Origin of the sequence: Micromonospora sp. D93 (genome assembly GCF_018070365.1) — a bacterium.
In the GTDB taxonomy this organism is placed as follows: domain Bacteria; phylum Actinomycetota; class Actinomycetes; order Mycobacteriales; family Micromonosporaceae; genus Micromonospora; species Micromonospora ureilytica.
Genome location: NZ_JAGPXW010000030.1, coordinates 1 through 94,941 on the forward strand (window position 1 = coordinate 1; position 94,941 = coordinate 94,941).

Consider the following 94,941-nt stretch of genomic DNA (forward strand, 5'->3'; position numbering starts at 1 on the left):
GGGGGTCGGGGCGGGCGAAGGGGGCGGCGGGGGTGACCGTCAGGTCGGCTGGGGCCGGTAGGCCGTCCTCGATCGGGTCGTGGTCTCGGCGGCGGCGCCAGGGTCGTGGTGCTGGCGCGTCGGCGGGGCGGTCGTCGTCCGGTGGCCCGGCGAGCGCGCCGGGGGGTACGGCGGGCGTCAGCCGCAGGGCGGCCGCGAACAGCAGACAGGCGGCGAACGCCATCACCAGCCCACGGCCGTACTCGGCCTGGAAGCCGTCCTGGGACGAGTAGGGGAGGTTTCGCTGCCCGGCGTCGTTGAGGGTGGCCGCGGCGGCGACCAGGAGTGCCAGCAGGGCGCCGGCCATGGCGAGACCGGCCAGCCGAGCGTTCGGCCGCACGGCCGCCGTGCCGCGCAACGCCAGCGCCACGGTGCAGACCAGGGCGAGGAGCCCGACCAGGTAGCCGACCCCGAAGCCACCGATCTCGGACACCCCGGCGGGCACCTTGATCGTCGTGTTCCCCTCGGGCCCGCCGTTCGGCAGGCTCATCACCAGCCACTCACCGATGAGTGAGGCGATCGCCGCCACCGCGCCCAGACCGGCGAGCAGCAGGGGCAGCCGAGGATCCTGCGCGAAGTCGGCCAGGGACCAACCGAACCGGCGTCGCGGAGCCGGGTCGACGGCACCCCACTCGATCACCGCCGGGGCCTCGGAGCGGTCGCCCTGCCGCGGGATTGGAAGCTCCTCGGACATCGGCCACCCTTCCGCCGGTCACGGACCTGGGTCGCATCATGGCACAGCAAGCTGGTGGTGACAGGGATCGCAGGGCCGGCGAGCGCGCCGGTCTGTCGCTCGACGGTCGCCTTTCCGCTAGCGTTTGCCTCATGCCAATCCGTACCGCTTCAGCACAGTGGCAGGGCAATCTCACCGAGGGCGGGGGCACCGTCCGCACCGGTAAGGGCGGCCTGTCCGGCAACTACTCCTTCAAGTCGCGCTTCGAGGAGGGTGAGGGCACCAACCCCGAGGAGCTCATCGCCGCCGCGCACGCCGGCTGCTTCTCGATGGCGTTCTCCAAGGCGCTTGCCGACGCGGGCTCGACGGCCACCTCGGTCGAGACCACCGCCAAGGTGCACCTGGACAAGACCGACGCCGGCATGAGCGTGACCCGGATCGACCTGGAGACCGTCGGCCAGGTCCCGGGTATCGACGACGCCGAGTTCCAGAAGCTCGCCGAGGCCGCCAAGGCCAACTGCCCGATCTCCCGCCTGCTCTCGCCGGGTGCCGAGATCACCCTCAGCGCCCGCCTGGCTGCCTGAGCGAGCCGACCCACACCGGTACGTCCACGGAAGGAGCCTCCGCCCGGTCCAGGGTGGTCGCTTCTTCCGTGCATGTGCGGGCTGACGGCCACGGTCGTGCAGCAGGACCGGGCCGCGTGCCCCCGCGTCGGGCACAATGGGCGAGGTGCCGGTGGAGATGAGCCGTGAGCGCTTCGAGGAGTTGGTCGGCGAAGCCCTCGACGACGTGCCCGAAGAACTGCTCGGCCTGATGAACAACGTGGTGATCCTGGTCGAGGACGACCCACCACCGGGAGAGGCCGACCTGCTCGGCCTCTACGAGGGGCATGCGCTGACCCAGCGCGGCTGGGACTACTCCGGCGTGCTGCCCGACCGGATCTTCATCTACCGCCGTCCGATCCTGCGGATCTGCGACAACGACGAGGACGTCATCGACGAGGTGGCGGTGACAGTGGTGCACGAGATCGCCCACCACTTCGGCATCGACGACGCGCGGTTGCACGCCCTCGGCTGGGGCTGAGCCCGCCGCCCGTCCGATGGGCGCTGCTTGCCGTGGTCGCCTACCGTCGGTGCAGCGAACGCGACCCTATTCAGGAGGCCCTTTCATGCGCAGCGAGCTGTTCTCCGCGGAGAATCTGGAGAAGGAGTCCGCGCAGCCCGGCATGCGGTTGCAGAACTCCAAGATGTTGAAGATCGAGCTCAACGGCGAGGCGATGGCCCGGGTCGGGTCGATGGTCGCCTACCAGGGGAACGTGCAGTTCCAGGCGCTGGGCTCAGGCGGGCTCGGCAAGTTCCTCAAGCAGAAGCTCACCGGCGAGGGTGTCCCGCTGATGAAGGTCTCCGGCCAGGGTGACGTTTTCCTCGCCGAGTTGGCCAAGGACGTGCACATCATCGACCTGGAGCCGGGCGACGCCCTCTCCATCAACGGCAGCAGCGTGCTCGCCTTCGACTCCACCCTCCAGTACGACATCAGGATGGTCGGCGGCGCCGGGATGGCGTCCTCGTCGGGCCTCTTCAACTGTGTGTTCAGCGGCTACGGGCGCATCGCCATCACCACCAAGGGCACCCCGGTCGTGCTCAACGTGGACGCCCCGACGTACGTCGACCCGCAGGCGGCGGTCTGCTGGTCGGCGAACCTCCAGACCGGTTACCACCGGGCCGAGCAGCTCGGCCTCGGCACGCTGCTCGGCCGTCGCACCGGTGAGTCGTTCACCATGAGCTTCGCCGGTCAGGGCTTCGTGGTGGTGCAGCCGTCCGAGGAGCCGCCGGTCCTGGGCAGCGGCCAGCAGCAGCAGGAGGGCGGTCTGCTCGGCGGTCTGCTGAGCTGACCGCGGCGGTGCGGGCGCTCCTGATCTTCGGGGGCGCCCCGCCCCCGGGTCAGGTCAACTCACCGGTCCGCAGTCGGGTCAGCCAGGCCGCCGCGTCGGCGTAGTCGACGTCGGAGAGGCCCGCCGGCGCGGGTACCGGGCGTTCGCCCGCCGCCTCGGCCCACCGGTGCCGGGGATAGGAGCCCAGGAAGCGGACGTCGGCGCAGACCCGGCGGAGCCCCTGCAGCGCCTCGCCCAGGCGTACGTCGACCACGTGGCCGGTGCAGTCCAGGAAGAAGACGTAGCGGCCCAGCGCCTCGCCGGTCGGACGGGACTCGATCCGGGTCAGGTTGACCCCCCGGACGGCCAACTCCATCAGCACGGACAGCAGCGCGCCGACCCGGTCGTGGGCGATGTAGACCGCGAGCGAGGTGAGGTCGTCACCGGTCGGCGGCGGTGGCGGCCCGGGGCGGGACACCAGCGCGAACCGGGTCACCGCGTCGGGGTGGTCGGCGATCTTGTCGGCGAGTGTGGTGAGTCGGTGCCGGGCGGCGCCGATCGGCGCGCAGATCGCCGCGTCGTACTCGCCCGTGCCGGCACCGGCGGCGGCCGCGCCGTTGGAGAGCACGTCGACCACCACGGCGTCGGGCAGGTGGTCGCGCAGCCAGCCCCGGCACTGGGTGGACGCCTGTGGGTGGGCCGCCACGGTGCGGATCGAGGTCAGTGAGGTGCCGGGCCGCGCGGCGAGCACGAACTCCACCGACAGGATCACCTCTCGGGTGATCACCAACGGCTCGCCCTCGGCCATCTCGTCCAGCGTGACGCCCACCGCGCCGCCGATCGAGTTTTCCAGTGGCACCAGCGCGGCGTCGGCGTCGCCGGCGCGGACGCTGTCCAGCGCCTCCCCGACGCTACGTGCGGGCGTACGGGTGCCGCGCTCGGCGGCGGGTATGGAGCGCAGAGCCTGCTCGGCGAAGGTGCCCTCCGGCCCGAGGAAGACGAAACGTGTCGGCGGTGTTCCCGGCATGCCGATCAGCCTACGCACCCGGTCCGTTGGCCGGGCCGGCGTCACAGGCGAGGGCGCGGATCCCGGCCGGGCTGGTGGCGCGTACCTCGATGGTGCAGACGTCCGTGCCGGCGGTGACCAGCACCGGGGCGCTGGGCTCGCCCCGGGTGACCACCTGGAGTTCCTCGTGCCCGGTCACCGTCAGCACTGTGAACTGCCAGTCGCCGGCGCAGAGCGGCCCGGTGCGGACCTGGACCCGGACGTTCGCCGGCAGCACTCCGGCCCGGCCGCGCAACAGTCGCAGCACCCGTTGGCCGGTCGGCCCGTTGCGGCAGGCCGTCGCGACCAACCCGGCGTCGGGGGTGGGCGTGACAGTAGGGAGAGGCGGCGCGGTGGCCGGCGGGGTCGCCGGTGCGGTGCTCGGGGCGGGCGTCGTCGGGGTCGCGGTGTGGGTGGGCACGCCGGTCGGCTCTCCGAGCCCGGGTGGGGCGCCACAGCCGGCCAGCACGACGACAGCGAACGCCGCGACGGCCATCGGCAGGACCCGGGCGAGGGTACGCACGGGAACGCGGTCGGGTGTCCGGCCAGGAGTTGCCGGTGGGGTGTTGACCGTCGCCCGCGCCGAGGGGGACGCGGGGTGGGGTGGGGTGAACGGCACGGGCCGATCCTCGGGACATCGGAGAATTCGTCGCGGCCGGGGTGGCCGTGCCCATCGTAGGGCGAGCCGCTGATCGGGTGAAGGTCAGCCGGTGACGCGGTGCCCGGCGCGCTGGAGTGCGGCCGTGCCCTCGGTCAGTCGGACGGTCGGCACCAGCAGATAGTCGGTGTCGAAGGTGGAGAACGTGACGGCGCTGACCCGTGCCTCGGCGAGCGGGTCGACGAGCGCGGCCAGGCTGCCGGTGCCGGCCAGCGTCACCGGGGCGGTGACCCGTAGACAGCGCCAGGTCGTCTCGACCACGGCCTGGGCCGGCGCCCGGTCGGCTGGGCAGATCACGGAGATCCCGTCGGAGGTCCAGCTCACCGTCACCACGTCCGCGCCGCTCAGCCCGCTCGACAGCGCGTACGGCAGGGTGGTGCCGGCGGCCAGCCGGCACACCGCGTATTCCCCCGGCAGTAGAGCGATGTCGAGCATGAGGGCACCCTACGGCCTTCGTGCGGGCCTACCCCGGCAACGCCGCGTGCGGCGAAGGACACACTCCGCCGCAGGTCAGACCTCGGAGAAGAAGGTGAGTGAGCCAGCGACGGTGCCGTCGGTGAGCACCGGGGTGGAGATCGCGTCGACTGTCGCGTCGGAGCTGCCGGCCGAGGCGGCCTGCACCCGGAGTAGCCCACGGGCGAGTCGGCCGGAGGAGAGCGCCAGCAGGGGCGGGATCTTGTCGATCTCGGCTTCGGTCAGCTCGCCCCGGTTGGCCGTGAAGTCGAGCAGACGCAGCCCGCCGTCGAGCAGCGGTCGACCGATCAGCCCGGCCGGCTCACCGAGACAGAGCAACTCGCAACCGGTCGTGGAGATCGCCACCACCCGGGTGTCGGCGTCGATCAGCAGGCACGGCTCATCGGCTCGGGAGACTGTCGACGACCATTGGCCGACGTTGTCGGACTCCGGCTCTGTCGAGGCCCGCGCCGCCGGCACGAACGCTTCCGAGAGCGAAAGTTCGACGTGGGCCACCGCGCCTCCTATGTGCACCGATCGACTGTCCACGCTAGCGGGTCGCCGACGAATCACCGAGCGCACCTGGTCACCGGGGCGCGGCGTTGACCGCAGCGACCGATGACGGCGCGGAGACCGGTGAGGTGAACGGGGGGACCGGAGCCGCGTGGCGTCGCCGGTGACGTTACCGGCGGTGGGCCGGCTTGTCAGCGGCCGTTCGGCCCTCGTCGTACCACCGGTAGTCGGCAGTTGGACGGTACGTGCCGTTCAGCCAGGTGCCGGGGTGCTGTGCGACCCGGGAAAGCTTCTCGGCGGTGGCGGGGCTGATCCGGCTGCCACCGGCCACGAGCAGCCGGTCCAGTTCCCGGTGGGTGGCCATCAGGCAGTCCTTCGGAAGCCCGTAGACGCTAATCACGCCGGAGCCGACGAAGGTCAGCACCGGCGTCACCGGAACGGGCAGCCCCACCGCTTCGGAGAGCGCCTTGCTGGCCCGCTTGGCGTCCCGGCGGGACTCGGCCACGTACGGGGGCCGCTTGCCGTTGATCTGCACCACGTCTCCGGCGACGAGCACCCTGGCCCGGCCGTGGTCGGCGATGGTCACGGCGAAGAGGCCGCTCGGCCCGATGGCGAGGAACCCGGCCCGATCGTCCTGACCGCGGTCGAGGACGTCCGTCACGTCGGTGCGGGGCCACTCGATCACGTGCCAGGCGGGCCCGAGATGGTCGAGTTGGCCCAACGCCCGTGCCCCGGCCGCCTCCAGGCGGCGTGCACCCCGCTCGGCCCGACGGCGGCGGGCCCATTCGAGCGGTGTCGGACGGACCGGTTCGAGAACCCCCGGCGTCTCGACGCGGGGGTGTGGCACCGCGACGGGCGGCAGTGCCCGAGCGGACGGTACGGCTCGTCGTGCGGGAAAGACAGTCATCGCGACCTCCGGCAAAAGGTCCCTCGAAGTTATGTCCTCACTACCCTACGTTGCCACTACCGGTGTTCGGCAAGCCGGAGCGCCGGAGTGAGTGTGGATGAATGCCATATTCATCCACAGTTCTTTTCTCGGATGCCGCTAAACCCTGCCCTACGCTGCGGGAGTGACCCACTACGTCGACAGTGAAGTCGGGCGGCTCGGCACCGTACTGCTGCACCGGCCCGGCCCCGAACTGGCCCGGCTCACCCCACGCAACAACGACTCGCTGCTGTTCGACGCGATCCCGTGGGTGGGGCGCGCCCAGGAGGAGCACGACGCGTTCGCCGCCGCCCTGCGCGAGCGCGACGTCGAGGTGCTCTACCTCGCCACCCTGCTGGCCGAGACGCTTGCCGTAGCCGACGCCCGGGCCGAACTCACCGAGCAGGTGCTGCGCTCCCGACGGCTCGGCGACACCCTGCGCTCCCGCGTCGCCGACCACCTCGCCTACCTGGACCCGGCCGCCCTGGCCGACGTGCTCACCGCCGGGCTGGCCCACGAGGAGTTGCGGATCAGCTCGGAGCGACCGGGTGGACTGGTCTACACGCTGATGGACCGACACGACTTCGTCATCGATCCACTGCCCAACCTGCTGTTCACCCGCGACTCGTCGCTGTGGATCGGCGACCGGGTAGGTGTCACCAGCCTGGCCATGCCGGCCCGCCGCCGCGAGACCACCCTGACCGACGCCATCTACCGCCACCACCCCCGGTTCGCCGGCACCGAGTTCGTCTACCGCCCCGGCCTGGAGCACCTGGAGGGCGGGGACGTGCTGCTGCTCGCACCCGGGGTGCTGGCGGTCGGTGTGGGCGAGCGGACGACCCCGGCCGGCGCCGAGCGTCTCGGCCGGCAGGTCTTCGCCGCCGGCCTGGCCCACACCATCCTGGTGGTGCCGATCGCCCAGAAGCGCGCCACCATGCACCTCGACACCGTGTGCACGATGGTCGACGTGGACGCCGTGCTGATGTACCCCAACATCGCGAGCGCGCTGTCCGCGTACACGGTGATCGCCGGCGCGGACGGCGAGGACCCCCGGGTGGACGGGCCGGCGCCGTTCCTGCGGGCCGCCGCGGACGCGATGGACCTCGACCTGCTCCGGGTCATCGACACCGGGCTGGATCCGGTCACCGCGGAACGCGAGCAGTGGGATGACGGCAACAACACCCTCGCGCTGGCCCCCCGGCTGTGCGTCGGCTACGAGCGCAACACCGAGACCAACGCCCAACTGGAGCGGGCCGGCATCGAGGTGATCCCGATCGCCGGCTCCGAGTTGGGCTCCGGCCGCGGCGGACCGCGCTGCATGTCCTGCCCGATCACCCGCGACCCGCTACCCGCCGCCGGCTGAACGGGACGACGGCCCCGGCTCAGCGCAGGGTGAGCTGGCGGCCGAGCAGCCCCTGACGGGCCCGACGGCCGGCGGCGTCGAGAGGGTCGGTGACGGTGAGCGCCTCCGCGTACCGCTTGGCGAACTGCGCCACCGGCTCCTCCCACTCGGCCGCCGGGGTCTCCTCCGGCAGGTCCCAGACCGGCACGAGTCGACCGTGCGCGCGGAACATGCCGGCGAACTTGGTCTGCTCGCCGAGGGTCAGCGTGCCGGCCGCGCCGAGGCGGGCCAGCGCGTCGAGTGCGGCGTCCTCGTCGTCGGGCAGCACCCACCGCACGTGGGCCTTCTCCGGCACCTGACACCAGTAGGCGGCCTTCGCCGCGGTCAGCCGGACCGTCGGGTAGATGGCCGCGTTCGCCCGCTCCAGGGACGCCTGGACGGTCGGATCGTCGGCGGCCCCGGGGTCGAGCCAGAAGTCGAAACCGTCGTGCATGGTGATATCCAGCGGACCGTCCACGAGGATGTCCTGCAGACGCGGCCCGGGCCCGGGCAGCGGCGGCACTGCCACCTGGCCGCCCGGCTCGGTGCGCAGCGCGCTGAGCAACGCGTCGGCCAGATCCCGGGAGACGTCGCCGGACTGCTGGTGACGCTGGAGACCGATGAGTACGCGGCCGTCCGGCTTGGTGATCGCCGGGGCGGCCATCGGCAGCACAGTGGCGAGCGTCGCCTCCCGGTCACCGAACTCCTCGACCAGGGCGGGCGCCAGCCGCAGCGGGGCGGAGGCGGCGGGCACCAACTCGCGCAGCGCGATCCACTCGGACTCGTCGACCAGCCCGTCGAACGGACGCGGCACGAAGACGTCCCGCACCTTGTCGCGGCGGGGAGCGGTGTCGGTGGCGGTGCGCTGGCTCTTTCGACGCTTACTCACGGCGTCACAGCCTAGAGCCCCGGGCGGCTGGCCGTGGCCGGGACCCGCCCGAGCCGTACTCAGCCCGCCGGCACCAGGTTGGGTCGGGGTGCCGGCACCCTGTCGAACTCCGCCCAGACGCGCTGGCCCATGCCGTCCTGCTCGACGCCCCAGCGGCTGGCCAGGCCGGCCACGATGTGCAGCCCGCGCCCGTCCGCCGCGTCCGGACTGGCCGTCCGGAGCCGTGGCCCGGTGCTCGGGCCGCCGCCGTCGGTGACCCGCAGCTGGATCAGTGCGCCCTCGGCCGACGGCCGCAGCCGCCAGGCAACCCGGATCACGCCGCCGGGCAGAGGTCTGGCGTGCCGCACCGCGTTGCCCACCAACTCCGCGAGTACGGCGATCAGGTCCGCGAGGAGCGTCGGGGGTACGACGTCCGCCAGCTCGGCGGCGAGCCGGTGCCGGGCCAGCCGTGCCCCGCCCGGATGGTGGGGAACCACCACGCACCAGGCTTGATCCCTCGCTGCTGCCGCCGCTGCTGCCGCTGCCACCGTCGCCTCCACGTCGCGCCACCCCTGGTCAACCGCGTGGTAGCCGCACCTCTGCGACCGTACCGCCGCCGGTCCTCGGACGTAGGGATACCCATCCATTCTGCTGTTCAACGATTCGGCGGACGAGATAGAGGCCGAGCCCGGCCCCCGGGTAACCGCGACGGTCGCCCGACTCGCCCTGCCAGAACCTGTCGAACGCCCGCTCCACGTGCTCGGGGCGGATGCCGATGCCCTGGTCACTGACCCGGAACGCCACCAGTTGACCCTGGCCGCAAGCAGTGATCTCGATGGGGGAATCCGGTGCCGAGTACTTACCGGCGTTGGTCGTCAACTCGGTCAGCACGGTGGCCAGGCTGGGCCGGTGACCGAGCGCCTTGGGCAGATCGCCCGGGAGGCGGAGCACCAGCCGGCGGCGCAACTCCGCAGGCAGGTCCCCGACGGCGGCGCGCAGCGCCTCGCCGAGGTCGAACGGGGTGGGAGGGTCGTCGCCCGGTCCCGCCTCGGCCGCCGAGCTGAGGAGACGGTCGACCAACCGGGCCAGCTCGTTGGCGCGTTGCCCGATCACCCGGGCCGCCTGCCGTCGGTCGACCTCGGTCAGCGACTCCCAGTGGTCGGTGAGGGTGTCCGCGTACCCCTTGATGACGGTGACCGGGGTGCGCAGCTCGTGGCTGGTCACCGCGATGAACAGCTCCCGGTCGTGGTCGCGGCGCTGCTGGTCGGTGATGTCGCGGAAGGTGACCACCCGCAACGTGCCCGGGCCGGGCAGGTCGCCGGAGGTGATCCGCAGCCAGCGGCCGTCCGGCATCCGGTGGTCCCGAACCTGCCCGGAAGGCGGCAGCGGGAACGGCAGTGGGCGGCTCAGCGCCTGCTCGACCGTCCGGCCGGTGACCTGGGCGGCGGCCGGGTTCCAGAGCCGGACGTGCCCGTCCCGGTCGACGACGGCCAGCCCGTCGGCGAGGGCCGCCACCACCGGGCCGTCGCCGTGCACAGGCAGGCCACTCTGGTCGCCGTACATGTGTCCGACGCAGGACGCGAGGTAGGCGACCACGCCCTGCTGCTCGGCGCCCGGCTCGTCGTCGCCCGGGTAGAGCGCGTGCAGGCTGCCGACTGTGTGACCGCCGATCTCGGCCCGGGAGACCGCCATCCGGCGCAGGCCGCTGCCGGCCAGTTCGCCGGCCAGCTTGCCGTTGAGGTCACTGACCCGCACCTGGCGCACCCGTGGCCCGGAGAGCAGGCAGACGGTGTCCGGGTCGTCGACCGCCAGCGGTCGACCGAGGGCCCACTCCGCCGCGCCGGTCGCGGCGATCACGCGACCGCCGGTCGGGCCGAACTCGACGAACGCCATCCCGGTCGCGCCGAGCGCCGGCTGGGCCACCCGGAGCAGTTGGGTGAGGACCGGCAGGCCCGCGTCCCCAGAGTTGATCATCTCGATCACGACGGTGTGGCCGGCGAGGAGAGCGGGGAAATCGATACGCTCCGGCATGTGCCGAGTCTGCCCCGCCGACCCGCATTTGGGCACCCCCGCCCGGCCGATGGGGTCAGCGGCTCAGCCGGGCGAGGGCGTACGCCGGCCGGTCGGTGATGATCCCGTCCACCCCGGCGGCCAGCACCAACTCCAGGTCGGTCGGTTCGTTGACCGTCCAGACGTACACCTGGTTGCCGGCCGCGCGCAGTGCGGGCAGCAGTTGCGGGCGGGCCCGGACCAGGCCGATTCCCGGCCCGGCGATCCGGGCGCCGAACGGCAGCCGGCCCAACCGCAACCAGCGCGGCAACACCTCCAGCAACAGCACGGTGGGCAGCGTCGGGGCCAACTCGTGCACCCGACGGACCGCCAGCGGGGAGAACGACATGACGGTGACCTGTACCGGGTCGTCCGGCGCGGGGTCGGCCAGCCCGTACCGGCGCAGCAGGCTGACCAGCCGCCGTTCCACGTTCGAGCCGTAGCGGGACGGGTGCTTCGTCTCGACCAGCAGCCGGACCGGCCGGCCGGCGGCGAGCACCGCGTCCAGGAGCCGGGCCAGGGTCAGTAGCCGGGTGTGCGACTCGTCCGGCGGCAGGTCGCCGTTCGGCGCGCTGCCCGGGTGCCACGAGCCGAAGTCCAGGGCGTCCAGCTCGGCGAGCGTACGCGCGCTGACCAGACCGCGACCGTTGCTGGTGCGGTCGAGTCGTCGGTCGTGCACACAGACCAGATGCCCGTCCCGGGTCAGCCGGACGTCGCACTCCAGGCCGTCGGCGCCCTCGTCGAGAGCGCGCAGGTACGCGGCGAGGGTGTGCTCGGGTAGGTCGAACGAGGCGCCGCGGTGCGCGAAGACCAGTGGCCCGCCCATTCCGCCGGCCTCAGATGACCTGGCCGGGCTGCCCGTTCGCGTCGACCACCGGTCGGCCGACCGCAGCCCACTGGCGCATCCCGCCGTCGGCGTTGCGCACCTGCTCCCAGCCGTTGTTGATCAGGTAGGCGACGACCTGGGCGGAGCGCCCGCCGGAACGGCAGACGACCGCCACCTCCCGGTCGGTGGGCACCTCGGCCAGCCGGGCCGGCAGCTCCATCATCGGCAGGTGGTGGGCGGTGGGCGCGTGGCCAGCCGCCCACTCGTCGTCCTCCCGCACGTCCAGCAGGTAGGTCTCGGCGGCGATCTCGGTCACGGGCACGGTGGGAACCTGGGGTCCGAACACAGGAAGCAACACTAGATCCTCCCGGCCCGGTTCGGCACCGACCGGGCCGTCGGCACCGTCACAACCGGGTCACCCAGCGGGGGTTGGCCTGCGCCCAGGCCGGCACCCGCGTGCCGCTGAGCGCCTCGAAGAGCCCGTCGCCCCCGTTGTCCAGCACCACGTACGAGACCTCGTCGATGGTCTGCGGCGAGGAGGGCACCTGGACGCCGCGCATCCCGTCGGGCGGCAGCGCGCGGAGCGCGAGGAGCAGGTCCTCCAGGGGTACGCCGTTGGTGTCGACGGTCAACGAGCCGCCTACCGCCCGGAGCACCTGGTCCAGTTTGACGGGGTTGCTCCGCAGGTCCGCCCGGCCGGCGCTGTCCAGCATCGCCCGGAGCAACTGCTGCTGGTGGTGTTGTCGGTCGTAGTCACCGCCGGGCAGGTCGTAGCGCTGTCGGACGTAGTCCAGCGCCTGCGCCCCGTCCATCTGGTGGCAGCCGGTGGGAAAGACACGGTTGGTGTGGATCGAGCGGACCTCGGTGTCCACGCACATCTGCACCCCGCCCAGCAGGTCGATGACCTTCCGGAAACCGGAGAAGTCGATCAGAGCGGCGCCGTCGAACCGGAGTCCGGTGAGCCGGTGCAGGGTGGCGGAGAGTAGTTGGGCGCCGGCCTGCCCGCCGCCGCCGTGCTCGTACGCCGCATTGATCTTGTCTTGACCGCCGCCGAAGCCGTTCGCGGGCGGGATGGCGACCAGCAGGTCACGCGGGATGGAGACCAGGTACGCCTCCCGCTGCCCGGCGGGGACGTGCACGATGAGGATGGTGTCCGAGCGTTGGTCCGGGCCGCTGTCGCCCGGGCGCCGGTCGGAGCCGACCAGGAGATAGTTGAGTGGCCCGTCCAGGTCGGTGCGGTCGGTGCGGGCGGCGGGGTCGAGCAGTTGCTCCTTGGTCACCGTGCGGTCGTACCGGTGGCTGAGCGTCTTGAGCCCGGCCACGGCGAGCCCCGCCAGCAGGACGAGGGCCAGGCCGATGCCGAGCAGGATCCGCGGCCCACGGGCGCGAGGCACGTGGCCGGACGGGGCCGCTCCGGCCCGGCCCGCTGCGTTCCGTCCCCACCTGGACGTGACCGCCTCCCCGCAGCCGATACGTGAAACCTGCTCACGTCAGGCTACGGGCGGTGACGGGGTCGTCGCTGGCTTTCCGCGACTCCCGGCCTCACTTGCGAGTGGAGATCACCTCGGGGTGGGTGAAGACGAACTCGGCGAGTTTGTCCTGCTTGACGGCCCGGAACATCGCCATCGTCTCTTCGCTCAAGCCCTCGGTGTTGTTGTTGTTGGCGTTGAAGGTGCCGTTGTTGGTCTTGAGCATGCTCAGCTCGTTGCCGGTGACCCCGCGCATGGTGAAGATGAAGTCCTCGATCGGCACGCCGCCGGTGTCCAACACGAACGCCTTGCCCGCCGCCTTGATCAGGTTGTTCATCTTGGCCGGGTTGGACAACATCCCGCCCTCGGTGGCCTTCTTCGCCATCGCCTTGATCAGCTGCTGCTGGTTGGCCTGCCGGTCGTAGTCGCCGTTCTTGAGGGTCTTGCGCTGGCGGGAGTAGTCGAGCGCCGCCCAACCCTCCATCTCCTGGCAGCCCTTCTTGTGCACCACCGGGGTCCGCTGCTTGCCGGTCTTCTTGGCATCCGCGTTCCACATCGGCTTGCCGTCGACGTACGACATGTGCAGCGACTTGACCTCCTGGCTGACACAGATCCGCACCGTGCCCAGGGTGTCGATGACGTTCTTGAAGCCACCGAAGTTGATGATCGCCGCGCCGTCGAAGCTGATCCCGGTGAGCCGCTTGATCGTCTGGGCCATCAGCTGGGCGCCACCCTCCCAGCCGCCGCCGTTGGCGGCACCGGCCTGGAAGGCGGCATTGATCTTGCCGGAGCCGCCGCCGTAGCCGCTCTTCTCGAACGCCGGGATCTGCGCCTCGGTGTCCCGGGGGATCGAGATCAGGTACGCCTGGTCGTGCGTGGCCGGAATGTGCAGGACGATGATGCTGTCCGAGCGGACGTCGTCGGCGGCCCAGCGCTCCCGCGCGTCCACGCCGAGCAGCAGCATGTCGATCGGGCCGTCCAGGCTCGCGCCGCCCTCGGCGTCGGACTTGCCGGCCTCACCGAGCAGGTTGCCCTTGGCGATGCCGCCGGTCGCCTGCCCGATCAGGGCCTTGCTGCCGACGATGGCCACCCCGCTGCTCAGCATCAGCACGGCACCGAAGACCACTGTCAGCCTGGCCCAGAGCGGGTCCTTGCGCTTGGTCCGCTTCTTCGAACCACCGCCACCCGGGCGGTCGCCACCGCCACCACCGCCGCTACCGGGCGGGCGGGCGCCCGGCCCGCCGCCCGAGGGGCGTGCCTGAGCGGGGATGGCCGCAGCGACTCGACCGCTGGGGGCGGCTGACCCGGGGGAAGAAGGGTGACGACTGGCCTGAACCGGCATGCGTGCTCCAGCTCGTGATCAGGAGGGGGCGGCACCACTGTACGTACATCAAATCGACTTGGCGAGTTCATCCCGGGTCAATCCGGACGTCGAATTTTGCAGACTCAGTCGATCGTCGCTGTTCGATGACCCGAACGGCTGGTGCCCCTCGGGCCGTGGTCAGCCGCCGTCGTTGCTCTTCGGCGGGTTGGCCTTGACCCAGTCGGCCATCGTGTCCGCCGACATGGCCTGGTACATCGCGAGCGCCTTCTCCCGGTCCGACACCACCACCGACTCGCCGTTGATCGTGTCGCTGCCCGAGTTCGGGCTGGTCACAAAGGTGAGGTTCTGGCCGCGCAGGTTACGGAACTGCAGCGCCATGTCTGTAACCGAGAAAGTCTGGTCGACGGTTACGGCCGCGGTCACCGACTTGAGGAAATCGTTGAGCTTCTTCGGGTTCGCCAGCGTGCCCGTGCTGGCCGCCTTGTCCATCAGCGCCCGCAGGAACTCCTGCTGGTGCCGCATCCGGGCGAAGTCCCCGTCCGGGAACTGCTTGCGCTGCCGGATCCAGTCCAACGCCTCCGCGCCGTCCATGTGGTTGGTGCCCTTGGTGAACGTCCGGTACGGCTTGTGGATCGAGGTGACGGTTCGCTCGACCTTCAGGTCCACCCCGCCGAGGGCGTCGGTGACCTCCTTGAAACCGCCGAAGTCGATAGCCATCACGTGGTCGATCCGAACGTCGGTGAAGCACTCCACGGTGCGTACCGCCAGCGGCAGCCCACCGAACGCGAACGCCGCGTTGATCTTCGCGCGCGATCCGGAGCCGCAGTCCGCGCCGGCGCTCTCCGGGATCGGCACGTACAGGTCCCGGGGGATGGAGACCAGGTAGGCCTCCTGGTGGTCGGCCGGGATGTGCATGACGATGATCGTGTCGGCGCGCCACTGGCTTTTGCTGTCGACAGGCGCGTCCGGGTCCCGCGAGTCGCTGCCGACCAGCAGGATGTTCAGCGCCCCATCGACGGTCTTGGCCGGCCGACCGCCGGTGATCTCCGCGAACGGGTCGGTGCGGGCCAGGTCACTGTTGAGGTTGCGGGCGTACAACCAGGCGCCGACGCTGCCGAGCAGCGCCAGCACCAGCACCGCGATCCCGGCCACGAGCGCGATCCGGCCCCAACGCGGTCGTGGGCCACGCCGACCGGGCCCACCGGCGTCACCCGGGCCGCCGGGCCCGGTGGGGCCCGCCGGGCCACCGGACCGAGGCTGCTCCTCGTCGTACGACGGGTAGAAGCGCGCCTCGGTCGGACGGGCACGCCCGGAGGCGCCCCGGTCGGGGCCGGGCACCGACGCGCGCCCGGCGCTGCGGTGCAGGTGCGGATGTGGGACGCCGGCAGACGAGGTCGCGGACATGTAACTCAGGGTACGTAGCGAGAGCCACTGCCGCCTTCAGGCGACACTCAGCGACAGGCGGTACGCGAAGATCCGGCTACCCTAGCCGCGCGCGGAAGTACTCGATCGTGCGTCGCAGGCCATCTTCGGGCGCGACCGACGGCTCGTATCCGAGCAGTTCACGGGCGAGCGTGAGATCCGGCCGGCGCATCTCCGGGTCGTCCGAGCTGCGGGTGACATAGGTCACCTTCGAGGTGCTGTCGGAGAGCGACACGATCAGCTCGGCGAGTTGCCGCATGGTCAGCTCGTGCTCGGTGCCGCAGTTGACCGGGCCCGTCTCGGTCGAGTCGAGCAGCAGCAGGATGCCGCGCACCAGATCCTCGACGAAGCAGATGGACCGGGTCTGGTTGCCCGTGCCGTGCACGGTGATCGGCTCGCCGCGCAGCGCCTGGGAGATGAAGGTGGGGATGGCGCGGCCGTCGTCCGGGCGCATCCGCGGGCCGTACGTGTTGAAGATTCGGACGATCGCCGCGTCGAGCCCGCGGTAGCGGTGGTACGCCATCGTCGCGGCCTCGGAGAAGCGCTTGGCCTCGTCGTAGACGCTGCGAACCCCGATCGGGTTGACGTTGCCCCAGTAGGTCTCCCGCTGCGGGTGCTCCTTCGGGTCCCCGTACGCCTCGGACGTGGAGGCCATCAGGAACCGGGCGCCGTCGGCGGCCGCGCGCTCCAGGAGGTGCAGGGTGCCGACCGAGCCGACCCGGAGGATCTCCACCGGCAACTGGGCGAAGTCGGTCGGGCTGGCCGGCGAGGCCATGTGCAGGATCGCGTCGAACCGCTCGGCCAGCGCCGGGTGGTGGGTCGGCAGGCCGTCGGAGATGTCCGCCTCGACGAGGGTGAAGGTCGGCCGATCCAGCAGGTGGGCGACGTTCTCCTTGGAGCCGGTCACGAAGTTGTCAAGCGCCACCACCGTGCAACCTCGGGCGATCAGCGCGTCCACCAGGTGCGACGGGACGAAGCCAGCTCCGCCGGTGACGAGGACGCGGTGACCGGAACCAAAGCGCTCAGCAACCTTCATACCGCTCAGCCTACCGAGCCCCGAAATCGCGGTAGGGCCCCCTGCTGACGTCGCGCGTCAGCAGGAGGCCCCTCGACAGGTACCGCGATCAGTGGGCGCCAGAGCCGGTGAGGGCGCGCACCTCGAGTTCCGCGTACTTGTCCTCGTCGTGCTCCTTGGAGATGACAGTGCCGATCCACCCGCAGAGGAAACCGAACGGGATGGAGAGGATGCCCGGGTTGGACAGCGGGAACCACTGCCAGTCGTGGTCCGGGAACATCGAGGTCGCCGCACCGGAGACCACCGGCGAGAAGAACACCAGCAGCACGGCCGAGAGCAGCCCGCCGTAGATCGCCCACACCGCGCCGGACGTGTTGAACCGCCGCCAGAAGAGGCTGTAGAGGATCGCCGGCAGGTTGCCCGAGGCGGCGACCGCGAAGGCCAGCGCCACGAGGAACGCCACGTTGAGGTTCTGCGCGAAGATCGACAGGGCGATCGACACCGCGCCGATCCCCAGGGCGGAGATCCGGGCGACCCGCACCTCCTGCCGCTCCGACGTCTCGCCCTTCTTCAGGACGTTCGCGTAGAAGTCGTGCGCCAGGCTGGACGACGAGGCCAGCGTCAACCCGGCGACCACCGCGAGGATGGTGGCGAAGGCGACCGCCGCGATGATCGCCAGCAGGGCTGCCCCACCCAGTTCGCCGCCGAAGAAGTCGATGCCGAGCGCTTCGGCCAACTGCGGCGCGGCGGTGTTGCCCGCCTTGTCCTGCGCCGTGATCGCCTGGCTGCCCACCAGCGCCGCCGCACCGAAGCCGAGGGCCAGGGTGAGCAGGTAGAAGGTGCCGATGATGCCGATCGCCCAGAGCACGCTCTTGCGGGCCGCCTTAGCGGTCGGCACCGTGTAGAAGCGGATCAGGATGTGCGGCAGACCGGCGGTGCCGAGCACCAGGGCGATACCCAGGGACAGCAGGTCCACCTTGTTGTAGAAGGTCTGCGTCGAGTTGCCGGCGACCTCGACGCCGTACCGCAACCCGGGTTCGAGGAACGCGCTGCCCTTGCCGGATGCCTCGGCCGCCTGGCCCAGCAGCTCCGAGAGGTTGAAGTTGAACTTCGCCAACACCAGGATGGTCATCAACAGCGCGCCGCCCATGAGCAGGAACGCCTTGACGATCTGCACGTAGGTGGTGCCCTTCATGCCGCCCACGGTGACGTAGATGATCATCAGCGCGCCGACCATGATGATGGTGGCGATCTTCGCAGTGGACGCGTCCATGCCGAGGAAGGTCGTCCCCGGCTTGATGCCGAGCAGCAACGCGACAAGCGCGCCGGCGCCCACCATCTGCGCGAGCAGGTAGAAGATCGACACCGTGATGGTGGAGACCGCCGCCGCCGTACGCACCGGACGCTGACGCATCCGGAAGGCCAGCACGTCCGCCATCGTGTACCGGCCCGAGTTCCGCAGCAGCTCCGCGACCAGCAGCAGGGCCACCAGCCAGGCAACCAGGAAGCCGATCGAGTAGAGGAAGCCGTCGTAGCCGTACAGCGCGATGATGCCGGCGATGCCGAGGAACGACGCGGCCGACATGTAGTCGCCGCCGATCGCCATGCCGTTCTGGAAGCCGGAGAAGGACCGGCCGCCCGCGTAGAAGTCGGTCGCCGTCTTGGTCTGCCGGCTGGCCCAGATCGTGATGCCCAGGGTCACCGCCACGAAGACCAGGAAGAGCGTGATGGTCAGGTTGCGGGCGGTGTGGTTGCCCGCCTCAGCCGCGAGGAACGTCTCAACCGCGTGAACCGTCTTCACGGGTCACCTCCCCGATCTCGGCGCGGATCCGGTCCGCGATGGGGTCGATCTTCCGGTCCGCGTACCGGGAGTAGAGCCAGGCGATCAGGAACGTGGAGACGAACTGGAGCAGGCCGAAGACCAGCGCGACGTTGATGTTGCTGCCGAACAGCTTCGTGCCCATGAAGTCCCGGGCGTACGCGGAGAGAATGACGTAGAGCGCATACCACAGGAAGAAAGCGACGGTCATCGGGAAGACGAAGCCGCGCAGCGCACGCCGCAGCCCGGCGAACTCGTCCGACCGTTGTACGGCCAGGTACTTGTCCGACTGGGAAGCGGCCGGAGCGGGTGTGTCCGTGGACATCTGTGGATCACCACCTTCACAGGCGTCAGAGGAGTTTCGCGCACCGTAAAGAGCGCACTCCCCGGCAGGGAAGGCTGAGATCGACGCCGGTCGGCGAGTGCGCCGAGCGGTTGGCTGGCTGCGCCAAGTGACTCAGGTCACTGCGGTGATCGGTCGCCTCGGGCGAGGCGTCCGTTCAGGCCGGCAGCTCGTGATAGCGACCGCGGTAGTGCAGCAGCGGGGTGGCCTCCTCGGCCAGGTCGACCGCCTCGATCGTGGCCTCGACCAGCAGGCCCCAGCCGTACTCCCGGGCGGTGTCCAGCCGGCACCCGGCCCAGCCGGCGGCGTCCGCCGGGACCGGCCCGTACGGCGTCTCGATCCACGCGCCGGTGGCGAAGAGCCCGCCCGGGGCGGGGAAGAGGCCGGCGAACCGGTCGGCGAGTTGCCGGTGTGGCGGCCCGAGCGGCGTGACGGCGAACCGCCCCGCCTCCTCGACGGCGGCCCAGAGGTCGGACTCCGGGTCGATCAGCCCGAGCAGCCGGTCCGGTTCCCCCTCGGCCACCAGGGTCGACGAGACGGTCAGCCCGGCCGGACCGGGCGCCGTCCAGAGGGTCACCGGTGCGGCGAGGCGACCACGCAGCCGGCGTACCGGCGATCGCTGCCCGGTCGGCACCGCGAACGGGTCGGTGTGGTGGATCTCGGCACCCGGCTCATGATTCACGTGAAACATTGTGCCGCCCCGGACCCTCGCCCAACCAAGGAAGCGCTCGTGCAGGTCGGCGGGGCGCCCGTTGAGGCGGGCGAGTTGGTCGCCCGCCTCCGCCATCATCGTGCCCAGGTAGACCAGCAGCCCCACCCGGTCGTCGCGATACTCGGCGAGCAGTGCCAGCCGCGCCGGCTGGCACGGCCAGAGCGCGCCGCAGCCCCGACACCGCCACAGCGGCCGCATCGGCAGGTGTGGCCGGCTCACCTTGGCTCTCCGGCCGGTCGCGGCGGTGGAGTCGCCCGGCTGCGGCGCGGTCCGCTCGGCGGAGGGCGATACCCGAATGACAGTGATGCCTCTGAGTCATATTGATGCGTCAGAGGCATCACGCTCGCGGTGACACAGCGATCCCTGGTGTGATGCGCCGTCCGGTCGCTTGCGTGGTGCGGGATCCGAGCCGCTGGCCGGTCGCCGGGCGTCACCAGCGACCGCCGTTCACCCGCCAGGTATGCGCGGGGGTCAGCCAACCGGCCCGGCCCGGTCGTGGCGGGGCCACCGTCGGCCCGTTCGCCCACGCGGGTGGTCGATTCGGGGGGCCCGCCGAGCGCTCCGATCCGGTCGCGCCCGGCACGGCCGCCGGCGCCGCCATGTTCCTCTGCCGGTACGACCACCGCGCCCTCTTCCTGCTGCGGACGAAACCGAACATGGCTGATCTCCTCCCAGTCGACGAGGGCCGCCCCGATCGGGGGGATGACCGGGGCGGCCCGAACGCAGGACCCAGTCGCCGGGACGTCGCCTCCACCGGCCGGGCCGCGTGTCATCCACCCTGGACTGAGGGGCGCGGAGAGGGGAGAATTCCAGGGCTTACTACGCAGCGGGGTCACGTACTTACCGGAGAGGTAAGGATGAACGTCGAGATGTGGGTGCGGGCGTTGAAGGCCGCCCGAGCCGGTGCCGAGGTGTCCCAGGAGGCTCTGGCCACGCTGACCAAGTGGAGTCCGTCCACGGTCGCCGCCATCGAAACGGGTCGGCGTCGCCCGACCATGGAGTTCGCGGTCGCCGCCGACGAGGCCCTAGCCACCGGCGGCCTCCTCGCCGAACTGTTGCGGGCCGCTGATCGGCAGCGGCTGCCGACGTGGTTCGTTCCATGGCGCAACCATGAGGAGCAGGCGATCCGGCTCTGCGAATTCGAGCCGTGCCTGATTCCGGGACTCCTGCAGACCGAGGACTATGCCCGCGCGGTCATTTCCGCTGGTGGCCTGAATCCGACCAAGGTGGTGGACGAGTTAGTCACGGTTCGGATGGATCGGCAGCAGTTGTGGCAGCGGGCAGAGTCGCCGCAATGCGTCTTCGTCCTGGACGAGACGGCTCTACGCCGCCCGATCGGCGGACCGGCGGTACTGGACGCTCAGCTTGGTCGGCTGATGGAACTCGCCGTCATGCCGAGCGTCAGACTGCACGTCGTGCCGCTCGACGCCGGAGCCCACGTCGGATTGACGGGCGGCTTTCTGCTCGCTGAACTGCCCGACGGTGAACGGGTCACCTATGTCGAGGACGTGGCTCGTGGACACGTCATCGACGACCCGGACGTCGTGCGTCTGATTGGTCGGAAATGGGATAGCCTGCTCGGCGAAGCACTCTCCACAAGCGCCTCACTGGATCTGATCCGGAAGCTGAAGGTGACGCCATGACCGTTCCTCAACCCCGCTGGCGGACGTCGACCAGGTCCGGCGACACGGGTGGTGCCTGCGTCGAGGTGGCGGACAACGTGCCAGGCGTCGTCCTGGTTCGGGACAGCAAGGACCGCTCCGGCCCGACCCTCACCTTCGCTCCGGCCGCCTGGCGCGGCTTCCTTGCCGATGCCGTCCAGGCGGCCAGCCGCCGCTCCGGTTAACGACGCGGCGTGACAGTGGCCAGCAGCTCCGGCTGGCGTCGGTCCAGAACATCGCCGGCCAGGTACGCGCCCAGCAGCGCCGCGCCCAGCCCGTACGCCGCGCCGACCGGCAGGGCCAGCCAGAGCCACGCGTCACCGAGCAGCGCGGCGGCCACCACCATCGGTACCGCGGCGACCGCCGAGGCGAGCATGGCCAGCAGGGTGAGGAGCCCCTTCGCCAGGCCCGCGCCGCTGTTCATCGCGAACGGGTTGCTCGTCTCCGGCAGCGAATACGCCCCGAGCACCGAGACCAGGCTGTTCACCGCCAGCCCGGCGCCGTAGGTGGCGACCAGACTGCCGATCGTGAGACCGATCCAACCCGGTCGACCGAGCAGCACCGACAACACCACCGCGACGACGCCCAACATCGGCAGCACGTACAGCGAGAAGGCAGTCATCCGGGCCCGCAGCTCGACCCGGCCGGGCACCCCGGCCACCACGTTCGCGGCGTACGCGCTGCCGTCGAAGCCGAACTGGTTGGCCAGCGTGACGGCGGCGAGCACGCCCACGAACAGCATCGAGATGGTGACCACGACCGGCGAGCTGTCGCTGGCAGCCGACGTCAACCCCTCGTCGCCCATGGCCGCGAAGTCCCCGCCCGTAACATTGATCATCACTGGCACGAAGATGCCGACCACCGCGATCGTGATCAGGTTGGCCCGGCGACGAGCGTCCCGCCACCAGTAACGGGCCTCCCGGGCGACCAGGGCGCCGAACCGGTCCCGGTGGGCCCAGCCGGCGACCCGGGGGAACAGTTGGGCGACCGCGCCACCGGCAACTCCGCGTCGCACCGGGGCCTTACCGGCGCTCGCCGCACCCACCATCGCCGACTCGATCGACCGGGACCACCAGGCCAGCAGGGCGCCGAGCGCCACCACCGTGATCAGCAACTTGACCGGCGCCGCCCACACCCGCCCCTGGGCCACGTCGATGCCGACGGTCCACGGAGCGCCCAACGGCGTCCAACCGATCACGGTCGCCACCCCGCGAAGCCGGGTCCAGTCCGCCTCCCGCAGCGCGGCCAGGCCGAAGACCTGCAACGGGCCGATTAGCGCGGCCGTCACCGCCAACAGCACGGCCGCCAGGTCGCGGACCCGTCGGGACCGCAACATGGTGGCGAAGGCGCTGGTCACCGCCCGGCTGGCGGCCACACAGAGCAGCAGCCCGGCGAGCACACCCACGACGGCGACCAACCCCGCCGACCAGCCGCCCAACGACCAGGCGGTCAGCACCAGCCCGAACGACGCGATCAGCACCGCCAGCGCCGGCACGCTGATCAGGGCCGCCGCGAACAGGCCGGTCACCAACGTGCGCCGGGGCAGCGGCAGCAGCGCGAACCGGGCCGGGTCCAGTGTCTCGTCCACACCGAAGAAGACAAGGGGCAGGAGCAGCCAACCGAGCACCAGCAGCCCGCCACCCGCCGCCGCGATCAGCACCGCGTACGTGCCGTTGCCGGTCAGGCCCGGCGCGGCGAAGAGGAAGAAACCGCTGGCGGCGAACCAGAGCCCGAGCAACGCGCCGCCGACGAACATGGCGATCCGCCAGCCCTGGCCGCGGAAGTTGTTGCCCATCACCCGCAGCTTGAGCCGCACGAAGTGTCGAGCGGAAACCGACCGTACGGGTGCGGCGGGGGTGGCGTCCGCGCTCACTGGGAGAGCCACGACAGCTCCTCGCCGGTCGCGGTGCGTCCGCCGACCACCTCGACGAAGACCTGCTCCAACGAGCGACCGCCACGGACCTCGTCGATGGTCCCGACCCGCTTGATGGTGCCGCCGGCCAGGATCGCCACGTGCGAGCAGAGCCGCTCCACCACCTCCATCACATGACTGGAGAAGACCACAGTGCCGCCGCCGGCCGCGTAGCGGGTGAGGATGTCCCGGATCAGCGCTGCGGAGACCGGGTCGACCGCCTCGAACGGCTCGTCCAACACCAGCACCCGAGGACCGTGCAGCAGTGCGCAGGCCAGGCCGATCTTCTTCTTCATGCCCGCCGAGTAGTCCACCACAAGCGTCCGACCGGCGTCACCGAGCGCCAGCACGTCCAGCAACTCGGCGGCCCGCTGGTCGACCACCGCCGGGTCCATCCCGCGCAACAACCCGTTGTACGCCAGCAGCTCCGCCCCGGTCAGCCGATCGAACAGCCGGACCCCGTCGGGCATCACGCCGAGCAGCCGCTTGGCGGTCACCGGGTCCTGCCAGACGTCGTGCCCGAGCACCCAGGCCGAGCCGGCGTCTGGTCGCAGCAGCCCGACCGCCATCGACAGGGTGGTGGTCTTGCCGGCGCCGTTCGGGCCGAGCAGGCCATAGAAGGAACCGGCGGGGACGTCCAGGTCGACGCCGGCCACCGCGACCGTGCCGTCGAACCGCTTGGCCAGGCCACGCAGTGCGAGCGCGGGGTGCTCAACAGTCATGTGCCGACGTTATCCGGAGACCGCCAGTTCCGCCCTCCGGCGGCGGGCGGACCCGCGATCATCCCCGAGGCGGACGATGATTGCGCCGATCTTGCAGCTTCTGTTGTCGACCTGGGTGGAAATGCCCCCTGTGTCGGGACAGAAAGTGCAAGATCGCGCGGGAAGGCTCCGGATGCTGTTGATCACTGCATCCGGAGGGACTCGGGGGTGTGCAGGCGGAGCATGGTGGCGGCTACGTCCGCCGGGGCTCGCCGGCGGGTCGCCATCGACACGGCGACCATCACGGTGAAGGCCAGCGGCACAGTCCAGGCGGCCGGCTGCGCGATGAGCGTGGCCGGCCAGCCGGACAGCGGTGGGCCGAGCACGGTGACCAGCACCGCGCCGATCGCCCCGCCGCCGCCGACCACCACGCCGGCGGTGGCACCCACGTCGGTCAGCCCGCGCCACCAGATGCCGAGCACCAGCAGCGGGCAGAAGCTGGACGCGGCGACAGCGAAGGCCAGCCCGACGACCTGCGACACGTCCAGTCCGGAGACGTGCAGCGCCAGCACCGCCGGCACACCACCGGCGATGACGGTGGCCAGCCGGAAACCGCGTACCGAGCCCCGACCGAGCACGTCCGTCGAGATCACCCCGGCGACGCTGGTCAGCAGGCCGGACGAGGTGGAGAGGAACGCCGCGAACGCGCCCGCGGCGACCAGCGCGGCGAGTAGCCGCCCGGCCAGGCCGTCACCCAGAGCCGCCTCGGGTAGCAGCACCACCACGGCGTCGGTCTGGCCGCTGAGCAGCAGTTGCGGGGTGTAGATCCGGCCAAGGACCCCGTAAAGGGTGGGCAGCAGGTAGAACGCGCCGACCAATGCCAGTACGACAAGTGTGGTCCGGCGGGCCGCCGCGCCGTCCGGATTGGTGTAGAAGCGCACCAGCACGTGCGGCAGGCCCATGGTGCCCAGAAAGGTGGCCAGGATCAGCGAGTACGTGGCGAACAGGCCCCGGTCGTCGTCACCGGCGGCGCTGGGCAGCAACCAGTCGTTGGCGTCGGTGGCCACCCCGGACACGTCCGGGACCTGATCACCGGCAGCGAAGGTCAGCTCGTCGCCGGGGCGTACCTCCCGGATGTCACCGTCCGGCAGGGTGAGGGTCGCGCGGTGCTCGACCACGACCGTGGTCGCGGCCCGGAACGTCGGCCCGTCGGGTGGGGTCACCGCCGGGCGGCCGTCGGCCTGCCACTGCAGGGCCAGGAAGATCACCGGTACGGCGAGAGCGGTCAGCTTGAGCCAGTACTGGAACGCCTGCACGAAGGTGATCGCGCGCATGCCGCCCAGCGCCACGTTCGCGGTGACCACGGCCGCCACCAGCAGGGCTCCGAGGGGGTACGGGGAGCCGGCCACCGTGGCCAGGGTCAGCCCGGCGCCCTGGAGCTGCGGCACCAGGTACAGCCAACCGATGAAGATCACGAAGGCGGTGGCCAGGATGCGGAGTCGACGCGATCCCAGCCGCAGCTCGCAGAAGTCGGGCAGGGTGAACGCCCCGGAGCGGCGCAGCGGCGCGGCCACGAAGAGCAGCAGAGCCAGGTAGCCGGCGGCGAACCCGACCGGGTACCAGAGCACGTCCACGCCGTACTTGAGGACCAGCCCCGCGATGCCGAGGAAGCTCGCCGCCGACAGGTACTCCCCGCCGATGGCGGCGGCGTTCCACGTGGGACTGATCGCCCGGGACGCCACCAGGAAGTCGGACGTGGTCCGGGCCAACCGCAGCCCGTAGAAGCCGATCCCGACGGTGACCAGGGTGACCGCGACGATGGCCGGGACCACGAAGTCGTTGCCCACCTCAGCGCTCCGGCCGTTGCACCAGGTCGGTGAAGTCCTGCTCGTTGCGTTCGGCGAGCCGCACGTACGCCCAGCCCACGGCGATCAGGAACGGGAAGGAGGCCACGCCGAGCAGCAGCCACGGCAGGTTGACGCCGGCGACTGTGGTCCGGCCGAGCGCGGGCGCGATCGCGAACAGCCAGGGCAACCCGCCCAACCCGATGGCCACCACCAGGGACAGCCGCAGCGCCAGCGCGAGTTGGGCCCGGACCAGGCCGCGGACCAGCGCCTCACCGACCTGGGTCTGCTGGGCCAACTCGGCGCGGGTCCGCTCGGCGCGGGTGTCCTGCCGGGTGATATCGGCCAGCACGATCCGGGACCGCCGGGGCGGCGGTACCGCACCGCTCGACCCCACGTCGGGGAGTTGCTTGGCCACCCCGGCAGTCTCGCCCGCCGCACGCGATTGTCAAGCGCTCACGCTCACCAGCCTCGCAGACCGGGGCAGTCGGTGACGCTGGCGCTCACCGGGATCGTGGCGAGAACCCGCCGGGCGCGTTCCCTACCGAGGTTCGTCGCCCAGAAGCCGTCCCGGGGCAGCTCGTTGGCGATCTCCCCCAGCGCGCAGGAGCGCATCGGCTCGGGCAGCCGACCCAGGGCCGGCACGGCGTCGGCCGACAGCCCGGACAGGTAGCTGACATCCAACCGGCCGGTCTCCAGGTACCTGTCGACGTTCCGATCGGCGATCAGGCGATCCGGGTTGAGAAGTGCCAACCCGAGCAGCGCCAGCACCGCCGTGCCCACCACCAGCCGGGGGAGCCAGTCGGCCCGCAACCGCACCACGGCCACCCCGACCAGGATGAAGAGCAGCCCGAGCCAGATTTCGACAGTCGACACGACGAGCCGTAGCCGGGTCGCACCGTACGCGTCGGCGTAGACCTGCATCCGGTAGAGCGCCGAGGCGACGATCACCAGACTGAGCGCGGCGAGCGTGCCGAGCAGTACGCGGACCAGCAGCCGGTCCGCCCGGGTTGCCTTCGGCGCCCGGCGGGCTGCGATCGCGATCACCAGCAGGGTGAGCGCGGTGACGGCGAGCAGTTGCCAGAACCCGCCGCGGGCGTACTGGGCGTAGGTGAGCCCCGCCGTACGCAGCACGTGCCCCGCCCCGCCGAACAGCACAGTCAGCTGGACCAGCACGAACACGGCGAAAAGGGCGTCGAGCAACACCAGCGGGAGGGTCCACTCCAGCCGGTGGGCCGGTCGGGACGGCGCCGGTCGCAGCCCCTCCAGGTCGGGTGGGCGGCTGACCAGGTATGCGCCACCAAGCAGACCGCCGCCGATCAGGAGTAGACGCAGCAACCAGCCGATCACACCCGCCGGCGAGATGTCGGGCAGCAGACCGCCGACCAGGTTGGCGAAGACCGCGTCGGCGGACGAGAAGAGCAGCCCGAACAGCGTCAGCAGGACAGCGGACATCGCGAGGCTGGTCACGATGCGTCCGAACCCGATCCCCGAGCCGGCCGGGCGGTTGTCGCGCACTCCGCGTACCGCCCACGGGAGCGCCCGTACCGTCGCGGCCGGCGGCAGCGTCGCGGCGACGAGCATTCCGAGCGGGCTTCGCCCGCCGGTCACCGCGAGTGTCCCGGTGACCGCCGCCGCGAGCAGGCAGAGGACGAAGAGCCAGCCGGCGGCCCGGACCGTGCCGACGGCGACCAACGTGACAGTCGTGCCAGCCCAGGCGACCTGAGCCACCCGCCCCGGTGCCCCCGTGGCACCGGGACGGGCGGCTGCGGCGCCGGTTGCGGCGGCGGGTGCGGTGCCAGTTTCGGCGCCGGTTGCGGTCGGCTCGGTGCGGCCCGCGGCCGGGGAGGACGTCCCTGACCTGACGGCTCCGGTGGCGCCCAGGGCCGCCGCGCCGGCCAATGCCGCGACCAGCCAGCCGAGGCCCGGACGAACCATGGTGAGCACCGAGGCGCCGACGACTGCCGCCGCCGCCAACGCCGCCAGCACCATCGGACGGGCGGCACCGGATGGTCCCGGCCAGCGCCGCGCGATCACCGATGGTGGCCGGGGCAGGACCGGTGCGGCCATGAATGCCGGGGGACTACCGGCCGCCGGCGGTGCGGCCGGGCCGGTCCGCACGGTCGCGGCGACCTGCGCAGGACCGGTCGGCCCGGTGGCCGGAAGTGGGGTGCTGCCCGGGCTGGTCATGCGGCCTCTTCTCGGTATGGTCCGTCACACGGGATGGTGACCTGGATGCGGCAGCCGGGTCGCTCGCCCCGGTGTGGCCCGGCGGGATCGAGGACACCGATCCGACCGCCGTGCAACTCGACGACCCACCGGGCGATGGCCAGGCCGAGCCCGGTCCCGCCTCCCGCCGACCGGTCGCCGCGGGTGAACCGCTCGAACACCCGGGAACGCTCGGCCGGCGGAATGCCCTGGCCCTCGTCGCTCACCTCGAAGCGGAGCTGGTCGCCGTGTTCCTCGGCGCTCACCCGCACCGTGCCGCCGGGTGGGCTGTGTCGCGCCGCGTTGTCGAGCAGGTTCGCGAAGACCTGGTGCAGTCGCCACGGGTCCGCTTGGACCGTCAGCGGCGCCGGCAGGTCGCGGAGCTGGAAGCGCACGTCCAGGCCGGCACCGGACGCGCTGGCCGTGGCGTGCTCCACCGCCTCGTCGAGGAAGTCCCCCACGTCGATGCGTACCCGCCGCAGCGGCACCACCCCGGCGTCGAGTCGGGACAGGTCGAGCAGGTCGGCGACGAGGTGCCCGAGCCGTTGGGTCTGGGCCAGGGCCGAACGCAGCGCCGCGGGTTCGGGGTCGGCCACCCCGTCCACCATGTTCTCCAGCACGCCCTGCAACGCGGTGATCGGCGTACGCAGCTCGTGCGAGACGTTCGCGATCAGCTCGCGTCGGCGCTGGTCGGCGGCGTGCAGATCCTCGGCCATCTTGTTGAACGCCTGGGCCAGCTCGCCGACCTCGTCACGGGAGGTGGCGCGCACCCGGCGTGTGTAGTCGCCGCGGGCCATCGCGCCGGCGGCCGCCGTCATGTCCCGCAACGGCGAGGTCATGCCGTGGGCGAGCACCTGCGAGGTGAGCAGGGCGACGGCGATGGCGGTGGCCGAGGTGATCGGCGGCGGCCAGCCGATGCCGTACGAGAAGTAGGCCAGCCCGGCCGCACCGGAGGCGACCAGCAGCACCCCCAGCTTCAGCTTGATCGAGCGCACCGGGTCCAACGGTCGGGGCAGCAGCTCCAGCACCCGGTCCAGACGGGTGAGCAGGGTCGCCGTCATAACGGCAGCTCCAGGGCGTAGCCGACCCCGTGCACAGTGCGGATGAGATCGGCACCCAGCTTGCGGCGTAGAGCCTTGATGTGGCTGTCCACCGTGCGGGTGCCGTTTCCGTCGCCCCATCCCCAGACATCGGCCAGGAGCCGTTCCCGGGGGAGCACCGTGCGAGGTCGCCCCGCGAGGTGGACCAGCAGGTCGAACTCGGTCGGGGTGAGGTGCACGTCCGACCCGGCCCGGCGGACCCGTCGCTCGGCCTCGTTGATCTCGATGTCGCCGAGGCGGATGGCGGGCGGCGTGGCGGCGGCCCGCTCCACCCGACGCAGCAGGACATGCACCCGGGCCGCGAGTTCCCGCATCGAGAACGGCTTGGTGAGGTAGTCGTCCGCGCCGACCGCCAGGCCCACGAGCAGGTCGGTCTCGTCGTCCCGGGCGGTGAGCATCAGCACCGGCACCGGCCGGTCGGCCTGGATCCGGCGGCACACCTCCAGGCCGTCGAAGCCGGGCAGCATCACGTCGAGGACGACAAGATCCGGCTGTGCGGCACGGAACTGCGCGACCGCGCTGGGCCCGTCCGCCGCGATCTCCACCGTGAAACCCTCGGCCCGTAATCGGGCGGCGATGGACTCGGCGATGGTCCGTTCGTCCTCGACCACCAGTACCCGGCGTTCGTTCATGGGTCCTGACTGTAGGGAGCCGCCGTGGAGATCAGTGGTTTGCGTTGTGAATAACCTGTGGAGAACCGCTCATGCCTGTGGATAACTCCGGGACCGTGCCGGCTGGCGTGGTGGAACTCCCAAGGCTCGTTGTGGACAACCGACTGAGCTGTCAGGGTGGTCCGGTAGAGAGGAGGTGTGACGGTGACCAACCCTGCCCGGCCCGGCTGGGGCGACGCCTGGACGGTGGACGACCTCCAGGGTCTCCCCGAGGACGACCAGGTCTACGAGATCTTCGACGGGAGCCTGCTCGTGTCCCCCCATGCGGACGTCTTCCACGGCGCGGTCGCCAATCGCCTCCGCCGCATCCTCGACCGGCAGGCCCCCGCCGGTGTGCTCGTCGGTCAGGACATCGGGGTCAGCGCGAAACGCTCGTCGTACTTCGTGCCCGATCTCTTCGTCGCCCGTGAGAGCGCACTGGACAACGGCGGCGCCGCGCTCGACCCGGTCGACGTGCTCCTCGTCGTCGAGGTGATCTCGCCGAGCAACGCCGGCCGTGACCTGGTGCTCAAACGTCACGAATACGCGGCCGTCGGCATTCCCTTCTACTGGCTGGTGGAGCCCCGCAAGCAGACCCTGACCGTGCTGGTGAACGGCGCGGGCGGTTACCGCGAGCAGGCCGTTCTGCCGGTCGGTGAGGTCTACCGCACCGAGCAGCCGTTCCCCCTCGCCCTGCCGCTGGCCGACGTCTTCTGACCCGACGGTCACTCCGGGCCGATGCGCTCCGGCCGGGCCGAGGCAGAGCCGAGCCAGGTGTGCGGGTTGCCGTACCAGCACCAGCCCAGCTTGGGTGCGCCCTGGCTGATCCAGAGGGCCGGCACCCGCTTGTCGCCGCAGCGGGAGCCGACCAGCGAGAAGCACCTGTTGCTGGCGAGTGCGGCCGGGTGCAGCGTAATGAAGGCGAGCCCCTCGTCGATGGTGAGCGGCAGCCGGCCCCGAGCGGTGATCCCCTCCATGGCGGTGGCCGGGGCCAGGTTGCGGAACTCCTCGCCCCGGTCGACGTCGAAGAGCAGGTACGCCGGCCCGGCCGGCGCTTCCAACTCCTTGATCGGGTCGAAGCGGGGCAGGTCGTCCTCGGCGTAGTTCCGGTCGACGACGCCGGGCTTGCGCTTGCCGGCCACTGTGGTCAGCGCCACCCGTTCCGGCACCCCGATCAGGTCCCGGGTGATGACCAGCAGGAACGGCACCCGGGCGTCGGTGGGGGCGGGTAGCCCGGCGGCGCCCTCGACCGCCCTGGCCCGCAGCGGCGCGACGAGGTCGCGGAAGGCGCTCTCGGTCAGCCCGGCGAGGGCGGGGTAGCCGAGCTGCACCAGGCGGTCGAGTTGGCTGTCGAACTCGGATTCGGTGTCGAACGGGGTCTCGGTCATGGCAAGCCTCCCGGAAGTCGTACGGACTAGCGTACAACGTACGGTAGGGCTGTTCCCATTCCCGGCTCAGCGACTCCAATCCTGCTTCGCGGCCCTGACCAGCTTGTCCTTCAGCTCCCGGGTGTGCCGCCGGCTCACCGGCAGCTCGGTCGAGTCGATCACCACCACGTAGCCGGAGTTGACCAGCCGCAACTCCGCGATCAACTTCAACTGCACCAGGTACGACCGGTGCACCCGGACGAACCCGGCATCGGCCCAGCGTTCCGCGAGCGTGGCCAGCGAGACCCGCACCAGGTGTGACCCCTCCGCGGTGTGCAACCGGGCGTAGTCCCCCTGCGCCTCCACCCACCGCACCGCCGAGCGGGGCAGCATCCGGGTGGTGCCGGCCAACTCGATGGGGATGGTCGGGTCCTCCTCGGCGCGGGCCAACGCCGCCGGGTGCGATGGCACCACCCGCGAGCCGATCACCCGGCGCAGCGACTCGGCCAGCCGATCGGCACGAACCGGTTTCCGCACGTAGTCGGTGGCGCCCAGGTCGAAGGCGTCCACCGCGCCGTCGTCGTACGCGGTGACGAACACGATCGCCGGTGGCCGGGCGAAGCGGCGCAGCACCCGGGCCAGCTCCATGCCGTCCAGGCCGGGCATCCGGATGTCCAGGAAGACCACGTCCACATCGCCGTCGCGCAGCAGTCGCAGCGCCTCGGTGGCATCCCCGGCCGTGTGCAACCGGGCCACCCGGGGGTCGGCCCGCAGGTGGTACGCCAGCTCGTCGAGCGCGGGTGGCTCGTCGTCCACCGCGAGGACGCGCAGGAAACCGGACGCGTTCACCGCACCCGTCCCGGTCCGCTCGCTCACGACCCTGCCCGTACGCCGGGGTGGAACTTCGGCACCCGCATGCTCACCTTCGTGCCCGAACCCAGCCCGGTCTCCACGACCAGGCCGAACCGGTCCCCGAAGACCGACCGCAGCCGCTCGTCGACGTTGGAGAGGCCGACGTGCTGGCCCGTGTCGTCACCCGGGTCGCCGGTGCCGCGGGCCAGCTCGGCGATGCCGGCGGTAAGCGTGGTCGGATCCATTCCCACTCCGTCGTCCTCCACCGTGATGTGACATTCGGCGCCCGCGTCCCGGGCCTCGATGCTCACCATGCCCGTGCCCGGCTTGCGGGACAACCCGTGGCGAACCGCGTTCTCCACCAACGGCTGGAGGCAGAGGAACGGCAGCGTCACCGGCAGCACCTCCGGGGCGATCTGCAACCGCACCTGCAACCGGTCGCCGAACCGGGCCCGCTCGATGGTCAGGTAACGGTCGATCGACCGCAGCTCCTCGGCCAGGGTGGTGAACTCCCCGTGCGCCCGGAACGAGTAACGGGTGAACTCGGCGAACTCCAGGATCAACTCCCGGGCCCGCTCCGGATCGGTGCGCACGAACGAGCCGATAGCGGTCAGCGCGTTGTAGATGAAGTGCGGGCTGATCTGCGCTCGCAACGCGCGGATCTCGGCGCGGGCCAGCCGCTCCCGCGACGAGTCCAGCTCGGCCAGGGCGAGCTGGTTGCCGGCCCAGTGCGCCGTCTCCAGGGTGGCCTGCACCAACCCTGGAGGCGGTGGGCTGTCGGCCACCGCCACCAGCGCGCCCACCACCCGGCCGTCCGCCGCCAGCAACGGTGCGACCACCGCCCCGCGGATCGGGCAGTCGACCCGGTCGCAGTGCAGATCCTGCTCACCGAGCACCGTCGAGCGGCCGGTCTCCACAGTCCGCTGGGCCGCCGCGAGCAACTGCTGGCCGTGGTGCGTGCCGCGCCCGTCGAGGGCCAGCAGCCGCTCGGCGTCGGTGAGCGCCAGCCCGGCCGCGCCCACCAGAGCCCGCAGATGGCGTACGGCCTTCGCCGCGCCCGCCTCGCTCAACCCCGCCCGCAGCGGCTCGGCGGCCAGGCCGGCGGTGTGCAGCACCTCGTAGGTCGCCCGCTGGGTGGCGGTGGCGATGCCACGGCGGGCCCGCAGCCGCAGCACCGCCAACAGGGCCGCGGTCAGCGCGGTGACGAGTGAGACGACGCCGACCACGGCGGAGAGGTTGGCAGCCACGCAGCGATCCTCGCCCCTGCGGGCCGGCGCGCCAACCCTCTAGTACGCGCCCTTGCGGGCGAGCACCACCCCGACGGTGCGCCACAGGATGCTCAGGTCGTACGCGAGCGACCAGTTGTCGACGTAGTAGAGGTCCAGTCGGACCGACTCGTCCCACGACAGGTCGGAGCGGCCGGAGACCTGCCACAGCCCGGTCATACCGGGGCGGACGAGCAGTCGGCGGCGCACATCACCCAGGAAGTCACCGTCGTCAGCCGGTAGCGGGCGGGGCCCGACCAGCGACATCTCACCCCAGAGCACGTTGATCAGCTGCGGCAGCTCGTCCAGCGACGTGGCGCGCAGGAAACGGCCGACCGGGAAGACCCGGGGGTCCTCCTTCATCTTGAACAGCATGCCGTCGGTCTCGTTGCTGTCGACCAGACTGGCCAGCCGATCCTCGGCGTCGACGTACATGGTCCGGAACTTCCACACCCGGAACGTGCGCCCCTCGTGCCCCACCCGGGGCTGCCGGAAGAAGACCGGCCCGGGGTCGGAGATCCGGATCGCCACGGCGATGGCCAGGAAGAGCGGGGTCAGCAGCAGCAGGCCGAGGCCGGCGGCGACCCGGTCCAGCAGGTTCTTGGCCAGCAGTGCCGGCCCGGAGAGGGTCGGCTCCTCGACGTGCAGCAGCGGCAGACCCTCGATCGGCCGGATGTGCACCCGAGGGCCGGCGATGTCGGTGAGCTGCGGGGCGACCACCAGGTCGACGCCGGAGCCTTCCAACTGCCAGGCCAGCCGTCGCAGCTCGCCCGGCTCGGCGCTGGCCGACCCGCAGACGGCGATGGTGTCCCCGCCGACCTCACGGACCAGGGCCAGAACGTCTCGTCCGGCGTACACCGGCACCGGGGTCGGCATCCCCCGGGCCGCCGCGTACCCGTTGGTGATGTGGATGGCGACGGGCATCAGCCCGGCGGACGGGCTGCGGGTGACCGCCGCGTAGACCTCGAGGCACTCCGGCAGGGTGCCGACCAGCACCATCCGGTGCGCGGCCTGGCCGGCCTGCCGGCGGATGTAGTGCAGGGCCCACCGGGCCACGAACCGACCCCAGAGGATCAGCAGTGCCGCACCGACCAGCGCGGTGCCCACGGTGAACCGGGAGAGCTGGGTCACTGTGGCGAAGGCGAGGAAGGAGACGCTCGCGGCCACCGTCACCGACGCCCGGATCACCCGCTTGTACTCGTCGGGCCCGAGCCCCAGATAGCGCCTGTCGTACGCCCGGTTGCCCCAGAGGATGACGACCCAGCCGAGCGGGAGCAGCAGGTAGGAGATGGTGTGGAACCAGGTCGGGTCCTGCTTGGTGCCGGAGAACCCGGAGGCAGCCTGGTCGAAGAGCTGAATCGCGATCCAGCTGGCGAATGCTGCCGCGCTGAAGTCGAGTAGCAGCAGGATCGCCGTGTAGGGGCGGTGCCAACGGGAGACACGGCGTCGCGCTCTGGCCCACGCCGACCGGGGTACACCATTGTGTGTAGGCGGCGTCGGCGGCTGGATCTCGAAGCTGTCGACGTGCCGCACGAGTTTGCTCCGGCCTTCGTTGGTTACCGGGCGCTGGAGGCTTGCCGTCACCTCACCCATGTCCTCCCGCATGACACGGACCGCTCACTCGGCGTGAAGGCCCGGGTCGCCCACCGTCCCAGTCTCCCACGCGGGCCGGACCGGTCGCCGCCCCGAAGGAGATTGGCGACCGATGGTGCCGGCGGGATCTGGCCGGCTCCGCACCATTTCAGAAGCCGGGGACCGGGCCACTATACCGATGGATACGCGGGGGGCGGGACAGGCGGACCGGAGCTTCCACTCAGTGTGGGCGATTCCGCTGCGTAACCACCGAGTGGAATTACTCACCGTACGAGACGGGACAACCGACGGTCAGCGAGCGGCTTGCCGCCGGTCTGGCAGGTCGGACAGTACTGGAGGCTGGAGTCGGCGAACGACACCTCACGCACCGTGTCCCCGCAGACCGGGCAGGGCAGCCCGGTGCGGGCGTGCACCTTCAGCCCGGAGCGCTTCTCGCCCTTGAGTTCCGCGGCCCGCTGACCGAGGGACCGCTCGACCGCGTCGCCGAGGACCTGTCGGGTGGCGGCGTGCAGGGTGGCGATCTGGGCGTCGGTGAGCCGATCGGTGATCGCGAACGGGGACAGCTTCGCCGCGTGCAGGATCTCGTCGGAGTACGCGTTGCCCACCCCGGACAGCACCGACTGGTCGGTCAGCACCCCCTTGACCTGCCCCCGCCGGCTCCGCAGCCGCTCGGCGAAGGTGGGCAGATCCGCGGCGAACGCGTCCGGGCCCAGCTTGGCCACCCCGGGGACCGCCGCGAGGTCGGTCACCAGGTACGCGGCCAGCTTCTTCTGGGTGCCCGCCTCGGTGAGGTCGAAGCCGGAACCGTCATCCAGGCGGACCCGCACCGCGATCGGGCCCTTGCCCGGACGCAGGGGGGTGGTGGCGGGGAACGCCTCCCGGTAGTGCAGCCAGCCTGCTCGCGCCAAATGCACCACCAGGTGCAGACCACCCTCGAAGAGGACATCGAGGAACTTGCCGTGCCGACTGGCGTCGACCACCGCCCGACCGGCGACCTCGGTCGGGGCCGGCTCGTACGTTTTCAGGGCGCTGATCGCGGCGATCTCCAGCCGATCGACGCGCCGCCCCACCGCGCGCTGACGCAGGTAACCCGCGAGCGCCTCAACCTCCGGTAGTTCGGGCACGACACAACCTCCGGTAGTTCGGGCACGACACAACGGTAGCCTTCTTTCCCGTGAGAATCGTGGTGGCACACAACCGGTACCGGGAAGCCCAGCCTTCTGGTGAGAACACGATCGTCGACTCGGAGATCGCCCAGCTCACCGCCGCTGGCGTCGAGGTGCTGCCCTTCATCCGCAGCTCGGACGAGATCCCGTCGATGTCGAAGGTGGCGAAGGCGCTGCTGCCGATCTCGCCGATCTGGGCGCCACGCGCCCAGCACGACCTGAGCCGGCTGCTCACCGAGCACCGACCTGACGTTCTGCACCTGCACAATCCGTACCCCCTGCTCTCGCCCTGGGTGGTGCGGACCGCGCACCGGCATGGTGTGCCGGTGGTGCAGACGGTGCACAACTATCGGCAGGTCTGTTCGTCGGGGATCTACTTCCGCGACGGCGTGATCTGTCAGGACTGCAAGGGCCGGGCGTTCGGTGTTCCGGCGATCAAGCACCGCTGCTACCGCGACTCGGCGGCGCAGAGCGCGCTGATGGCGACCACCCTGGCCGTGCACAGGGGCACCTGGCGCTCGGTGGATCGGTACATCGCGCTCACCTCGGCGATCGCCGACCACCTCCGCGACTACGGCATTCCGGACGATCGCATCGTGGTGAAGCCGAACTCCGTACCCGACCCGGGCCGGCCGGCGCCGCTCGGTGACGGGTTCCTCTACATGGCCCGGCTCTCCCCGGAGAAGGGCGTCGACCTGCTGCTGGACGCCTGGCGACGGCACCCGGTGGGTGCGCTGGGCACGTTGCGGGTGGCCGGCGACGGTGAGCTGCGCCCGCTGGTGGAGGCAGCCGCCGCCGAGCGACCCGACGTGGTCTACCTCGGTCAGCTCGACCGGGCCGGCGTGCAGGCCGCGGTCGAGGCGAGCGCTGTGGTGATCGTCGCCGCGATGTGGCATGACGTGCTGCCCACCGTGATCATCGAGGCGTTGGCGAGCGGCCGGCCCGTGCTCGGTACGGCGTTGGGTGGCATTCCGTACCTGCTCGGGGCCGACGCCCCGCACGAGCCCGCCGGCACCGGCCCGGCCGAGATCGCCTCAGCGGTCGCCGGGGGCGGCGGCGGGTCACCCATGCCGGCGGGGATCGGCCTGGGCGAGGCCGGTTGGGTGGTCGCCCCGGAGCCGGCGGCGCTGGCGGCCGCCCTTCCGGTCGCCCGCGCCGGTGCGTCCGGGCTGACCATGGCCGCCCGCGCCCGCTACGAGCGCATCTTCCACCCCGACGTGGTCACCAAGCAGCTTCTCGACATCTACGCGGGCCTGGCCCGCACCCCCAACCACGTCTGACCCACCCCCACCCGCAAGGTCTGCGCAATATCAGGGATGTTGGGGTCTCCTGGGCGCCGGAGGCAGCAACTTCGCGGAAGTTGGGCGGATCTTGCGGGCGGGCGTGGCTGGGTCAGCGCAGGGAGGCGCGGGCCGAGAAGGCGATGCTCGCCAGCAGGAAGCCACCGTTGACGATCGTGAAGGCGACCATCACCCAGAGGACCAGCGCGGGGGCCACGGCGAGCACCACGGCGGCCACGAAGATCACCGCGCCGTAGTCGCGGACCAGCTTCACCAGGCGCACCGGCAGCGAGGTCGAGGTGACCATGCTGGCCGCGTTCGGGCCGGCCTGCATCACCGACGTCACCAGGTTGACCATCCAGGTGCCCGCGAAGGTCGCCACGAGCCAGGTCGGCGTGGACGGCTCCTGCGCCACGGCGGTGGCGGCCAGGGCGGCCACCAGGGCGATCTGCGCGGCCACGTCGCAGAGCACGTCGACGCGGGCGCCGGCCGCGCTGCCCTGGCCGGTCACCCGGGCCAGTTGCCCGTCCGCGCAGTCCAGGGAGTACGCCACCTGCCAGCCGATCAGGGCGAGCAGGCCGACCACCCAGGCCGGTACGTCCCCGGCGGCGACCGGGCCGGCGAGCGCGACCACGGTGACCGAGGTGGCCAGCCCGAGCACCAGGTTGGTGATGGTCAACGCTGTCGGTCGCAGCCCGAGCCGCTGGGCGACGAGCGCGAAGACGGCCCCCAGCCACTGGCTGATCGACTCGCTGAACAGGCCGCCGCCCCGGTTCACCCGGTGGAAGTCGGCGACGGTGGGACGGGGGTCAGCCAAGCTGGTCGCGGATTGCACCGGCGTAGTCTGCCAGCCGCTCCCGCGTCTCGGTAGGCGACAGTGCCAGGTGTTCGAGGATCGTGTAGCGGTCCGGCCGGGTACGCGGCGCGAACTGCACCGCCTCGATGAACTGGTCGTCGGTGAGCGCCACCTCGGCGGGGAGCCGGGGCAGGCCGTGCCGGGCGAGGCAGGCCGACATCTCCCGGAAGCGGCGGAGGTCTCCGCGCAGCCAGGTGCAGAACAGCGCGCCCAGCCCGGCCAGCTCGCCGTGCGAGGCGGTCCCCGGAAAGAGCGAGTCGACGGCGTGCATGATCTCGTGGCAGCCGCCGCTGCACGGCCGGCTGGTGCCGTCGACGGCCATCGCCAGGCCGCTGGAGATCAGCGCCTCGGCGAGGACGATCACGAAGGCGTCGTCGCTCATGTCGCCTGGGTGGTTGAGCACCGCCTCGGCGCCCGCCCGCGAGAGCGAGGCCGCCAACCCGTCGACCGGTTCACCGCGTACCTGCCGGGACAGCTCCCAGTCGGCCAGCGCGCTGATGTTGCTGATCACGTCGCCGATGCCGGCCCGGTTGTGCCGGTCCGGGCCGCTCTCCACGAAGTCCAGGTCGACGATCACCCCGATCGGGATGTGCACACCGTAGGAGCCCTTGATTCCGTCGGTGATCAGGCTGGCCACCGGGGAGGCGATCCCGTCGTTGGCGAGGCTGGTCGCCACCGACACCATCGGCAGCCCTCGGCGGGTCGCCGCGTACTTGGCCACGTCGATGGTCTTGCCGCCGCCGATGCCGACGACAGCGTCGTACGACCGGGCGCGGAGTTTGCCGCCCAGGTCGTCGGCGGCGTCCAGCGTGCCGCCGGAGACGGTGAACACGTCCGCCGAGCGCAGTGAGGGTCGGATCAGTTCCGCGATCTGGGCGCCCTGACCCGGGCCGACCACCACCGCGACGTCGCCCCCGGAGGAGATCCGCCCGTCGGCCAGGATCGCGCCCAGGTCGGCCACCGCCCCGCGTCGCACGTCGATGTGCAGCGGGGTGAGGACGCTCCGAGCTAGTAGCGGCACGCGATCTCCCGCGCGCGGGCCAGGTCGGCGTGGTTGTCGACCTCGACCCACGGGACGTCACCGATCGGCGCCGCCCGCACCTCCCCGCCCCGGTCGGAGAACTCCTGGTAGCCGTCCTCGTAGTAGAGGTTCGGGTCCCGACGCCAGGTCGCCTCCAGCGCGTCGGCGAGGGCGTCGGCGACCTGCGGCTCGATCAGCGTCGCGCCGATGTACTCCCCGTACGCCTCGCCCGGGTCCATGATCTTGGTGATCCGGGTGAGCTGGCCGGCGGCGTCGAAGGTGGTCTTCATCTCCTCCTCGGCCAGCGGCTTGAGGGTGTCCACAGCGAGCAGGATGCCCGGGCCGCGTTCGGCCAGCAGGGTCTTCTCGATGCTCACCGGGTGCACGGTGTCCCCGTTGACCAGCAGCACCCCGCGCGCGAAGTACTCCCGGGCCAGCCAGAGCGAGTAGGCGTTGTTCCACTCCTCGGCCTTGTCGTTGTGCACAAGGGTGAGCGTGACCCCGTACCGCTTCTCCAGGTCGGCCTGCCGCTCGCGGACCGCGTCGGCCGCGTAGCCGACGACGATCACGATGTCGGTGAGCCCGACCTCGGCGAGGTTGCCCAGCGCGATGTCCAGGATCGTCGTCTCACCGTCCACCGGCACCAACGCCTTGGGCAGGGTGTCGGTGTACGGGCGCAGCCGTCGTCCCGCTCCGGCCGCGAGCACCATTCCGATCATCGCGACATCCTCCCTCGTCCTGCTCCCGTCACCGCTGGAGGATAGCCCCGGCCGGGTGTGCCGCTCCGGCCAACCGGGTCAGCCGGGCAGGGCCGCCAGGTCGGCGAGCATCATCAGGCGCTCCTCCGCGCTGAGCGCGGCGTACGGGCCGGCGGCCCGCCGGTCGGTCTCCAGCTCGATGGCGAGCCGTTCGGGGCTGGCCGGCAGGGCGGCGATGCTCGACGCGGTGTGCCCGGCGGCGGCCCAGGCGGCGGCGTGCGCGTCGGCCCGGTGGTGGCGCAGCGTGCTGAGCCGGTTGAGCAGCAGCACGCCCGACGGGGTGCCGTCCGGCTCGTACGGGGGCGCCAGCGCGGCGAAGGCCGACCCGCCGCCCGGGTCCTCCTCCTCGTCGGCCAGCACGAGGGCGTACGACAGCAGCCGGCCGAGCAGGGCCACCAGCCGGGCCACCCGGTCGTCGTGCCCGGCCCACAACTCCTCGGTGACCTCGGCGTGCACCTGGTACAGCTCGCCGAGGAAGGCGGCGCCTCGCTCGGTGGCGGAGAGCGCGCCGTCCGGGCCGCGGTAGATCATCCCGTGTGCCACCTGCTTGTCCACGGTCCGCCGGCAGGCCACCGGGTCCTGGTAGCGGGTGATCGCCGCGAACCCGGGCCCGTCGACCGTCCCACCGGGTGCGGCCAGCCGGGTGCGCAGGTCGACCAGAAAACCTGTCGCCGTGATTCCGCCGTAGCGCTGGGACAACTCGGCGCCACCACCGTCCCGGCCGGCCAGGATGCCGGCGCGGAAGGTCCGGTCCACGGCCGGCGCGAGCAGCCCGGCGATCCGGTGGGGCGCCAGCTCGACGGTGTTCACAGACCGATCGACCGCAGGACGGCGAAGCCCTCCTCCGCGATCCGTCGGATCAGCCCGTCGTTGACGTCGCGGTGCTCGTCGAGAACTGTCACCTCGTGTTCGGCCAGCCAGCGGTACTCGGTGTGCTTGCCGGCCTCCAGCGCCGGGCGGTCGAGGTCACCGTCGACGCGGACCAGGAAGTCGTACTCGGTCCGGGCCAGGCCGTCGTCGCCGACGTAGCTGTACTCGCCCACCTGACCCAGGACGTGCGAGAGGACCCAGCCGGTCTCCTCGGTGATCTCCCGGCGTAGTGCCTCGTCGATGTCCTCGCCCGGCTCCAGGTGGCCGCCCACGATGTCCCAACAGTCGGGAAAGAGGCGTCGTTGTGGTGAGCGGCGCTGAAAGAAGATGCGGCTGTCATGGTCGACGATCAGCGCGCCGGCGCAGCGCAGGGGCTCGGTGGACACCATCCGACAGTAGCCAGCCTCCGCAGCATGTGCGATGCCGCTCTTGTCCCGGAAACATCCACCGACCACCATGTCCGTACCGAATGCCACCGTCCCAAAGGGGTGATGCGTGATGCAGGTACGGGATGCGATGTCCAGCCAGGTCCTCGTCGTCGGTCCGGAGCACACGCTCCGCCAGGCGGCCCGGATGATGTCGGCCCGCGGTGTCGGGTCGGCGGTCGTGATCGACCCGGACTCCGAGGGCGTGGGGATCATGACCGAACGCGACGTGTTGAAGGCCATCGGCGCCGGCCTGGACTGCGACGTGGAACGCACCGGCGCCCACCTGACCTGGGACGTGGTCTACGCGGGGCCGGAGTGGACGGTGGCCGAGGCAGCCGCCGCGATGGCCCGGGGTGGGTTCCGGCACCTGGTGGTGCTGGACGGCCGGGAGGTGGCCGGCGTGATCTCCGTCCGGGACATCATGCGGGTCTGGTCGGAGAGTCAGGCGGTCGCCACGAGCTGACCGGGGGTGGTGTGCCGGGCCGGATCGATGGGTAAGCATCCCTCACGGGCGCGGAGATGCCGTGGCCCGTGAGGGAGGTCCCGATGCCCGACGCGGAGCGGCTGGTCGAACAGCAGTACGCCATGCTCCTGCGCCGGGACGTGGCCCGGCTGCCGGATCTCTACGCCCCGGAGGCGTTCTACGCCATGCCGGGGGTGACGGTCCGTCCGATCGAGCTGCCCGCGCTGCTGCGCACCTGGACCGGCGCCTTTCCGGACCTGCGGATCGACCCGATGGGCGCGGTCCGCACCGGCGGTGGCGCCGCCGTCGAGCTGCGCCTGACCGGCACCCACACCGGCACCCTGCATTCGCCGTACGGCACCGTCGCGCCCACCGGCCGCCTGGTGAGCTGGGAGGTGGCCGACGTGGTCCGGGCCCGCAAGGGTCGGATCACCGCATGGCGCTCCTACTTCGACTGGAGCCAGCTCCTCGACGCGCTCGGCGTGCAGTTGGAGGGACTTTCCCGGGCGGCGCACCACGACGCGCTCGCCCTTCCGGTCTGATCTGTCGCCGACCGGTGGAGTCGGGTCACCCGTCCCGGTGGCTCAGGATGCGGACATCGCCGTGCCGTCCGCGCGTCCCCCACCGCCGCCCGTACGCTCAACATCCATGACCGCCGAGCAGTTGATCTCCTTTGCCCGTGGGGCTCCCTCGCTGGACATCGTCGATGTCGAGGGGCTCAAGGCCGCCGCCGTCCGCGCCTTCGACGCCGACCCTGCGGGGGTCACGGCGTACGGCACCTCCGTCGGCTACCTTCCGCTGCGAAAGTGGATCGCCGAGAAGCACGGGGTGGAAGCCAACCAGGTGCTGGTCACCAACGGGTCGCTTCAGGCCGACGCGTTCCTCTTCGACCACCTGGTGCGCCCGGGCGACGCGGTGGTGGTGGAACGCCCGACGTACGACCGGACGCTGCTCAACCTCCAGCGGATGGGCAGTGAGCTGCACGGCATCTCGGTCCAGCCGGACGGCCTGGACACTGCCGAGCTGCGCAAGCTGCTGGAGTCGGGGGTCCGACCCCGGCTCGCGCACGTGATCCCGAACTACCAGAACCCGGCCGGCATGACGCTCTCGGAGGGGAAGCGTCGGGAGCTGCTCGACCTGGCCGCCGAGTACGAGTTCACGATCTTCGAGGACGACCCGTACGCGGACATCCGCTTCCGTGGCGAGGCGCTGCCGTCGATGCTCTCGCTGGACACCCGCAACGTGGTGGTGCACGCGTCGAGCTTCACCAAGACGGTCTGCCCGGGTGTCCGGGTCGGTTATCTGGTCGGCCCGGCGGACCTGATCGCCGACATCGCCAAGAACGCGACCAGCCTCTACATCTCGCCCGGCATGGTGTCGCAGGCGATCGTGCACCAGTTCTGCGTCTCCGGTGACATCGACCGCTCGATCGAGACGGTCCGCGCGGCGCTGGGTGAGCGGGCCCAGGTGCTCGCCGAGTCGTTGCGCCGGCACCTGCCGCAGGCGCGCTTCGTGGAGCCCGACGGCGGCTACTTCCTCTGGGTGGAGTTCCCGGAGGACGTGCTGGTCGACCGGCTGGCCCCGGCTGCCGCCGAGCGTGGGGTCGCCGTGGTCAAGGGCAGCGACTTCATGGTGGACGGCGGCCAGCACGCCCTCCGGTTGGCCTTCTCGGCGGTGACCGCCGACCGGATCGACGAGGGCGTCCGTCGCCTCGCGGAGGCCGTCGAGGCCGTCCGAAGCTGAGTTAACTGTCGGGTTCCCGACAGAACGACGATACCGGCCGCCCCGAGGCTCCCCTCCGGGCGGCCGGCTGGCCCACAATGCTGCGAGCGTCACCCCGTCAGCTGCGGAAATCACCGCCCGGCCTCCCAGCCGGCCCAGCCCGGGTTGACGCGGCAGCATCACCTCCCGCCCCCACAGGTGCCGGGTGGGCCGTGTCGTCCCCGCACACCCCCCGATGCGGCCCGGCCCACCCGGTGCCGCCCCCGCCACGCGACCGCCGTCACACCGGTCCTCGACCGCGGTCGGCGTAGCCTGCAAGCCGCAGCTGAGCGCGGGAGGTGACGCGATGACGGATCGGACAGAGCGGGACCGGACGGCACCGTCGACCACCGGTCGGGTCCTGCGACCACGGGCGTGGCCCTCGCCGGTCCGGGCGATGACCCGGATCCTCAACGCCGACGGCTCGCCGCCCGCCCCGGCCCCGGCGGGCCCGGGCACCGGCCGCAGCGCGGTGGTCGACTGCGCGCTCTACGTCGACGGCAAGCGGCAGCCCGGCGACTGGACGTACGCGGAGGCGCTGGCTGCGGCCCGCCGCGAGGAGCACGGCTTCGTGTGGATCGGTCTGCACCAGCCGGAGCTGGCCGAGATGACCGCCATCGCGGAGACCTACGGCCTGCACGAGTTGGCCGTCGAGGACGCGGTCAAGGCCGAGCAGCGCCCCAAGCTGGAGCGGTTCGGCGACGTCGTCTTCCTGGTGCTGCGCACCGCCCGTTACTGCGAGCACACCGAGCTGACCGAGAACTCCGAGGTCGTGGAGACCGGGCAGGTGATGCTCTTCATCGGCCCGAACTTCGTGATCAGCGTCCGGCACGGGGATGCCTGCCGGCTCGCCCCGATCCGGGCCGACCTGGAGACCAAGCAGGAGTTGCTGCTGCACGGCCCGTGGGCGGTGGCGTACGGGGTGACCGACCGGGTGGTCGACCTCTACCTGGAGGTGGCCGAGCAGATCGAGGACGACCTTGACGTGCTGGAGGCGGAGGTCTTCGACCGGCAGGGCCACGGGCGGATCCAGCGGATCTACCAGATGAAGCGGGAGCTGGTGGAGTTCAAGCGGGCGGTGGTGCCACTGCAACGGCCGCTGATGACGCTGACGTCCCAGGTCAACCGGGACGTGCCCAAGGAGATCCGCAAGTACTTCCGGGACGTGCAGGACCACCTGAGCCGCACCGTGGAGCAGGTGAACTCCTACGACGACCTGCTGAACTCGATTCTCCAGGCGCGGTTGGCCCAGGTCACCGTCGACCAGAACAACGACATGCGCAAGATCGCCGCGTGGGCCGCCATCGCCGCCGTCTGGACCTCCATCGCCGGCGTCGAGGGCATGAACTTCGACAACATGCCCGAGCTGAAGATGACGTACGGCTATCCGGTGGCCCTGGCCCTCATGCTCGGTGTCTCGCTGGCCCTCTACCGCTGGTTCCGTCGCAACGGCTGGCTCTGATCCTGCGGTAGCGCCGCTCACGCGGAAGCGCCGACGAGCGGGGTGAACCCGCTCGCCGGCGCCCGATGCGCTGTCGCTGACGTCAGCGGCGGCCGTTGGTGCGGGCCGTGTCCTTGCCCAGCGCCTTGGTGAGGTCGTCGGTCGGCCGACCGGAGACGTCCGTGGCGCCCTCGGCGACCGACGGGACCTTCTCGGTCGGGCGGACACCTGTCTGCTTGGCCGGGGCGGTGGTGCTGGCGCTGGAGCCGCCGGCGACCGCCGAGCTGCCCGCGCCCGTCATTGCCGCCGCGCCGGACATGGCGGAACCGTCGGACCCCCGGGTGGCGGACGGCGTCCGCACCTCGATCGAGTCGACCTCGTCGCGCATCGGCTCCAGGGTGCTGCGGGTCGGGTCGTACTCGGCCCACTCCTGCTGCTCCCGGCGGCGACGCAGCGCGACCGCGCCGGCCAGACCGGCGATGGCACCCGCCGCCAACAGGCCGGTCATCATCGAGCCGCGACGACGCGGCTGCTTCTTCTTACCGGTGATCCGCATGGTCTTCGACTTGGCCTTCCTGGTCAGCGGCCCTGCCTGTGCGGCGCCGTCACGAGCAGCCGCCGCCAGCGGTGCCAGCGTGGTGAGAGTCGTCCCCCAGCCGGTCGCCGCGCGGTCGCGTACCTTCACCGCGGTCGGCCCGACGTAGCCCCGGGCCACCTGGACCCGCGGGCCGACGGTCGCGCCGGCACCCTTCGCGGCGTGGTTGGCTGCCTGCATCAGGTGGCTGATGCTCTGGTTCAGTTCGGCCTTAGCCAGCTGCCCCTGGGACTTACGCCGCCCGGATCCAAACACGGTCCTACCTCCTGGGAGTTGTTCCTTCGTCATCCTCCACCTTCGGATGCCTCCGCGATGCCAGATCGGGCACATGGGAGGATCCGCATGGAACTGACCAACGAGTGAGGAGTACCCGTGGCCGAGGCTGTCTACGCCACCCTGCACACCAACGCTGGCCCGATCCGGCTGGAGCTCTTCCCGAACCACGCGCCGAAGACCGTCCGTAACTTCGTCGACCTGGCCGAGGGCAACCGTGAGTACACCGACCCGCGCACCGGTCAGCCGGGCAATGGTCCGTACTACGACGGCACCATCTCGCACCGGGTGATCAGCGGTTTCATGGTCCAGATGGGCGACCCGACCGGGACCGGTCGGGGCGGACCGGGCTACAAGTTCGCCGACGAGTTCCACCCGGAGCTGCGGTTCGACCGTCCCTACCTGCTGGCGATGGCGAACGCCGGACCGGGCACCAACGGTTCGCAGTTCTTCATCACCGTGTCTCCGACGCCGCACCTCAACAACCGGCACACCATCTTCGGCCAGGTGGCCGACGAGGCGTCGGTGAAGATCGTGGATTCGATCGCGAGCACCCCGACCGGTCCGAGCGACCGTCCGCTCCAGGACGTCGTCATCGAGCGGGTCGAGATCGAGCGGTCCGCTTCCTGAGCGACAGGCGAGGTACCTTTGCTCGCATGATTGAGCGCTCCGGAGCACGGCCGGTGCCGGTAAACCGTGTGGTGGACGGAGGGTCGGCCCGGTGAGCGAGTCTCCGCCGACCACCCCGGTCTGCTACCGGCACCCCGGTCGGGAGACCTACGTCCGGTGCAGCCGCTGCGACCGGCCGATCTGTCCGGACTGCATGCGCGATGCGTCGGTCGGGCACCAGTGCCCGGAGTGCGTCAACGAGGGGCGTCGCAGTGTCCGGCCGGCGCGTACCGCCTTCGGCGGCGGTACGGCCGGCCGGCACGGCTATGTCACCAAGGCGTTGATCGCCGTGAACGTGCTGTTCCTGCTGGTCTCCATCGCGTCCGCCCGGGGCGGGGACGCGGCGGTGGGTGGCTCCGGCTTCGGCGGCCTGATGGGTGGCAGCACGCCGCTGACCGAGTGGGGTGCGGTCCTCGGCCGCGCCTACCTCTCCGACTTCACGCTCGGCGGGATCGCCGAGGGCCAGTGGTACCGGCTGGTCACGGCGATGTTCCTGCACTACGGCGTGCTCCACCTGCTGCTCAACATGTGGGCGCTGTGGGTGCTCGGCCGGTCGCTGGAGGCCAACCTCGGGCGGGTGCGGTTCGCCGCGCTCTACCTGATCGCGGGCCTCGGCGGCAACGTGGCCGCCTACCTGTTCAGCAGCCCGCGGGCGGCCACCGTCGGCGCGTCGACGGCCGTGTTCGGCCTCTTCGCCGCGCTGATCATCATCGAGCGCCGGTTGGGCCGGGACATCTCCCGGATCATCCCGATCCTGGTGATCAACCTGGTGTTCACGCTGGCCGTGCCGGGCATCTCCATCCCCGGGCACCTGGGCGGGCTGGTGGTCGGCGCCCTGATGGCGTTGGTGCTCGCGTACGCGCCGCGTGGTCGGCGGACGCTGGTGCAGGTCGCCGGTGCGGCGATGATCCTGCTGATCCTGCTCGCGCTGGTGCTCTTCCGCACCGCAGCACTGCTCACCTGACGGCTCGATCGAGATCTTGGAAGGAAGGTGCCCCCAGAGGGGCGGTTTCCTTCCAAGATCTCGGGGTGTCAGGAGCGGCGGGCGGCGCGCAGCTCGGCGGCTACCTCTTCCGGGGTGGTGCCCAGGTCGTAGCGGCTGAAGAGGTGCAGTGACTCGCCCGCGTCGATCTCCAGGACCTCGGACGTGAGCCCCAATCGCGGTCGACGGTCCACGGTGATCGCCTCGATCGCCGGCCAGGGCAGCAGTCGGCGACCAGCGAACCCGCGGATGACGGTGAGTCCTGCCGGATCCACCGCCAATCGGACCGGTGCGATCAGGTCGCGTACCGCCCAACCGGCCAGCGCGGCTGCGGCCAGGACGGCCAGCGCCAACCGCACCGGGTCGCCATCGGCGAAGAGCAGCCCGAGCGCGACCAGCAGGACCGCGCCGGCCAGTTTCGCCGCCGGCAGGCTTGCCGGGACCCGCCACTGCCGGTCCGGGGAGATCTCATCCACCCGCCCAGCATGCCAGCGGTCCGCCGGCTGGGGCAGTGCCGTGGGCGCCGGACGACGTAGGATCGGGGCAGCCCAAGTTACCGGGGAGTAAACATGAGTGACGCGGTCATCGTCGGCGCGGTACGTACCCCCGTCGGGCGGCGCAAGGGCAGCCTCGCCAGCGTCCACCCGGTCGACCTCTCGGCGCACGTGCTGCGCGCCCTCGCCGAGCGCACCGGGCTCGACCCGGCCCAGGTCGACGACGTCTTCTGGGGCTGCGTGTCCCAGGTCGGCGAGCAGTCGTGGAACATCGCCCGCAACGCCGTGCTCGCCGCCGGCTGGCCCGAGACGGTGCCCGGCACCACTGTGGACCGGCAGTGCGGCTCCAGCCAGCAGGCAGTGCACTTCGCCGCCGCGACGGTGCTCTCCGGCCAGGCCGACCTGGTGGTCGCCGGTGGCGTCGAGTCGATGACCCGGGTGCCGATGGGTTCCAGTGTGGCCGGCGGCATGCCGTTCAGCGATCAGCTGCGCGCCCGGTACCGGGGCGTCGAGGGCGTCGCCGACGACGCACCGCTGCCGTTCAACCAGGGGGTCGGGGCCGAGCTGATCGCCCAGCGGTGGCGGCTCTCGCGTACCCAACTGGACGAGTTCGCGCTGGCCAGCCACGAGAAGGCCGCCGCCGCGCAGGACGCCGGCGCGTTCGACCCGGAGCTGACCCCGGTGCCGCTCGCCGATGGTGCCAAGTTCGCCGCCGACGAGGGCATCCGCCGGGAAACCTCGCTGGAGAAGCTGGGTGAGCTGGCCACCCCGTTCCGGGCCGACGGAGTGGTGACCGCCGGGTCCGCGTCCCAGATCTCCGACGGGGCCGCGGCCCTCGCGGTGACCACCTCCGACTGGGCCAGCCGGCACGGCCTGCGCCCGCTGGCCCGGATCCACACCGCCGTGGTCGCCGCCGACGACCCGGTCACCATGCTGACCGCCCCCATCCCGGCCACCGCGAAGGCGCTGCGCCGCGCGGGGTTGGGCATCGAGGAGATCGGGGTGTACGAGGTGAACGAGGCGTTCGCCCCGGTGCCGCTGGCCTGGCTGGCGGAGACCGAGGCCGACCCGGAGCGGCTCAACCCGCGTGGCGGGGCGATCGCCCTCGGGCACCCGCTCGGCGGCTCCGGTGCCCGGATCATGACCACGATGCTCCAGCACATGCGGGACAACGGGATCCGCTACGGCCTGCAGACCATGTGCGAGGGCGGCGGCATGGCCAACGCCACAATCGTCGAGCTGGTCTGACGCGGGGCGGGAAAACTCCTCGCCTCGACCCGGAACGGCCGCCTAGGGTGCCCAGCGTGACGACGATCGCCGGTGAGCACGCCCCCGACTGGTCCAGCGAGCAGTGGCAGCTGCGGGCCCGGTCCTGGGTCGACGCGCAGTTGAACCGGGCCGGCCGCCGGGTGACCGGGCTGGTGGAGCCCCGGGTGCGTCCCTGGTCGCTGGTGTGGCGGGTGCCCACCGACGACGGCCCGGTCTGGTTCAAGGCCAACAACCCGGGCACTGTGCACGAGGCGGTCCTGATCGCGGCGCTCGCCGAGTTGACGCCCGACCGGGTGCTGACGCCGATCGCTGTGGACCCGGCGCAGGGCTGGTCGTTGCTGCCCGACGGTGGTGAGTCGTTGCGTGACGTGCTGGCGCGTGACCCCGATCTGGCGCACTGGGAGCGGGCGCTGCCCGGGTACGCGGCGCTGCAACTGGCCAGCGCGTCGCGCGCGGACGGGCTGGTCGCCCTGGGTGTGCCGGATCAGCGTCCGGAGGTGCTGGCCGGCCTCTTCGTCGAGCTGCTCGACGATCACGAGGCGCTGCTGATCGGCGCCGAGGGCGGGCTCGGTGCGGAGATGCACGAGCGGCTGCGGGCCGAGCTGCCGTCGTACGCGCAGCGGTGCCGCCGGCTCGCCGACCTCGGCATCCCGGCGACCGTGCAACACGACGACCTGCACGACGGCAACGTCTTCGCCGGCGACGCCGGGTACCGCTACTTCGACTGGGGTGACGCCTCGGTGGCCCACCCGTTCGGCACGCTGCTGGTGACCCTGCGTTCCATCGGGCACGCCAGGAAGCTCGCCGCCGACGACGTTCAACTGGTTCGGTTGCGCGACGCGTACCTGGAGGCGTGGACCGACAGGTACGACCGCCGGACCCTCGTCGAGGCCGCCGACCTGGCGATCGGCCTGGGGCCGGTGAGCCGGTCGCTGTCCTGGCGTCGAGCACTGGACACCGCCGAGGAGTCGCGCGCCGAGTACGCCGACGCGGTCCCGGGCTGGCTGGAGGAGCTGTTCGCCGCCAGTCCACTTCAGCCCAACTCCTGACCATGATCCGTCGGAGTCGGAAGTCGGACAGGCTGTGCGACAGGCGGCGTGGAACTTCCAAAAGTCCCGCGTGACCCACGTCACCCCGGTAAGGACGTCGTTGGGCAGGTCATGGACGTCTTCTCCCGAACGTTCCTCCCGGCCGCCGCTGAGGCTGGCCTGGCCGTGCAGACGGTGAGCCGGCACATGCCGGTCTTCCGGCGCTGCGTCGGCTCCGGTGACGCCACCATCCTGGTCACCCGTTGCAGCCGCCCCGACCGCCCGGTCACCGGCGACTACCTGTTACTGCTCACGCACCGCCGCCTGGTGGTGACCCAGCAGACCCGCCTCCTGCACCGACTGCGCCTGCACCTCAACACCGAGTTGCGCGAGCTGAGCAACGTCACCTGGAGCCCGGACCCGCGGCTGCAGTCGGTCGAGATGGCGGCCACCGCGATCGACGGGATCCGTGAGCGGTTCCTGATCCGGACCAGCCACCCGAAGCAGGTCTGGCAGCTCGACGCATTGCTCAACCAGGCGTTCCGGACCCGCCTGCGGCCGCCCGGAGCGCGGGTCGTCGCCAGCATCGGTGACACACCGGCCGTCGCGCGGCCCGGGATGTTCGCCCCGTCCTGGTGAACTGACACCTCATCGGGTGTCGCCCCGCCTTTACCGAACTCGAACATGCTCCGATCGCGCCGAGCCCACCGGGTCGGCAATCATGGGCCGGTGACAGTCGAACCACCGCATCGCGGGCTCGTCCTCGTCGTGGAGGACGAGCCGGCCATCGCCGACCTGGTCCGGCTCTACCTCACCCGGGACGGGTTCGGCGTCCACCTGGAACGTGACGGCGAGGCCGGTCTGAGCGCGGCCCGCCGGCTGCGCCCGGTGGCCTGCGTCCTGGACATCGCGCTGCCGGGCCTACCCGGCACGGAGATCTGCCGCCGGCTGCGCGAGGCCGGTGACTGGACCCCGGTCATCTTCCTCACCGCTCGGGACGACGAGGTGGATCGGATCGTCGGCCTGGAGTTGGGTGCCGACGACTACGTCACCAAGCCGTTCAGCCCACGGGAGCTGGTCGCCCGGGTGCGCGCGGTGCTGCGTCGATCCGCAGGCGGCCCGGAGGGCGCGGACCGACCACGTGTCGTGGGCCCGGTGACGCTCGACCCGGCCCGCCGCACGGTCACCGCCGCCGGCGCCCCGGTGCAGCTCACCTCCACCGAGTTCGACCTGCTGGCCCACCTGATGGCCCGCCCCGGCCGGGTCTTCACCCGGGAGGAGCTGCTGGCCGGGGTCTGGGGCTACGCGGCGCACGCCGGCACCCGGACGGTGGACGTGCACGTCGCCCAGGTGCGGGCGAAACTCGGCCCGGCGAGCGTGATCCGGACCCATCGCGGCGTCGGGTACGCGGTCGATGCCTGACCGCACCGGGCACGTCGAGTCGCCGACCATGGCCCTGCCGGTGGTCGGCGCCACCCCACCGGCCGCACCGCGACGAGGCCGATTCGGCAGTACGCTGACCGCCCGCGCGGTGCTCGTCACCTGCGCGGTGGCGCTGGTGTCGGTGCTGGTCACCGCCATCGTCGCGGTGCCGTTGGCGATCCGTGGCGCGGAGCGCAGCGAGCAGGAGGCGCTCGCCGCCCAGGCCCGGCTCGCGGCCGAGGTGCTGCGTACCCGCCTCGACCGGGGTCGCAGCGCCGACGAGGAACGGCTCATCCAGCAACTACGTGCCCAGGGCATCGACGCGTACCTGATCCGGCGCGGGGCGGTCGACCGGGCAGGTCTGCCACCGCGGGTGGTGCAGCGGATCGGGCAGGGCCGCAACGTGTCGGCTCGTCGCTCGGTCAACGGTGCGCGGGCCCTGGTCGAGGGTCGGGCCCTGCCTGGCGGCAACGGGGTGGTGCTCTCCCGTCCCCTGGCCAACGGGCTGTGGGCCCAGGTGCTGCTCAGTCTCTGGTTGCCGCTGCTGGCCGGCTTGACCGCCGGTGTGGTGGCCGGCCTGCTGCTGGCCCGTCGGCTGGCCCGGCCGATCCGGGTCGCGGCCACCGCCGCCGCCCGGCTGCGCGCCGGTGACCGCGCCGTCCGGGTGCCGGTCGAGTCGCCGGACGAGGTCGCCGACCTGGCCGAGGCGTTGAACGGGCTGGCTGCCGCGCTGGCCACCAGCGAGGGTCGACAGCGGGAGTTCCTGCTCTCCGTCTCGCACGAGCTGCGCACCCCGCTGACGGCGATCCGGGGGTACGCCGAGGCGCTCGCCGACGGGGTGCTCGGTGCCGACGACACGGTGGACACCGGTCGGACGGTGCTGGCGGAGGCCCAACACCTGGACCGGCTGATCGGTGACCTGCTGGCACTGGCCCGGTTGGAGGCCGCCGACTTCCCCCTCGAACCGGTGCCGGTGGACCTGACCCGACTGGCAGTGGACGCGGAGCCGACCTGGTCCGGTCGGTGCGCGGCGGTGGGCGTGCTGTTCCGGGTGGAGACGCCCGGTCAGCCGGTGCCCGCGTACACCGATCCGGGGAGGATCCGGCAGGTGCTGGACGGGCTGCTGGAGAACGCGCTGCGGGTCGTACCCCCGGGGTCGCCGGTGGTGCTCGCGGTTCGGCCGGCCGGCGCGGACCCGGCGCACGGCGGCGTGTTGGAGGTCCGCGACGGCGGGCCCGGCTTCACCGACGACGACCTGGCGGTGGCCTTCGAACGCGGCGCGCTGCACGAGCGGTACCGGGGGGTGCGCAAGGTGGGCAGCGGGTTGGGGTTGGCGCTGGCCGCCGGGCTGGTCCGCCGGTTGGGCGGGGAGATCACCGCCGGCCACGCGCCGGAGGGCGGTGCCGCCTTCACCGTCCGGCTGCCCGGTGATCCTTACCTGACCCGAACATCGGCCTGACGCTCCGCTCGTCGTTCCCGGGAAGGCTGAGGGCTCCACGGACGAGAGGAAGAGTCATGCCACGTTGGGGTATCGCCACCGGCACCACGGCACTGCTCGCGGCGGTCGCGCTCGGCGTCAGCGGCTGCGGCGCGGCCGAGGTGGCCAGCCAGCCCGCCCGGGACGTCGCCGTCGAGGTCGCCGCCGCCATGGGAGTCGAGGGTCAGGCGCTGACCGCGATGGGCTTCGACGCCGACGACCTGGACGTGCGGACCATCGCCGCACCGGCCACCCCGACGCCGGGTGCGTCCCCCAGTGCGAAGGAGAAGGCCCGGGAGAAGCGCGGCGAGGAGTGGCGCAAGCGCCGCCAGGCCCGCGTGCTGCTGCGCAAGAACACCCTGCACGGTGAGGCGGTGGTGAAGACGAAGGACGGCGGTACGCAGACCGTCGCCGTGCAGCGCGGCGAGGTGACGGCCATCGACGGCGACTCGATGACCGTCAAGTCCACCGACGGCTTCACAATGACCTGGACCTTCGGCGACGACCTGCGGGTGGTGGAGCGGCGGGCCACAGTGCAGCCGAGCGAGGTCAAGGTCGGCGCGACGCTCGGCGTCGCCGGCGCGAAGGACGGCGACAAGGGCGTGGCCCGGCTCGTCCTCATTCCCCACGCGAAGTGAGCGAAGGGGCCCTGGTCCACGCCAGGGCCCCTTCCCTCATCAGTAGACTCGGGAGCCGACGAAGTCGTCGTGGCCGTAGCCCACCGGGTTGGCGGCGGTACGGGCCTCGAACGACCACTGCTGCCGGGTGCTGTTGGAGCAGTTCGCCAACCGCAGGCGAGAGCTGCCCAGCAACGGGTTGTCGAACGCCACGCAGAGGTTGTTGGCGCTCGCCGGCCTGATCTGGTTACCCACGAAGACGAACTGCTGCGCGCCGGTGCCGTTGCAGTCGTAGATGTTGACAGCGGTGCCGGCGGTCATCGAGCTGTTGGCGACGTCCAGGCACCTGTCGTGGGACAGCTCCGAGTGCAGCGACCGCCGGGCCGAGTCGTACCAGAAGCCCTGGTTGCGCCCACCGTGGCAGGAGTACGGCTGCTGCGCGGTGCCGTTGCGGGAGTCGTACCCCTTGCCGTCGACGCAGGTGCCGGTGGCGAGGTTGCGCAGTTGCTTGAACTCCAGCAGCCCCGGGTAGAGCACGCCACCGCCGGTGCTGGCCGGGTCGACGCAGCTGGCCCGCGTCTGCCCGGAGTTCCAGAACTGGGTGATGCACTGGGCGAACATGCCGTGCCCACGGGCGTTGGGGTGGAACGACTGGCGGGCGGCGTTCTCGTTCCAGATGCCGACCTCGATGTAGAGGCCGCGGACCGAGGTGTTGTCGGTGCACACCTCGTGGCCGTGGAAGAGGCGGCTGGCGTCCAGGTAGCGGGTGCCGGTGTTCGCCGCGGCCGACCGCAGCGCCGACTCGAACATCGGCACCGCCTTGTTCCGGGCGAAGGCCGCGTCGGCCAGGTAGAGCAGACAACCGCCGGAGTACCAGCCGGGGAAGTTGGGGTTGTCCTCCACGTCGGGGCTGCCGGGGCTCGGGTACGACATCAGCACCAGCTCGTAGTCCGACAGCAGGTAGCCGGCGTTGGTCATGGTCTGCCGGATGTCGGTGAGCGCCGCCTGGACGGCCTGCCGGCTGCCGTCGGTCCGGATCGTCCACTGGTCGGTGTAGGTGGGGTAGCAGGCGCCCTGGAAGGTGACCCGGCGGATGGCGCAGTCGGTGGCGACCGGACCGAACTGGATGGTGCCGTCACCGTTCGCGCCGACCACCACCCAGATCAGCTTCACGTGCGTGTTGCGCGCCTTGATGCCCAGGTAGTCGCCCTGGTTCAGCTCGTTGTGCTGGGTCGGGCCGCCGGCGATCAGGTTCCAGGGGGTGGCGCCGGAGCAGGCGATGTTGTATTGCGCGTCCGACGTGATGCCGGTGCGGAACACCGCCTGGTCGTACGAGCGGTCGCACCAGTTGCCGTCCTGGTGGGTGCCGGGGACGTAGTTTCCGACCCCCTCACCGGAGATCTCGCTGTCACCCATGGTGATCAACGCGGTGCGACGCTGTTCGATCGGGCGGATCGGGCTGCCGTAGAGGGCTGTCGCCTCGGCGGCACGGACGGCTTCGAGGTTGGCGGGGAGCGGTTGGACTGTCGGTCGGTCGGCGGCGCTGGCGGGGGTGGCCGGTCCGGCGAGCATCGGTAGGACGAGAGCGGCAACGGCGACGACGACGGTGATGGCCCGTCGTCGGGTCACGCGTTCGGGCCTGGCGGGGATTGCAGGCATCGACGCACTCCTTTCGGCTCAATCGCGGGACGTCGATTGAGTTACCAGACGGTAACGTGCGGATCAACAGATGTGAATGCGCCTCAGATCCTTGCGCGCGGGCTGCAGAACCGCCCGGATCGGACTATCCGGGCCTGCTTCTGGTTTAGCGGCCCGGCGGCAGGGCGTAGCCGACGTAGCCGCGGAACTCCAGCCGCCAGCCGGCCGGGACGAGTTTGGCGCAGGCCGCCTTGTTGCCGGTGCAGACGATCGCGTCGACCGAGGAGGGGTCGGCCGGCGGTCGTTCCGGCAGCACCGACTGCAACGCCACCAGGTCGGGTGAGCCGCCGTCGGGCTGCCGCAGCAGCAGCCACCACGGGTACTCCCAGTTGTCGTTCTGCTGCACCAGCCCGGTCCGTCGCGCGCCGCTGTCCTGGACCGCTGTCGCCGCCCAGCGGAACTCGTCGGCCCACTGCGGGCGGCGCAGGAACCGGGTGTCCCAGTCCGAGGTGGTGAAGACCGAGCCGGAGCCGACCAGCCGGCGCGGGAAGCCGTACGACAGCGCGAGCACTCCGGCCAGCGCCGAGGCGGCCAGCACGGTGACGGCCACCACTGTGGCAACCGAACGACGCCCACCCGCGCGGTTGCGCAGGAGCGCGTCCAGCCAGAGGCCGGCGAGGGGCACGGCGAGCACCACGGCGTAGAGCAGCAGCCGGTTGCCCCACGGCTGCCACTTGATCATCGCGGTGTGCAGCAGCACGGCGGTCAGCACCACCACGGCGTACGCCCGCAGTGACCCGGCCCGCTCGGGGGCGATCCGCCGTGGTCGGGCGAGCGCGATCACCGCGCCGATCACCGCCAACGCCCCGGCCAGCGGAAACGCCACCCGGTCCTCGTCCGGATACCAGGCCGGCTCCGGGAAGAGCTCCCGGCCGAAGGTGATCGCGCGGTCCTGCGGGTCGACTCCGATCGCCTCGGCGCCGCTGATGATCACGTCGGCTCCGGCCCGACGTAGGGGCGCCAGCGGTGTGTCGAACGCGGTGTGCCCGATCCGCAGCGCGTTGACCACTATCGACGCCGGGTCGTGCCGCTCCATCGGGATGGACTCGCGTAGCCGGGGCGGCCCCAGCGGGTGCCCGAACTCGGCGGTCACCCGGGCCAGGAACGGGCCGACCACCACTGCCGCGACCACCAGGATCAGCACCGAACCGCCGACCGTGCGGGCCAGCCCGCCGACCTTCCAGGACCGCCGACCCCCGCCGGTCGCTGCCGGACCAGTAGGTGCCGGTCGATCCGTCCGGGCCAGCCTCAGCTGGGCCAACCCCCAGAGCACCAGCAGCGGGCCGACCGCGATCAGGCCGCTGGTCTTGGTCACCGCGGTCAGGCCGGTCGCCGCCCCCAGCCCGAGCAGGGTGCCCCAGCCGGTCCGTCGACGCAGCCCGTCCAGCGCCAGGGTCGCCGCGCAGGCCACCCACGCCGCGCAGATCAGGTCGGTCTGCGTGCTGGTCGCCTGGAGCACCACCATCGGCGTGGTCGCCAGCACGAACGCGGTGAGCAACTGGGCCCGCCGGCCACCGCCGAGCTGCGCGGTGATGCGTGCAGCCACCAGGAGGCAGACCACTCCGGCCGCCCACTGCACCAGGTTGTGCAGGTGGTCGCCGCCGGTGAGCAGACGCAGGTGCAGCAGCAGGTACTCGGCTCCGGGCGGGATGGTCACCTGCCGGTGGATGGCGGTGGGCCAGAAGTCCAGGTCGCCCTGGGCCACCCAGTGCTCCACCTTCGGCAGGTGATAGGTCTGCGAGTCGAAGTTGTTCGGCTCGGCCAGCAGCGCGACCAGCAACTCCACAAGGACCAGCCCGCCGACGGTGCCGGCGAGGAGCCGCTCGCCCGGTCGGGCCGTACGCCAGGTGTCGACCGCCGCGGCGAGCAGGCCGGCCGGCCCGCGGCCGGCAGGGGTCGGCGCGGGGTCGGGCTCACCGCGCTCGGCGGTTTGGGGGGAAACGTCGGGGCTGCCACCGGACACCACAGCGCCGACCGGCACCGGCGCGGCCCCGACCGGCACCGGTTGCGGTGCGGCGGCGGGCGGCTGCCGGCGGCGGGTCGCCCGTCGCCAGCGCAGACCGGCCGCCGTCGCGGCCGCGGCCAGGAAGAGCAACCAGGCGACGGTGAACGTCTGTCGGGTCAGCGCGTGCGACGCGCCGAGCACCTCGACGACGAGCACCGCGAACGCCCCACTGAGTAGGACGGCGCGCACCACGGCGAGCCGCAGCGGTGTCACCGCGCCAACCTCGCGTGGCCTCGTCGCGACGGTGAGCAGGAGCACCGCGGCGGCAGGAACCGCCGCGAGCAGGGAGCCGGCAGCCGACATGGCGGAAGTAAACACCATTGATCTGAGCCCGCCGCGCCGGCTGCCCCGCAGTGGCGGTACGTGGTTAACAAACCAGCCAGGCTAGGCTATGTCCGACGTGTTGCCGCCACCGTGGAGATCCCCGTGAAGCTCTCGATCCTCATGCCGGTTTATAACGAGGAAGAACGCATCGCGGATGCCCTGAAGCAGGCACTGGCGGTGGACTACCCCTGCGAGATCGAGTTGGTCGTCGTCGACGACGGCAGCCGGGACGGCACCGGCGAGGTCCTCGATCGCGCAGACGACGCCCGCCTGCGGGTCATCACCCACCAGCGCAACGCCGGCAAGGGTGCCGCCATCAAGACGGCTGTCGACAGCGCCGAGGGCGACTACATGGTCATCCTCGACGCCGACCTGGAGTACGACCCGCAGGACATCCCGAAGCTGCTCGACCCGGTGCTCGACGGGCGGGCCACGGTGGTCTACGGCAATCGCACGTTCGGCAGCCACAGTGCCTACAGCTTCTGGTACGTGATGGGCAACAAGGGCGTCACCATGGCGGCCAACGTGTTGTTCAACTCGTACATCGGTGACCTGGAGACCTGCTTCAAGCTGATGCCGGTGGCGCTCTACCGGTCGCTTGACGTGCGTTCGCGCGGCTTCGGCATGGAGGCCGAGGTGACCGGCAAGCTGCTGCGTCGCCGGATCCGCCCGTACGAGGTGCCGATCAGCTACCGGGCGCGCGGCCGGGAAGAGGGCAAGAAGATCACCTGGAAGGACGGCGTCGAGGCGATCTGGATCCTCGGGCGCGAGCGCGCTCGCCGCCGCCCCGCCGTCTCAGCCGCCAAGTGACCCCAGGAACGCGCTGATCGACCGCCGCAGGCCGTCGGCGTCCAGACCATGCCACCGGGCGTGGTCGGCCGGATCGCCGTACCGTCGCAGGTCGGTCTGACCCACCCCGAGGGCGAGCAGCCGGTGCGGTACGTCCGCCAGTGTCCGGCTGACGACCGCGCTCGACGTCCCCGCCAGGTACGGCTCGACCAGCACCACGTCGGTGCCGGCGAGCGCCCGTAGCCCGCGCGTGTCGAACGGCCGCGGTGTGTGGGTGTACGCCACAGTCACGTCCATCCCCTCGGTAGCCGCCACTGTGGGGTCGAGCATCGGTCCGACCGCCACCACGAGCGGCGCGTTCGCCCCGCCCCGCCGCAGCACCCGTAGCCGGGCCGCATCCGGGTACGCCTCGGTGTTGCGCTGCTCGGAGAGCCGCACGTAGATCGGATCGTCGCTGGTCACGGCGTCGCGGAGCAGTGCCGCCACCTCGTCCGGGTGGCCGGGCACCCGGACCGTCCAGCCGTCGCCGAGAGAGTCGAAGAGCGCCACGTCGCCGGGCGACTGGTGGGTGCGGCCCTCCGCCGACCCGTCGTACGACGCGCCGATGCTGACCAGGACGGCACCCACGCCCTGGTGCTCCAGATCCAACTTGATCTGCTCGTACGCCCGGTCCACCAGGAACGTCGCGTACGAGTGCGCGATCGGACGCAGCCCGGTCAGGGCGAGCCCGCCGGCCACACCGATCATCAGTTGCTCCCGGATGCCCACGTTGAGCACCCGGTCCGGGTGTCGGCGTTCTACCGGGGTGAACTGGCTCACCGAGATGTCGGCCAGCACCAGTGCGGTACGCGGATCCTCGTCGAGGAGCGCTGTGGTGGTGTCGATGAAGGCGGTACGCATGTCGGTCATCCCTTGCTCTCGATGCGGGCAACCACCAGGTGCGGGTGTCGTGGCCGGTGCCCGGTCAGCGCCGCGTACAGGGCGTCGTGGTCCCGACCGTTCACGGTGTCGGCGGTCCAGCCGTTGACTGTGAACCGGCTGGCGATACCACCGGCCCACCCGTAGCTGGCCGAGGAGTTGTCGACCACGACCGCGGTGAGGCTGTCCAGGCCTGTCGCTCCCGCGTACGCGATCGCCTCGTGGTTGGATCCCTCGTCCAGTTCGGCGTCGCCGAGCAGCACGTACACCCGGGGTTTGTGCAGTCCCTGGGCGCGCAGGCCGAGCGCGGTGCCGACGGCCAGCCCGAGCCCGTGCCCGAGGGAGCCGGAGCTGATCTCGACGCCGGGCACCAGGCGTCGGTCCGGGTGGTGGCCGAGGCGGCTCTCCGGCCCGGCCAGGTCGTCGAGCCAGGCGTCCGGGATGAAGCCGTGCGCGGCGAGCACCGCGTAGTAGGCGGCCGGCCCGTGGCCCTTGGAGAGCAGGAAACGGTCCCGTTCCGGGTAGTCGACGCTGTCGGGGGTGACCCGCAGCACCCGGTCGTAGAGCACCTGGAGCACGTCGACGGTGGAGTGCGCGCTCGGCGCGTGTTTCTCGTCGCCGGTCAGTCGCCGGATCAGTCCGGGCAGCCGGGCGCTGCTGTCGGTGGTCAGTGTGGTGGTCATGCCACTACTGTGTGAGTTGAAGTGCACTTCAACTCAAGGACCTGGGGATGCCGGATCTATTGACGATCGGTGAGTTGTCCGCCCGCTCGGGGGTGGCACCGTCGGCGCTGCGCTACTACGAGCGGCTCGGGCTGATCCGCGCCGACCGTACCGGCGGCAACCAACGCCGGTACGCCCGCGCCGAGTTGCGGCGGGTCGCGTTCATCCGGATCTCCCAGCAGGTCGGCGTCTCGCTCGACGAGATCCGAGAGGCACTCGACTCGCTCCCCGAGGCCCGCACCCCCAGCCCACAGGACTGGGCTCGGCTCTCGGCGAGCTGGCGAAGCCGGCTGGACGAGCGCATCCGGCTGCTCACCAAGCTCCGCGACGACCTGGACGGCTGCATCGGCTGCGGCTGCCTGTCCCTGCAGCGCTGCATGCTCAACAACCCGGGGGACACCCTGGCCGGCGAGGGCCCGGGCGCCCGGCTGGTGCTGCCCCGACCGACCGACGACCCGACGCTGGCAAGCTCGCTCAACTGACAGCCGACCCGGTTGGCGTGCTCAGCTGACGGCCGACCCGCCGCCCGCCGGGCGGGTGAGCAGCACCTTGCCGAAGTGATCGTGCGACTCGACGAGCCGGTGCGCCTCCGCGGCCTCGGTCATCGGCAGCCGCCGGTCCACGATCGGCCGGATCCGGCCCGCCTCGACCAACGGCCACACCTCATCCCGTACGCCCTGGACGATCTCCGCCTTCTCGGCGAGCGGTCGGGACCGTAGCGACGTCGCGGTGAGGCTCGCCCGCTTTGCCAGCAGCGCGCCGAGATCCAACTCGGCCTTGCGCCCACCCTGCATCCCGATCACCACGAGCCGACCGCCGTTGGCCAGCGCGGACACGTTCCGCCCCAGGTAGGACCCACCCATGATGTCGAGGACGACGTCCACGCCGCGCCCGTCGGTGACTCGCCGGACCTCCTCGACGAAGTCCTGCTCCCGGTAGTCGATCACGTGCGCCGCGCCCAGCTCACGCAGCCGGGCGTGCTTGGCCTCCCGCGCGGTGGTCAGCACTGTCACACCGAGAGCCGCCCCGAACTGCACAGCGAACGTGCCGATCCCGCTGCCCCCGCCGTGCACCAGCAACGTCTCGCCCGCGCCGAGCCGCGCCACCTGGACCAGGTTCGACCAGACAGTGCAGGCCACCTCGGGCAGCGCCGCCGCGTCGACCGGGTCACACGCCGGCACCGGCAACAACTGCCCGGCGGGCACCGCCACCTGCTCCGCGTACCCGCCGCCGGCCAGCAACGCGCAGACCTGCTGCCCGACCGCCCAACCGGCGACCTCCGCACCAACCACCGTGATCACCCCAGAACATTCCAACCCGGGGTACGCGGGCGCGCCCGGCGGGGGCGGGTAATGCCCCTGCCGTTGCAGCAGGTCAGCGCGGTTGACCCCGGCGGCCCGCACATCCACGATCACCTCGTCCGGGCCCGGCTCCGGATCGGGCACCTCGGCCCAGACCAGCGCGTCGGGACCACCGGGCTCCGGAATCGTGATCGCTCGCATGGGCCCAGTCTTCCCGATCCCACCGGGTGCCGCAGGCGCACCCTCCAGCCCACAGTGGACCCAACAGACCTGCTGGCCGGCGCACCGGGGAGGGACGTCGGGCCGCCCGGAACGAGCCGTGGCAGACTATGCGTGGCCGTACGCCCACGGGTGGCGGCCCAGGAGGGTTCGCCTAGTGGCCGATGGCGCTGGTCTTGAAAACCGGTAAGGCAGCGATGTCTTCGTGGGTTCGAATCCCACACCCTCCGCCCCTCACTAATGACAGGGCAGCGTGCCGCGGGCCGTCCGACCGCTGCCGGTGGGCGGGCGCTGAGAGGCGGCTGACAGTGCCGCCTCGCGTCATCCCGCTGTGGCGGCCTTAACGCTGTCGAAGCGAGTCGAGTTCGGCAGCATGTAACGGCGAAGTGCTAAAACAATTTATCCCCCAAATTTGCGATCCTCTTGTTCTTCGTAAAGCTTCCCTTCTTTCCAGTTGCTGGAAAGAGCGAACCCGGGCCGTATCTTACAGCGACACCGCGTGTCTGCTCTGAGGTCCGGGTAATGATCTGCCTGTCGACCAAGTCTTTCAGAATGTCGCGAGCAGCATAAACGTCGACGTCAAACAGGCGTTGAACGGTCCTATTGTTGATCTCGTCGTAGTCTCGCATATGTTCTATGACCTTCCGGTCTACCTCATCGCTCTTTCGCCCGTGGTAAGCGACGGCATTCCCGAGGCGGGTGAGTGATTCAGCCGCTAGTCGGTAAGTTGGCTGAGTTCGATTCGCGGTCCCCCTGGTTGGTTCCAATAACATGGAAGGGTCACTTGACAGTCGTCGCAAGACAGCCTGTCCTTCCAGTTCGGAACGCTGAATAATCGGTGCTAGCTGCTTCGCTGTGATTGTTCGTTTAGAGCAGAGGACGAGGACAATCAGCAGGGCGTCCGTGTCGTCCTGCTCTTCCGGCGGAAGCGTCGCTAGAAATTTGGTGATGCGAGTGTTCGGCGCCTGTCCGCGAAAAAGGACACTTACCTGGTCGTTGTCATCGGAAATTAGAGGTGTGTCGCGTCCGGAGCGAATCATTTCCCGGTACATTCGGTCAACGCCCTGTCCGACTTCTTCCGCCAGTCCGAGCAAGCGGAAGGCTGAGGCCAAGGCGGGGTGGCGGGCTCTGGATCCCTTGGTCAGAATGTTGGAGACAGTGATGCCGCTCACCAGTGGACCGGGGGATGTTACCTTCAGGTACTGCGACGAGTGCTCGACTGACACGGGCAGACGAGCACGCCAGTCACCGTGGATAAGCGCGTTAGCGACGGCTTCTCGCACTGCGGCCATCGGGTAATCTTCAATTTGAAGCTGTTGTCCATCGGCCAGCGTTACTGGGGTTATGCCTTGACGTGCGCGGATAGCCTGTAGGAGCTCATCGAATGCGAGAACGAGCGGCGTGCCCAGGCGCATGATTGCGTCGGGTTCCCCAGCTTGGGTTTTTCTGTGCTGATAAACTACTGCATCGGCTGGGGCGGACGCGGCGGCCGTGCATAGTAACAGTTCACCCGCGCGGGTCAGTCGTTCGTCGTCGCCCACTGCTTTCAGTGCGCGGAGTAAGTCATGATCTGAAAGGCGCGCGTATGACTGGCGTCGCGAGTCGACGGAATTGGCAAGAAGTCGCCTGCACTGTCTGAGAGCAAGAGGATCCACGTCCTCCAGCGAGCGTGAGCTGGGCGCGGCAGACCAGTCAACCCCTCTTCGCTCCTCTGCTAGACGGCTCACCTCGGCGGGACGCATGGGCAGGCATTCGTCATTGACCCGGTGGTAGGTGTACCCGCGAGTCGTGGAGTACACCTCCAACCCTTCGGGCACCCTGATTACGAGGAGGCGTTTGTGAGCGAAGCGAACGACGTCCACCTCAACAAGGAGGCCCGGCATCGTTAGGTGGTAGATGCGCTGACGCAATGTGTGCTCGTCCAGCTCACACCCGATGAACGCTTCGGGTCCGCCTGGAGTGTCGGAGACTCCGACGACGATGGTTCCGCCGGACGCGTTCGCGAAGCACACAGACGCTTCGGCCAGGTCTGCCCACGCATCCTTCAGGTTGGATTTGGCCACCTTGAAGTCGAGGATGCTGCTCTCACGCTTCCGCGCCGCAGTGCCGGCGAGGATGGCTTCAAGATCCTGTTGTTCGGCGAGGGACATCCTTTGGCGCTCCTTTGGGGGAAGTGACAAAAGTAGGGTAGCCCCAAAGTCGGCTCAAAGGTTAGAGGTGGGGAGTTGGTGACGCGGAGCGTGTCGGGTCGCGGCTGGCGAAGTGTTCGAGCGGTTCGTTCGTTGGGCGCGTTGATCAGCCCGGTCACTCCGGTGAACTCTGTGGCTGATCGTTCCTCGCGGATCGCCTGGTCCGCGCCTCGTAGCTGAGCAGCACGACGAGGAACGCGGTGAGCAGGCCGAGCGCGGCCAGGCCGGGCAGGTAACGGCCGACGGGGAGCAGCGACAGCGCTACGACGGGGGCGACGAACTGCCCCGGTCGTACGCACCGGACGCTGAGACTCAGGAACGTCGCCCGGCCCGCGAGGAACAGGGCGGTCCCACCGAACAACCCGACGGCGGGCATCCAGTCCGAGATGCCGTGGGCCTCCTCATGTGCCAGGCCGGCCAGCACCTGCTCGACTCCCAGCGCCACGTAGATGGTTCCGGCGAGCACCGGGAAGTGGGCAACGCTGTAGGCGTCAGAACCCACGTGGGCCCGCCGCAGCCCGGACTCCGTCGTCAGCGCGTGCCTGGATGTTGCCGCGCTCGCGGAGTAGAGCCAGTACAGGCACACGGTGACGGCCAGGGTGAGGAGCGCGGCCAGCAGGATCGGTCCACGGGCCCGCTGTACCCCGATGCCGGCGGCGACCGAGATCAGGGACTCGCCGAGCGCAATGATCACCACGAGGCTGTGTCGCTCCGCGAAGTGGCTGGGGCTCCGCACCGGCCACCCGCTCAGCACCGAGGACACCACCCCGCCGCCCATGTCGATGGTGAGGGCCAGCGCCCAGAGCAGGATCTGTGCGGTGCCGCCGAACACGGCGCCGAGGATGAGTGGAATCCAGGACAGCGTGGTGGAGAGGGCGTAGAGGCGAATGGTCCTGCGCACCTGCCGGTTGCCGGCCGCCACCCAGCGGAAGAGGACCAGATCGACAACTCGAAGGACGATGTAGGCCAGCACCAAGATCAGCCGTGGTTCCGTCGTACCCGGTCCGGTCCCCCAGGCGTCGGGGATGACGAGAGCGACGAGGAAGACGGCCGCCATCGCGACGGTGACGCCGGCACGGATCAACCCGACATCGATCCGTACGTGGTTGCCCAGCCAGGAGTAGACCAGCCAGGAGATCCAGAGCAGCAGGAGTACGAGGAATCCCTGCATCAAGGTCACCGGCGCGGGTCGCTGGCTCATGAACGTGGTGACCCGGATCAGGCCGAAGACGAAGACCAGGTCAAAGAAGATCTCGAACAGGATGGGTCGGTGTGTCTCCGGGGTCGCCATCGGTCGTGCCCCGAAAGTCCGCCCCATGAGGTCATCTTGACGGTCAGCGGCGAAGCGGTCCGGTGCCCCGCGTTCCGGTCACTCCGGCGGGTCGGTTGCTCGGCACTCCCGGCGGATCGTCTCCTCGGCCAGTCGCTCGACAGCGCGTCCGCGTTCGTCGGAGATGGCTCGCTCGTTCCGGCGGCGGAACGCGGTGATGACGGCTATCGCGAAGTCCCGCCAGATGCCGGCCACGATGTCCCCCTGAGGAACGTTGCCCGACCTCAAACGTAGCTCTGCGAAACCACACTGGGTCAGCGCCAGCTTCCGGTCGTCGGGAGGGCCGTGGCGGGGTAAGAAGGGGCTGGTATCTCCGCACATCGGAAGGACGCGTCCCCATGACCCTGGAACGACCGATCGCCCCGGACCCGTACGAGCTGCTGCCGACGCTGCCCTCGTTCACGCTGACGAGTGACGACGTGCAGAACGGCGAGCCGATGGACGCCCGGCACGCGCATGGCAGCACCGGGGGCGACAACGTCTCGCCGCAGCTGACCTGGTCAGACTTCCCCGCCGAGACGAAGAGCTTCACGGTGACCTGCTACGACCCGGACGCGCCGACCGGCAGCGGTTTCTGGCACTGGGTGCTGGTGAACGTGCCGGTCAACGTCACCCAGTTGCCCACCGGCGCTGGCGGTGCGGCGGGCACCGACCTCGGCGGGGCGTTCTCGGTCCGCAACGACTACGGCGACCAGGGCTACGGCGGGGCGGCCCCGCCGCCCGGTGACCGCCCGCACCGGTACGTCTTCGCGGTGCACGCCCTGGACGTGGACCGCCTGGACCTGACCCCGGACGCCACCCCCGCCTACGTCGGCTTCAACCTCACGTTCCACACCCTGGCCCGAGCGGTGATCCGCCCCACGTACCAGATCAAGGACTAAACCCGCCCCCAGCTCCCGCGATCTTGCACTTTCTGTCCCGACATCCTTGACATAAAGGGCATAAGGACAACAGGAAGTGCAAGATCGCCGGGGCCGGGGCCGGGGCCGGGGCCGGGGCCGGGTCAGGCTGGGACGCGGGCCACGGCGAAGACGGACTGGCCGAAGGGCGGGAGTACGAGCTGCTCGGCGGCCTTGGTGGCGGGCAGGACGAGTGTGTCGTACACCTTGACCATGGGGCCTTCCTTCGGCATCAGGCGGAAGACCTTGGTGGCCATGAAGTAGCCGATCAGCCCGAGCGCGTTGGCGTAGTGCATCTTCTCGATGGTCAGGCCGGCGTCGGTCATCGCCGCCCCGAGGGTCTTCTTCGTGTAGCGGCGGACGTGCCCGGTGGCGACGTCGGCCGGGCTCATCGCGAACTGGAACGCGGGCACGATGATGATCACGGCGCCGCCGGGTCGGACCAGGTCGCGCATGCTCTGCAGCGCGCCCACGTGGTCCTCGATGTGCTCCAGGACGTTGTACGAGACCGCGGCGCTGTAGTCGCCCCGGTCGCTGTGCGGCAGCAGCATCTGCCGGACGTTGATGTTCGGACGGTCGGCGAGGCGCTCCTTCAGCTGCACCAGCCGGTCCGGGTCGGCCTCGGTGGCGGTGAACCGGGGCAGCAGCTCTGACCATTCAAGCGCGTAGTCACCAAGGCCGCTGCCGATCTCGATCGGGTCGTCGCCGAGGTACGGCACGGCCAGTTCGATGAACCAGCGACGGTGGTTGACAGCTGTCGCAAGGCCTTCCAGCACCTCGGACTGAACGCGCTGATCCCCAGTGATTTCTGCCATGCGTCGATTCCTCACGATATGAACTCGACCCGTGCCTGGACCGACAGAGTGAATCATCCGCTGGGACGGCGAAAGAATCGAGGCATCGGGGTGGCCGAATTGTGGTCGGGGGGTGGGTTCGTGATCGGCGGTCGGCGAACCCGGCACATAGTACGGCAGTACCCCGAAACATGTCACGGCGGTGCCATGCGCTGACTACCCTATGAATTGTCATGACTACTCCTGAACCGGACGTGCCCAGCGACAGTGGCGGCCCGGCCGCCGCGTCGTCGGCGGAGGGGGCCTCCGGTGTCGCTCGGCCTGCCCGCAGCGGGAGGTGGGCCGATCTTGCCGCCGTGCTGAGCTTCGTGGTGCTCGGGTTCTGGGTCACCGGTCGACTCTGGTTGGACCCGGGCAGCGATGTGCGGGACAACCAGTCCGATCAGTCGCAGTTTGAATGGATGATGGCCCACGGAGCGCAAGTCGTCACGCACTTTGCGTATCCATTCCATTCCAATCAGATGAACGTCCCCGACGGCGTGAATCTGATGGCCAATACGTCCGTATTATCCATTTCATTGCCAATGACGCCTGTCACCCTGTTGTTCGGACCGCGGGCATCATTTCTGATCTTTCTCACCGTCGGCATGATCGCCACCGCCACGGCCTGGTATTTCGTGCTCTCCCGGGTGCTGATCGGCAGCCGGGGGCCGGCGTGGCTGGGCGCCGGCTTCTGCGCGTTCGCGCCGGCCATGGTGTCGCACGCCAATGGGCACCCGAACATCGTGTCGCAGTTCGTCGTCCCGTTGATCATCTGGCGCACGCTGCGACTCGGCGAACCGGGCCGCTGGCTGCGCAACGGGGTCCTCCTCGCGCTCGTCATCGTCTGGCAGGCATTCCTCAACCTGGAGATCCTGCTGATGACCGCGATCGGGCTCGGCGTGATCATCGGGGTGCTCGCCGTCGGACGCGCGGATCTGCGTTCGCGGGCCCGAACCTTCCTCGCCGGCCTGGCCGTCGCCGCCGGGGTCGCCGGGCTCCTGCTGGCGTACCCCCTGTACGTCCAGTTCTTCGGACCGGACGCGTACTCCGGGCTGTCCCGCCTGATCCGGGGCTACTCCAGCGACCTGGCCTCGTTCGTCGCGTACTCCCGGGAATCACTCGCCGGTAGCGCGCGCACCGCCGCGGGCCTGGCCAAGAACCCGACCGAGGAGAACAGCTTCTTCGGCTGGGCGCTGCTGGTGCTGGTGATCGCCCTGGTCTGGTGGCTGCGCCGCTCGATAGTGGTGCTCGCCCTGGCCGCGCTCGGGTTGCTCTTCGCGGTGCTCTCGCTGGGTCGGGAGGTCCGCTTCGACAACCGGGGTACGGGTGTGCCGGGCCCCTGGGCGGCGCTGGAGAACCTGCCCATCCTGCACTCGGTGGTGCCGACGCGCTGGGCGTTGGCGATCACCCCGATCATCGGGTTGCTGCTCGCCTACGGCGCCGAACGGGCCCGCGAGTTGGCCGACGCGCACCCGGCTGCCCGGGGGCAGGTCCGCTTCGTCACCGCCACAGTGCTCACGATGGCCCTGTTGCCGATCGTCCCCACCCCGCTGCCCGTGGCTCACCTCGACCCGGTTCCCAGCTTCGTGACCAGTGGGGCGTGGCGTCCGTACGTGGCCGGTGGGCGCAGTGTGGTGACCCTGCCGTTGCCGGACACCACGTACGCGGAGCCGCTGCGCTGGTCGGCGTCGACTCGGCTGGACATGCCGCTGGCTCGTGGCTACTTCCTCGGCCCGGACACCCGACCGAACGCCGACCCGCCGAAGGTCGCACTGTTCGGTGCGACTCCTCGCCCCACCAGCAGTTTCTTCGCCACCATCCGGCGCACCGGGGCGGTGCCGCCGATCACCCCACAGAGTCGGGTCCGGGCGGTCGACGACCTGCGCTACTGGCGGGCCGGGGTGGTCATCCTCGGGCCACACGAGCACGAGACCGCGCTGCGGCGGGGGATGACCGAGCTGACCGGGATCCAACCGGTCTTCACCGGCGGCGTGTGGGTGTGGGACGTCCGGCCGTTGACCGACTGAGCCGTGCGGACGAGACCCGGTCTAGCGGACGCAGCAGCCCTGGCAGACCTTCGGCCGGGGCAGGGTGAAGGCGAGGCAGCAGGTGCGCCGCTGCACGGTCGGCTCACCGGCCGGCCCGGGCACCAGCTCGATCAGGTCGGTCAGGTCGAGTGCGCCGAGCAGGGTGTCGATGCTCTGCACCGTGGAGCCGGGCAGACCGTCCGCGGCCCGCAGGATGCCGTGCGCGATGCCGGAGGCGACCGACCCGAGCAGCGTCCGGGTGCCCACCCGGACCTCGGACTGGATCGCCGTGATGAGCGGCGCCAGATGGGCGTCGAGCAGGGACGCGCGCAGTGCGGCCAGCAGCTCCGCCTCGTCGGCGACCACCCGCACCTCCGGCAGGCCGGCGAGCGCCAGCGGGTCGTTCGGCAGCACCGCCACGGTGGTGCCCCGGCGCAGTCCCATGGTGAGCAGCTGCCGGTGGTCCTCGAAGTGGATCAGCAGGTCGGTCGGATCGAGCAACGGCACCCGGCGAGCGGACGCCCAGCCGAGCACGACCGGCAACGCAGCCCAGTAGCTGTACGACTTCCAGGCCAGCGCGGCGCAGGCGTGCGGGGTGCCGCCCCAGCGGACGGCGGCGCCGTTCAGCAGCTCCGGCAGGCGGCTGCCGTCGATCAGGGTGGTGGCGGGCGCCCAGCCGAGCTCGTCGTCGACCAGCAGGCCCCGGGCGAGGCCGGGGAGGTCGTCGGTGCCGAACATGGCCCGGAGCGCTGCGGTGACGGGGGCCAGCGGCGTGGTGGCGGCCTCGCGCCGTGGCATCACCGCTGTCACCTGAGTCGTCCCCCGTCCGTGTGACCGACTGTCCGTGTGACCGAGGAGTGCGCCCCGGCGGACGAACGAGTGCCGTCCTGAGCTAAGGCTAGCCTAACCAGGCCCTGGGGCGTAAGGGAAGGCTCACCTTGGTCAAATCTCTGACGCCCAGGTCACCATCCGCACCCGACGGGAGTAGCGCTCCGCGTACTACCCGGAGTCAGTGCTGGAAAACGCTGCCGCACGATCGACGGTCATCGGTGAATTGTCAAGCGGTGTGTCGAAAACATGCCACATGCGTGTGTGTTCGCGTACGGAACGTGAAACTTGTATCCCCGGCCCCGAGGAAGCTGATGACGACCTCACCCCTCGAACGGGCTGTCGACTCCTTCGCGGCCGAACTCGCCCGACAACGGACCGGGCGCGGGCTGTCCAAGAAGCAACTTGCCGTCCTGATGGGGTTCGACCCGTCCTACGTGAGCCACGTCGAGGGGCGCCGGCACCGCCCGACCGAGGACTTCGCCCGCCGTGCGGAGGCCGTCCTGGAGGCCAGCGGCGCGATCTGGCAGCGCTTCCGGGAGTACGACGACCTACGGCACGCCCGGGCGGGTCAGCCGCACCGCGAGCCGCACCTGCCGGGGCAGTGGCTGCCACCCGGCACCGGCCTGGTCGTGGAACGGGAAGTGGCCACCCTCACCCACGCCGACGACGGCTACCGGTGCGTCATCCACCGTGAGCTGTACAACGCCGGCACCGAGCCGGTCACCCGCTACCTGGTCCGGGTCGCCGTCGACCGCTACCCGAACGACCCCGGCCGCTCCAACCGGCACCACCGGGAGCACCCCCTCACATTCGCCGAGCTGCAGATACAGGCCCGTCGAGACGACGGCGGCGGTGACCCGGAGCCGATGCACTGGCGAGCCAAACACGATCGGGACGCGTTCAAGGAGATCTGGCTGCTCTTCGAGAACGGTGAGCGGCGCTTCCCCCTCTACCCGGGTGACCGGGCCACCATCGAGTACGCGTACAGCGTCGGGCACGACAAGTGGGGCCCCTGGTTCCAACGAGCTGTCCGGCTGCCCACCCGGCAGCTCGTCGTACGCCTGGACCTGCCGGCGGCGCTCGACCCGCAGGTCTGGGGCGTGGAGACCTCGCTCAGCGCGGAGGAGGGCCCGCTGCGGACGGCGCCGCAGCGTCACGACGAGGGCGACCGGGCGGTCTACGACTGGCAGACCGACGACCCGCCGTTGAACGCCCGCTACCGGATGCAGTGGCGTTTCCGCGCCCGCCCGGACACCGAACCGGACACCGGCCCCGGCGGCGCCCGGGTCCGACCCAGCGACCGGATGCGCGGCCTCGGCATCGTGCAACGCGGGGCCGACCTGCTCCGCCAGCGCGCCCGCCCGTTCGACCTGCCCGCGGAGGAACACGTCGCCCGGGACGTGGTCGACCGGCTCACCATGGCCCTGGCCCGGCTCGACGAGCTGCACCCGTTCAGCAAGGGGGTGGGTGTCGCCTCCCCGCAGTTCGGCATCGACCGGGCGGCGGCCGTGGTGCGACCCCCCGACCGGTCGGCCGAGCCGGTCGTGCTGCTCAACCCCCGGGTGGTCGACGCCGACCTGGAGACCGACGAGCAGTACGAGGGCTGCCTCTCCTTCTTCGACCACCGAGGTCTGGTGGCCCGGCCCCTGCGCCTGGACGTGGAGCACGCCCAGTGGGACGGCAGCCGGATCATCACCTCGTTCGAGTTCGGCATGGCCCGACTGGTCGCACACGAGATCGACCACCTGGAGGGCCGGCTCTACGTCGACCGGATGGCACCCGGCGTGCCGTTGGTGCCGGTGGAGGAATACCGCGAGTCCGGGCACCCCTGGCGCTACTGACAAAGAAGGGACCGGGGCGCGTGCCCCAGGGGGCGGGGGCACGCGCCCCGGTGTGGGGGGAGGAACGTCTAGAGGTCACCGAAGGTGTCGTAGCGGATGTGCGGCGGCGGCACGTCGTCCGCGGCGAGCACCCGCAGGGTGGACCGGACCATCCGGGCGGCACCGGAGACGAAGCAGTCGTGCGTGGTCCACGGGCCGTACCGGGCCACGACCTCAGGGATCTCGCCCTGCTCGCCGTCGAAGTCCGGATCCTCACTGCACGCCGCGGTGACCGACAACCACGGGTGTACGGCCACCAACTCCTGCAACCCGGCCAGGCCGTACAGGTCGCCCGCCTGTCGGGCGCCGTAGAAGACGTGCACCCACCGGGTCCGGTTGAAGGTGGCCAACTCCTCCACCAACGCCTTGATCGGCGCCAGCCCGACGCCGCCGGCCACGCAGAGGATGTCCCGTTCCGAGGCGCGGTCCAGCGTCATCGACCCCATCGGAGCCGCCAGGCGCAGCAGGTCACCATGCCGCACTCGACGCACCAACGCCCCGGACACCCAGCCGGCCCCCGGAGAGCGCACGTGGAACTCCAGCACGTTGTCGTCGTTCGGGGCGTTCGCCACCGAATAGTTGCGCCACACCCGCGGGTGGTAGCGCGGCACCTCCAGGCTCACGTACTGCCCCGCCTGCCAACGCAGCGGATGCTGCAACGCCCGGCAGGTCAGCACGGCGGTGTCCGGGCCGTACCGCTCGTGGGTCAACACCTCGGCGTGCCAGAAGGGCGGGTCGTCGTCGGAGGCGGCACCGGCCACCATCAGGCCGGCGATCGCCGCGTACGCCTCCCGCCACGCCTGGTCGTACTCCAGGTTCCAGCCGTCGCCGGCGGTGCTGCGCAGGGCGTCCAGCAGCGCGACTCCCATCGTGGCGTAGTGCCGCTCGTCGACGTGGTACTTACGGTGGTCGCGGCCCAGCGCCCGGAGGAACTCGTCGAAGCTCTCCGGGTCGTCCACCGTGTGGATCGCCGTGATGATCGCTTCGAGTAGGCGGTCGCCCTGGCCGGTCATCTGCACCGGGAAAAGTTGCCGCAGGGCGGGGTCGAGCAGGAACAGCCGAGCGTAGAAGTGACCGCTCAGCCGGACCCGGTCGTCTTCGACCAGGGTCCAACTCTCCTTCAGCAACCGCGCGAGGTTGTCCACGGACGCTCCTTCTCCAGACGGCAACGGATCGGGCGCCCATAGAATCTCCACGGAGAGTGTCGACTGGTCGCACAGAATGTGCGATCGGCTCATGCTGGCTGGTCGGCCATGTCACGGCCACCCCACGTCGGGCAGAGTGGTGCGGTGACCGTTGAGCTGACCCGCCCGGTGTCCCGCCGACTGCTGGGCACCGAGACGCTGCTGGTCCTCGGCCTCTCCCTCGGCCAGTCCGCGATCTACGCGATGGTGTCGATCATCGCGAAGTTGACCGCCGACGGTCCGCTCTCCAAGCAGACCGCCTCGCTGAACACGTCGGCGTCGGCCCGCCCCTGGCTGGACCTCACGTACCAGCTGCTCGGCATCGTGTTCGCGCTGCTGCCAGTGCTGCTCGCCGTACACCTGCTCAGCCGTGACCCCGGGGACCCAGCGCGGACCCTCGGCCTGGACGCCCGGCGGCCCGGTCAGGACGTGGCGCGCGGAGCCGGCCTGGCCGCGCTGATCGGGCTACCCGGGCTGGCGCTGTTCTGGGTGGCGGCCCACCTGGGCCTCAACGCCACGCTGGTGCCGGCCGCGCTTCCGCCGGTCTGGTGGGCGGTCCCGGTGCTGATCCTCGCCGCCGTGCAGAACGCCGTGCTGGAAGAGGTGATCGTGGTCGGTTACCTGGTCACCCGGCTGCGCCAACTCCAGTGGCGGCTGGCCGCGATCATCGCAGCCAGCGCGCTGCTCCGCGGCTCGTACCACCTCTACCAGGGCTTCGGCGCGTTCGTCGGCAACGCGATCATGGGCGTCGTGTTCAGCCTCTTCTACCTGCGCACCCGGCGGGTGATGCCGCTGGTCATCGCGCACACAGTGCTCGACGTGTTCGCCTTCGTCGGCTACGCGCTGCTGCCCCGGGAGTGGTTCGACTGGCTCTGACCGGTCAACGCCGCCCGGGTCGGTAGACGGCCACCGTTCGGGCCGCGAGCCGGTCCGCCGCCGCCGCGTCACCCAACGCCGCCGCGAGCACCGCCGCACCCGGCAGCAACCGGGCCACCAGCCGCAACGCCACCCAACCGCCGGCCTGCGCCGTGAGTGGCGCGGCCAACCGCCACGCCGCCTCCGCCGCGCGCGGCCACGCCCCCTCGACCGGGTCACCCGCCGTCTCGGCGGCGGCCAGGGCCGCCGCCGCGCTCGCCCGATCCGGGTGCACCTGCGTCAGCACCAACAGGTCGACGGCCCGGTCGGGATGCGTCGGATCCTTGCCGTACGCCGCAGCCAGGTGCAGCACCAACTCCGAGTGCGTCCACAGCACCGCCGCCAACTCGGCCAGCGGCGCGAAGAAGCCCGCCAACGCGGCGGTCGCCCCACCCGCACCCGCCGAGCGGACGAACCGCCGGGTCGCCAACCGGGCCAGGCCGTCCGCGGAGGCGTCCGGATACCGGGTGCGCAACCCCGCGGCCCACCCGGCCGCGCCGGGCCCCAGCGCCCGCACCGCGGCCAGAGCCAACAGCTCCGGTGCGAAGCCCGGGTGGTCGAGCACGCGCGCGGCGACCGCGCGCACTTCCGATTCCGGGGTACGCCCCAGAGCCGGCTCAACCTGCCGCACGGCAGGTGTCGCCTGGTTCGTGTCGGGTGCCGTCTGTTGCGCGGCGGGTGTCGGCTGCTGGTCGGCAGGTGTCGACTGCTGGGCGGCCACGGGTTCAGGGGTGGGCTTGGCGCTCTTGCGTGGGGTGGCCGCGCGCCTGGTGGTCTTCGCGGCTTTGACCGGGGTCGCTGGTGTGGTGGCGCTCGCCCCTTCGGTGGTGCTTGCCTCTTCGGTGGTGCTCGCGGCTGTGGTGGTGCTCCGCGCTTCGGTGGTGCTCGCGGCTGTCGGTTTGATGGCTTTGGTGGTTTTTGCGGCGGGCCTGCGTGGTGTCGGCGTGGCCGGGGTCACCTCGGCAGGCGTCTCGACTGCCTTTCGGGGGGCAGTCTTGCGAACAGGGGCGGTCCGTGTCCTCGGCGGTGTCGATGCGACGCCTGTCACGAGGCCCGGTTGCTCGCCGTTCGGCTTTCCGGGCTGCTCCGCGCTCGCGTCGGCGGTCAGCTCGGCCGGTGCGGGCCGGGGCTGTCGGGGCAGGGGGCGGTCCGGCTCCGGAGGCTGGAACAGCACCGCCGGGGCAGCCTTGGCCCGTCGAGGACGCTGGCTCGCCGGGGCGGCTGCCGGCGTCGCCGCCGACTCTGCGGGCTCCGCTGTCTCGCTGGGCTCCTCGGCGACGGTCGGCGGCCTGAAGGTGGCCCGTGGAGAGCGCCCACGCGCTCGTTCAGCAGGCTCTCGACGGGTCGACTCGCTGGGCGGCTGCTCCTGCATATCGATGGAGCGTAGTCCCGATCACGCCGTCGCACAGCGGGGAATCACCGGGGCGGGCGGGTCCTGGTGGGCGTACCCCGGAAGTCGTTTTGCTCCCGGTGGGTGGCGACCTGTATCCTCGGGCGCGGTGGTCTGAGGATCACCAGGGAGACTTCGCCTAGTCTGGTCTATGGCGCCGCACTGCTAATGCGGTTGGGGTCTTAAAGCCCCTCCCGGGTTCGAATCCCGGAGTCTCCGCGCGAAAGCCGGGTGTGTAGACTGGCTGAGCACAAGCGCCCGTAGCTCAATGGATAGAGCATCTGACTACGGATCAGAAGGTTAGGGGTTCGAGTCCCTTCGGGCGCACCACTTGAGCAGGGAATATAGCCAATCGGCTATATTCCCTGCTTTCGTATGGGTCACGTGTGGGACACGGTTGTGACACACGTTTGCGCAGGTCAGAGGCCCTTTTTTGGCGGTTACACCCCTCAAGAGGCTTCCCCGACGTCCGAGCAACCACGGAGCAGCCACGTCTCACTAGTTGGGATTCCTGGGTGCGAAAATGGGACGCCGAGAGCGCGGGTTCGTTCGTTTCCGCAAGTAGCGGCTTCGCCTTGGTTCGGCGCTGGAGGAGGCCCTGCGGCGAAAGCATCTCATTATGCGTCATATGCTTCCGTATGAAAGTGGGCTTCCCGAGACGACGTGGCTGGCACCTGCGGTCGCATCCACGAACGGTGGACGTGCTGGTTGGCACGCCGTCCAGCCCGTCGATCGGGCGGCCGACGCGATGGCCCGGCCGCAGCGATGGCAGAACTTGTTGAGTGCGGCAGTTGAGTGATCAGGTCGGCAGTCGCCGCGGTTCATTCGCCGGGAAGCCGGCTCACCGATTCGACGAGAGCGGGCCACGGGTCGCGCCTGCCTCGCTCGGCGGGAACGCGATGCTGGCGATGACCCGACCGACCTAGATCAACTTGAAGGTCCTCGACCCGCCCTTTGAAGAGCGCAAGCGGCCTTGGTGAAAAAGTGCGTGCGAACGTGATCATGCCTCGGTAGGCCCGAGGTGACGCGCGCACGACCAGGCCAACGCCCGGGCGAACGGCGGCAGCCTCGCGGGGTTCGGTTGCCGCCGCTCGTCGAGAGTTGGCCTGGTCGTGCTCGCCTGCGTCTCATCATCGGTGTTGCGTTTACGCAGGTATCAGTTGGGTGCCGTGCGGTAGGTGCGGCGCCGCGTTGCTTTGCGCCGTTGCTTGATCTTGCGCTGCCGGCAGGCCTTCATTCTGTTGTTGTCCGGTTCTTGGCGTGGCGTGGTCTTCGCCGTCTCCTCCTGGTGGTCGGTGTCGCGGGTGAGTCCGATTTGCCGCTTGATCTCCGCGCCCGGCTTGCTAGCTGCGATGAGATAGGTGGCGGTGGCGTCAGCTGCTTCGCGGGCTGCCGGCGGGAGGACGGTGGTGTAGGTGTCGGCGGTGAGGCGGATGTTGGAGTGCCCGAGTTGGTGTTGGATGGTTTTGATGTCCACGCCAGCGGACTGGGCGAGGGAGGCGGCGCCGTGCCGCAGGTCGTGCAGGCGGATCGGTGGGAGTCCGGCGCGGCCGATCAGGAGGCGTAGGCGTTGGGTGAGTAGCCGGGGTGCAGTGGCAGTCCGTCGGGGCTGGTGAACACGTAGCCGCTGTTGTGGCACACCATGCCCGTGCCAAGGCGCCTGGTCCGGCGCTCCTGTTGCCGCTCGCGATGTCGCCTCAATACCCGCATGGTGTGCGTGTCGAGCGCGAGCTCGCGACGGCTGGCCTTGGACTTGGGTGGGCCCTCGTGCACCTCGTAGCCGGCGGTGGTGCGTTGCCGGACCACGGACAACTGCCCCTCGTGCAGGTCGACGTCGGCCCATCGGAGACCGGCGACCTCACCACGTCGCAGTCCGAGCACAGCCAACAGCCACCACAGCGGGTACAGGGTGTCGTCGCGGACGTAGTCCAGGAAGCTGGCGAGCTGCGCCGTCGTCCAGACCGCGACCGTCGGCCGTTCGCCGGTGGCCTTCCACTCGGCGATGCGGGCCTCCGTCCACGGCTGGGGGGCCGGTGCACTCCCGCGGAGGTAGCTCCATTCTCGCGGCCGGGTTGTCCTCAATGAGGCCCTCTCGGTATGCGCCGGTCAGGGCCGCCCGCAGTGTCGCGTGGATGTGCTGCAACGTGCAGGCTGTGTGCAACTGCTCGGCTCGATTACGAGTCTTGGCGATCTGCGCGAACGCGGCGTTGAGCTGCCGCGGGTTCAGGTCACCGAGGATCAGATGACCGATGTGGGGGATCAGGAAGTTTTCGATGTCGCGCGTGTAGTGCATCTTCGTCGTGGGTCGAATGCGCTTGCGGTTCGCGAGCCAGTAGCGCAGCCATCGGGTGACGGTCCACGACTTGCCTGCCTGTTCCTCTCGCGACAAAGCCAGCAGCTCGTCACGTGCCCGGCGGGCCGCCTCCTCAGACGCGTAGCCACCCCGCCGGACGCGTTCGACTTGGCCTAACAGGTTCCGCGTCGAGCAGTGGAAGTACCAGCTCCCGTGATCGGGCTGTGACAGTTTCGGGCACGTCTTGCCCAGCGGGCGGTTGGTCTCGGGGTGCAGGCAACCGCACCGCTTTACGGTCACGCCGTGGCTTTTCATAGCATTCATCCCTTCGGTCGACTGCCACACCTACTGACGAATGAGCACCCCCATGCGCATCTGACTGCGGCCAACATTGAGGACCAGTGCCGATAGCTTTGGTAGTGGAAACAGTTCTGCCTCGGTGGAGTTGAGGTCCGGGAACCCAGGCGTGATCGAGGCAGAAGCGCGCGAGCGCTTGTCTCATCGCAAGCGCCTTTACAAGGACGGACGGTGACCTCTGGCGACCCCGCTACACGTCTGCGCGCGGCTGTAGCGGGTGCCTGATCAACCAACTCCGCCACGGTACGGTCTCCTCGCGGCACTTGAGCTTGGCATTTAGAGCTCCTAACTCTTTGAGTGTTGGAGTCGGCGTCAGCAGATGATGGCGCAGGCGAGGGTGAGGAAGGCTTCGTGGATGTCGTCGCGGATCTCCCAGCGGGTTCGCAGGCGGCGGAACCAGCGCAGCAGGGCGATGCTCTGCTCCACGACCCAGCGTCGGGTGCCGAGTCCAGAGCCGTGTGGGACACCGCGTCGGGCGATCACGGGTGATGCCGCGCGTTCGCAGCTCACGGCGGTACTTGTCGAAGTCGTAGCCGCGATCTGCATAGATCCGCTGCGGTCGTTGTCGTGGCCTGCCGCGGATGCCCTTGATGGGTGGGACCTTGTCGACCAGGGGCAGCAGTTGGGTGACGTCGTGGCGGTTGCCGCCAGTCAGGGTCGCGGCGAGGGGGATGCCGCCCGCGTCGGTGATGACGTGGTGTTTCGAGCCTGGCTTGCGGCGGTCGACCGGGCTCGGACCGGTTTTGGGCCGCCCTTGAGTGCCCGAACATGGGAGCCGTCGATCACCGCCCGGGACATGTCCAACTGCCCGGCGGCGCGGAGTCCGCCGAGCAGCACCTCGTGCAGCTGCTGCCACACCCCGGCGTCGTTCCAGTCCCGCAACCGGCGCCAGCAGGTCATCCCCGACCCGAACCCGAGCTCTTGGGGCAGGTACTCCCACGGGATCGCGGTGTAGAGCACGAACAGGATCCCGCACAACACCTTGCGGTCATCCAGCGGCTCGCGGCCGGGGTAGCGCTGCCGGCGTGGTGGTCGGGGTGGCAGCAGCGGCGCGATCTCGGCCCATAGCTCGTCCGAGACGATCCACGGCGGCTGCTCACCCCTCCTCACATCCAGAGTGAACAATCATCACGTTCCGGGGGCACGCCCAACATCATTTCGTAGGAGCTCGTAGTCGCGGGCCAGGCGGGCGGCGGGCGGTGGGCGGTGAAACATTCCAGGGTCAGTTCGACGACCCAGCGGCGTACGCCTTGCTGGTCGCCGGGCTTGCAGACGATCTCGATGGTGGTGCGCAGCAGGTCGCGGGTCCAGTCGACGAGGTGGCCGGCGAAGCCGGAGTCGGCGAAGACGTGCCGGATGGGGGTCGCCGCGTAGGTGGCGAGCAGGGCGCCCTTGGCGCCGTCGCGGTCCTGCCAGGACGCGGCGAGGACCCAGACGGTGACCAGTAGGCCGAGGATGTCGGTGACGATGAATCGCTCCGGCCGTTGATCTTCTTGCCGTCGTCGTAGCCGCAGGGCTCGGTGTCGGCGCCTTAGACGCTCTAGGAGTCGATGATCCCCGCCGGGCTCACGGCCGTGAGCCACCCGGATCTTCTCACGTAGTTCGGTGAGGATACGCTCGGTCACGCCCCGCCTGTTCAGCCCTGTGAAGTGCGCGTACGGTCTGCCGTGGCGGAAAGTCGACCGGCAGGTACCGCCACGCACAGCCGGTGCGCACCACAAGATGGCGTCGATGATCGCCCGGCGGGCGTGCTTTTCTGGTCCGCCCATCCACTGCGGGGACCGCAGCATCAGCTCGACGATCTCCCGCTCGACGTCGGTCAGGTAAGACGGGTACCGCCGCACTCGATTCATGCCAATCTACGGACCGAGTTACGCACATCGACCGGACCCACTCTGTGACACACTCGACCAACCCCACAAACCATACGCGCTCTCGCACACGCTCTCAGACTCCAGGTCCAATCAGAGGTTTTCGGCGCCACGTCTTGCCGAAGGGTGTGAACGTGACATAGATTTACATCGGTCTTCCTGACAGAGTTCGACTAATTGGGTCGAGCAGACCAGGAAGCAATTCGGGGGTGATTGTCATCTGGAATCAAGCGAAGAAGCTTGCCCACGCCACGTTGGCACTAGGAGTTGTCGCAGGCGGGATCGTGCTGACGCAAAGCGCTCCAGCATCCGCTGCTTCCGGAGACTGCAGTGCCAGGAAAGATGTGAAGATCAGGGACTGGCAGCCCGACGATATTCGGGTAATCGCCAGGTGCACGCACATCGCTGGTGGCACTCAAGCCCGCGGCTACCTTGATATGCTGGGGTGTTGCGACAAAGAGACGACATGGTTCACCACTATCAATAAAGACTACTACAGTGCCTACGCCTCAGGGAATTTCGAGAGCGTGGGAATTAATCTGAGAGACGTCTGACCTCTACTGGAGCAGCCGAACGTGATCAGGAGCGACAGATTTACCTGTCGCTCCTGATCACGTTTTCCATGTGATGCAAAAGTTCAACCTAATCAGTGCTCTGCGATCGGAGCAATTCCAGTTCGTCTCAATATTTCTTCTACAATGTGTGCGCCAATAGACTCCGGCTCGCATATCACGAGATCCTCTGGGGCATACACACCTGCACCCGTTTCTGGGTGCCACACCAGCACTCCGCCGACCGGCAGGAACCCGACAACCTGACCATAGGGGTGACTACGTACTTCGCCTGGGTCGTCAGCTTCGGATGCGTGTCTTACAAGCATCCCTTGCTTTAGCCACGGTGGTTGGTCGACTAGGAGGGTAACGTCGACCGGGTCGGGCCCGTAAATACGGGAAGCTGCATCCTGCGCCATCTGGCCGAGATCCAGAGAGCGCTTAGTGCACCCAGCTTCGACTAGGCCGGTGGGCGCTGTGAGTACGAGACGCATTGACCGATCCGGGTTAAAGTGCACGCGCCCAGTTACACTGTGTGGCATCGTTTTGGCCCCTCCTTGGATGCCGGTGCGTCACGGGCTTGCCCATCATGACGCACCGGCTCGACCAAGTCAGCCTAGCGGAACGCGATTAACCCGCGCTGCTGTTGCACGTTGCTGTCGAGTAGCTTCCGCTTATCCAGAACGCCGTGATAATCCCTTTATAGCCATAGTTGCCACCCGCGTAGTTGAAGTCGTTGGTGTCGACAACTACGCACATAGTCCGGTTGCTGCCTCCCGAGGTGGTGTATCTGTGGCTATAAACCTCGGAGCCTGGGAAGCGTCCCACGATCCAGGGCTTTCGGAGAGCCTGCGCCCATTGAGTTTTGGCGTAACTTGTCAACTCGTGGTTCGCGGTATTGCCGGTGCTACCGCCGATCCGGATATGCTGCTCGCCGAATCCGCTGTTACCGGTCCTCAGCGGAACAGGCCAACCTCCCCCGTTCGCGAAGGACTGCACGATATTCGCCGTAGCGGGCCCATCCACAGGAGGCGTGATTGCCAGGGCGGGAGTCGCAATGGATACCAGGGCCGCAGTTACGGAAACCGCCATCGCAGCTCCGGCCAGCCTCCGCTTCCTGGCCCGAGCCGAACGCGTCTCGGTCTTGCTTGTCGACAGTCTCAAGAGCCCTCCAATGGTAGTTGGCAGCACCCACGACGAGGAACAGCTCGTTCAAAGCCATTGCTTACCTGCAATCGCTGCCACTGCAATGAGATGGGACGAGCGGGAGGTATGTCAAGAGCGAATCTAGGCCTGATGTGATCTAGGTCACTGTCATAGACATTGTTCGTGCTAGATGACAGGCTGAACAAAGCACCGTGCAGGACGTCCTATGCGCGGGTTGCTATACGGACATCTACCTGTCTTTCGTGGACACCGAAGCGCGGAGGAAAGCATGACGGGGACCAGTGGGATGCGGATGCGCGTAAGGCAGCTCTGGTTGGCAGCAATCATCGCTGCCTTATTCGGTGGCACCGCGGTAGTGCTACTGCAGGCAACGCCGGCGACCGCAGCGTCCGGCAATTGCACCGCGTATAAGGATGTAAAGGTCGAGAGTTGGAATCCGGATCAGGTACGCGTGATTGCGAACTGTAGTACACTCGGTCCCTCGAGTGAGGCCCGTGGTTACGTTGACATGCTGGGGTGCTGCGACAAGGAGACGTCCTGGTTCCGCACGATTAATAAGAACTACTACAGCGCCTGGGCTACTGGAAATTACGAGCGCGTCGGCGTCAGTTTCAGAGACTACTGAGATATGCGACCTCACAGCGGAGACAGTGGCAACCGGCCGCTGTCTCCGCTGTGATATGACGAGTCCGATTAGTCTCGGGTGTCATTCTCCGGACCCCAGTTTCCAAGAGAGCCGCGCATTAAATGCTGTCATGCCGTTCGATCAGCGTGTCATATGTAACCGGGCGCCGAGTTGTGTCTAAGCCCTTAATCGAAGTAGACATCGAGATTGGATCAGGAGAAACGGTAGCGCTTATGGGTCCAAGTGGCAGCGGAAAATCCACGCTGCTGCGAGTCCTCGGCGGCCTGCAAAAAGCGGATCACGGCACTGTGCAAATCAACGGTACTCCGGTACGTACAAACCGTGGAGCCGCTGATCCGAGAGTGATGTTCATACATCAGGATTACCAACTCATTGACTTCCTCACCGTCCGGGACAATCTGCGTCTTGTCCGTGAGGTTCGCGGGATGCCAGTTGAGGGGAAGCGAATCGAGGCGGCTCTTGACTTGGTCGGCCTTGCCAAAAAGATGGGGCGCCTGCCGGGTGAGCTGTCCGGCGGCGAAAAGCAAAGAGTAGCCCTGGCCCGCGCCTTGGTGGTCGGCGCGTCCGTCATTCTTGCCGACGAACCGACCGGAGCACTCGATCGTGAGAACTCTGGAATCGTCGCAGATTTGCTTCGTGGCTTGGCATCGCAGCAGAGAGTCTGCGTCCTGGTCGCCACGCACGACATCGATATCGCTCGTGTGATGGACCGTGGCCTGATCCTCGCGGATGGTTGCGCAGTCCCAGCAGAGTTCAAGGTATGAGAATCCTGATGCGCTTGGCGCTGCGCTTCTCGCTGTATCATCGGGGCCTATTTCTCGCGATCTTATTCACCTTTCTTGCGATTGGTGTCTTAGGCACCGCACTCGCAACCTTTACTCAGTCTGCTCGCGAAGCAGTCGCAGTATCAGTCCTTGCAGACAACGGGGGTCAGAAGTACGCGGTGCAGGTTCTGAACCCCGGGCCGGCCTCTCAGGCTCTGGCTGCCCACCAGGATCTACACCCGGTCCAAGACAGTGAAGGAACGGTGACGTCAGGTCAGCGGCAGAGTTTGACCTCGGTCCGTGTGCTCAGGGATCCGCTGCCTGTTGGAGTCTTGAAGAGCGGTTCGCATCCGTATCAAATGGGAGAGGCCACGCTATCGGCTCACCTATCCGATGTCCTAGGCGTGTCGGTGGGCGACAAGGTCGACGTGAACCTTGAGTCTGGTCAACGGACGGCCCGGGTTGCCGGAATCGTCTTTAAGCCCGAGGACATTGCATATGATGGCGTGGTAATTCTCGATCCCACTCTTCCCCCTGCATGGACAAACCTTTGGCTGACAGACCAGAGACCCTTTTCTGACCCCGCTCTCGAGCCCTTGATAACTCGCGGAGACCTCGCCGCTCGCACCACAACGATCCTCGCCGCCGACAGAGCAACGGAATACGAAGCGACCTTCTTCCCCGCACTCCGGCAGGTGTCCCGGGTGGTGGTGGTGCTCGCCGCATTGCTTGCCCTCTTGATGTTGGTGGTGATTGCCCGCGCAGGGCGTGGGGAGGCACATGCATTAACTGCTGCGGGGCTAAAGCCAGCCAAGGCTCGCATGCTTCCGGGTCTAGTCGGACTAGGGGCAGCAGTTGGCGGACTGGTTGCGGGTGCCGCGCTTGCGCTTACTGTCCTCTCCTCCACCCCGCAAACCGCAGCGAGTCTGATCGGCCAAGAATGGAATTCGGTCATCATTCCATGGTCGTCACTAGCAATCATGTTGTCGGTGGTTTTGGCAGGGGCGGGTATTGGGTCCGGCGTGGCCGTTGCCGCCGAGCGATATCGTCCCCGCTATGGCATCAGAACGCCGGCACTGCCGTGGCTGGGCTGGGTATTAGCCTTTGTTGGCCTGATGCTCTTACTGTTACCGTTCGTTGACGTGCTGCCGGTCGCGGCGGCGGTGCCTGGCGGCGCGTTGCTGACGCTCGCTGTACCGTTCCTGGCTGTGCCGCTCTCATCGTTTACGGTCCCCCCCGCCACCCGACGTATACTCCTCGCTTTGACGGCACCGTTCACCCTGGCAGGCGCGCTCGTATCACTATTGGTATTTGGGAGCTCCTACTATTCCGCATACATCACCCATGCCGGCTTAGCGAGCATCCGATCCTCGCCCGCCGTTCAGCCAGTTGGCTCCTTTCTTGTTTACAACGTCACCAGCTCCGGTGCTGATGCACTCCGTAAGGACTACACCAGGCTGGGCGGTAGCCATGCCATCACTTACCAGCTTCCAGTGGAAGATACGCATACGCTGCGCGTCACCGGCGAGAAGCTGATCGGATGTATGCGTGCGTCAGGCAGTAAAGTCCCTATGGAGCACCCGAACTGTCTACCTAAAGAGACTTCTTCGCCGGTTAACATAGTAGCTCTTTCCAAGGACCTGCGCTCTGATGAGGCACGTGCAGATCCGGGTCTGATGCATAACGACGAAGTTGGCCTTCTGGATTTCGACCGAAAGACGTCGGCGATAAACTCGCTCGATGTGACGACGGTGTCTGGCGATGTAACTTTGGGCGGCAATATGCCGGGGATGGTAATTTCTCCCGACGGCGCGGTAGCCAAGCGGTACGGGCTGCGGGCATCTGATGCATCTCTTCTGGCCCTGCTTGATTTTGGTAACCTAAGCGAATCGTCTCGCGCAGAATTTCGCGCCGCCGTGGCACGGCAGGCTGCGACGGCGCAGACTTCCGAACTCCTCGACAAGCGGCTGCCTGAGTTGACCGTCGGCATTTGGACGGCGTCGGCAGGCGCAGTCGGAGCCTTCCTCGTCTGGCTCGGCGCTGGCTCGGTGATCACGAGCAGTCAAGGCCGTCAGCGGCAGATGTACACCACTGCAGGTGCTGGCGCTGCACGTCGCCGTGCCTTGGCGATACGACTTCTAATGCCGCCGATAGTTAGTTTCTTAGCTGCCGGGACGCTCGCGATTGCGGCGGCCTGGGTCTCGGGCGTACACGATGGCAGTCCCTTCGGATGGTGGTGGTTGTTACCGCCTAGCGCCGGGGTTGTAGCCATCTTTATTGTTGCGGTCCTCCATTCTCGGCCCGTTCGGTGAGCGTCCGGCCAAGTAATTGGTCCGCAGGTCGAGGGTCCGTCAGGGACGCGGCGAGACGCCCTGTCCTGATGTCGAAGGTCACGTCACCTCTGCCGGCCAAGGCGTGGTAGCACGAGGATCTGGAGGCGATACGCCCTCGGCTTGCGCCCAGCCGTATCACCGCGACCTCAACCGGGAAGACGCCGGCATCGCGTTGGGCCACGCGGCCAAACGACACCTGAGCGCTGCGCTGCGCAGGGAAAGGGGTTACATCGGCTGCGATGCGAGCGAGCCGTCTTCGACACCAAGGCGGTAGTCCTCCAGCGTGCCTACGCCACTATCAGTGTCGGCGAAATGGTGAGGCGGCCCTCCACCCAGCCCTCGTAGCAAAAGACGCGAAACTCCGGCAGGTCCCCCCATTGATCCTGCCGAGCGTATTGCTCCTCGACTGCGACAGTCATACGAACGGTCTCCGACGTGGAGCCCGACCAATTGTCGAGTTGCACCTCACTGATGACATCGAGTGTCCCCGGCGTAACATATTTCTGCTGCAGCTCCCAGCCGGTGCCATAGTCTAAGCCTAGGTCCACGTCCCACCACTCCCGACGACTCAAGCCGAGTAGATCGATGAGATCGGATCCGGTGAAATCGGGTCCCGTGAAGTACTGCTGAGCAAGCTTCTGGTACTTCTCGGTCTGCTCGGCTGTAGCCGCACTCGACTCATTGAGGAGGTGTTGGACCTCGCCGAGGTGCTTTGCAATCCGGGGCACATCCACCTCTAGGGCGGCACACGTCTTCTCAACCGCCTGCTGGTCTCCAGTAACCAGGATCAAATCTTCGGTTCCACAGCCGTGGTGCTCGATCACCGAGCGGATCCAGGCGCTGTCAGCAGCCCCTGTTTTGACATCCTTCTTCCGAATTGCCGGACCGAGTAGCAGTACCTGGTCACGGACGCCTGCCACTGCGGCGTCCCCCGTCAGGGGTACTATTATGGCACCGGCTTGCTCAATCCGATCGATGACCTCAACCTCGGTGAACAGCGCCGGTTTGCTCAGCGGCGGAAACCCCCACTTGTGCCGCTTAGCGTTATGGACAGCAAGGCTGTGCGCCATCTCATCTGCCTGGTGTTGCACCCGTTGGGCGAGCTCCCACGCGACGATCTCCGGAATCCACAGTTGTGCATCATGGTTTTCGCAGGCGGCTGCCCAGTTCTCGATGGTTGCTACGTTCGGCTCGACGCTCGCTCCAAAGGCTTCGCGTCGAGAACGATGGCCTGGATCATGCGGTCGGCACCCACAAGCTGATTCTAGGGATCCCGGCAAGTCCGTATCCATCCCAGATAGGCAGCGCGGGTGAGGCTGCAACACCGCCAAGGCACTCACTTCGCTTGAGGTCATCCCGCGTCGCCCCCTCAGTCGTGCACCGCGACCTCAGTTGGGTGGTCACGTGGCCACCTCAGCAACGGTGCGATCTCCTGCCGCGGCGCCTGTACCATCGCATCCGGTCCCCGCCGAGGTGCTGATCCGTCATCGGCATGGGACCTCGCCGTCGTGATTCCTCCGGCCTAAGGAGCGCCCAGGGCGCCGCTGGCCGTCGTCATCGAAGACCCCCCGCCACGGTGCCGGGCCTCACCCGGTTCGTCGCCGCCCTGCTCGACGACGACCATCCAGCGCGCTGCCAGCGCATCGGTCCGCCCCCGCCTGCAAGCCCGAGGCCTGTGGAATCGGCACTCCCTGTCCGCTCGCGAAACCCCGAGCGTCTTGGTGCGCTACGGCATAGGCCGAGTCCCGCCATCCGGGTGCCGCTGGGCTCGTTGTAGTACCTCATCCTCGGAGAGCGCGTCGCGGTGATGACTGAGGCACCAGGGCACCTCGATCTTGCTGAACGAGGTGCCCTCGGTGGCGCCGAAGAAGACTCCGGGTTCGAGTCGAGAGATGTTGTCGAAGGTGCTGCCCCGGGCCGCGGCCATCTGATCGGCGGCGGCCCTCTGCACTGGCGCGGTCAATCTTCCAATGAACTGGCTGGTGGTGTTGCCGGGGACACTGTTGTGCAGACCCTTCGGCATCTGAGTGGCAAGTAGCATGCCCAGCCCATACTTGCGGACCTGCGCAATCAGGGTCTTAGTGATCTCACCGCTCGCACTCGAGCCAGTGGCCGGCACGAAGATCTGGGCCTCGTCCAACACCAGCAGGCCGCCGAGCGGCTGATCGCGCACCGGGTTGGCCTTGAAATGGCTAAACAGGGTTGCCTGCAAGCGGCTGACGAAGCCGGGCCGCTGTGGCTGGGGGACACCGACCAGGTTGATCACCGAGATCCGTGCGGTCTTTCCGGCCGTTGGGGTCAGGAGCGCGGCGGCATCGACATGTGTGCCGGATTCGTCGAGCAAGGGGTCAGTGTCTCTCGCGGCGTCCAGCGTGGCGGCCATGTTTTTGGCGAGTCGGCTACGGTCGGCGCTGTCGGCGACCCCATCGGGTGGCTCGTTCAACACGTCCAGCAGGTCGTCGAGCGTCCGGCCACCAGTCTTCGCGTAGTACTCGAGCGCACGGTTAAGGATCGACCTCTGCTGGGTACGCCTCTGCGGTCCTCCGGTCACCCCGGCCGGAGCTTCCAGCGAAGAGACCGTGGTCTTGATCAATCTGCTGAGCTCGTCGAGGTTGCCGAGCGAGGGACCGAAGTCGGGCAGCGGATGGAAGGTCAGCGGGCGACCGTTGCGGAGGCCCGGAGTCCAGACGACGACGTCGGTCTCGGAGAAGTAGCGCCGGGCATCGCGTTCCTGCGCTTCGCCCCACCCCTTCGGTGGAGCCGGCCACGGGTCGCCGAGCGTGGCGAGATCGTCGTTCGGGTCCACCACGACGACGGGAACCCCGCGCAGCGCGCACTGCTCGATGAGGTGCCGGACCAGGACCGTCTTGCCCGACCCGGTGCTGCCGATGACAATCGTGTGCTTCCGCAGCGTTCCGAGCTCAACGGTGAATGGGCGGCGGCCGCGCTGCGTCTCCCCGACGAGGATCGCGTCGTGGTCCGTCGGGGTAAGTCCGGTGGAGTTGTCGCGCTCGCCAAGGTTCTCGCGGATGCTAGCCAGTGCGAACTGGAAGATCTCTAACCTGGTGGCCGGCTTCTGCTCCCGTACCCACTGGTGCAGCCCCGGCAGCCGTTGTTCGAACATGGCCCGTAGCGCGGCGAGCGTACGCAAATCAGACGCGGTCACCGGAAGAGCCTCACCGCCTTGCCGCTCGAACTCGGCCTTCAACTCGTCCGTAACCCGACCACGCGGGAAGCCGCTGTTACGCAGGACGACCAGGCGACGGCTCGGCAGCCCTTCGGCCAGCCCAGCGGCGGTCATAGCTCGCTTCAGCTGGTTCTGGAAGCTCGTGTGATGGGTCGCGGCGATGGCCCGGAACGACCAGTGCACCTCCTGCTCGGTCTTCTCATCGAGCGTCAGGAGGAGCCTCGCGTGCAACTCCGCTGATGCGCCGAAGTCCTCCTCGATGGCAAACCGGTGTGGACTGCCGCCCAGCTCCAAAACCAGGCTGCGCAGCCCGGCGGACAGCAGCTTCGGCATCGCATCGTTCTGGACCTGCTCCAGCAGGGGCTGGTCGTCGGCAGCCTCCCGAAGCTGCTCGAAGGCGGCGGTAAGTTCGGCGCCGGCCTGCGGAGCCGCTGCTGGCGGCGGGGTTGGTGGGGCGGGCTCGGTCAGAGTCGTCATCTCGGTCACGCGGCGGTTCTCGATGCAACTCGTGACGTGATCGTTGACCCTGATCAGCAGTTGGCGTGCGGTGTACCGCTGACGCGCTTGGCGAAGTGCCGTTGGCGTGATCGGCCAAGTGGGGTAGTGCGGAGTGAAGCCTCGAGAGGCGTATCCATGCGCGAACCGGCTGCTCACGATGGCAGTCGCCGTCTTTAGGTTGGGGATGGCGCCGAGTTCGGGCAACACCTCGAAGCGGTCCCGGGAGGAGAGCAGCGTGGAGCGCGAGATCATCTTCCAGGTGTCCGTTTGGCAGGCGACGACGATGAGCGTCCGGCGGCTCTCATCGCGCAGCTCCATCAGCGTGGTGGCGATGTCGTCGCGCATTCGCCGCGCGGTCGAGGACTCCCTGGCACCGCCGCGCGAAGCTAGCGCGACCGTCGACTCGTGGGCAAGCGAGTCGAGCTGATCGAAGGCGAAGACGATGGGACCGGCCAGCGCGATCAGATGGGTGAGATCGCGCAGGACTAACTGCCACGGGCGAGGGCCGCTGATGCCCCAATCCGCGCGCTGCGCGTCGTGTGCCTCCGGCCGGAGAAAAAAGCCGTGCCCGATCTGGATCGTCGGTCCGGTTGAGGCGAGCAGGACGAGGGCGCGGGCGGTGTCCGACGCCGAGATGCCAACCTCGAGGTCCAAGGAACGGAGGCCAGCCAGGAATTCCTCCAGCCGCTCCCGGGTCAGCTCACCGCGCCCGCTGGTCGCATCGCGGATCACCGAACCGAGACCGGCGGCATCAGCGATGACCGCCAGGAGGCGTGAGAGCTGACTCAGCCCACCAGGGGACCCGCGGAGCAGCCCGCTGAAGGTGTCACCGACCGCGCTTTCCCAAGCCGAGGTTCCGGCGACCGGCTTCAGCAGAAAGAAATAGCCGTTCTTGGCTTGGACCTGTTCCCGAACCCAGCTGAGCAGATGGGTCTTACCGGAACCCCGCTCGCCCAAGACGACAGCGGTGACGGGTCGGCGCCCCCGGGAGAGCCCGTCGATCGACTTGGTGAGTCGACGGGTCACCTCCGGATGCAGGCTATCAACGTGGTAGCCGGGGAGAGCCCAGATCTCGTCTCTGGTCGGTGCCCACTCTGAGATGTCCAGCGCCTCCAGCGCCTCAAGTTCGACGCTCATACTGACGCGATCTTCAGTAGGTGACGCGGCTCGCTGCCAATCAGGACGGCTGCCTGCTCGTCCTCGGTCGTGAGTTTGCGCTGGTCCAGCTCAGCCTTCAGATGGACGTCCGGCTGTTCGACCATTCGGTCCAACTCGGCGGTGAGATCCACGCTATCGTCTAGCCATTTGCGCACCTCGGCGAGGCGGACGTACTGGCCCTTGCGCCGGACGGTCATCTCGTCGTAAACGGACCGGATCCAGGACTCCGCGTCGGGCTGGAACAGAACCTCCAGGTCCTGATCAGTACGGACCAGGTAGGTGCCCAGGCCAGCCAAGACCGCATAGACCGGCCCGGCAGGGAATCTTGTGCCCGCAGGCCGGGCGGCCGACATCGCCGTCAGGCACCAGTCAAGACCCGCCTTCGTGATGGCGTGCACGGTGGTCGATCCCCGCTTGGTGCTTTCCAAATAGCCCTTGAGGCGGCGCTTGTTGCCGGCATCGATCTCAAGCCCGGCGATATCGCGAAGCTCGCGGTTGGTCGCTGGGCGGGCGACGGCGAGCAGCGCGAAGAGCGTCATCTGGTCCCGGTTCGTCAATTCCTCGGGGGTCACGTCAGCCTCCTGAGCGGGTCTAGCAAGGGGGGTGGGGTCAGTCGATGACGTCGAAACTGCGCTCGGGCACTAGCTCGACCCGGCCGGTGGAACTAGACAGCTCGCCGGAAACCCGGACGGTGAGCTGACGGTGGTGTGCCGCGATCGCCTGGTCGTAGGCCGCCTGGTCGGGCAGGCGAACCCAAGCCTTGCGCCGACGGACCGGCCCAGCGCCGGCGCGGAACCCGCCGCGCACGCTAATGCGCCAATACTCGTCGCGGGTCGTGCCGTGGTGCAGCGTCTCAATCCGGCCGGTGATGGTCGCTGCTCCGGAGGCATCGAGGGTGCGGAGCTGATCGGCGGCTTCGCGTAGCAGCACCCCCGCACCCGCCGGAAAAAGGTGGCTGCTCGTACTCGAATCAGTGGGCACCGCACGGCCCCAGCGAAAGTTGATCTCGAACGGTGCCGCATGGCCGACGCCGCCCAGTTCACTCAGCGCCGCACAAAGATTCGCTGAGAGACCGGCCGTTACGATCTCGTGCCCGAAAGCCGACAGACGACCCGTCGATACAGCCTCTTCAGCCGCAGCGATCGCCTCGTGGATCTGCCCAGTAACGGTGCGGCCGGTGACGCCTCCTGGCAGCGTGGCGCGAGCGGACAGGCGTGCCTCGAGCACATAGCTGCCGGCTCGGGTCGGTCCCATCTCGGCGACGTGCAGCAGGTCCGCCACCACGTTGGGTGGGCGGCCGGCGAAGCTGAAATGCGGGCCTTGCACCACGGTGCGGGTGGCGATCGCCAGGACGTCGCGCACACCTTGAACAGCGCGGTAACCCTCGGCGACCGACGTGTAGCCCGGGTCCCGGGCAGCGGGAAAGGTCCGGAAGAACTGGGTATCCAGATCCGGCCGGGCGATCTCCGCGGTGATCTCCGGAACCGGACGACTCTCCACAATCGCGAGGCAACGCAGAACTTCGTTGATCCGGGCCCGGGCATCGCCGAAGTTGTCGTGGGCAGGCACCAGAACCTCATAGTCGTCCGGATGGTTCCACACCTCGGTGCCGTGCCAGTCGCGCGGCGCGCGCAGCCAGCCGGCCTCCGCCAAGTACGACGCGATGTCATCGACGCGCAGCGCGGTCGTCATGCCGGGGGCTACCACGCGGTCCGGGACTCGGTCAGTCTGCGCAACTCGTGGGCGGTCAAGACGTTCGCGGTCGGCACCTGAACCGGCCGGTGACGTTGACGGTTGGGCTCGGCGATCGGCGTCTCGGACCGGAGCGAGACGTAGTAGCCGAGATGCCGCAGCAAGACGCCCTCGGAGCGGAAGGCTGCGTACTCGAGCGGATCCAGCGGCACGCAGATGAGGAACAAGTAGCGCGGCACGCTAAAGTTCGGCCCGGCAAGCTTATTGAACTGCCACTCGCTCAGGCCGCGGTAGTGCAGCCGACCAGACGACTCGGTGGGCCTCGACCAGGTCTTCACCTGCGCCTCGATCATGGGTGACTGGACATGGCCGTACCTGCCTGTCGCACGAAACCCCAGATCGACACCGTCCGAGTCGTTGTCCTGAGTGAAGACCACCAACCCGGCTGCCGAGGCGAGCACTCGAACGTAGTCCTCGCCGAACTTCCCCTGATGCTGTTTCGCGTCCAGCACCGACCCCTCCGCAGGTGAACTCTCAACAAGCGGTAGTCGGAAGCTTACGAGCGACACTGATTGCTGTCAGTATCCGAAAGTTGCACACAACGTGGCTGTCTGGTCTCTGTTGGTTTCAGTGACGTGCTGCTACGGATTCATAACCGGTCGAGTCTGCTACACCCCGTCACGCTGTGGCGCAGGCACTCGTAATCATCAGGCAGGTCTCCAGCTATAGCGGGAGGAGGCGGGCCGCCCGAAGGTCTGTTTTACCAGTCGCTGGCCTCTGGAAGGCGCCCCCCGATTGCAGGTGGATGTTGATCACGCCAAAGCCGTCGTCGGTCTCTACTGCGACGACGCCGTCGGATTGGATCGCACGACTCGATGCGGCGGTCTCGTGTCGTGTACCTGACAGGGCGCCGGCGCGGATGGGCAGGCAACCACAGGTGTAAGCGCCTCACACTGGCGTCTTCGGTTATTCCTAAAGGAGTAGCGATGGTCAACTGGGTGGCGCGACGAGACCTGTCCGAGGCGGCGAAGGGCGGTGCCGGGTTTCGCGCTGCTGATGCTGGCCGTGGCGGCGTTGTTAGCAGGCGCCTGGTGGTGAGTGTCCGGACGGCGGTTAACCGCGGAGCCCACCATGCCACGGTGGGTGCGGGTGTTGTGGAGGGGCTGCCTGTTCGTGGCAAGTGCCAGCAGGTGGTCGGTACCCGGCACAGTCGGGGCGGTCGGCAAGTCGCGGCGAGGGGAGGCCGATATGGTTCACGCCGACAAGGTGGAGGTTGCAAACCGGGCCGAGGCGCTCTCGTGGGCCGCTGCCCCTGCAGGGCCTCTTCCAGCGCCACCGCTTGACACCCGGGCTCAGATGCTGCCGATCGGTGACCTGCATTGGGCTGACGCCGAGCGTCTGTTTGTCAGGCTGTTGGATACGGTCCAGCCGCTGCAGTTCGTCAAGCTTTTCGGCGTTCGAGGGCAGGCCCAGGCGGGGATCGATGCCTACGCCCGGCTACCGATCGACCTGACTCCGGATGGGGGCCGCGGTCGCGACTACATCGCCCTGCAGTCCCGCAGGGTCAGGTCGCTGACCCCCGCCAAGATCAGGAAGGCTGTCGATGACCTGTTGAAGGGTGAATGGGCCGATCGGACGGCGACCTTTTACTTCGCCACCTCCTTCGATCTTCAGGACACGACGTTCGACATCATGATCCGGGAGCAGACCGAGCGGTTGGCCGGGCTCAGGATTGCCTTCGTCCCGTGGGGTCTGCAGGAAGTCTCCGCGCTTTTGAAGGACCAGCCGCGTCTGGTCGATGACTTCTTCGGGCGGGCATGGGTCGGACGCTTCTGCGGCCAGGAGGCAGTCCAGGCCCTCATCGAAACCCTGACGCGCGCGCTCTCTCCCGCGCCGCACGGCTTGGATCCAGCGGTTGCGGTGATACAGCACACTGTGGACCGACGGCGGGTTGCGGCACCACGCCGTGTCGGGCTCGTGCCTGCCCTCGCGGCGTCATTTCAGCCGCGTGGCGGGATCCACGATGATGCCCGCCCCGGGGAGACAGTTGTCCTAACGGGTCTGGGTGGCGTCGGTAAGACACAACTCGCCGCTGACTTCGTCCGCGCCTACGGCCCAGACTCCGCCGTGGTCGTCTGGGTGACCGCGACGTCTCGGGATCAGGTACTGGCGACCTATGCGGAGGCGGCTCGTGAGGTGCTCGGCCCGCAGGACAGTGTCGAACTGGCAGCCGAGCGGTTTCTCGTCTGGCTGGCAACCACGCAGGACGGCTGGGTTGTCGTCCTCGATGATCTGCAGACGACTGCCGACCTACGCGGTCTCTGGCCGCGAGGACCTGCCGGAAGAGTCGCCGTCACGACCAGACGTCGTGACGCCGCCCTTACGGGATCCCAGCGACGGGTCGTCGACGTGGATGTCTTCAGCGCCGAACAGGCAGTCGACTACTTGCGCTTGGCACTCCAGCAACGCCATGTACTCGCTGACGACATCGACGGCGTTGTCGACGACCTGCAAAGACTGCCGCTCGCACTTGCCCAGGCCGCGGCGTTCATGCTTGATCGGCAGCTACGGTGCAGCCAGTACCGGCACCGATTCGCGGACCGACGCAGGCGCCTGTTCGAACTGCTACCCGAGCCGGACGAACTACCCGACGAGCACCGTCACACGGTCGCGACCACTTGGTCACTATCGATGGACGTCGCAGATCGGCTTCTGCCGGCAGGTGTCGCCCGGCCGTTGATGGAGCTGCTCAGTGTTCTGGACTCCGACAGCATCCTGGCCGGCCTCGTGACCGGGCACGCTGCCCGAAATTGGCTCTCCTACGCGGTGCACTCGGCTGCCGGAGCGACTGGTGCCCTCACTTCTGTCGACATCGATGCGTTTCAGGACGGCCTGCTGACGCTGCATCGGCTGAGCCTGCTTCGCCACGACGGTGACATCGTCCGGATCCATGCGCTCGTGCAGCGTGTCACCCGCGAGGAACTCGACGTCGACCGTCGTTCGTCGGTGGTCTGGGCGGCTGCTGATCTGCTGCTCGAGTACTGGCTCAACGGCGGGCATAGTGCGGAACTCGCCCTGACGATGCGGGCCAACGTCGACGCGCTGCGGCGTTACGACCACGGCGAGCTCATCGGATCGGTCGTGCACCCGGTACTGATCCTGGCCGGAGTCCGTCAAGGCAAACGCGGAGATCCGCTGGGTGCCGCCGAGTACTTCGACGATCTGCTGGCCTCAGCGATGCAGCATCTGCCGCCCCATCATCCGACAATCTTGGAGATCCGCGGTCTTGCCGCCCGATGGCGGGTAGCAGCCGGAGATCCCGTCAGCGCCATCGCGATCCACGAGGAACTGGTCGATGACTTCGAGCGCCACAAAGGACCCCATGACCCTGGCACCATCGTGGCCCGCGCCAACCTAGTACGGCAGCCGCCGTTCGTGATCATGGTTGGAGTTCGAGGTTGAGGCGTCGGGTGTAGTGGGATCGTCGGGCGCGGGCTTGATGGCGCCGTCGCCACTCTGACCAGCGCAGATGGTGGGCGA

General features: G+C 69.4%; 87 protein-coding genes, 3 tRNA genes and 2 pseudogenes. 33 read left to right on the forward strand and 59 right to left on the reverse strand.

The annotated features are described in order from the left end of the window. Positions 1–733 (reverse strand): hypothetical protein (locus tag KBX71_RS26715; RefSeq protein ID WP_210820565.1); only part of this gene is annotated, 733 nt, incomplete at its 3' end. A 131-nt stretch (positions 734–864) separates the two neighbouring features. On the opposite strand from KBX71_RS26715, the gene KBX71_RS26720 reads away from it, so the two are divergent. From KBX71_RS26720 to KBX71_RS26730, 3 genes are all read left to right on the forward strand, one after another. Next, the gene (locus KBX71_RS26720) at positions 865–1,296 is read left to right on the forward strand and encodes an OsmC family protein (protein ID WP_210820566.1); all 432 of its coding nucleotides are present in this window, start codon (positions 865–867) and stop codon (positions 1,294–1,296) included. A gap of 151 nt (positions 1,297–1,447) precedes the next feature. Further along, positions 1,448–1,795, forward strand: a complete 348-nt coding sequence (locus KBX71_RS26725) for a metallopeptidase family protein (protein ID WP_196930361.1) — start codon at positions 1,448–1,450, stop codon at positions 1,793–1,795. 85 nt (positions 1,796–1,880) lie between these two features. Then, the gene (locus KBX71_RS26730; protein ID WP_196920294.1) at positions 1,881–2,603 is read left to right on the forward strand and encodes an AIM24 family protein; all 723 of its coding nucleotides are present in this window, start codon (positions 1,881–1,883) and stop codon (positions 2,601–2,603) included. A 49-nt stretch (positions 2,604–2,652) separates the two neighbouring features. On the opposite strand, the gene pheA is transcribed toward KBX71_RS26730, so the two are convergent. From pheA to KBX71_RS26755, 5 genes are all read right to left on the reverse strand, one after another. Then, a complete protein-coding gene (pheA, locus tag KBX71_RS26735) occupies positions 2,653–3,609 on the reverse strand; it encodes a prephenate dehydratase (RefSeq protein ID WP_210820567.1) in 957 nt (318 codons plus the stop codon). 10 nt (positions 3,610–3,619) lie between these two features. Continuing rightward, the gene (locus KBX71_RS26740) at positions 3,620–4,123 is read right to left on the reverse strand and encodes a hypothetical protein (protein WP_374102647.1); all 504 of its coding nucleotides are present in this window, start codon (positions 4,121–4,123) and stop codon (positions 3,620–3,622) included. A gap of 207 nt (positions 4,124–4,330) precedes the next feature. Continuing rightward, positions 4,331–4,720 (reverse strand): ACT domain-containing protein, encoded by a 390-nt coding sequence (locus tag KBX71_RS26745; RefSeq protein ID WP_210820568.1) that lies wholly within the window; start codon positions 4,718–4,720, stop codon positions 4,331–4,333. Between the two features lie 75 nt (positions 4,721–4,795). Continuing rightward, complete coding sequence (locus KBX71_RS26750; protein ID WP_210820569.1) at positions 4,796–5,254, reverse strand: hypothetical protein; 459 nt, start codon at positions 5,252–5,254, stop codon at positions 4,796–4,798. 166 nt (positions 5,255–5,420) lie between these two features. Then, entirely contained in the window at positions 5,421–6,158 is a 738-nt protein-coding gene (locus tag KBX71_RS26755) for a hypothetical protein (protein WP_210820570.1), read from the reverse strand. Between the two features lie 163 nt (positions 6,159–6,321). Here KBX71_RS26755 and KBX71_RS26760 point away from each other — a divergent pair, with 163 nt between their 5' ends. Then, positions 6,322–7,539, forward strand: a complete 1,218-nt coding sequence (locus KBX71_RS26760) for an arginine deiminase (RefSeq protein ID WP_210820571.1) — start codon at positions 6,322–6,324, stop codon at positions 7,537–7,539. 19 nt (positions 7,540–7,558) lie between these two features. Here KBX71_RS26760 and KBX71_RS26765 read toward each other — a convergent pair whose 3' ends face one another. The 12 genes from KBX71_RS26765 to KBX71_RS26820 all read right to left on the reverse strand — a co-directional run bounded on the left by KBX71_RS26765 (position 7,559) and on the right by KBX71_RS26820 (position 19,602). After that, positions 7,559–8,446, reverse strand: coding sequence for a DUF5926 family protein (locus tag KBX71_RS26765; protein ID WP_210820572.1), 888 nt, complete (start codon positions 8,444–8,446; stop codon positions 7,559–7,561). A 59-nt stretch (positions 8,447–8,505) separates the two neighbouring features. Beyond that, positions 8,506–8,925, reverse strand: coding sequence for an ATP-binding protein (locus KBX71_RS26770; RefSeq protein ID WP_307847327.1), 420 nt, complete (start codon positions 8,923–8,925; stop codon positions 8,506–8,508). A gap of 76 nt (positions 8,926–9,001) precedes the next feature. Then, positions 9,002–10,456, reverse strand: coding sequence for a PAS domain-containing sensor histidine kinase (locus KBX71_RS26775; RefSeq protein WP_210820574.1), 1,455 nt, complete (start codon positions 10,454–10,456; stop codon positions 9,002–9,004). Positions 10,457–10,511: 55 nt separating this feature from the next. Further along, on the reverse strand, positions 10,512–11,300 hold the full coding sequence (locus KBX71_RS26780; protein ID WP_210820575.1) for a glycerophosphodiester phosphodiesterase family protein: 789 nt from the start codon (positions 11,298–11,300) through the stop codon (positions 10,512–10,514). A 10-nt stretch (positions 11,301–11,310) separates the two neighbouring features. Beyond that, complete coding sequence (locus tag KBX71_RS26785; RefSeq protein ID WP_124821443.1) at positions 11,311–11,646, reverse strand: rhodanese-like domain-containing protein; 336 nt, start codon at positions 11,644–11,646, stop codon at positions 11,311–11,313. Positions 11,647–11,704: 58 nt separating this feature from the next. Beyond that, a complete protein-coding gene (locus KBX71_RS26790) occupies positions 11,705–12,694 on the reverse strand; it encodes an LCP family protein (protein WP_307847328.1) in 990 nt (329 codons plus the stop codon). A gap of 148 nt (positions 12,695–12,842) precedes the next feature. Further along, complete coding sequence (locus tag KBX71_RS26795; protein ID WP_210820576.1) at positions 12,843–14,111, reverse strand: LCP family protein; 1,269 nt, start codon at positions 14,109–14,111, stop codon at positions 12,843–12,845. Positions 14,112–14,270: 159 nt separating this feature from the next. Next, positions 14,271–15,497 carry an LCP family protein gene (locus KBX71_RS26800; RefSeq protein WP_210820577.1) on the reverse strand — a complete coding sequence of 409 codons (1,227 nt, stop codon included), beginning with the start codon at positions 15,495–15,497 and terminating at the stop codon, positions 14,271–14,273. Positions 15,498–15,573: 76 nt separating this feature from the next. Next, the gene (locus KBX71_RS26805; RefSeq protein WP_124821440.1) at positions 15,574–16,551 is read right to left on the reverse strand and encodes an NAD-dependent epimerase/dehydratase family protein; all 978 of its coding nucleotides are present in this window, start codon (positions 16,549–16,551) and stop codon (positions 15,574–15,576) included. A gap of 88 nt (positions 16,552–16,639) precedes the next feature. Next, the gene (locus tag KBX71_RS26810) at positions 16,640–18,331 is read right to left on the reverse strand and encodes a cation acetate symporter (RefSeq protein ID WP_210820578.1); all 1,692 of its coding nucleotides are present in this window, start codon (positions 18,329–18,331) and stop codon (positions 16,640–16,642) included. Further along, positions 18,309–18,674 carry a DUF485 domain-containing protein gene (locus KBX71_RS26815; RefSeq protein ID WP_088950720.1) on the reverse strand — a complete coding sequence of 122 codons (366 nt, stop codon included), beginning with the start codon at positions 18,672–18,674 and terminating at the stop codon, positions 18,309–18,311. Before KBX71_RS26815 ends, KBX71_RS26810 begins: the two co-directional genes overlap by 23 nt. A 175-nt stretch (positions 18,675–18,849) precedes the next feature. Further along, positions 18,850–19,602 carry a flavin reductase family protein gene (locus tag KBX71_RS26820; RefSeq protein ID WP_210820625.1) on the reverse strand — a complete coding sequence of 251 codons (753 nt, stop codon included), beginning with the start codon at positions 19,600–19,602 and terminating at the stop codon, positions 18,850–18,852. 659 nt (positions 19,603–20,261) lie between these two features. Between KBX71_RS26820 and KBX71_RS26825 the strand changes: the two genes are divergently transcribed. Together KBX71_RS26825 and KBX71_RS26830 are read left to right on the forward strand one after the other, a co-directional pair. Beyond that, on the forward strand, positions 20,262–21,047 hold the full coding sequence (locus KBX71_RS26825; RefSeq protein ID WP_210820579.1) for a helix-turn-helix transcriptional regulator: 786 nt from the start codon (positions 20,262–20,264) through the stop codon (positions 21,045–21,047). Further along, positions 21,044–21,250: a DUF397 domain-containing protein gene (locus KBX71_RS26830; protein ID WP_210820580.1), complete on the forward strand. Its 207-nt coding sequence runs from the start codon at positions 21,044–21,046 to the stop codon at positions 21,248–21,250. Before KBX71_RS26825 ends, KBX71_RS26830 begins: the two co-directional genes overlap by 4 nt. On the opposite strand, the gene KBX71_RS26835 is transcribed toward KBX71_RS26830, so the two are convergent. From KBX71_RS26835 to KBX71_RS26865, 7 genes are all read right to left on the reverse strand, one after another. Then, positions 21,247–22,950, reverse strand: a complete 1,704-nt coding sequence (locus KBX71_RS26835; protein ID WP_374102645.1) for an ABC transporter permease — start codon at positions 22,948–22,950, stop codon at positions 21,247–21,249. The genes KBX71_RS26830 and KBX71_RS26835 overlap by 4 nt on opposite strands. Next, the gene (locus KBX71_RS26840) at positions 22,935–23,699 is read right to left on the reverse strand and encodes an ABC transporter ATP-binding protein (protein ID WP_030487756.1); all 765 of its coding nucleotides are present in this window, start codon (positions 23,697–23,699) and stop codon (positions 22,935–22,937) included. The genes KBX71_RS26835 and KBX71_RS26840 overlap by 16 nt, the downstream gene beginning before the upstream one ends. 182 nt (positions 23,700–23,881) lie before the next feature. After that, on the reverse strand, positions 23,882–25,525 hold the full coding sequence (locus KBX71_RS26845; RefSeq protein WP_210820581.1) for a cation acetate symporter: 1,644 nt from the start codon (positions 25,523–25,525) through the stop codon (positions 23,882–23,884). Position 25,526: 1 nt separating this feature from the next. Continuing rightward, complete coding sequence (locus tag KBX71_RS26850) at positions 25,527–25,940, reverse strand: hypothetical protein (RefSeq protein WP_307847330.1); 414 nt, start codon at positions 25,938–25,940, stop codon at positions 25,527–25,529. Positions 25,941–25,984: 44 nt separating this feature from the next. After that, positions 25,985–27,712 carry a DUF4153 domain-containing protein gene (locus KBX71_RS26855; RefSeq protein WP_210820582.1) on the reverse strand — a complete coding sequence of 576 codons (1,728 nt, stop codon included), beginning with the start codon at positions 27,710–27,712 and terminating at the stop codon, positions 25,985–25,987. After that, positions 27,709–28,791, reverse strand: coding sequence for a cell wall metabolism sensor histidine kinase WalK (locus KBX71_RS26860; RefSeq protein WP_210820583.1), 1,083 nt, complete (start codon positions 28,789–28,791; stop codon positions 27,709–27,711). Before KBX71_RS26860 ends, KBX71_RS26855 begins: the two co-directional genes overlap by 4 nt. Beyond that, on the reverse strand, positions 28,788–29,462 hold the full coding sequence (locus tag KBX71_RS26865; RefSeq protein ID WP_210820584.1) for a response regulator transcription factor: 675 nt from the start codon (positions 29,460–29,462) through the stop codon (positions 28,788–28,790). The genes KBX71_RS26860 and KBX71_RS26865 overlap by 4 nt, the downstream gene beginning before the upstream one ends. Positions 29,463–29,645: 183 nt before the next feature. Here KBX71_RS26865 and KBX71_RS26870 point away from each other — a divergent pair, with 183 nt between their 5' ends. After that, positions 29,646–30,197: a Uma2 family endonuclease gene (locus tag KBX71_RS26870; protein WP_210820585.1), complete on the forward strand. Its 552-nt coding sequence runs from the start codon at positions 29,646–29,648 to the stop codon at positions 30,195–30,197. 8 nt (positions 30,198–30,205) lie between these two features. Here the strand turns inward: KBX71_RS26870 and KBX71_RS26875 are convergent, their stop codons facing one another. The 5 genes from KBX71_RS26875 to KBX71_RS26895 all read right to left on the reverse strand — a co-directional run bounded on the left by KBX71_RS26875 (position 30,206) and on the right by KBX71_RS26895 (position 35,681). Next, the gene (locus KBX71_RS26875) at positions 30,206–30,868 is read right to left on the reverse strand and encodes a DUF5701 family protein (protein WP_210820586.1); all 663 of its coding nucleotides are present in this window, start codon (positions 30,866–30,868) and stop codon (positions 30,206–30,208) included. A 66-nt stretch (positions 30,869–30,934) separates the two neighbouring features. Beyond that, positions 30,935–31,696 carry a LytTR family DNA-binding domain-containing protein gene (locus tag KBX71_RS26880; RefSeq protein WP_088950711.1) on the reverse strand — a complete coding sequence of 254 codons (762 nt, stop codon included), beginning with the start codon at positions 31,694–31,696 and terminating at the stop codon, positions 30,935–30,937. A gap of 23 nt (positions 31,697–31,719) precedes the next feature. Beyond that, entirely contained in the window at positions 31,720–32,946 is a 1,227-nt protein-coding gene (locus KBX71_RS26885) for a sensor histidine kinase (protein ID WP_196929017.1), read from the reverse strand. Positions 32,947–32,985: 39 nt separating this feature from the next. Continuing rightward, positions 32,986–34,557 carry a sugar transferase gene (locus tag KBX71_RS26890; protein ID WP_210820628.1) on the reverse strand — a complete coding sequence of 524 codons (1,572 nt, stop codon included), beginning with the start codon at positions 34,555–34,557 and terminating at the stop codon, positions 32,986–32,988. A gap of 263 nt (positions 34,558–34,820) precedes the next feature. After that, entirely contained in the window at positions 34,821–35,681 is an 861-nt protein-coding gene (locus KBX71_RS26895) for an Fpg/Nei family DNA glycosylase (protein ID WP_196929018.1), read from the reverse strand. Between the two features lie 50 nt (positions 35,682–35,731). Here KBX71_RS26895 and KBX71_RS26900 point away from each other — a divergent pair, with 50 nt between their 5' ends. Then, positions 35,732–37,003, forward strand: coding sequence for a glycosyltransferase (locus KBX71_RS26900; protein WP_210820587.1), 1,272 nt, complete (start codon positions 35,732–35,734; stop codon positions 37,001–37,003). Positions 37,004–37,115: 112 nt separating this feature from the next. On the opposite strand, the gene KBX71_RS26905 is transcribed toward KBX71_RS26900, so the two are convergent. The 5 genes from KBX71_RS26905 to KBX71_RS26925 form a co-directional block, all read right to left on the reverse strand. After that, a complete protein-coding gene (locus tag KBX71_RS26905) occupies positions 37,116–37,838 on the reverse strand; it encodes a CDP-alcohol phosphatidyltransferase family protein (protein ID WP_210820588.1) in 723 nt (240 codons plus the stop codon). After that, on the reverse strand, positions 37,813–38,880 hold the full coding sequence (locus tag KBX71_RS26910; protein WP_196929021.1) for an iron-containing alcohol dehydrogenase family protein: 1,068 nt from the start codon (positions 38,878–38,880) through the stop codon (positions 37,813–37,815). Before KBX71_RS26910 ends, KBX71_RS26905 begins: the two co-directional genes overlap by 26 nt. After that, positions 38,868–39,599 (reverse strand): sugar phosphate nucleotidyltransferase, encoded by a 732-nt coding sequence (locus tag KBX71_RS26915; RefSeq protein WP_112583845.1) that lies wholly within the window; start codon positions 39,597–39,599, stop codon positions 38,868–38,870. Before KBX71_RS26915 ends, KBX71_RS26910 begins: the two co-directional genes overlap by 13 nt. A 78-nt stretch (positions 39,600–39,677) precedes the next feature. Beyond that, positions 39,678–40,448 carry a hypothetical protein gene (locus tag KBX71_RS26920; protein ID WP_210820589.1) on the reverse strand — a complete coding sequence of 257 codons (771 nt, stop codon included), beginning with the start codon at positions 40,446–40,448 and terminating at the stop codon, positions 39,678–39,680. Then, positions 40,445–40,897, reverse strand: a complete 453-nt coding sequence (locus KBX71_RS26925; protein ID WP_210820629.1) for an NUDIX hydrolase — start codon at positions 40,895–40,897, stop codon at positions 40,445–40,447. Before KBX71_RS26925 ends, KBX71_RS26920 begins: the two co-directional genes overlap by 4 nt. Before the next feature lie 109 nt (positions 40,898–41,006). Between KBX71_RS26925 and KBX71_RS26930 the strand changes: the two genes are divergently transcribed. From KBX71_RS26930 to corA, 4 genes are all read left to right on the forward strand, one after another. Further along, the gene (locus KBX71_RS26930) at positions 41,007–41,399 is read left to right on the forward strand and encodes a cyclic nucleotide-binding/CBS domain-containing protein (RefSeq protein ID WP_124821422.1); all 393 of its coding nucleotides are present in this window, start codon (positions 41,007–41,009) and stop codon (positions 41,397–41,399) included. Positions 41,400–41,482: 83 nt separating this feature from the next. Beyond that, positions 41,483–41,941, forward strand: coding sequence for an ester cyclase (locus KBX71_RS26935; protein WP_210820590.1), 459 nt, complete (start codon positions 41,483–41,485; stop codon positions 41,939–41,941). 106 nt (positions 41,942–42,047) lie between these two features. Continuing rightward, positions 42,048–43,142, forward strand: a complete 1,095-nt coding sequence (locus tag KBX71_RS26940) for a PLP-dependent aminotransferase family protein (protein WP_210820591.1) — start codon at positions 42,048–42,050, stop codon at positions 43,140–43,142. A 325-nt stretch (positions 43,143–43,467) separates the two neighbouring features. Continuing rightward, positions 43,468–44,622, forward strand: coding sequence for a magnesium/cobalt transporter CorA (gene corA, locus KBX71_RS26945; RefSeq protein WP_210820592.1), 1,155 nt, complete (start codon positions 43,468–43,470; stop codon positions 44,620–44,622). Positions 44,623–44,704: 82 nt separating this feature from the next. Here the strand turns inward: corA and KBX71_RS26950 are convergent, their stop codons facing one another. Further along, entirely contained in the window at positions 44,705–45,484 is a 780-nt protein-coding gene (locus KBX71_RS26950) for a hypothetical protein (RefSeq protein WP_210820593.1), read from the reverse strand. Positions 45,485–45,568: 84 nt separating this feature from the next. Between KBX71_RS26950 and KBX71_RS26955 the strand changes: the two genes are divergently transcribed. Beyond that, positions 45,569–46,099: a peptidylprolyl isomerase gene (locus KBX71_RS26955; RefSeq protein ID WP_210820594.1), complete on the forward strand. Its 531-nt coding sequence runs from the start codon at positions 45,569–45,571 to the stop codon at positions 46,097–46,099. 91 nt (positions 46,100–46,190) lie between these two features. Beyond that, positions 46,191–47,102, forward strand: a complete 912-nt coding sequence (locus KBX71_RS26960) for a rhomboid family intramembrane serine protease (RefSeq protein ID WP_196929026.1) — start codon at positions 46,191–46,193, stop codon at positions 47,100–47,102. A gap of 68 nt (positions 47,103–47,170) precedes the next feature. Here the strand turns inward: KBX71_RS26960 and KBX71_RS26965 are convergent, their stop codons facing one another. Next, on the reverse strand, positions 47,171–47,596 hold the full coding sequence (locus KBX71_RS26965) for a PH domain-containing protein (RefSeq protein ID WP_210820595.1): 426 nt from the start codon (positions 47,594–47,596) through the stop codon (positions 47,171–47,173). A 93-nt stretch (positions 47,597–47,689) separates the two neighbouring features. Between KBX71_RS26965 and KBX71_RS26970 the strand changes: the two genes are divergently transcribed. From KBX71_RS26970 to KBX71_RS26995, 6 genes are all read left to right on the forward strand, one after another. Continuing rightward, entirely contained in the window at positions 47,690–48,862 is a 1,173-nt protein-coding gene (locus KBX71_RS26970; protein WP_210820596.1) for an acetyl-CoA C-acyltransferase, read from the forward strand. Between the two features lie 56 nt (positions 48,863–48,918). Then, positions 48,919–49,932 (forward strand): aminoglycoside phosphotransferase family protein, encoded by a 1,014-nt coding sequence (locus KBX71_RS26975; RefSeq protein ID WP_210820597.1) that lies wholly within the window; start codon positions 48,919–48,921, stop codon positions 49,930–49,932. Between the two features lie 111 nt (positions 49,933–50,043). Next, positions 50,044–50,550 carry a hypothetical protein gene (locus tag KBX71_RS26980; protein ID WP_124822476.1) on the forward strand — a complete coding sequence of 169 codons (507 nt, stop codon included), beginning with the start codon at positions 50,044–50,046 and terminating at the stop codon, positions 50,548–50,550. 90 nt (positions 50,551–50,640) lie between these two features. After that, the gene (locus tag KBX71_RS26985) at positions 50,641–51,333 is read left to right on the forward strand and encodes a response regulator transcription factor (RefSeq protein ID WP_124822475.1); all 693 of its coding nucleotides are present in this window, start codon (positions 50,641–50,643) and stop codon (positions 51,331–51,333) included. A gap of 28 nt (positions 51,334–51,361) precedes the next feature. Continuing rightward, on the forward strand, positions 51,362–52,792 hold the full coding sequence (locus tag KBX71_RS26990; protein WP_374102648.1) for a sensor histidine kinase: 1,431 nt from the start codon (positions 51,362–51,364) through the stop codon (positions 52,790–52,792). A gap of 56 nt (positions 52,793–52,848) precedes the next feature. Next, positions 52,849–53,448 (forward strand): hypothetical protein, encoded by a 600-nt coding sequence (locus tag KBX71_RS26995; protein WP_196929031.1) that lies wholly within the window; start codon positions 52,849–52,851, stop codon positions 53,446–53,448. A gap of 39 nt (positions 53,449–53,487) precedes the next feature. On the opposite strand, the gene KBX71_RS27000 is transcribed toward KBX71_RS26995, so the two are convergent. After that, positions 53,488–55,086: a ricin-type beta-trefoil lectin domain protein gene (locus KBX71_RS27000; RefSeq protein WP_210820599.1), complete on the reverse strand. Its 1,599-nt coding sequence runs from the start codon at positions 55,084–55,086 to the stop codon at positions 53,488–53,490. Between the two features lie 145 nt (positions 55,087–55,231). Then, entirely contained in the window at positions 55,232–57,433 is a 2,202-nt protein-coding gene (locus KBX71_RS27005; protein WP_210820600.1) for a glycosyltransferase family 39 protein, read from the reverse strand. Between the two features lie 123 nt (positions 57,434–57,556). Between KBX71_RS27005 and KBX71_RS27010 the strand changes: the two genes are divergently transcribed. Further along, on the forward strand, positions 57,557–58,264 hold the full coding sequence (locus KBX71_RS27010) for a glycosyltransferase family 2 protein (protein WP_210820601.1): 708 nt from the start codon (positions 57,557–57,559) through the stop codon (positions 58,262–58,264). Here the strand turns inward: KBX71_RS27010 and KBX71_RS27015 are convergent. Next, positions 58,250–59,143, reverse strand: a complete 894-nt coding sequence (locus KBX71_RS27015) for a transketolase family protein (protein ID WP_210820602.1) — start codon at positions 59,141–59,143, stop codon at positions 58,250–58,252. The two genes, KBX71_RS27010 and KBX71_RS27015, sit on opposite strands and share 15 nt — an antisense overlap. Positions 59,144–59,148: 5 nt before the next feature. After that, the gene (locus KBX71_RS27020) at positions 59,149–59,844 is read right to left on the reverse strand and encodes a transketolase (protein WP_210820603.1); all 696 of its coding nucleotides are present in this window, start codon (positions 59,842–59,844) and stop codon (positions 59,149–59,151) included. Between the two features lie 47 nt (positions 59,845–59,891). Here KBX71_RS27020 and soxR point away from each other — a divergent pair, with 47 nt between their 5' ends. Next, positions 59,892–60,365: a redox-sensitive transcriptional activator SoxR gene (soxR, locus tag KBX71_RS27025; protein WP_124822468.1), complete on the forward strand. Its 474-nt coding sequence runs from the start codon at positions 59,892–59,894 to the stop codon at positions 60,363–60,365. Positions 60,366–60,386: 21 nt separating this feature from the next. Here the strand turns inward: soxR and KBX71_RS27030 are convergent, their stop codons facing one another. Then, positions 60,387–61,385 (reverse strand): NAD(P)H-quinone oxidoreductase, encoded by a 999-nt coding sequence (locus KBX71_RS27030; protein ID WP_210820604.1) that lies wholly within the window; start codon positions 61,383–61,385, stop codon positions 60,387–60,389. Between the two features lie 161 nt (positions 61,386–61,546). Here KBX71_RS27030 and KBX71_RS27035 point away from each other — a divergent pair. Continuing rightward, a tRNA-Ser gene (locus KBX71_RS27035) sits at positions 61,547–61,633 on the forward strand. 159 nt (positions 61,634–61,792) lie between these two features. Here the strand turns inward: KBX71_RS27035 and KBX71_RS27040 are convergent. The 3 genes from KBX71_RS27040 to KBX71_RS27050 all read right to left on the reverse strand — a co-directional run bounded on the left by KBX71_RS27040 (position 61,793) and on the right by KBX71_RS27050 (position 65,117). Beyond that, entirely contained in the window at positions 61,793–63,553 is a 1,761-nt protein-coding gene (locus KBX71_RS27040; protein ID WP_210820605.1) for an RNA-binding domain-containing protein, read from the reverse strand. Between the two features lie 154 nt (positions 63,554–63,707). Continuing rightward, a complete protein-coding gene (locus KBX71_RS27045; protein ID WP_210820606.1) occupies positions 63,708–64,910 on the reverse strand; it encodes a low temperature requirement protein A in 1,203 nt (400 codons plus the stop codon). A 51-nt stretch (positions 64,911–64,961) separates the two neighbouring features. After that, on the reverse strand, positions 64,962–65,117 hold the full coding sequence (locus KBX71_RS27050; protein WP_210820607.1) for a hypothetical protein: 156 nt from the start codon (positions 65,115–65,117) through the stop codon (positions 64,962–64,964). Positions 65,118–65,260: 143 nt separating this feature from the next. Between KBX71_RS27050 and KBX71_RS27055 the strand changes: the two genes are divergently transcribed. Continuing rightward, entirely contained in the window at positions 65,261–65,803 is a 543-nt protein-coding gene (locus tag KBX71_RS27055) for a YbhB/YbcL family Raf kinase inhibitor-like protein (protein WP_210820608.1), read from the forward strand. 122 nt (positions 65,804–65,925) lie between these two features. On the opposite strand, the gene KBX71_RS27060 is transcribed toward KBX71_RS27055, so the two are convergent. Further along, positions 65,926–66,636, reverse strand: a complete 711-nt coding sequence (locus KBX71_RS27060; RefSeq protein ID WP_210820609.1) for a class I SAM-dependent methyltransferase — start codon at positions 66,634–66,636, stop codon at positions 65,926–65,928. A 212-nt stretch (positions 66,637–66,848) separates the two neighbouring features. Here KBX71_RS27060 and KBX71_RS27065 point away from each other — a divergent pair, with 212 nt between their 5' ends. Continuing rightward, positions 66,849–68,684, forward strand: coding sequence for a hypothetical protein (locus tag KBX71_RS27065; protein ID WP_210820610.1), 1,836 nt, complete (start codon positions 66,849–66,851; stop codon positions 68,682–68,684). A gap of 21 nt (positions 68,685–68,705) precedes the next feature. On the opposite strand, the gene KBX71_RS27070 is transcribed toward KBX71_RS27065, so the two are convergent. Beyond that, positions 68,706–69,482, reverse strand: coding sequence for an IucA/IucC family C-terminal-domain containing protein (locus KBX71_RS27070; RefSeq protein WP_124822460.1), 777 nt, complete (start codon positions 69,480–69,482; stop codon positions 68,706–68,708). 344 nt (positions 69,483–69,826) lie between these two features. Here KBX71_RS27070 and KBX71_RS27075 point away from each other — a divergent pair, with 344 nt between their 5' ends. Continuing rightward, a complete protein-coding gene (locus KBX71_RS27075) occupies positions 69,827–71,356 on the forward strand; it encodes a peptide deformylase (protein ID WP_210820611.1) in 1,530 nt (509 codons plus the stop codon). A 68-nt stretch (positions 71,357–71,424) separates the two neighbouring features. Here KBX71_RS27075 and KBX71_RS27080 read toward each other — a convergent pair whose 3' ends face one another. Next, positions 71,425–72,540 (reverse strand): globin domain-containing protein, encoded by a 1,116-nt coding sequence (locus KBX71_RS27080; RefSeq protein ID WP_210820612.1) that lies wholly within the window; start codon positions 72,538–72,540, stop codon positions 71,425–71,427. A 144-nt stretch (positions 72,541–72,684) separates the two neighbouring features. On the opposite strand from KBX71_RS27080, the gene KBX71_RS27085 reads away from it, so the two are divergent. Beyond that, positions 72,685–73,455, forward strand: coding sequence for a CPBP family intramembrane glutamic endopeptidase (locus KBX71_RS27085; RefSeq protein WP_124822457.1), 771 nt, complete (start codon positions 72,685–72,687; stop codon positions 73,453–73,455). Positions 73,456–73,459: 4 nt separating this feature from the next. Here the strand turns inward: KBX71_RS27085 and KBX71_RS27090 are convergent, their stop codons facing one another. Further along, positions 73,460–74,215, reverse strand: a complete 756-nt coding sequence (locus KBX71_RS27090; RefSeq protein WP_247684176.1) for a hypothetical protein — start codon at positions 74,213–74,215, stop codon at positions 73,460–73,462. Positions 74,216–75,012: 797 nt separating this feature from the next. Here KBX71_RS27090 and KBX71_RS27095 point away from each other — a divergent pair. Both KBX71_RS27095 and KBX71_RS27100 read left to right on the forward strand, forming a co-directional pair. Further along, positions 75,013–75,103: transfer RNA gene (locus KBX71_RS27095), tRNA-Ser, on the forward strand. Between the two features lie 35 nt (positions 75,104–75,138). Continuing rightward, positions 75,139–75,214, forward strand: a tRNA-Arg gene (locus KBX71_RS27100). A gap of 826 nt (positions 75,215–76,040) precedes the next feature. On the opposite strand, the gene KBX71_RS33990 is transcribed toward KBX71_RS27100, so the two are convergent. From KBX71_RS33990 to KBX71_RS27115, 5 genes and pseudogenes are all read right to left on the reverse strand, one after another. Continuing rightward, the gene (locus tag KBX71_RS33990; RefSeq protein WP_247684192.1) at positions 76,041–76,442 is read right to left on the reverse strand and encodes a tyrosine-type recombinase/integrase; all 402 of its coding nucleotides are present in this window, start codon (positions 76,440–76,442) and stop codon (positions 76,041–76,043) included. Next, positions 76,439–76,966, reverse strand: coding sequence for a hypothetical protein (locus KBX71_RS33995; protein WP_247684194.1), 528 nt, complete (start codon positions 76,964–76,966; stop codon positions 76,439–76,441). Before KBX71_RS33995 ends, KBX71_RS33990 begins: the two co-directional genes overlap by 4 nt. Before the next feature lie 187 nt (positions 76,967–77,153). Continuing rightward, positions 77,154–77,501, reverse strand: a pseudogene (locus KBX71_RS34000) (site-specific integrase); the annotation flags it as partial. Between the two features lie 345 nt (positions 77,502–77,846). Further along, positions 77,847–78,617: pseudogene (locus KBX71_RS27110) on the reverse strand (IS5 family transposase). Between the two features lie 23 nt (positions 78,618–78,640). Then, complete coding sequence (locus tag KBX71_RS27115; protein ID WP_210820613.1) at positions 78,641–79,159, reverse strand: hypothetical protein; 519 nt, start codon at positions 79,157–79,159, stop codon at positions 78,641–78,643. Positions 79,160–79,614: 455 nt separating this feature from the next. Between KBX71_RS27115 and KBX71_RS27120 the strand changes: the two genes are divergently transcribed. The 3 genes from KBX71_RS27120 (at position 79,615) to KBX71_RS27130 (ending at position 84,845) form a co-directional block, all read left to right on the forward strand. Then, complete coding sequence (locus KBX71_RS27120; protein ID WP_210820614.1) at positions 79,615–79,959, forward strand: hypothetical protein; 345 nt, start codon at positions 79,615–79,617, stop codon at positions 79,957–79,959. A 1,911-nt stretch (positions 79,960–81,870) separates the two neighbouring features. Then, positions 81,871–82,533 (forward strand): ABC transporter ATP-binding protein, encoded by a 663-nt coding sequence (locus KBX71_RS27125; protein ID WP_256442168.1) that lies wholly within the window; start codon positions 81,871–81,873, stop codon positions 82,531–82,533. Next, positions 82,530–84,845 carry a hypothetical protein gene (locus KBX71_RS27130; RefSeq protein WP_210820616.1) on the forward strand — a complete coding sequence of 772 codons (2,316 nt, stop codon included), beginning with the start codon at positions 82,530–82,532 and terminating at the stop codon, positions 84,843–84,845. Before KBX71_RS27125 ends, KBX71_RS27130 begins: the two co-directional genes overlap by 4 nt. A 308-nt stretch (positions 84,846–85,153) precedes the next feature. On the opposite strand, the gene KBX71_RS27135 is transcribed toward KBX71_RS27130, so the two are convergent. From KBX71_RS27135 to KBX71_RS27155, 5 genes are all read right to left on the reverse strand, one after another. Beyond that, positions 85,154–85,936, reverse strand: coding sequence for a hypothetical protein (locus KBX71_RS27135; protein ID WP_210820617.1), 783 nt, complete (start codon positions 85,934–85,936; stop codon positions 85,154–85,156). Positions 85,937–86,592: 656 nt separating this feature from the next. Continuing rightward, positions 86,593–89,688 carry a helicase HerA-like domain-containing protein gene (locus KBX71_RS27140; RefSeq protein ID WP_210820618.1) on the reverse strand — a complete coding sequence of 1,032 codons (3,096 nt, stop codon included), beginning with the start codon at positions 89,686–89,688 and terminating at the stop codon, positions 86,593–86,595. Next, positions 89,685–90,281, reverse strand: coding sequence for a hypothetical protein (locus KBX71_RS27145; RefSeq protein WP_210820619.1), 597 nt, complete (start codon positions 90,279–90,281; stop codon positions 89,685–89,687). The genes KBX71_RS27140 and KBX71_RS27145 overlap by 4 nt, the downstream gene beginning before the upstream one ends. 37 nt (positions 90,282–90,318) lie before the next feature. Further along, the gene (locus KBX71_RS27150; RefSeq protein WP_210820620.1) at positions 90,319–91,401 is read right to left on the reverse strand and encodes a hypothetical protein; all 1,083 of its coding nucleotides are present in this window, start codon (positions 91,399–91,401) and stop codon (positions 90,319–90,321) included. Positions 91,402–91,409: 8 nt separating this feature from the next. Continuing rightward, the gene (locus KBX71_RS27155) at positions 91,410–91,913 is read right to left on the reverse strand and encodes a DUF4365 domain-containing protein (protein ID WP_210820621.1); all 504 of its coding nucleotides are present in this window, start codon (positions 91,911–91,913) and stop codon (positions 91,410–91,412) included. Between the two features lie 844 nt (positions 91,914–92,757). Between KBX71_RS27155 and KBX71_RS27160 the strand changes: the two genes are divergently transcribed. Next, positions 92,758–94,863 (forward strand): ATP-binding protein, encoded by a 2,106-nt coding sequence (locus KBX71_RS27160; RefSeq protein ID WP_210820622.1) that lies wholly within the window; start codon positions 92,758–92,760, stop codon positions 94,861–94,863. Positions 94,864–94,941 lie beyond the last annotated feature (78 nt).

What these genes read in the sequence shown, in the direction of transcription:
- KBX71_RS26720 (WP_210820566.1), top strand. Translation starts at nt 865, where the DNA reads ATGCCAATCCGTACCGCTTCAGCACAGTGGCAGGGCAATCTCACCGAG.
- KBX71_RS26730 (WP_196920294.1), top strand. Translation starts at nt 1,881, where the DNA reads ATGCGCAGCGAGCTGTTCTCCGCGGAGAATCTGGAGAAGGAGTCCGCG.
- pheA (WP_210820567.1), bottom strand. Translation starts at nt 3,609, where the DNA reads ATGCCGGGAACACCGCCGACACGTTTCGTCTTCCTCGGGCCGGAGGGC.
- KBX71_RS26740 (WP_374102647.1), bottom strand. Translation starts at nt 4,123, where the DNA reads ATGGCCGTCGCGGCGTTCGCTGTCGTCGTGCTGGCCGGCTGTGGCGCC.
- KBX71_RS26745 (WP_210820568.1), bottom strand. Translation starts at nt 4,720, where the DNA reads ATGCTCGACATCGCTCTACTGCCGGGGGAATACGCGGTGTGCCGGCTG.
- KBX71_RS26755 (WP_210820570.1), bottom strand. Translation starts at nt 6,158, where the DNA reads ATGACTGTCTTTCCCGCACGACGAGCCGTACCGTCCGCTCGGGCACTG.
- KBX71_RS26775 (WP_210820574.1), bottom strand. Translation starts at nt 10,456, where the DNA reads ATGCCGGAGCGTATCGATTTCCCCGCTCTCCTCGCCGGCCACACCGTC.
- KBX71_RS26780 (WP_210820575.1), bottom strand. Translation starts at nt 11,300, where the DNA reads ATGGGCGGGCCACTGGTCTTCGCGCACCGCGGCGCCTCGTTCGACCTA.
- KBX71_RS26795 (WP_210820576.1), bottom strand. Translation starts at nt 14,111, where the DNA reads ATGCCGGTTCAGGCCAGTCGTCACCCTTCTTCCCCCGGGTCAGCCGCC.
- KBX71_RS26800 (WP_210820577.1), bottom strand. Translation starts at nt 15,497, where the DNA reads ATGTCCGCGACCTCGTCTGCCGGCGTCCCACATCCGCACCTGCACCGC.
- KBX71_RS26805 (WP_124821440.1), bottom strand. Translation starts at nt 16,551, where the DNA reads ATGAAGGTTGCTGAGCGCTTTGGTTCCGGTCACCGCGTCCTCGTCACC.
- KBX71_RS26815 (WP_088950720.1), bottom strand. Translation starts at nt 18,674, where the DNA reads ATGTCCACGGACACACCCGCTCCGGCCGCTTCCCAGTCGGACAAGTAC.
- KBX71_RS26820 (WP_210820625.1), bottom strand. Translation starts at nt 19,602, where the DNA reads ATGCGGCCGCTGTGGCGGTGTCGGGGCTGCGGCGCGCTCTGGCCGTGC.
- KBX71_RS26825 (WP_210820579.1), top strand. Translation starts at nt 20,262, where the DNA reads ATGAACGTCGAGATGTGGGTGCGGGCGTTGAAGGCCGCCCGAGCCGGT.
- KBX71_RS26830 (WP_210820580.1), top strand. Translation starts at nt 21,044, where the DNA reads ATGACCGTTCCTCAACCCCGCTGGCGGACGTCGACCAGGTCCGGCGAC.
- KBX71_RS26840 (WP_030487756.1), bottom strand. Translation starts at nt 23,699, where the DNA reads ATGACTGTTGAGCACCCCGCGCTCGCACTGCGTGGCCTGGCCAAGCGG.
- KBX71_RS26855 (WP_210820582.1), bottom strand. Translation starts at nt 27,712, where the DNA reads ATGACCAGCCCGGGCAGCACCCCACTTCCGGCCACCGGGCCGACCGGT.
- KBX71_RS26860 (WP_210820583.1), bottom strand. Translation starts at nt 28,791, where the DNA reads ATGACGGCGACCCTGCTCACCCGTCTGGACCGGGTGCTGGAGCTGCTG.
- KBX71_RS26865 (WP_210820584.1), bottom strand. Translation starts at nt 29,462, where the DNA reads ATGAACGAACGCCGGGTACTGGTGGTCGAGGACGAACGGACCATCGCC.
- KBX71_RS26875 (WP_210820586.1), bottom strand. Translation starts at nt 30,868, where the DNA reads ATGACCGAGACCCCGTTCGACACCGAATCCGAGTTCGACAGCCAACTC.
- KBX71_RS26890 (WP_210820628.1), bottom strand. Translation starts at nt 34,557, where the DNA reads ATGGGTGAGGTGACGGCAAGCCTCCAGCGCCCGGTAACCAACGAAGGC.
- KBX71_RS26915 (WP_112583845.1), bottom strand. Translation starts at nt 39,599, where the DNA reads ATGATCGGAATGGTGCTCGCGGCCGGAGCGGGACGACGGCTGCGCCCG.
- KBX71_RS26925 (WP_210820629.1), bottom strand. Translation starts at nt 40,897, where the DNA reads ATGGTGTCCACCGAGCCCCTGCGCTGCGCCGGCGCGCTGATCGTCGAC.
- KBX71_RS26930 (WP_124821422.1), top strand. Translation starts at nt 41,007, where the DNA reads ATGCAGGTACGGGATGCGATGTCCAGCCAGGTCCTCGTCGTCGGTCCG.
- KBX71_RS26935 (WP_210820590.1), top strand. Translation starts at nt 41,483, where the DNA reads ATGCCCGACGCGGAGCGGCTGGTCGAACAGCAGTACGCCATGCTCCTG.
- KBX71_RS26940 (WP_210820591.1), top strand. Translation starts at nt 42,048, where the DNA reads ATGACCGCCGAGCAGTTGATCTCCTTTGCCCGTGGGGCTCCCTCGCTG.
- corA (WP_210820592.1), top strand. Translation starts at nt 43,468, where the DNA reads ATGACGGATCGGACAGAGCGGGACCGGACGGCACCGTCGACCACCGGT.
- KBX71_RS26950 (WP_210820593.1), bottom strand. Translation starts at nt 45,484, where the DNA reads ATGACGAAGGAACAACTCCCAGGAGGTAGGACCGTGTTTGGATCCGGG.
- KBX71_RS26970 (WP_210820596.1), top strand. Translation starts at nt 47,690, where the DNA reads ATGAGTGACGCGGTCATCGTCGGCGCGGTACGTACCCCCGTCGGGCGG.
- KBX71_RS26980 (WP_124822476.1), top strand. Translation starts at nt 50,044, where the DNA reads ATGGACGTCTTCTCCCGAACGTTCCTCCCGGCCGCCGCTGAGGCTGGC.
- KBX71_RS26990 (WP_374102648.1), top strand. Translation starts at nt 51,362, where the DNA reads ATGGCCCTGCCGGTGGTCGGCGCCACCCCACCGGCCGCACCGCGACGA.
- KBX71_RS26995 (WP_196929031.1), top strand. Translation starts at nt 52,849, where the DNA reads ATGCCACGTTGGGGTATCGCCACCGGCACCACGGCACTGCTCGCGGCG.
- KBX71_RS27000 (WP_210820599.1), bottom strand. Translation starts at nt 55,086, where the DNA reads ATGCCTGCAATCCCCGCCAGGCCCGAACGCGTGACCCGACGACGGGCC.
- KBX71_RS27005 (WP_210820600.1), bottom strand. Translation starts at nt 57,433, where the DNA reads ATGTCGGCTGCCGGCTCCCTGCTCGCGGCGGTTCCTGCCGCCGCGGTG.
- KBX71_RS27015 (WP_210820602.1), bottom strand. Translation starts at nt 59,143, where the DNA reads ATGCGTACCGCCTTCATCGACACCACCACAGCGCTCCTCGACGAGGAT.
- KBX71_RS27020 (WP_210820603.1), bottom strand. Translation starts at nt 59,844, where the DNA reads ATGACCACCACACTGACCACCGACAGCAGCGCCCGGCTGCCCGGACTG.
- soxR (WP_124822468.1), top strand. Translation starts at nt 59,892, where the DNA reads ATGCCGGATCTATTGACGATCGGTGAGTTGTCCGCCCGCTCGGGGGTG.
- KBX71_RS27030 (WP_210820604.1), bottom strand. Translation starts at nt 61,385, where the DNA reads ATGCGAGCGATCACGATTCCGGAGCCCGGTGGTCCCGACGCGCTGGTC.
- KBX71_RS27040 (WP_210820605.1), bottom strand. Translation starts at nt 63,553, where the DNA reads ATGTCCCTCGCCGAACAACAGGATCTTGAAGCCATCCTCGCCGGCACT.
- KBX71_RS27045 (WP_210820606.1), bottom strand. Translation starts at nt 64,910, where the DNA reads ATGGGGCGGACTTTCGGGGCACGACCGATGGCGACCCCGGAGACACAC.
- KBX71_RS27055 (WP_210820608.1), top strand. Translation starts at nt 65,261, where the DNA reads ATGACCCTGGAACGACCGATCGCCCCGGACCCGTACGAGCTGCTGCCG.
- KBX71_RS27060 (WP_210820609.1), bottom strand. Translation starts at nt 66,636, where the DNA reads ATGGCAGAAATCACTGGGGATCAGCGCGTTCAGTCCGAGGTGCTGGAA.
- KBX71_RS27065 (WP_210820610.1), top strand. Translation starts at nt 66,849, where the DNA reads ATGACTACTCCTGAACCGGACGTGCCCAGCGACAGTGGCGGCCCGGCC.
- KBX71_RS27070 (WP_124822460.1), bottom strand. Translation starts at nt 69,482, where the DNA reads ATGCCACGGCGCGAGGCCGCCACCACGCCGCTGGCCCCCGTCACCGCA.
- KBX71_RS27075 (WP_210820611.1), top strand. Translation starts at nt 69,827, where the DNA reads ATGACGACCTCACCCCTCGAACGGGCTGTCGACTCCTTCGCGGCCGAA.
- KBX71_RS27125 (WP_256442168.1), top strand. Translation starts at nt 81,871, where the DNA reads ATGCTGTCATGCCGTTCGATCAGCGTGTCATATGTAACCGGGCGCCGA.
- KBX71_RS27130 (WP_210820616.1), top strand. Translation starts at nt 82,530, where the DNA reads ATGAGAATCCTGATGCGCTTGGCGCTGCGCTTCTCGCTGTATCATCGG.
- KBX71_RS27135 (WP_210820617.1), bottom strand. Translation starts at nt 85,936, where the DNA reads ATGGCGCACAGCCTTGCTGTCCATAACGCTAAGCGGCACAAGTGGGGG.
- KBX71_RS27140 (WP_210820618.1), bottom strand. Translation starts at nt 89,688, where the DNA reads ATGAGCGTCGAACTTGAGGCGCTGGAGGCGCTGGACATCTCAGAGTGG.
- KBX71_RS27150 (WP_210820620.1), bottom strand. Translation starts at nt 91,401, where the DNA reads ATGACGACCGCGCTGCGCGTCGATGACATCGCGTCGTACTTGGCGGAG.
- KBX71_RS27160 (WP_210820622.1), top strand. Translation starts at nt 92,758, where the DNA reads ATGCTGCCGATCGGTGACCTGCATTGGGCTGACGCCGAGCGTCTGTTT.